The 113655-nt window shown below is 71.7% G+C and carries 105 protein-coding genes, 6 tRNA genes, 2 pseudogenes and 1 riboswitch (1 of these 114 only partly in view); of the genes and pseudogenes, 33 read left to right on the top strand and 80 right to left on the bottom strand.

Annotation, left to right across the window (positions count from 1 at the left end):
- Nucleotides 1-157 precede the first annotated feature (157 nt).
- The 4 genes and pseudogenes from ACXR8F_RS15760 to ACXR8F_RS15775 all read right to left on the bottom strand — a co-directional run bounded on the left by ACXR8F_RS15760 (nucleotide 158) and on the right by ACXR8F_RS15775 (nucleotide 4656).
- Nucleotides 158-1354, bottom strand: coding sequence for a WXG100 family type VII secretion target (locus ACXR8F_RS15760; protein ID WP_458801868.1), 1197 nt, complete (start codon nucleotides 1352-1354; stop codon nucleotides 158-160).
- Nucleotides 1355-1384: 30 nt separating this feature from the next.
- Nucleotides 1385-2763: pseudogene (locus ACXR8F_RS15765) on the bottom strand (APC family permease).
- A gap of 85 nt (nucleotides 2764-2848) precedes the next feature.
- Entirely contained in the window at nucleotides 2849-3478 is a 630-nt protein-coding gene (locus ACXR8F_RS15770; protein ID WP_458801870.1) for a CE1759 family FMN reductase, read from the bottom strand.
- Complete coding sequence (locus ACXR8F_RS15775) at nucleotides 3475-4656, bottom strand: LLM class flavin-dependent oxidoreductase (RefSeq protein WP_458801872.1); 1182 nt, start codon at nucleotides 4654-4656, stop codon at nucleotides 3475-3477. Before ACXR8F_RS15775 ends, ACXR8F_RS15770 begins: the two co-directional genes overlap by 4 nt.
- A gap of 240 nt (nucleotides 4657-4896) precedes the next feature.
- Here ACXR8F_RS15775 and ACXR8F_RS15780 point away from each other — a divergent pair.
- A pseudogene (locus ACXR8F_RS15780) lies at nucleotides 4897-5561 on the top strand (VanW family protein).
- Nucleotides 5558-6322, top strand: coding sequence for a TrmH family RNA methyltransferase (locus ACXR8F_RS15785; RefSeq protein ID WP_458801874.1), 765 nt, complete (start codon nucleotides 5558-5560; stop codon nucleotides 6320-6322). Before ACXR8F_RS15780 ends, ACXR8F_RS15785 begins: the two are co-directional and overlap by 4 nt.
- An 8-nt stretch (nucleotides 6323-6330) precedes the next feature.
- On the opposite strand, the gene ACXR8F_RS15790 is transcribed toward ACXR8F_RS15785, so the two are convergent.
- Both ACXR8F_RS15790 and ACXR8F_RS15795 read right to left on the bottom strand, forming a co-directional pair.
- Nucleotides 6331-6870: a DUF1697 domain-containing protein gene (locus ACXR8F_RS15790; protein WP_458801876.1), complete on the bottom strand. Its 540-nt coding sequence runs from the start codon at nucleotides 6868-6870 to the stop codon at nucleotides 6331-6333.
- A 35-nt stretch (nucleotides 6871-6905) separates the two neighbouring features.
- On the bottom strand, nucleotides 6906-7787 hold the full coding sequence (locus tag ACXR8F_RS15795) for a PhzF family phenazine biosynthesis protein (RefSeq protein ID WP_458801877.1): 882 nt from the start codon (nucleotides 7785-7787) through the stop codon (nucleotides 6906-6908).
- Between the two features lie 65 nt (nucleotides 7788-7852).
- Here ACXR8F_RS15795 and ACXR8F_RS15800 point away from each other — a divergent pair, with 65 nt between their 5' ends.
- Together ACXR8F_RS15800 and ACXR8F_RS15805 are read left to right on the top strand one after the other, a co-directional pair.
- Nucleotides 7853-8479, top strand: a complete 627-nt coding sequence (locus ACXR8F_RS15800; protein WP_458802056.1) for a histidine phosphatase family protein — start codon at nucleotides 7853-7855, stop codon at nucleotides 8477-8479.
- A gap of 116 nt (nucleotides 8480-8595) precedes the next feature.
- Complete coding sequence (locus ACXR8F_RS15805; protein ID WP_458801879.1) at nucleotides 8596-10020, top strand: exonuclease/endonuclease/phosphatase family protein; 1425 nt, start codon at nucleotides 8596-8598, stop codon at nucleotides 10018-10020.
- Between the two features lie 102 nt (nucleotides 10021-10122).
- Here the strand turns inward: ACXR8F_RS15805 and ACXR8F_RS15810 are convergent, their stop codons facing one another.
- The 11 genes from ACXR8F_RS15810 to ACXR8F_RS15860 form a co-directional block, all read right to left on the bottom strand.
- A complete protein-coding gene (locus ACXR8F_RS15810) occupies nucleotides 10123-11610 on the bottom strand; it encodes a glutamate--cysteine ligase family protein (protein WP_045188002.1) in 1488 nt (495 codons plus the stop codon).
- 53 nt (nucleotides 11611-11663) lie between these two features.
- On the bottom strand, nucleotides 11664-14591 hold the full coding sequence (gene gcvP / locus ACXR8F_RS15815; RefSeq protein ID WP_458801881.1) for an aminomethyl-transferring glycine dehydrogenase: 2928 nt from the start codon (nucleotides 14589-14591) through the stop codon (nucleotides 11664-11666).
- Nucleotides 14592-14669: 78 nt separating this feature from the next.
- Nucleotides 14670-14768, bottom strand: a riboswitch (glycine riboswitch).
- Between the two features lie 133 nt (nucleotides 14769-14901).
- Nucleotides 14902-15483, bottom strand: a complete 582-nt coding sequence (locus ACXR8F_RS15820) for a MerR family transcriptional regulator (RefSeq protein WP_045188000.1) — start codon at nucleotides 15481-15483, stop codon at nucleotides 14902-14904.
- Between the two features lie 225 nt (nucleotides 15484-15708).
- Nucleotides 15709-16236 (bottom strand): bifunctional nuclease family protein, encoded by a 528-nt coding sequence (locus ACXR8F_RS15825; RefSeq protein WP_045187997.1) that lies wholly within the window; start codon nucleotides 16234-16236, stop codon nucleotides 15709-15711.
- Nucleotides 16237-16276: 40 nt separating this feature from the next.
- Nucleotides 16277-17026, bottom strand: a complete 750-nt coding sequence (ftsR, locus tag ACXR8F_RS15830; RefSeq protein WP_082080697.1) for a transcriptional regulator FtsR — start codon at nucleotides 17024-17026, stop codon at nucleotides 16277-16279.
- Nucleotides 17023-17487: an FHA domain-containing protein gene (locus ACXR8F_RS15835; protein ID WP_045187995.1), complete on the bottom strand. Its 465-nt coding sequence runs from the start codon at nucleotides 17485-17487 to the stop codon at nucleotides 17023-17025. The genes ftsR and ACXR8F_RS15835 overlap by 4 nt, the downstream gene beginning before the upstream one ends.
- 98 nt (nucleotides 17488-17585) lie before the next feature.
- Complete coding sequence (gcvH, locus tag ACXR8F_RS15840; protein ID WP_045187993.1) at nucleotides 17586-17975, bottom strand: glycine cleavage system protein GcvH; 390 nt, start codon at nucleotides 17973-17975, stop codon at nucleotides 17586-17588.
- 177 nt (nucleotides 17976-18152) lie between these two features.
- Complete coding sequence (locus ACXR8F_RS15845; RefSeq protein WP_082080696.1) at nucleotides 18153-19085, bottom strand: DUF881 domain-containing protein; 933 nt, start codon at nucleotides 19083-19085, stop codon at nucleotides 18153-18155.
- A gap of 3 nt (nucleotides 19086-19088) precedes the next feature.
- Nucleotides 19089-19421, bottom strand: a complete 333-nt coding sequence (locus ACXR8F_RS15850; protein ID WP_045187991.1) for a small basic family protein — start codon at nucleotides 19419-19421, stop codon at nucleotides 19089-19091.
- Nucleotides 19418-20395 (bottom strand): DUF881 domain-containing protein, encoded by a 978-nt coding sequence (locus ACXR8F_RS15855; protein WP_458801883.1) that lies wholly within the window; start codon nucleotides 20393-20395, stop codon nucleotides 19418-19420. The genes ACXR8F_RS15850 and ACXR8F_RS15855 overlap by 4 nt, the downstream gene beginning before the upstream one ends.
- Complete coding sequence (locus tag ACXR8F_RS15860; protein ID WP_458801884.1) at nucleotides 20392-20997, bottom strand: CDP-alcohol phosphatidyltransferase family protein; 606 nt, start codon at nucleotides 20995-20997, stop codon at nucleotides 20392-20394. The genes ACXR8F_RS15855 and ACXR8F_RS15860 overlap by 4 nt, the downstream gene beginning before the upstream one ends.
- Nucleotides 20998-21186: 189 nt before the next feature.
- Between ACXR8F_RS15860 and ACXR8F_RS15865 the strand changes: the two genes are divergently transcribed.
- On the top strand, nucleotides 21187-22632 hold the full coding sequence (locus ACXR8F_RS15865; protein WP_458801885.1) for a YibE/F family protein: 1446 nt from the start codon (nucleotides 21187-21189) through the stop codon (nucleotides 22630-22632).
- 19 nt (nucleotides 22633-22651) lie between these two features.
- Here the strand turns inward: ACXR8F_RS15865 and ACXR8F_RS15870 are convergent, their stop codons facing one another.
- The 3 genes from ACXR8F_RS15870 to ACXR8F_RS15880 all read right to left on the bottom strand — a co-directional run bounded on the left by ACXR8F_RS15870 (nucleotide 22652) and on the right by ACXR8F_RS15880 (nucleotide 25636).
- Nucleotides 22652-24385: an Ig-like domain-containing protein gene (locus ACXR8F_RS15870; RefSeq protein WP_458801886.1), complete on the bottom strand. Its 1734-nt coding sequence runs from the start codon at nucleotides 24383-24385 to the stop codon at nucleotides 22652-22654.
- 56 nt (nucleotides 24386-24441) lie between these two features.
- On the bottom strand, nucleotides 24442-25035 hold the full coding sequence (locus ACXR8F_RS15875) for a hypothetical protein (RefSeq protein ID WP_458801887.1): 594 nt from the start codon (nucleotides 25033-25035) through the stop codon (nucleotides 24442-24444).
- 97 nt (nucleotides 25036-25132) lie between these two features.
- Nucleotides 25133-25636 (bottom strand): hypothetical protein, encoded by a 504-nt coding sequence (locus tag ACXR8F_RS15880; protein ID WP_052677071.1) that lies wholly within the window; start codon nucleotides 25634-25636, stop codon nucleotides 25133-25135.
- Between the two features lie 354 nt (nucleotides 25637-25990).
- Between ACXR8F_RS15880 and ACXR8F_RS15885 the strand changes: the two genes are divergently transcribed.
- The 3 genes from ACXR8F_RS15885 (at nucleotide 25991) to ACXR8F_RS15895 (ending at nucleotide 29031) form a co-directional block, all read left to right on the top strand.
- On the top strand, nucleotides 25991-26914 hold the full coding sequence (locus ACXR8F_RS15885; protein ID WP_458801888.1) for a universal stress protein: 924 nt from the start codon (nucleotides 25991-25993) through the stop codon (nucleotides 26912-26914).
- Nucleotides 26911-27948, top strand: a complete 1038-nt coding sequence (locus ACXR8F_RS15890) for a zinc-dependent alcohol dehydrogenase family protein (protein ID WP_458801890.1) — start codon at nucleotides 26911-26913, stop codon at nucleotides 27946-27948. The genes ACXR8F_RS15885 and ACXR8F_RS15890 overlap by 4 nt, the downstream gene beginning before the upstream one ends.
- A gap of 144 nt (nucleotides 27949-28092) precedes the next feature.
- Nucleotides 28093-29031 (top strand): universal stress protein, encoded by a 939-nt coding sequence (locus ACXR8F_RS15895; RefSeq protein ID WP_458801892.1) that lies wholly within the window; start codon nucleotides 28093-28095, stop codon nucleotides 29029-29031.
- A gap of 75 nt (nucleotides 29032-29106) precedes the next feature.
- On the opposite strand, the gene ACXR8F_RS15900 is transcribed toward ACXR8F_RS15895, so the two are convergent.
- The 11 genes from ACXR8F_RS15900 to ald form a co-directional block, all read right to left on the bottom strand.
- A tRNA-Pro gene (locus ACXR8F_RS15900) sits at nucleotides 29107-29180 on the bottom strand.
- A gap of 92 nt (nucleotides 29181-29272) precedes the next feature.
- On the bottom strand, nucleotides 29273-30772 hold the full coding sequence (gene der, locus ACXR8F_RS15905; RefSeq protein WP_045187975.1) for a ribosome biogenesis GTPase Der: 1500 nt from the start codon (nucleotides 30770-30772) through the stop codon (nucleotides 29273-29275).
- A 12-nt stretch (nucleotides 30773-30784) separates the two neighbouring features.
- Complete coding sequence (locus tag ACXR8F_RS15910) at nucleotides 30785-31450, bottom strand: lysophospholipid acyltransferase family protein (RefSeq protein WP_458801895.1); 666 nt, start codon at nucleotides 31448-31450, stop codon at nucleotides 30785-30787.
- The gene (gene cmk / locus ACXR8F_RS15915) at nucleotides 31447-32154 is read right to left on the bottom strand and encodes a (d)CMP kinase (protein ID WP_045187972.1); all 708 of its coding nucleotides are present in this window, start codon (nucleotides 32152-32154) and stop codon (nucleotides 31447-31449) included. Before cmk ends, ACXR8F_RS15910 begins: the two co-directional genes overlap by 4 nt.
- Nucleotides 32155-32267: 113 nt before the next feature.
- Nucleotides 32268-33362 (bottom strand): prephenate dehydrogenase, encoded by a 1095-nt coding sequence (locus tag ACXR8F_RS15920; protein WP_458801897.1) that lies wholly within the window; start codon nucleotides 33360-33362, stop codon nucleotides 32268-32270.
- Nucleotides 33363-33408: 46 nt separating this feature from the next.
- The gene (locus tag ACXR8F_RS15925; RefSeq protein ID WP_458801899.1) at nucleotides 33409-34380 is read right to left on the bottom strand and encodes a pseudouridine synthase; all 972 of its coding nucleotides are present in this window, start codon (nucleotides 34378-34380) and stop codon (nucleotides 33409-33411) included.
- Nucleotides 34377-35033 carry an SMC-Scp complex subunit ScpB gene (gene scpB, locus ACXR8F_RS15930; protein ID WP_458801901.1) on the bottom strand — a complete coding sequence of 219 codons (657 nt, stop codon included), beginning with the start codon at nucleotides 35031-35033 and terminating at the stop codon, nucleotides 34377-34379. Before scpB ends, ACXR8F_RS15925 begins: the two co-directional genes overlap by 4 nt.
- The gene (locus ACXR8F_RS15935) at nucleotides 35026-35973 is read right to left on the bottom strand and encodes a segregation and condensation protein A (RefSeq protein ID WP_458802058.1); all 948 of its coding nucleotides are present in this window, start codon (nucleotides 35971-35973) and stop codon (nucleotides 35026-35028) included. Before ACXR8F_RS15935 ends, scpB begins: the two co-directional genes overlap by 8 nt.
- A gap of 176 nt (nucleotides 35974-36149) precedes the next feature.
- Nucleotides 36150-37091 (bottom strand): ParA family protein, encoded by a 942-nt coding sequence (locus ACXR8F_RS15940; protein WP_458802060.1) that lies wholly within the window; start codon nucleotides 37089-37091, stop codon nucleotides 36150-36152.
- A gap of 97 nt (nucleotides 37092-37188) precedes the next feature.
- On the bottom strand, nucleotides 37189-38172 hold the full coding sequence (xerD, locus tag ACXR8F_RS15945) for a site-specific tyrosine recombinase XerD (RefSeq protein WP_458802062.1): 984 nt from the start codon (nucleotides 38170-38172) through the stop codon (nucleotides 37189-37191).
- On the bottom strand, nucleotides 38169-39284 hold the full coding sequence (gene ald, locus ACXR8F_RS15950; protein ID WP_458801902.1) for an alanine dehydrogenase: 1116 nt from the start codon (nucleotides 39282-39284) through the stop codon (nucleotides 38169-38171). Before ald ends, xerD begins: the two co-directional genes overlap by 4 nt.
- Before the next feature lie 203 nt (nucleotides 39285-39487).
- On the opposite strand from ald, the gene ACXR8F_RS15955 reads away from it, so the two are divergent.
- Both ACXR8F_RS15955 and ACXR8F_RS15960 read left to right on the top strand, forming a co-directional pair.
- Nucleotides 39488-39889, top strand: coding sequence for a hypothetical protein (locus ACXR8F_RS15955; protein WP_458801903.1), 402 nt, complete (start codon nucleotides 39488-39490; stop codon nucleotides 39887-39889).
- Nucleotides 39886-40497 carry a hypothetical protein gene (locus ACXR8F_RS15960; protein ID WP_458801905.1) on the top strand — a complete coding sequence of 204 codons (612 nt, stop codon included), beginning with the start codon at nucleotides 39886-39888 and terminating at the stop codon, nucleotides 40495-40497. The genes ACXR8F_RS15955 and ACXR8F_RS15960 overlap by 4 nt, the downstream gene beginning before the upstream one ends.
- A 70-nt stretch (nucleotides 40498-40567) precedes the next feature.
- Here the strand turns inward: ACXR8F_RS15960 and hisS are convergent, their stop codons facing one another.
- The gene (gene hisS, locus ACXR8F_RS15965; protein ID WP_458801906.1) at nucleotides 40568-41938 is read right to left on the bottom strand and encodes a histidine--tRNA ligase; all 1371 of its coding nucleotides are present in this window, start codon (nucleotides 41936-41938) and stop codon (nucleotides 40568-40570) included.
- Nucleotides 41935-42636 (bottom strand): MBL fold metallo-hydrolase, encoded by a 702-nt coding sequence (locus tag ACXR8F_RS15970; protein WP_458801908.1) that lies wholly within the window; start codon nucleotides 42634-42636, stop codon nucleotides 41935-41937. Before ACXR8F_RS15970 ends, hisS begins: the two co-directional genes overlap by 4 nt.
- A 182-nt stretch (nucleotides 42637-42818) precedes the next feature.
- On the opposite strand from ACXR8F_RS15970, the gene ACXR8F_RS15975 reads away from it, so the two are divergent.
- Both ACXR8F_RS15975 and ACXR8F_RS15980 read left to right on the top strand, forming a co-directional pair.
- Complete coding sequence (locus tag ACXR8F_RS15975) at nucleotides 42819-43667, top strand: peptidylprolyl isomerase (protein ID WP_045187950.1); 849 nt, start codon at nucleotides 42819-42821, stop codon at nucleotides 43665-43667.
- Nucleotides 43664-45520, top strand: a complete 1857-nt coding sequence (locus tag ACXR8F_RS15980; RefSeq protein ID WP_458801910.1) for a DUF349 domain-containing protein — start codon at nucleotides 43664-43666, stop codon at nucleotides 45518-45520. The genes ACXR8F_RS15975 and ACXR8F_RS15980 overlap by 4 nt, the downstream gene beginning before the upstream one ends.
- 68 nt (nucleotides 45521-45588) lie before the next feature.
- Here ACXR8F_RS15980 and ACXR8F_RS15985 read toward each other — a convergent pair whose 3' ends face one another.
- From ACXR8F_RS15985 to pdxT, 10 genes are all read right to left on the bottom strand, one after another.
- Nucleotides 45589-47889, bottom strand: coding sequence for a RelA/SpoT family protein (locus tag ACXR8F_RS15985; protein ID WP_045187948.1), 2301 nt, complete (start codon nucleotides 47887-47889; stop codon nucleotides 45589-45591).
- Nucleotides 47890-47917: 28 nt separating this feature from the next.
- A complete protein-coding gene (locus ACXR8F_RS15990) occupies nucleotides 47918-48442 on the bottom strand; it encodes an adenine phosphoribosyltransferase (RefSeq protein ID WP_458801913.1) in 525 nt (174 codons plus the stop codon).
- Between the two features lie 67 nt (nucleotides 48443-48509).
- Nucleotides 48510-49670 (bottom strand): protein translocase subunit SecF, encoded by a 1161-nt coding sequence (gene secF, locus ACXR8F_RS15995; protein WP_045187944.1) that lies wholly within the window; start codon nucleotides 49668-49670, stop codon nucleotides 48510-48512.
- Nucleotides 49667-51580: a protein translocase subunit SecD gene (secD, locus tag ACXR8F_RS16000; protein ID WP_458801915.1), complete on the bottom strand. Its 1914-nt coding sequence runs from the start codon at nucleotides 51578-51580 to the stop codon at nucleotides 49667-49669. The genes secF and secD overlap by 4 nt, the downstream gene beginning before the upstream one ends.
- Before the next feature lie 7 nt (nucleotides 51581-51587).
- Complete coding sequence (gene yajC, locus ACXR8F_RS16005) at nucleotides 51588-51947, bottom strand: preprotein translocase subunit YajC (RefSeq protein WP_045187940.1); 360 nt, start codon at nucleotides 51945-51947, stop codon at nucleotides 51588-51590.
- Nucleotides 51948-52176: 229 nt separating this feature from the next.
- On the bottom strand, nucleotides 52177-53304 hold the full coding sequence (gene ruvB / locus ACXR8F_RS16010) for a Holliday junction branch migration DNA helicase RuvB (RefSeq protein ID WP_458801917.1): 1128 nt from the start codon (nucleotides 53302-53304) through the stop codon (nucleotides 52177-52179).
- Nucleotides 53301-53903, bottom strand: coding sequence for a Holliday junction branch migration protein RuvA (gene ruvA, locus ACXR8F_RS16015; RefSeq protein ID WP_458801919.1), 603 nt, complete (start codon nucleotides 53901-53903; stop codon nucleotides 53301-53303). The genes ruvB and ruvA overlap by 4 nt, the downstream gene beginning before the upstream one ends.
- On the bottom strand, nucleotides 53900-54565 hold the full coding sequence (gene ruvC / locus ACXR8F_RS16020; protein ID WP_045187933.1) for a crossover junction endodeoxyribonuclease RuvC: 666 nt from the start codon (nucleotides 54563-54565) through the stop codon (nucleotides 53900-53902). Before ruvC ends, ruvA begins: the two co-directional genes overlap by 4 nt.
- 141 nt (nucleotides 54566-54706) lie before the next feature.
- Nucleotides 54707-55465, bottom strand: coding sequence for a YebC/PmpR family DNA-binding transcriptional regulator (locus ACXR8F_RS16025; protein ID WP_045187931.1), 759 nt, complete (start codon nucleotides 55463-55465; stop codon nucleotides 54707-54709).
- Nucleotides 55462-56115 (bottom strand): pyridoxal 5'-phosphate synthase glutaminase subunit PdxT, encoded by a 654-nt coding sequence (gene pdxT / locus ACXR8F_RS16030; RefSeq protein WP_045188225.1) that lies wholly within the window; start codon nucleotides 56113-56115, stop codon nucleotides 55462-55464. Before pdxT ends, ACXR8F_RS16025 begins: the two co-directional genes overlap by 4 nt.
- A 238-nt stretch (nucleotides 56116-56353) precedes the next feature.
- Between pdxT and kynU the strand changes: the two genes are divergently transcribed.
- A complete protein-coding gene (gene kynU / locus ACXR8F_RS16035) occupies nucleotides 56354-57607 on the top strand; it encodes a kynureninase (protein WP_458801921.1) in 1254 nt (417 codons plus the stop codon).
- On the opposite strand, the gene ACXR8F_RS16040 is transcribed toward kynU, so the two are convergent.
- The 12 genes from ACXR8F_RS16040 to ACXR8F_RS16095 all read right to left on the bottom strand — a co-directional run bounded on the left by ACXR8F_RS16040 (nucleotide 57600) and on the right by ACXR8F_RS16095 (nucleotide 73418).
- Nucleotides 57600-58619, bottom strand: coding sequence for a DUF4037 domain-containing protein (locus ACXR8F_RS16040; RefSeq protein WP_045187926.1), 1020 nt, complete (start codon nucleotides 58617-58619; stop codon nucleotides 57600-57602). The genes kynU and ACXR8F_RS16040 overlap by 8 nt on opposite strands.
- Before the next feature lie 204 nt (nucleotides 58620-58823).
- A complete protein-coding gene (gene pdxS, locus ACXR8F_RS16045) occupies nucleotides 58824-59759 on the bottom strand; it encodes a pyridoxal 5'-phosphate synthase lyase subunit PdxS (RefSeq protein ID WP_045188224.1) in 936 nt (311 codons plus the stop codon).
- A 139-nt stretch (nucleotides 59760-59898) separates the two neighbouring features.
- Nucleotides 59899-60450: a LemA family protein gene (locus ACXR8F_RS16050; RefSeq protein WP_045187924.1), complete on the bottom strand. Its 552-nt coding sequence runs from the start codon at nucleotides 60448-60450 to the stop codon at nucleotides 59899-59901.
- Nucleotides 60447-61616, bottom strand: coding sequence for a glycosyltransferase family 4 protein (locus ACXR8F_RS16055; RefSeq protein ID WP_045187922.1), 1170 nt, complete (start codon nucleotides 61614-61616; stop codon nucleotides 60447-60449). The genes ACXR8F_RS16050 and ACXR8F_RS16055 overlap by 4 nt, the downstream gene beginning before the upstream one ends.
- Nucleotides 61613-62611, bottom strand: a complete 999-nt coding sequence (locus ACXR8F_RS16060) for a phosphatidylinositol mannoside acyltransferase (RefSeq protein ID WP_458801924.1) — start codon at nucleotides 62609-62611, stop codon at nucleotides 61613-61615. The genes ACXR8F_RS16055 and ACXR8F_RS16060 overlap by 4 nt, the downstream gene beginning before the upstream one ends.
- On the bottom strand, nucleotides 62608-63231 hold the full coding sequence (pgsA, locus tag ACXR8F_RS16065) for a phosphatidylinositol phosphate synthase (RefSeq protein ID WP_458801925.1): 624 nt from the start codon (nucleotides 63229-63231) through the stop codon (nucleotides 62608-62610). The genes ACXR8F_RS16060 and pgsA overlap by 4 nt, the downstream gene beginning before the upstream one ends.
- A gap of 26 nt (nucleotides 63232-63257) precedes the next feature.
- Entirely contained in the window at nucleotides 63258-63812 is a 555-nt protein-coding gene (locus tag ACXR8F_RS16070) for an HIT family protein (RefSeq protein WP_045187918.1), read from the bottom strand.
- Nucleotides 63813-64260: 448 nt separating this feature from the next.
- Nucleotides 64261-67542: a GH92 family glycosyl hydrolase gene (locus ACXR8F_RS16075; RefSeq protein WP_458801928.1), complete on the bottom strand. Its 3282-nt coding sequence runs from the start codon at nucleotides 67540-67542 to the stop codon at nucleotides 64261-64263.
- A gap of 197 nt (nucleotides 67543-67739) precedes the next feature.
- Nucleotides 67740-69737, bottom strand: coding sequence for a threonine--tRNA ligase (gene thrS / locus ACXR8F_RS16080; RefSeq protein WP_458801930.1), 1998 nt, complete (start codon nucleotides 69735-69737; stop codon nucleotides 67740-67742).
- Nucleotides 69738-69926: 189 nt separating this feature from the next.
- Nucleotides 69927-70784 carry a MaoC family dehydratase gene (locus ACXR8F_RS16085; protein WP_458801932.1) on the bottom strand — a complete coding sequence of 286 codons (858 nt, stop codon included), beginning with the start codon at nucleotides 70782-70784 and terminating at the stop codon, nucleotides 69927-69929.
- 7 nt (nucleotides 70785-70791) lie between these two features.
- A complete protein-coding gene (locus ACXR8F_RS16090; protein WP_458801934.1) occupies nucleotides 70792-72120 on the bottom strand; it encodes a 3-oxoacyl-ACP reductase in 1329 nt (442 codons plus the stop codon).
- Between the two features lie 2 nt (nucleotides 72121-72122).
- Complete coding sequence (locus ACXR8F_RS16095) at nucleotides 72123-73418, bottom strand: acetyl-CoA C-acetyltransferase (protein ID WP_458801936.1); 1296 nt, start codon at nucleotides 73416-73418, stop codon at nucleotides 72123-72125.
- 98 nt (nucleotides 73419-73516) lie between these two features.
- Here ACXR8F_RS16095 and ACXR8F_RS16100 point away from each other — a divergent pair, with 98 nt between their 5' ends.
- Together ACXR8F_RS16100 and ACXR8F_RS16105 are read left to right on the top strand one after the other, a co-directional pair.
- Nucleotides 73517-74206 (top strand): TetR/AcrR family transcriptional regulator, encoded by a 690-nt coding sequence (locus ACXR8F_RS16100; protein WP_458801938.1) that lies wholly within the window; start codon nucleotides 73517-73519, stop codon nucleotides 74204-74206.
- Between the two features lies 1 nt (nucleotide 74207).
- A complete protein-coding gene (locus ACXR8F_RS16105) occupies nucleotides 74208-76187 on the top strand; it encodes an acyl-CoA dehydrogenase family protein (protein WP_458801939.1) in 1980 nt (659 codons plus the stop codon).
- 20 nt (nucleotides 76188-76207) lie between these two features.
- On the opposite strand, the gene ACXR8F_RS16110 is transcribed toward ACXR8F_RS16105, so the two are convergent.
- From ACXR8F_RS16110 to ACXR8F_RS16155, 10 genes are all read right to left on the bottom strand, one after another.
- Nucleotides 76208-76729 (bottom strand): flavin reductase family protein, encoded by a 522-nt coding sequence (locus ACXR8F_RS16110; RefSeq protein WP_458801941.1) that lies wholly within the window; start codon nucleotides 76727-76729, stop codon nucleotides 76208-76210.
- A 31-nt stretch (nucleotides 76730-76760) separates the two neighbouring features.
- A complete protein-coding gene (locus ACXR8F_RS16115; protein WP_458801943.1) occupies nucleotides 76761-77111 on the bottom strand; it encodes a hypothetical protein in 351 nt (116 codons plus the stop codon).
- Between the two features lie 10 nt (nucleotides 77112-77121).
- A complete protein-coding gene (locus ACXR8F_RS16120; RefSeq protein ID WP_458801945.1) occupies nucleotides 77122-78099 on the bottom strand; it encodes an FUSC family protein in 978 nt (325 codons plus the stop codon).
- A gap of 58 nt (nucleotides 78100-78157) precedes the next feature.
- Nucleotides 78158-78231, bottom strand: a tRNA-Val gene (locus ACXR8F_RS16125).
- A gap of 121 nt (nucleotides 78232-78352) precedes the next feature.
- Nucleotides 78353-78835: a TIGR02611 family protein gene (locus ACXR8F_RS16130; RefSeq protein WP_458801947.1), complete on the bottom strand. Its 483-nt coding sequence runs from the start codon at nucleotides 78833-78835 to the stop codon at nucleotides 78353-78355.
- Nucleotides 78832-79677 carry an aminotransferase class IV gene (locus ACXR8F_RS16135; RefSeq protein ID WP_458801949.1) on the bottom strand — a complete coding sequence of 282 codons (846 nt, stop codon included), beginning with the start codon at nucleotides 79675-79677 and terminating at the stop codon, nucleotides 78832-78834. The genes ACXR8F_RS16130 and ACXR8F_RS16135 overlap by 4 nt, the downstream gene beginning before the upstream one ends.
- A gap of 55 nt (nucleotides 79678-79732) precedes the next feature.
- Nucleotides 79733-80770 carry an anthranilate synthase component I family protein gene (locus tag ACXR8F_RS16140; RefSeq protein WP_458801951.1) on the bottom strand — a complete coding sequence of 346 codons (1038 nt, stop codon included), beginning with the start codon at nucleotides 80768-80770 and terminating at the stop codon, nucleotides 79733-79735.
- A gap of 16 nt (nucleotides 80771-80786) precedes the next feature.
- On the bottom strand, nucleotides 80787-81269 hold the full coding sequence (locus tag ACXR8F_RS16145) for a glutathione peroxidase (protein WP_045187899.1): 483 nt from the start codon (nucleotides 81267-81269) through the stop codon (nucleotides 80787-80789).
- Nucleotides 81270-81380: 111 nt separating this feature from the next.
- Nucleotides 81381-82352, bottom strand: coding sequence for a non-homologous end-joining DNA ligase (ligD, locus tag ACXR8F_RS16150; RefSeq protein WP_458801953.1), 972 nt, complete (start codon nucleotides 82350-82352; stop codon nucleotides 81381-81383).
- A gap of 130 nt (nucleotides 82353-82482) precedes the next feature.
- Nucleotides 82483-82555, bottom strand: a tRNA-Gly gene (locus ACXR8F_RS16155).
- Nucleotides 82556-82731: 176 nt separating this feature from the next.
- On the opposite strand from ACXR8F_RS16155, the gene ACXR8F_RS16160 reads away from it, so the two are divergent.
- Nucleotides 82732-83022 carry a hypothetical protein gene (locus tag ACXR8F_RS16160; RefSeq protein ID WP_458801955.1) on the top strand — a complete coding sequence of 97 codons (291 nt, stop codon included), beginning with the start codon at nucleotides 82732-82734 and terminating at the stop codon, nucleotides 83020-83022.
- 31 nt (nucleotides 83023-83053) lie between these two features.
- Here the strand turns inward: ACXR8F_RS16160 and ACXR8F_RS16165 are convergent, their stop codons facing one another.
- The 5 genes from ACXR8F_RS16165 to ACXR8F_RS16185 form a co-directional block, all read right to left on the bottom strand.
- Nucleotides 83054-83380, bottom strand: a complete 327-nt coding sequence (locus ACXR8F_RS16165) for a putative quinol monooxygenase (RefSeq protein WP_458801956.1) — start codon at nucleotides 83378-83380, stop codon at nucleotides 83054-83056.
- Nucleotides 83381-83463: 83 nt separating this feature from the next.
- Nucleotides 83464-83967 (bottom strand): DUF1097 domain-containing protein, encoded by a 504-nt coding sequence (locus tag ACXR8F_RS16170; RefSeq protein WP_458801958.1) that lies wholly within the window; start codon nucleotides 83965-83967, stop codon nucleotides 83464-83466.
- Nucleotides 83968-83976: 9 nt separating this feature from the next.
- Nucleotides 83977-85011 carry an NAD(P)-dependent alcohol dehydrogenase gene (locus ACXR8F_RS16175; protein WP_458801960.1) on the bottom strand — a complete coding sequence of 345 codons (1035 nt, stop codon included), beginning with the start codon at nucleotides 85009-85011 and terminating at the stop codon, nucleotides 83977-83979.
- The gene (locus ACXR8F_RS16180; RefSeq protein WP_458801962.1) at nucleotides 85008-85829 is read right to left on the bottom strand and encodes an iron-sulfur cluster assembly protein; all 822 of its coding nucleotides are present in this window, start codon (nucleotides 85827-85829) and stop codon (nucleotides 85008-85010) included. The genes ACXR8F_RS16175 and ACXR8F_RS16180 overlap by 4 nt, the downstream gene beginning before the upstream one ends.
- 2 nt (nucleotides 85830-85831) lie before the next feature.
- Nucleotides 85832-86899 carry an amidohydrolase family protein gene (locus tag ACXR8F_RS16185; RefSeq protein WP_045187887.1) on the bottom strand — a complete coding sequence of 356 codons (1068 nt, stop codon included), beginning with the start codon at nucleotides 86897-86899 and terminating at the stop codon, nucleotides 85832-85834.
- Nucleotides 86900-87076: 177 nt separating this feature from the next.
- On the opposite strand from ACXR8F_RS16185, the gene ACXR8F_RS16190 reads away from it, so the two are divergent.
- Nucleotides 87077-88597, top strand: coding sequence for an AAA-type ATPase lid domain-containing protein (locus tag ACXR8F_RS16190; RefSeq protein ID WP_458801964.1), 1521 nt, complete (start codon nucleotides 87077-87079; stop codon nucleotides 88595-88597).
- A 35-nt stretch (nucleotides 88598-88632) separates the two neighbouring features.
- Nucleotides 88633-89100, top strand: a complete 468-nt coding sequence (locus tag ACXR8F_RS16195; RefSeq protein WP_458801966.1) for a GNAT family N-acetyltransferase — start codon at nucleotides 88633-88635, stop codon at nucleotides 89098-89100.
- A gap of 93 nt (nucleotides 89101-89193) precedes the next feature.
- Here the strand turns inward: ACXR8F_RS16195 and ACXR8F_RS16200 are convergent.
- The 4 genes from ACXR8F_RS16200 to ACXR8F_RS16215 form a co-directional block, all read right to left on the bottom strand.
- Nucleotides 89194-89268 (bottom strand) — tRNA-Val (locus tag ACXR8F_RS16200).
- A gap of 29 nt (nucleotides 89269-89297) precedes the next feature.
- Nucleotides 89298-89368 (bottom strand) — tRNA-Cys (locus tag ACXR8F_RS16205).
- Between the two features lie 28 nt (nucleotides 89369-89396).
- Nucleotides 89397-89469 (bottom strand) — tRNA-Gly (locus tag ACXR8F_RS16210).
- Between the two features lie 99 nt (nucleotides 89470-89568).
- A complete protein-coding gene (locus ACXR8F_RS16215; RefSeq protein WP_458801968.1) occupies nucleotides 89569-90615 on the bottom strand; it encodes a YihY/virulence factor BrkB family protein in 1047 nt (348 codons plus the stop codon).
- A 96-nt stretch (nucleotides 90616-90711) separates the two neighbouring features.
- On the opposite strand from ACXR8F_RS16215, the gene ACXR8F_RS16220 reads away from it, so the two are divergent.
- A complete protein-coding gene (locus ACXR8F_RS16220) occupies nucleotides 90712-92352 on the top strand; it encodes an acyl-CoA dehydrogenase family protein (RefSeq protein WP_458801970.1) in 1641 nt (546 codons plus the stop codon).
- Between the two features lie 55 nt (nucleotides 92353-92407).
- Here ACXR8F_RS16220 and ACXR8F_RS16225 read toward each other — a convergent pair whose 3' ends face one another.
- Complete coding sequence (locus ACXR8F_RS16225; protein ID WP_458801971.1) at nucleotides 92408-93349, bottom strand: polyphosphate kinase 2 family protein; 942 nt, start codon at nucleotides 93347-93349, stop codon at nucleotides 92408-92410.
- An 89-nt stretch (nucleotides 93350-93438) separates the two neighbouring features.
- Between ACXR8F_RS16225 and ACXR8F_RS16230 the strand changes: the two genes are divergently transcribed.
- Entirely contained in the window at nucleotides 93439-94182 is a 744-nt protein-coding gene (locus tag ACXR8F_RS16230; RefSeq protein WP_458801974.1) for a dihydrofolate reductase family protein, read from the top strand.
- A gap of 30 nt (nucleotides 94183-94212) precedes the next feature.
- Here the strand turns inward: ACXR8F_RS16230 and ACXR8F_RS16235 are convergent, their stop codons facing one another.
- Nucleotides 94213-95382 (bottom strand): alpha/beta hydrolase family protein, encoded by a 1170-nt coding sequence (locus ACXR8F_RS16235; RefSeq protein WP_458801977.1) that lies wholly within the window; start codon nucleotides 95380-95382, stop codon nucleotides 94213-94215.
- A 198-nt stretch (nucleotides 95383-95580) separates the two neighbouring features.
- On the opposite strand from ACXR8F_RS16235, the gene ACXR8F_RS16240 reads away from it, so the two are divergent.
- From ACXR8F_RS16240 to ACXR8F_RS16250, 3 genes are all read left to right on the top strand, one after another.
- Nucleotides 95581-96909, top strand: a complete 1329-nt coding sequence (locus tag ACXR8F_RS16240) for a vWA domain-containing protein (RefSeq protein ID WP_458801979.1) — start codon at nucleotides 95581-95583, stop codon at nucleotides 96907-96909.
- Between the two features lie 61 nt (nucleotides 96910-96970).
- Nucleotides 96971-97423 carry a peptide-methionine (R)-S-oxide reductase MsrB gene (gene msrB / locus ACXR8F_RS16245; protein ID WP_458801981.1) on the top strand — a complete coding sequence of 151 codons (453 nt, stop codon included), beginning with the start codon at nucleotides 96971-96973 and terminating at the stop codon, nucleotides 97421-97423.
- Between the two features lie 43 nt (nucleotides 97424-97466).
- On the top strand, nucleotides 97467-97853 hold the full coding sequence (locus ACXR8F_RS16250; RefSeq protein WP_458801982.1) for a DUF1707 domain-containing protein: 387 nt from the start codon (nucleotides 97467-97469) through the stop codon (nucleotides 97851-97853).
- Nucleotides 97854-97865: 12 nt separating this feature from the next.
- Here ACXR8F_RS16250 and hemQ read toward each other — a convergent pair whose 3' ends face one another.
- Both hemQ and hemG read right to left on the bottom strand, forming a co-directional pair.
- On the bottom strand, nucleotides 97866-98567 hold the full coding sequence (gene hemQ, locus ACXR8F_RS16255; protein ID WP_458801984.1) for a hydrogen peroxide-dependent heme synthase: 702 nt from the start codon (nucleotides 98565-98567) through the stop codon (nucleotides 97866-97868).
- A gap of 7 nt (nucleotides 98568-98574) precedes the next feature.
- Entirely contained in the window at nucleotides 98575-99981 is a 1407-nt protein-coding gene (gene hemG / locus ACXR8F_RS16260; protein WP_458801986.1) for a protoporphyrinogen oxidase, read from the bottom strand.
- 80 nt (nucleotides 99982-100061) lie between these two features.
- Here hemG and ACXR8F_RS16265 point away from each other — a divergent pair, with 80 nt between their 5' ends.
- Nucleotides 100062-100706, top strand: a complete 645-nt coding sequence (locus ACXR8F_RS16265) for a DedA family protein (protein ID WP_458801987.1) — start codon at nucleotides 100062-100064, stop codon at nucleotides 100704-100706.
- A gap of 173 nt (nucleotides 100707-100879) precedes the next feature.
- Nucleotides 100880-102046, top strand: a complete 1167-nt coding sequence (locus ACXR8F_RS16270) for a DUF4349 domain-containing protein (protein ID WP_458801989.1) — start codon at nucleotides 100880-100882, stop codon at nucleotides 102044-102046.
- A 30-nt stretch (nucleotides 102047-102076) separates the two neighbouring features.
- On the opposite strand, the gene murJ is transcribed toward ACXR8F_RS16270, so the two are convergent.
- Together murJ and hemE are read right to left on the bottom strand one after the other, a co-directional pair.
- A complete protein-coding gene (gene murJ / locus ACXR8F_RS16275; protein WP_458801990.1) occupies nucleotides 102077-103783 on the bottom strand; it encodes a murein biosynthesis integral membrane protein MurJ in 1707 nt (568 codons plus the stop codon).
- Nucleotides 103780-104832, bottom strand: a complete 1053-nt coding sequence (hemE, locus tag ACXR8F_RS16280; protein WP_045187861.1) for a uroporphyrinogen decarboxylase — start codon at nucleotides 104830-104832, stop codon at nucleotides 103780-103782. The genes murJ and hemE overlap by 4 nt, the downstream gene beginning before the upstream one ends.
- Nucleotides 104833-104927: 95 nt before the next feature.
- On the opposite strand from hemE, the gene ACXR8F_RS16285 reads away from it, so the two are divergent.
- The 8 genes from ACXR8F_RS16285 to ACXR8F_RS16320 all read left to right on the top strand — a co-directional run.
- Entirely contained in the window at nucleotides 104928-105512 is a 585-nt protein-coding gene (locus tag ACXR8F_RS16285; protein ID WP_045187859.1) for a DUF3000 domain-containing protein, read from the top strand.
- Entirely contained in the window at nucleotides 105509-106834 is a 1326-nt protein-coding gene (locus ACXR8F_RS16290) for an HRDC domain-containing protein (protein WP_458801993.1), read from the top strand. Before ACXR8F_RS16285 ends, ACXR8F_RS16290 begins: the two co-directional genes overlap by 4 nt.
- Nucleotides 106835-106984: 150 nt before the next feature.
- Complete coding sequence (locus ACXR8F_RS16295; protein WP_458801995.1) at nucleotides 106985-108226, top strand: thiolase family protein; 1242 nt, start codon at nucleotides 106985-106987, stop codon at nucleotides 108224-108226.
- Nucleotides 108223-110370, top strand: a complete 2148-nt coding sequence (locus ACXR8F_RS16300) for a 3-hydroxyacyl-CoA dehydrogenase NAD-binding domain-containing protein (RefSeq protein ID WP_458801997.1) — start codon at nucleotides 108223-108225, stop codon at nucleotides 110368-110370. The genes ACXR8F_RS16295 and ACXR8F_RS16300 overlap by 4 nt, the downstream gene beginning before the upstream one ends.
- A 129-nt stretch (nucleotides 110371-110499) precedes the next feature.
- A complete protein-coding gene (locus ACXR8F_RS16305) occupies nucleotides 110500-112029 on the top strand; it encodes a helix-turn-helix domain-containing protein (RefSeq protein ID WP_458801999.1) in 1530 nt (509 codons plus the stop codon).
- A 112-nt stretch (nucleotides 112030-112141) separates the two neighbouring features.
- Nucleotides 112142-112786: a TetR family transcriptional regulator gene (locus tag ACXR8F_RS16310; protein ID WP_458802001.1), complete on the top strand. Its 645-nt coding sequence runs from the start codon at nucleotides 112142-112144 to the stop codon at nucleotides 112784-112786.
- A gap of 25 nt (nucleotides 112787-112811) precedes the next feature.
- Nucleotides 112812-113135, top strand: coding sequence for a LysR family transcriptional regulator (locus ACXR8F_RS16315; protein ID WP_458802003.1), 324 nt, complete (start codon nucleotides 112812-112814; stop codon nucleotides 113133-113135).
- 259 nt (nucleotides 113136-113394) lie between these two features.
- Nucleotides 113395-113655: the 5' portion of an alpha/beta fold hydrolase gene (locus ACXR8F_RS16320; RefSeq protein ID WP_458802005.1), read on the top strand. 660 nt of this gene lie beyond the right edge of the window; 261 of the gene's 921 nt are visible here — the first part of the coding sequence; the start codon lies at nucleotides 113395-113397; its stop codon lies off the right edge, out of view.

The following is a 113655-nucleotide window of genomic DNA, read 5'->3' on the forward strand; positions in this document are numbered from 1 at the left end:
CGTCAACGTGGAGCCCGGCACCCACACGCCGCACGAATACTCGCCCAGAGCTGGACCAGGATCCTCTGGCGCTGCTGGCACGACCACGTGCCCTACGACCCCGACCTACACGGACGCTTGGCGGTCCTCCAACAACAGACCGCTTGACATAGGGCTCTCAGTGCTTGCCGAAGTACTCGCTGGCCTCCATGGCCTCGATGACCGACGGCGCCTGGTGCTGTCCGATCGCGTAGCCACCGAGGTCGATGGCGGTGTCGACCACGCCGGCGATGGGGCTGACCAGCGACCACGGTGACGGGTGGAGATCCGGCCCCTTCGCCGGGTCGAGGGCGATCTGCGTGCCGAGCGCGTTCGGCAGGATGCTGTCACCGAACGGCGCGTGGTCGACGAAGGACCCGAGCGGGTTCTGCAGCGTCGTCAGGATCTCGCCGCGCACGTGGTAGTTGCGCACCTGGCCAGGATCGAGGCCGGGGCTCTCGTGGCCGAGCGTGGCCGCCGCGAGCACCGTGTTGGGGTGCACGCCGGCCGCGTTGAAGGTCACTGCGGGCACGTCGGTCGCGACCGATGCCGTGCTGGCGAGGCCGCCACCCAGGGAGTGCCCGGTCAGCACCATGTTGTCGCTGCCGACCGCCCCGGCCAGGTGCTGCGCGAGGCCGATCGCCTGCAGGTGCTGGCTGCTCAGCGCGCCAACGCCCTGCTGGGCGTTCGCACCCCAGTCGCTGATGCTGCTCGGGTCGGTGCCGGCGAACGCGAGGACGTAGCGTCCCTCGTCGTCGCGATAGATGCTCGCCTGGAAGCCGCCCGGGCCGGTGAGCGCGTCGGGATCGATGCCGAGCGCCTCCAGGGCCGAGTCGTCGAGGGGCTGAAAGTGCTCACTGCCCTCGCCGTCGTAGACGCCCTGGGCCAGCTCGGCGAGCTCGAGGTCGAGGTCCTGTGGCGTCGTGCCGCGGACCTCGTCGGCCAGTGACTCCTCGGTGCTCGCTTCCACCCCGACGGAGGCTGAGCCACCGAGGCCAGGAAAGACACCGGGCAAGAGGCCGGGGAACGGGCTGAGCGGGCCTGCCGGCCCAGCGGGCCCGACGCCGTCGCCGCTCGCGGACCGCTGCGACCGGGCGTTGTCGGACAGCCGGCGCGACATCGACTCCAGCGTCGACCCGAACGCCGTGAGAGCGGACGCCGTGGTGCGCCAGCTCTCCTGGGCCGCCTGGGCGTCGTCGCCACCCCACGAGCGGCCGATCACGGCGAGCGCCCGCGTGCCGTTGGCACGGATGCCGTCGACCTCGCCGGCGCACGCAGTCAGCTCTCGAGCGGTGCGATCGAGGGCTTCGGGGTCAGCACCCTTGCGGTAGAGCACGTGGGCCTCCTGTCGACGGTGCGCCTCACGCTAGAAGGCCGCGGAGCCACCGTCCATGGGGAGCGCTCCCCGCGTGTCGCGTCCGCCGGCGCCGGGTCCGTCGGTGCCGGGTCCGCCGGTGCCGCCTCGTCGGTTCCGTGCGGGGGTGGCGACGAGGCGACCGACGAGACCCACGGCCAGGACGGCGACGCCTGCGACGAGCGAGCCGGACGGCACGGCGAAGGCGAGGGCCACGCAGCCGACGACACCGAGCGCTGCGAGGGCCCGAGGGTAGCGACGGTGGGCGCGGTCCTGTGTGAGGGCAGCAGCGTTCGCCACCGCGTAGTAGGTGAGCACGCCGAATGACGAGAAGCCGATGACGCCGCGCAGGTCGGTGACGACCACCAAGGCGCACACCACGACGGCGACGCTGACCTCGGCGACGTGCGGCACGGCATACCGCTCGTGCACGGCCGCGAGCCGGCGCGGCAGGTCCCCCTCCCGGGCCATGGCCAGGGTGGTGCGGCCGACACCCGCGACGAGGGCCAGGAGCGCGCCGAGCGTCGCTTCCGCGGCGGCGAACCCGACGACGACCGTGAGCCACGACGACCACGGGGTCGTGTCGGCCGCGGACCGCAGGGGTGCGGCGCTCGCCGCGAGCGCCGGGACGCCGAGCGAGCGGACCAGGACGAGCGCGGTGACGGCATACAGCGGCACGACGACCGCGAACGCGCCGAGCACGGCCCGCGGGATGGTGCGGGCCGGGTCGACGACCTCCTCGCCGAGGGTGGCGATGCGCGCGTAGCCCGCGAAGGCGAAGAAGAGGATGGCCGCGCCCTGGAGCACGCCGCCGACGCCGCCGACGCCGCCGACGGCGCCGCTCGGGGCGGCTGCGGAGCCCGTCCGGTCGGCACCGGGAGTGAGGGTGAGGGCGACGACCACGACGACGAGCGCGGCCAGGACGCCGGTGACGATCACCATGGTGAGCCGTGCCGTACGCGTGATGCCGCGGTAGTTCACCGCGGTGAGCGTGACCACGGCTGCGACACCGACGACACGCTCCCACCGGGCGGGGCGACGTAGGCCGCGAAGGCGAGCGCCATCGCGGCGCAGCTCGCCGTCTTGCCGATGACGAAGCCCCACCAGGCGACGAAGCCCCACCAGGGTCCGAGGCGTTCGCGGCCGTAGACGTACGTGCCACCGGAGCTCGGGTACTGCGCCGCGAGCTGGGCGGAGGACGTCGCGTTGCAGAAGGCGATGAGCGCGGCGACGGCGAGTGCGCCGAGCAGCCAGCCGCCGGCCGCGGCCGCTGCGGGCCCGAAGGCCGTGAAGAGACCGGCGCCCACCATGGAGCCGACGCCGATGACGACGGCGTGTCCGGTGGTGAGGCGCCGCGCGAGCGGCGGGGCGCTGCCGTGGGATCCGGTCATGGCCCCGAGTCTGCCGCGCGTCGCCCCGCAGGACCTGATCGGTCTTGCGGGGCGACGGCGACGAGGGTGGTCGGGACGACCGGGGTCAGGCGTTCAGGTCGCTCAGCAGGGACGCGAACGGCGTCACGTCCTCGAAGGGGTCGACCCGAGCCTCGCGGGGGCTTCCCACGACGAGCGCGGCGAACGAGCGGCCGGCGCGGTCGATGCGCTCCCCCAGACGGCCGGCGTCCACGCTCCCCCAGTCCTCGCTGGCGGCGAAGACCGCGACGGGGGCCACGAGGGCGCCGAGGTGCGCGAAGAGCGGCCGCAGCGCGTGGTCGATCGCCAGCGAGTGGCGGGCGGTGCCGCCCGTCGCGCCGAGCAGCACCGGGGTGTCGCGCAGGGCGTCCTTCGGTAGCACGTCGACGAGCATCTTGAAGAGGCCGCTGTAGGACGCGGCGTAGATCGGGGTCGCGACCACCAGGGCGTCGGCCTCGGCGATGGCGTCGAGCCGCACCTGCAGCTCGGGGGACGCGAAGCCCGTGAGCACGTTGTTCGTCACGTCGTGGGCGACGTCCCGCACGTCGACGACCTCGACGACGACCTCACCGACGTCGTGGCCGGCGAGGGCGCGCACGGTCGACTCCGTCAGGCGGTCGGCGAGCAGCCGCGTCGACGACGGCTCGGTCACGCCGGCGGTGATGACGGCGAGGTGGAAGGGGGTCTGCGTGGTCACGTGGTCACCTCCAGGGTGCTCGTGCTGACGGTCGTGCCTCTGGGGTCGGGCGACGCTCCGGTCACGTCGTCACCGCCGGCGTACACCGTGGTGTCGTGCGCCCCTCCCGCTGCCGCGACGCGGCTCGCGTGGGTTGGGGCGTCGGGCACGTGCGCGGGCTTGAGGGCGGCGAACTCCTTGCGGAGCACGGGGACGACCTCCTCGCCGAGGATGTCGAGCTGCTCGAGCACGGTCTTGAGCGGCAGGCCTGCGTGGTCGACGAGCCACAGCTGGCGCTGGTAGTCGCCGACGTAGTCGCGGAAGCCGAGGGTGCGCTCGATGACCTCCTGCGGGCTGCCGACGGTGAGCGGCGTCTGGCTCGTGAACTCCTCGAGGGAGGGGCCGTGGCCGTAGACCGGGGCGTTGTCGAAGTAGGGCCGGAACTCGCGCACGGCGTCCTGGCTGTTCTTCCGCATGAAGACCTGCCCGCCGAGGCCCACGATGGCCTGGTCGGCCTTCCCGTGGCCGTAGTGCTCGAAGCGGCGGCGGTAGAGCTGCACCATCTGCTTCGTGTGGCTGGCCGGCCAGAAGATGTGGTTGGAGAAGAAGCCGTCACCGTAGTACGCGGCCTGCTCGGCGATCTCGGGGCTGCGGATCGAGCCGTGCCACACGAACGGCGGCACCCCGTCGAGCGGGCGCGGCGTCGAGGTGAAGCCCTGCAGTGGCGTGCGGTACTTCCCCTGCCAGTCGACGACGTCCTCGCGCCACAGCCGGTGCAGCAGGGCGTAGTTCTCGACGGCGAGCGGGATGCCCTCGCGGATGTCCTTGCCGAACCACGGGTAGACCGGGCCGGTGTTCCCGCGGCCGAGCATGAGGTCCATGCGCCCGTCACTGAGGTGCTGGAGGTACGCGTAGTCCTGGGCGAGGCGCACGGGGTCGTTCGTCGTGATGAGGGTCGTCGAGGTCGACAGCACGAGGCGCTCGGTCTGCGCGGCGATGGCCGCGAGCAGGACGGGCGGGTTGGCCGGGGCGGCGAAGGGCGGGTTGTGGTGCTCACCCGTGGCGAAGACGTCGAGACCGACCTCCTCCGCCTTCTTCGCGATGGCGACCGTGGCCTTGATGCGCTCGTTCTCGGTCGGCGTGCGGCCCGTCGTCGGGTCGGTGGTGACGTCGCCGACGGTGAAGATGCCGAACTGCATGTGTCCCAACTCCTAAGTGATTGACGATTCAATCATACCGAACGCCGTGACCTCCTTGTCCATTCCCGACGGCCGGCTGGCGAAGGGGCAGGCGAGCGACGGGCAGGCAGGCCACATCTCGGCAACCCCGGCAACTTTCGCCCCCTGCCGAGCATCGTCACGGGTAGCCGGCTGCCACAGGGGCGCCGGGGCCTTTCGAACGAGAACCAGGACTGTCCCATGCAGCTGTCTGCCGACGAGATGCACCTGCAGCGGGGCAAGGTCGTCAACCTCCGCCTGGCATCGAAGCGCGTCGACGCCCTGGTCATCCGGCCCGGCGAGACCTTCTCGTTCAACAAGGTGGTCGGAAGCTGCACGCGCCGTCGCGGCTACGTCGAGGGCATGCGGCTGTCCAACGGGCAGGCCCGGGCCGGGTCGGCGGCGGCATCTGCCAGCTGGCCAACCTGCTGCACTGGATGTTCCTGCACAGCGAGCTCACCGTGCTCGAGCGGTCCGAGCACTCCTTCGACCCGTTCCCCGACAAGGCGCGCGTGCTGCCCTGGGGCGTGGGGTGCTCCATCGTCTACAACTACGTCGACCTCGTCGTGCGCAACGACACCACCTCGACGTTCCAGCTGCTCGTCGGCGTCGGCCGCCGTCACCTCCAGGGCGAGCTGCGCTCGGACGCCCCGGCCGCCCACTCGTACACGGTGGAGGCTCGCGACGAGCAGTTCATCCGCTCGGGCACCGACATCTTCCGCCGCAACGAGATCTGGCGCACGGTCATCGACAAGCGCACGGGCCGTACCGTCGGCAAGGAGCTGCTCAAGCGCAACTGCGCGCTCGTGCGCTACGAGCCCACCGGCCCCGTCATCGACCTACGCCTGGCCCCGCAGCGCACCCGGCATGACATCCTGACCGCGTGACCGACGAGATCTCCCCCAAGGACCGCTTCATCACGGTCTACGGCCGCAACCCGGTCCACGAGGTGCTCCTCGACGACGACCTCCACGTCGACAAGGTCGTCATCGCCGAAGGCGCGCGCGGGTCCGGCCTGCGTGAGATCCAGCAGGCCGCGCGGCGGCGCCGCGTCGACGTGCAGTACGCGAGCGCCGAGCGGGTCAAGAAGCTCGCCGGCAACGGGCGCCAGGACCAGGGCGTGTTCGCCGACGTCGTGGCGCCCCGCATGCGACCGCTCGAGGCGGCCCTCGCAGCCGACGGGGCGGCCGGGCTCCGGACCGTGCTGGTGCTCGACGGCGTCACGACCCCTGCGAACGTCGGCATGATCCTGCGCTCGGCCACGGCGGCCGGCGTGCACGGCGTCGTCGTGCCGCGCCGGGGCGTCGCCTCGATCGACCCGCTCGTCGTCAAGGCCTCGGCCGGGGTCGCCTTCCGGGCGCCGATCCTCAAGGCCTTCACCGCGGCAGAGGCCGTGGGGGCTCTCAAGGCTGTCGGCTTCCACGTGGTGGGCCTCGATGCCGGCGGCGACGACGACCTGTTCTCGGCCCACCTGCCCGAGCCGGTCGCCTTCGTCCTCGGCAGCGAGACGGCGGGGCTCTCCCCCGATGTCGCCGAGCTCGTCGACACGTGGATCTCCATCCCCATGGCGGCGGGGGTGGAGTCGCTCAACGTGTCGGCGGCCGCCGCCGTCGTCTGCTTCGAGCTCGTGCGCCGTTCCCGCCTCTGAGGCGGCGCTCAGCCGCCCCACTTGTCGGCGAGCGCGCGCACCACGGTGATGTTGCGGGCCGTGCCCACGGCCCCGGTCAGCTTCTCGATGCGGGCGTTCGTGAGCTTGGCACCCTGCACGCCGTCGGACAGGAACAGCACGATGTCGCTGCCGACCACCCGGGCGCCCTCGGTGGCGACGTCCCACTCGTGCAGCGCCTTGACCCCGTCGGCCGCCAGGTCACCGGTCATGAAGGTCACGTAGCGCTTCGCGTCGTCGGCGATCGGCGACTCCAGGGCCTCCGCCTCGTCGGCGAGCCTGCGCAGCTGGGCCGGGGTGCGGACGACCACCGGCACGTCGAAGCCGAACTCCGCGCTGATGGCGCGGCGGAGGTCCGCCTCCACCGTGGCAGCGCTGCGGGTCGCCGACCGCACCTTGAGGTTGCCGCTCTGGATGTGGGTCTCGACGTCCTCGTAGCCCTCGGCCTCGAGCAGCGCACGCAGGGCGGCCATCTTCACCTGACGCTTGCCCACGTTGACGGCACGGAGGAACCCGATGTAGGTCGGCACGCGCCGATCGTCGCACAGGAGGCCCGGCGACCGGCTCAGCTGCGCGACACGACGCCCGACCCGACGTCGGCGACCCGCCCCGCGACGCGGATCGTCGCATCGGTGTCGACCGTGAGCACGAGCCGAGACGGCCGGCCCGTCTGTGCGCCCTGCGACACGACGACCTCGAAGCCGGTGCGCTGCTGGCCCACGAACCAGCCGCCGAGGCTGCTACAGGCCGAGCCCGTCGCCGGGTCCTCCTCGAGGGCGGCTCCGGCAGCCGCGAACATCCGCGCTTCGATGGTGCCGGTCCCGGTCCAGCACCAGAGGTAGGCGTGCGGCGGACGCCCGGGCATGGCGAGGTGCTCGTGCATGAGGGCGGGACTCGGAGCGGCCGCCCGCAGCGCGGCGAGGTCGTCGACCTGCACGATGAGCGACTCCACGCCGCAGCTGACCCACTGCGTCGCCCCCTCGACGAGGGCGTCGACGGGCACGCCGAGCGCCGCCGCCACCTGCCCCGGAGTGGCCGTCACGTCGCGGTGCCGTGGCGGGTTGGCCCGCAGCTGCCACCCGTCTGCGGTGCGCCGCACCGGGATGTCGCCCGCCGGCATGGTGAGGACCACGTCGTCGACGGTCGCGCCGGACCGTGCGGTGGCGGTGTCGGCCACCACGTGTGCCGTGCCGAGCGTCGGGTGACCGGCGAAGGGCATCTCGTAGGTGGCGGTGAAGATGCGCACCGACGCGTGCGCGGGCCCCCCGGTGGGCGTCGCGGAGTCGTCGACGACGAAGGTCACCTCGCTGAGGTTGAACTGTCGGGCCCACGCCTGCATCTCGGCGTCGTCCACGCCCGAGGTCGCCTCGAAGACGCCGAGGGCGTTGCCCGAGAACGGGTTCCCGTCGATGCCGAACACGTTGACGATGCGAAAGGGCAGCTCCATGCCCGGGAGTCTCGCAGTCCCGTCGTCGGGGGACGGCATCGGGTCCAGGTGGTTTGATGACCGGTATGGCCTCCCCCGACGGCATCTACCCGGGCAACATCTACCTCTTCCGGCACGGCGAGACCGAGTGGTCGCTGAGCGGCCAGCACACCGGCACCACCGACCTGCCGCTGCTCCCCGAGGGCGAGGCCGCCGCGCGCGAGCTCGCCGACGTGCTGCGCAAGCACACCTTCGAGCGGGTGCTCGTCTCGCCGCTGCAGCGCGCCAAGCGCACGGCCGAGCTGGCCGGGCTCGGCGACTTCGAGGTCGAGCCGCTGCTGCGCGAGTGGGACTACGGCGCATACGAGGGAGTCACGACGAAGCAGATCAGCGCCGAGATCGGCCACCCGTGGGAGGTCTTCGTCGACGGGGTCGCGCCGGGCGAGACCCCGGGCGAGACCGTCGAGCAGGTGGCCGAGCGGGCGCAGCAGGTCATCGACAAGGTGTGGCCCGACCTCGAGCACGGCGACGTGGCGCTCTTCGGCCACGGGCACGCGCTGCGCGTGCTCACGGCCACCTACCTCGGTCTCGACCCGAGGTTCGGCCAGCACCTCGTCCTCGACGCAGGGTCGATGAGCGTGCTGACGCACCACAGGTCGACCCGCTGCATCGGGATGTTCAACCTCTCCCCCTGGCGCCTGCTCACCGACTGAACCGCTTGCGGTGGCGATGCGCCACGGTGGGGCGGTGACATAAATCGGTCAACCCCCACAAATCGCATCAGCACGGGCTATCGTTCCGAGCGTCCACTCGACCTCAGGAGTTGCCCGTGACCCGTGCGCCCGTTGCCGCTACGGCGGCGGTCCTGACCGTCGTGGCGTCCCTAGCCGCAGGGGTCGGCGCGGTGGCTACGGCGCCCGCAGCAGACGCCGGCGTCAGTACACCGGGGGCAATCTCCTCCGTCACGGCTCGTCCGGGGCCGGGCGCAGGCCAGGTGACATTCTCGTGGTCGGCGTCGGGCGCCAACACCACGAACTTTGTCGTCGAGACGGGCCTGACCACATTCAAGGTCGGCGATCCCGTGCTTCCCGACCACGGCCGCCACCCCACGTACTTCACCTTTCCGGCGAACCGGCGGTCATTCACGCTGAGTGCTTCGCAGGTTGCCGCTGCCGGCGCCTCAGCCGCGTCCGCAAACCACCTGTACTACCGCTTCAAAGCCGTGAACACGTCAGCTGCAGGCACCGCGGCGCGCAACTGGCCGTATCTGCAGAACGTGGCGGTCAAGCCGGCCGTCCCGTCATCGACCGGGACCTCGCTCCGAGTCGCCACGTTCAACGTACACACCGCCACAGCGAGCGCCGGCGTGCGCGCGTGGACGTTACGGGTACCTGACATCGCCCGCACCATCCTTTCGCGCAACCCCGGCGTGGTCACCGTCCAGGAGCTGGGCATCGGCCGGGCGGACGGGAGCAGTCAACCCGTCGCCGCAGACACCCTTACCCAGGTGCACAGCCTCGTCGACACCCTTGCGGCCCAAGGCGGCGGACGCTATCACCTCGCCCGCAGCACGCGTTTCTCGGCGCCCGGAACGGCCGAGGCGATCCAGGGCGCCCGCATCCTCTACGACAGCAGCCGCTACAGGCTCGCGAGCCCGTGCGCCGAGCGGAGCGACAGCAAGCCGCTGAGCAACTTCAGCTACTCGAGCGCGTGCACGATCTTGCTGCCATCGCTCAACACGGACAGCGCGTGGACAAAACGTCGGGCGACGTATGCCGTCTTGGCGGATCGCGCCACGGGGCGACAGTTCTACGTCGTGTCCGCGCATCTGGATCAACGACACAGCACCACCCTCACGACCGAGCGGACATACGAAAGGCTTCGCGCGACGCAGGTGAAGGCCGTTCTGGCAAGAGTCGACCTGCTGAATACCGCCCGTCTGCCGGTGGTCTTGGCGGGGGACCTCAACACCTACCAGAACAACCAGGGTGGCTATGACGCCCACGACGCTCTCGTGTCAGCGGGGTACTACGACTCGGCGTCCGCGGTCACGCAGATCAACCCCCGTTACACGACCATGAACCACTTTGCCTGCACACTCACCGTTCCCGGTAGCGGGTGGGGCAGCCGGCTTGACGTCGTGACAGTCAAGCCCGTTGTCGGCGCGTTGCGGTGGGAGAACGTCCTGTCGGCCAGTGATTGCTCCCGTCCGTCGGACCACAACATGGTGGTCGCCGACATCCGCCTGCCGTGACCGGGTGGTCGCGATCGGTCATCTCGAACGGCCAACCGGACGTGGTGCCATCGGGCCGCCAGACGGCATACGTGGGCGGCGCGTGGTGCACGGTCTCCCGCGTCAGTCGCGGGGCAGCTCCCACGTGTGCACGGGCTGGTTGGCGCTCATGCCCTCGATGTAGCGCCTGAGCATCTCGCGCAGCGCCTTGTCGCGGGTGAGGCCCTGCGCCTCGAGCCGGGCCACGCACTCGGTCTGCCACGAGGCGCCGTTGACCCCGAGGATGCAACGCTGCTCGATGACGGAGAGGAACCGGTCGCGCACCGCCGCGGACACGCCCCACCGCTCGAGGCCCTCGTGCGCCATCGGCAGCAGCCGGCGCAGCACGAGCTCGCTGGCCGGCACGTCGCCGAAGCCGGGCCAGTAGGTGCGGGCGTCGATGCCGAGCCGCGCGCCCTCCTCGAAGTTGGACTCGGCCGCTGAGAAGCTCATCCGGGTCCAGACCGGTCGGTCCTCCTCGGCGAGCACGCGCATCGTGCCGTAGTAGAAGGCCGCGTTGGCCAGGACGTCGACGATGCTCGGGCCGGCGGGGAGCACGCGGTTCTCGACCCTCAGGTGCGGTCGGCCACCGACGATGTCGTAGATCGGGCGGTTCCAGCGGTAGACGGTGCCGTTGTGGAGCCGGAGCTCCTTGAGCTCGGGCACCTCGCCACGCTCGAAGACCTCCTCGGGCTCCTCGTCGTAGAGCTCGGGCAGCAGCGCCGGGAAGTAGCGGACGTTCTCCTCGAAGAGGTCGAAGATCGAGGTGATCCAGCGCTCTCCGAACCACACCCGTGGGCGCACCCCCTGGTTCTTCAGCTCGACCGAGCGAGTGTCGGTCGCCTGCGTGAAGAGCGGGATGCGGGTCTCGGCCCAGAGCCGCTGGCCGAGGAAGAACGGAGAGTTGGCGCCGAGCGCGAGCTGAGGACCGGCGAGCACCTGCGCGGCGTTCCAGTGGTCGGCGAAGCGCTCGGGCTGCACCTGCAGGTGCAGCTGGATCGAGGTGCACGCCGACTCGGGCGCGAGGCTGTCGGAGTATCGGGCGATCCGCTCGCCCGTCGGCCCCTCGAGCTCGAGCCAGACGTCCTCGCCGCGGGCGTCGAGCACCGCGTTGTTGAGCGCGGCGTAGCGGATGTTCTCGCTGATCCAGTCGCCCTCGAAGTGCTCGGGCATGACGGTGGGCAGGATGCCGATCGCCACGATGCCGGTGTGCAGCTCGGCCGCCTTCTCGGACGCGCGGTTGAGCGACTCACGCAGCAGGCCCTCGAGCTCGATCGCCGAGTCGCCGGGCAGCGGCCTCGGGTGCACGTTGAGCTCGATGTTGTAGCGCGCCAGCTCGGTCTGGTAGTCCTCGTCGGCGATCTGCTCGAGCACCGACTTGTTGTCGAGCTTCGGACCGAGGTCCTCGTTGACGAGGTTGAGCTCGATCTCGAGGCCCGTCATGGGACGGTCGAACTCGAACTCGCTCTTGCCGAGCATCCGTTCGAACACGTCGAGGTCGCGGCGCACCTTCTCGCGGTACTGCTGCCGCTGCTCGCGTGTGTACCTGGCCTGTTCGACGTCGGCTCCCACGTGCCGAGACAACCACATCCGGTGTCCCGGCGCGAGGAAAGCGCCCGGCGAGTTCAGCCCTCGAACGCCTCCGGTGGCGGGCAGGAGCAGACGAGGTTGCGGTCGCCGTAGGCACCGTCGATGCGGCTGACCGGGGGCCAGTACTTGTCGGCGGCCTCGATGCCCACCGGGAAGGCGGCCTCGGTGCGCTCGTACGGGTGGTTCCACTCCCCCGCGATGTTGAGGGCGGTGTGCGGGGCGTGACGCAGCATGCTGTCCCCGACCGCGACCTCGCCCTCCCGGATCGCCTCGATCTCCTCGCGGATCGCGATCATGGCGTCGCAGAAGCGGTCGAGCTCGTAGAGGTTCTCGGACTCGGTGGGCTCGACCATGAGCGTGCCCGCGACGGGGAAGCTCATCGTCGGCGCGTGGAAGCCGTAGTCGATGAGTCGCTTGGCGATGTCGTCGACGGTCACGCCGGTCTCGGCCGTGATCTGCCGGACGTCGAGGATGCACTCGTGGGCGACCAGCCCGTCGTGGCCGGAGTAGAGCACCGGGTAGTGGTCGCGCAGGCGGGCCGCGACGTAGTTGGCACCGAGTACAGCCATCTGGGTGGCGTGGCGCAGGCCGTCGCCGCCCATGAGGCGCACGTACGCCCACGAGATCGGCAGGATGCTCGCCGAGCCGAAGGGGGCCGCGGAGACCGGGCCGACGCCGGACTCGGGGCCGGCCTCCGGCGCGAGCGGGTGGTTGGGCAGGTGCGGGGCGAGGTGGGCACGAACGGCGACCGGGCCCACACCGGGGCCACCGCCGCCGTGCGGGATGCAGAACGTCTTGTGCAGGTTGAGGTGGCTGACGTCGGCGCCGAACTTGCCCGGCTGGGCAAGACCGACGAGGGCGTTGAGGTTGGCGCCGTCGACGTAGACCTGGCCGCCGGCCTCGTGGACGAGCTCGCAGAGCTCGGTGATGGTGTCCTCGTAGACGCCGTGCGTCGACGGGTAGGTCACCATGATCGCGGCGAGGTCGTCGCGGTGCGCCTCGACCTTCGCGCGCAGGTCGTCCATGTCGACGGTGCCGCCGGGGGCCGTCTTGACGACGACGACCTTGAGCCCAGCCATGACGGCCGAGGCGGCGTTGGTGCCGTGCGCGCTCGCCGGGATGAGGCAGATGCGACGGTGCCCCTCGCCGTTCGCCTGGTGGTAGGCGTGGATCGCGAGGAGGCCGGCGAACTCGCCCTGCGAGCCGGCGTTCGGCTGCAGCGACACGGCGTCGTAGCCGGTGATCTCGCACAGCCACGCGGCGAGGTCGTCGATGAGGCCGCGGATGCCCTCGGTCTGGTCGGCCGGCGCGAACGGGTGGAGGTTCGCGAACTCGGGCCAGGTGACTGCCTCCATCTCGGTGGTGGCGTTGAGCTTCATCGTGCACGACCCCAGGGGGATCATGCCGCGGTCGAGGGCGAAGTCGCGGTCGGAGAGACGACGCAGGTAGCGCAGCATCGCCGTCTCGGAGTGGTGCGCGTGGAAGACGGGGTGGGTCAGGAAGTCCGACGTACGCGTGAGCGCCGCCGGCACGCCGTTGCCCTCGGGTGCGCCGAGCTCCGCCTTCGTCTCGTCGGACACGGTCACGCCCAGCACGTCGAGGATCGCGAACACCGTTGCCGGCGAGGAGGTCTCGTCGAGGCTCAGGGAGACCCGGTCGGCGTCGACCCGGCGCAGGTTCATCCCGCGGTCGGCGAACACGCCCGTCACCTCGTCGGCGCGGCCCGGCACGACGAGCGTGAGGGTGTCGAAGAAGGCGGCCGTCTCGACGTCGACCCCACCGGCGACGAGCGCCTCCCGCAGGCCGGCCGTGAGGCCCGTGACGCGGCGCGCGATCGTGGTGAGGCCCGTGGGACCGTGCCAGACGGCATACATGCTCGCCATCACGGCGAGGAGCACCTGGGCGGTGCAGATGTTGGAGGTCGCCTTCTCGCGGCGGATGTGCTGCTCGCGGGTCTGGAGCGCGAGGCGGTAGGCCTGGTGGCCCTCGGCGTCGACGGAGACGCCCACGAGCCGGCCCGGGATCTGGCGCTCGAGCCCGCGGTGCACGGCCATGTAGCCGGCGTGCGGGCCGCCGAAGCCCATCGGCACGCCGAAGCGCTGGGCGCTGCCGACGGCGATGTCGGCGCCCCACTCGCCCGGGGCGGCCGCGAGCGTGAGCGCCAGCAGGTCGGCGCACGCGGTGACCAGGCCCTTGGCCTCGTGGACGGCGGCGGTGAGGGGGGCCCAGTCGACGAGCTCGCCCGACGCGTCGGGGTACTGCACCATCGCGCCCACCACGTCCTTGCCTCCCGCGGCCGTCGCGAGCGACTTGGCGTCGGCGACGCCGCGCAGGTCGGTGACCACGACCGGCAGGCCGATGGCCCCCGCGCGCGTGCGCATGACGGCGATCGTCTGCGGGAACAGGCGCTCGTCGACGAGCACGACCGCGTCGGCAGCGGCCCGGCTCGCGCGACGCATCAGCGACATCGCCTCCGCGGCCGCGGTGCCCTCGTCTAGCAGGGAGGAGCCGGCGACGTCGAGGCCCGTGAGGTCGGTGACGACCGTCTGGAAGTTGAGCAGCGCCTCGAGGCGGCCCTGCGAGATCTCGGGCTGGTAGGGCGTGTAGGCGGTGTACCAGGCGGGGTTCTCGAGGACGTTGCGGCGCACGACCGGAGGCGTGACGGTGCCGTAGTAGCCGAGGCCGATCAGCGAGGTGAGCACGGTGTTGCGCGAGGCGAACCCGCGCAGCTCGTCGATGACGGCGCTCTCGCTGGGGGCGGCCTGCACGCGCAGCGGCGACTCCGAGCGGATCGCGCCCGGGATGGCGCGGTCGCACATCGCATCGAGGCTCGGCTGCCCGACCACCTCGAGCATGCGGCGCACGTCGTCACCGGCCGGGCCCACGTGGCGGCTGACGAAGTCGGCCATCGGCGTCGCGCTGGACGCTCCGGTGGTCACGGGGACGAGCTGGTCGATCGACATGCGGGGCTCCTGGCGGGATTCGAGCGGACGACACACGCTCCCCGTCTGTCGAGCACCGCGCGGTGCCTCCAGAGTTGCCTCGCCCGCATGGTCCTGGCGCCTGAGAGGTTCCGGGGATGTTGCCCCTTCGGCGCCTCGCAGGTGCTCGCACCCCGAGGACTCTCCCACGCAGGGTCGATCGGCACCGCCAAATCTACCAGCAGCCCGATGTGGTGGCGGCACGCCGACGGCCCGACCGGAACTGCCGGTCGGGCCGTCGAACGTGGTGGTCTGGCTGGGTGCGGCTGGGCCTTGGCGGCGGCCGCCGACCTCAGGCCATGCGGCGGGCCTGACGGCGCGCGGTGAGCTCGTCGTCGGGGTGCTCGGCCGGCAGGTCCTCGGCGCGCTCGCTGGGCAGCTGCGCGAGCTCGCCCTCGACCTCACGCCACACGCGACCCACGGCGATGCCGAAGACGCCCTGGCCGCCCTGGACGAGGTCGATGACCTCGTCGGCCGACGTGCACTCGTAGACCGAGGCGCCGTCGCTCATGAGCGTGATCTGGGCGAGGTCCTCGACCCCGCGCTCGCGCAGGTGGCCGATGGCGACACGGATCTGCTGGAGGGACACCCCGGTGTCGAGCAGGCGCTTGACGACCTTGAGCACGAGGATGTCGCGGAAGCCGTAGAGGCGCTGCGTGCCGGAGCCGGTGGCGCTGCGCACGGACGGCTCGACGAGGCCGGTGCGGGCCCAGTAGTCGAGCTGGCGGTAGGTGATGCCGGCCGCCTTGCACGCCGTCGGCCCCCGGTAGCCGGAGTCCTCGGCGAGCTCGGGCAGGTCGTCGGTGAACAGCAGGCCCTGCGACCCGACGGGCAGTGCCCGACCGGCGTCACGCGCGTCCTCGATGGCGGCCATGCCGTCCTCCTCCTGCTCAGGCTGCGGGCCGCGCGGTGCGTGCCCCCAGACGACATGCAGATAACTACAGTCACGTCGTTCTCCGACGGTAGGCCGAGCGTCCGTCCCGGTCAATCACCACGAGCGCTCGCGCGACGGCGTGTCGGACCATCGCGACAAACTCTCACCTTCGTGTTGAAGGTGAGAGTGGTCGGGTACGGCTCGTCCGCGTGCCTGGCCGATCGTTCAGTCGGGCCGGTCCGGCAGGTCGGGCGCGTCACCGGGGCGGTCGCCCGGCTGGTCGCCGGGCTCGCCCTCGAAGTCCTCCGCCGAGACGTGGTCGAGGAACTCCTTGAAGCGCTCCACCTCGTCGTCCTCCTCGGAGGAGACGACGATGGCCGCCTCGTCGAGGATCGAGGACTCGACGAGCACCTTGGAGCCGGTGCGCAGGGCGAGCGCGATGGCGTCGCTCGCTCGGGAGCTGATCTCGGACTTGCCGTCGATGATGAGCGCAGCGTGGAACACGGAGTCCTTGAGGGCCACGATGCGCACCTCGGTGAGCTCGTGGCCCAGCACGGCGAGCAGGTCGCGCATCAGGTCGTGCGTCAGCGGCCGCGGGGGCACCACTCCCTGCTGGGCATACGTGATGGCCGCGGCCTCGGCGGCACCGATCCAGATCGGCAGGTAGCGGCCGCCGTCCCTCTCGCGCAGCAGGACGATCGGCTGGTTCGTGGGCATCTCGACTCGGACGCCCAGGACATCGACCTCTCTCACTCCTCCACCGTACCCCGCGCTCGGAGGAGTCGGGACGGGCTCAGTGCGGGAGGCCTGCCCGGACCAGCGCGACGTGGAGCGCGATGCAGGCAGAGGCGATCTCGGCCGCGCGCTCCTCTGCGGGTCCGCTCCCCCGGCGTGTCGCCAGGACCTGCTGCACGAGCCCGATCTCGCGGTCGGCGGCCGTGCGGAACGGCCTGAGGTGTCGCGCCTCGAGACCGTGCGAGGCCAGCGCCTGCGCCGCCGCGGCGACGGCCAGGGACTCGTGTCCGAACCGACCGTTGGCGTCGGGCTGCAGCAGCCCGTAGGTCTCGAGGGCGTGCATGGTCTCGCGGTCGATGCCGGTCGCCTCGCGCAGCTCCGGACCCGTCAGGGAGACGTCGCGGTGACCGACCAGCGCCTCGGGGCCGGGCACGTCGGGGTCGGGCGTCGGCGCCGGTGGGCGGGGGCGGCCGTCGTGGTCGTCGCCCGGGTCGGACAGCCCGCGGTCGAGGGCGTCGAGGGCCTCACGGATGACCTTGAGCGGCCAGTAGCGGTCGCGCTGGGCAGCCAGCACGTAGCGGAGCCGGCGCACGTCGTCGTCGGAGTACGTGCGGTAGCCGGAGGCCGTGCGATGCGGCAGCACGAGACCCTCGGCCTCGAGGAAGCGGATCTTGGACGCCGTGACGTCGGGAAAGTCCCCGGAGAGCGCGGCGAGGACCTTCCCGATCGTGAGCCGGCGCGGGACGGACGTGACCTCCTCGCCCTCGCCGGCCGTCACGGGAGGGCCCTCGGCCGTGCCTGCGGTCATGATGCAGAGTGCTGGGGCGCCCCGGACGAGTAGTAGACGAGACGGAACTTGCCGATCTGGACCTCGTCGCCCTGGTGCAGCGGCGCCTCGTCGATGCGCTCGCGGTTGACGTAGGTGCCGTTCAGGGAGCCGGAGTCGCGCACGGTGTAGCCGCCACCGCGGGCGACGAAGGTCGCGTGCTTGCGCGACACCGTGACGTCGTCGAGGAAGATGTCGGAGTCGGGGTGCCGGCCTGCGGCGACCTCCTGGTCGTCGAGCAGGAACCGGGCGCCGGTGTTGGGACCACGGAGCACGACGAGCAGAGCCGTGCCCGGGCGGAGGGCGTCGATCGTCGCGGAGTCCTCGGCGCTGAGCCCACGAGGGGATGCGGTCTCGGGGCTCTCCTGGGCTGGGACGCCTTGGAACCGCATGGTGCGGGGTTCGACGTTCATGTCGTCGGGGTCGGGCAGGTCGCTCGACATGCGGTCCTCCTCTGTGGTGCGGGCGGATCGGGTTCAGACCACTCTAGTTGACCCGGGCACGGCGAGAGCCTGCCCGGGTCGGTGGCCCGTGCGGTGGGTCAGGACAGGGACGCGGTGTAGGCCGAGGCATCCATCAGGGAGTCGACCGCGGACGCGTCGGCGAGACGCATCTCGAACATCCAGCCCTCGCCGTACGGGTCGGAGTTGATCAGCTCGGGCGAGGCGTCGAGGGCCTCGTTCGTGGCCGTGACCTCGCCCTCGAGCGGCGCGTAGACGTCGCTCACGGACTTGGTGGACTCGACCTCGCCGCAGGAGTCGCCGGGAGTGACGGTGTCGCCGACAGCCGGGAGGGAGACGTAGACGACGTCGCCGAGGGCGTCCTGGGCGAACGAGGTGATGCCGATGCGGACCACACCGTCGTCGCCGACGCGGACCCACTCGTGGTCGCTGGTGTAGCGCAGGTCGGAGGGGTAGTCCAGGTCGGTCATGTCGCTCCTTGTCGATGGGCGGCCCGAAGGGGCCGGGTGGCTGCGGTGGCTTCGCGGCGCCGGTGCCGACGTGGATGCGCCGGCACCTGAGAGGATGCCATGCCCGTGGCGCGCGCGCAGGAGGTGCGGTCAGCGAGTCGCGGTGATCTCGCCGCGACGGCCGTCACGCCGGGGGGGTCACTCGACCGGTTTGGCGTGGGTCATCTCGGTGGGCCGGTGCAGGGAGGTGATCTCCACGAGGCTCGACTCGGTGATGGTGGCGTTGGCGCCCTTCTGGCGCACCGTCTCGACGATGCCACCCGGGATGGTCATGGCCGACGAGAGCGTCTTCGAGTCGCCGATGACCTTGACCACGAGCGGGCGGCTCACCTGCGTGCCGTCGACGACGAGCTCGCCGTTGCGGTCGCCGATGAACGTCGACGCGACGACGCGGACCCCACCGACGTCGATCGACTCCGCGCCGGCGTCGCGCAGCTCCTGTATGAGGTCGAGCACGATCGGGCCGTTGACCTGCCGGTCCGGGTCGGTGAGGCGCAGCGTGATGCCCGGGCCCTTGGTCGCGATGGTGCCGGCGAGGATGCCGAGCGTGTCGACGCGCTTCTGGGCCTGCTCGAGCGCCTCACCGGCGGTGCCGGTGCCGCTCTTGAGGCGGTCTCGGGTGGCCTCGAGCTCGCGGACCTGCTGGTCGAGGCGGGACGAACGGGCGGAGACGTCGTCGAGCACGCGGATGAGGTCGGACTGGCTCAGCTCGTCCAGCCCGCGCTGGTTGGTCAGCTGCACCTGGGCGGCGATGCCCGCACCGAGCAGCACGGCGAGCAGCGCCGCCAGCAGGTTGGCGCGCGTGGCGCGGGGCCGGCTCATCTTGAACAGGCGCCCCCAGGCGTCCCGGCCCTCGACGGGCGGCCGCGCGGTCACGAGCTCACGGGCTTCGGGCGAGGTGAAGTCAGGGTCGGCGCCGTCGTCGACGGCCGTGCCGAAGACGGGTCGCGGCGGCGTCGCCTCGGGCAGGTCGTCCTCGAGCGCGGAGGCTCGTTCCGTCGTCTCGGCAGGCACCTCGACCGATCCGGTCCCAGCGGGGCCGGTGTCCTTCTCCTCCTCGCGGTCGGCCATCGGTCAGGCCCTAAAGAGGTGACGACGGATCGAGGCCACGTTGGAGAAGATGCGCACGCCGAGGACGACGACCACGCCGGTGGACAGCTGGGAGCCGACGCCGAGCTGGTCGCCGAGGAAGACGATGAAGGCGGCGACGACGACGTTCGAGAGGAACGACACGACGAACACCTTGTCGTTGAAGATCCCGTCGAGGATCGCCCGGATCGCACCGAAGACGGCGTCGAGGGCCGCGATCACGGCGATCGGCAGGTACGGCTGCAGCCACACGGGCACCGACGGATCGAGGAAGAGCCCCACCGCGAGTCCGGCCAGGAGGCCGAGAACTGGGATCACGAGGGACGCTCCTGACTGGTCGGTGGTGCGGTGCTGCCGGTGTTGCTCGAGCCCGGGCTGCGCGTGGGGGTGCTCGTGCCCTGCTGGACCCCCGGCACGCTGGGCGCGGACGAGCCTACGGGTGGCCCGATGGGTTCCGCGACCTCGAGGCGTGCCGCCGAGTCGCCGGGGACGGTCAGGTTGTCGCTGCCCGCAAGGATCGAGCGGATCTTGAACTCGTCGGTCAGCTGGGACAGGTAGACACCGGCGAAGGACGGCTCGAAGAGCTGTTGCATGGCCTGGGCGTCGCCGAGCGCCGTGATGACGTACGGGCGGGCCAGCGGACGGAAGTCGACGATGATCGCCTGCCCGGCGAAGCGGATCGCCGCGGTGGAGCTGAGCCGGTGGCCGTTGATCGAGATCGCCTCGGCGCCGGCGCCCCACAGGCCGTTGACGACGATCTGGAGGTCGGCCGAGGTGACGCGCCCTTCCTCGAAGCCGCCGCTCGGCCGGTTGCCGGCGTCGGCGTCGGCGACGGTGGACGCGGCGTCGTCGAGGGTGAGTGTGAGTCCAGGGCCCTTGAGGGGCACCGCGGCTGCCTGCACCTCGAGACTCTTGATGGTGTTCGTCAGGTCGCCGCCGCCCGACTGCTGGAGCGCGAGCGCCTCGTAGTCGCGGACCTGCTTGCCCAGGGCGGCGACCTTCGCCTCCTGCTGCACCCCGCGCTCCTGCAGCGCCTCGATGCGCGTGACGAGCTCGCTCTTGACCGCGGCTGCAGCCGTCGGCTTGGGCCGCAGCGACTGCGCGGCCACCGCGAAGAGGAAGCCGGTGAGGATCGCGAGGACGACGACCAGCACGGTGCGCGTCGAGGTCGCCCGCGGAAGCCCGGCGGCGACCCTGCGGTCGGCCGCCTCCTGGTACCCCGCGTCGAGGGGCCGCTCCATCATCGTCGTGAGCAGCGTCATCGACGCGTCCGGTCGGCGCGCGGACGTCACGGCGTGACCACCCTCGAGCCCTGCGACAGGACGATCCGGGCGTGGACGGCATACAGCACCGCGGCCAGCCAGTAGAGCACGACGCCCCACCAGGCGAAGCCCCAGCCGACGGGGCGCGCGATGTCGCCGACCCAGTCGTCACGGTGGGCGAGCAGGAGCAGGGGGAAGGCATACAGCAGGTTGAAGGTCGCTGCCTTGCCGACGAAGTGGACCGGCAGGCCCACCTGCCCACGGGACTTGAGGTAGAGGAGCATCAGCGCCATCACCGCCTCGCGGGCAAGGAGCACCACGACGAGCCAGACGGGGATGATCTCGCGCCAGGCCAGTCCCAGCAGCGTGGTGAGGATGTAGAGCCGGTCGGCGATCGGGTCGAGGAACTGCCCGAGCCGGCTCTCCATGTTGAACTGGCGTGCGATCTTGCCGTCGAGGTAGTCGGTGACGCCGGAGAAGAGCAGGAGCAGCAGGGCGAGGCCGTCGTGCTCCGAGAGGATGGCCCAGAGGAAGACGGGCACCCCGAGCAGGCGGAGCACGGACAGCACGTTCGGGATGGTCAGCAGGCGCTCCGACACGACATGCCGCTCCCCCGCGTTCTCGACCTCCACGGCGGCAAGCCTAACCGTCGGTCGGGGTGCCCGCCGAGCGCGGTCGGCATCGATCCGGACACGGCCTCGGCGCACGTATGCCGGTAGGCCGCGGCCGCGTCAGGGCGTCTCTGGCACACTCGCGGCATGGCGGGCGGACATTCCCACACGCACAGTCATGGCGGACCGGGCACCCACGGGTCCGTCGCCGTGAGCGTCCTGGCACGCGTCGGGATGACGGTGCTGCTGGTGGCCGCGGCCGCCGCCACCGTCTTCGGGCTGGTGCGCCACTGGCCGGACGACGCGCGCACGCCGAACCAGGTCGCGAGCACCGAGTACGCGGCGCCGGGGGTCACCTTCCCGGTCGCGGAGGTGCTCAAGGTGCTGCCGGTCTGCGAGGGGGCGGACTCGACCACCGGCGCCAAGCCCGCGCCGGGCCAGGGTGGCGACGTGGTGTCGTCCGACGCGACCTGCGGGGCCATGACGGTGCAGCTCGAGCAGCCGACGTCGACCTCGGGCGACGTGCGGCCGACGGTGTCGGTGTCGGTGCCACCTGCGGTGTCGACGTCGGGCCTGCAGCAGGGTGACACGGTCCAGCTGTTGCGCATCCCGGCCCAGAACGGCCAGCCCGAGGCGTACTCCTTCCTGCAGGTCCAGCGCGGTGCGCCCCTGTCGCTCATGCTGGCCCTCTTCCTCGTGGTCGTGGCGGTCGTGGCCCGGTGGCGTGGGGTGCTGGCGCTCGTCGGGCTCGGCGTCGGCGGCCTCGTCGTCGTGAAGTTCATGCTGCCGGCGCTGGTCGCCGGTCAGTCGGGGCTGCTCGTGGCCCTCATCGGGTCCTCGGCGATCATGTTCGTCGTCCTCTACCTCGCCCACGGGCTGTCGATCCGCACGAGCACGGCTCTGGCCGGCACGCTCTTCGGCGTCGCCATCACGGCCGGGCTGGGCCTGCTCGCCGTCGACCTCGCGAGGCTCAGCGGGGTCGCCGACGACGAGGGGGCGCTGCTGGCCGGGTTTGTCACCTCGATGAAGCCCCAGGAGCTGCTCACCTGCGCGATCATCGTCGCCGGTCTGGGGGTGCTCAACGACGTGACGATCACCCAGTCGTCGGCCGTCTGGGAGCTGCGAGCGGCAGCCCCGTCGCTGGGCCGTCGGGAGCTCTTCCGCTCGGGCATGCGCATCGGTCGGGACCACATCGCCTCGACGATCTACACCATCGTCTTCGCGTATGCCGGCGCCGCCCTTCCGGTGCTGCTGCTGCTCTTCCTCTACGAGCGTCCGGTGCTCGACCTGCTCCAGACGGAGTCGATGTCGGAGGAGATCGTGCGCACGCTGGCGAGCGCGATCGGGCTCGTCCTCGCGGTGCCGGTGACGACGGCGATCGCCGCGCTGACGGTCGGTGCAGCCAAGGAGCCGGCGTCTGCCGGGGATGAAGAGACGCCCCTCCTCGGGGAGCGCGACGCGATCGGGGCGGATGGCCGGCACCTCGGCGACGAGCACGAGGCCGAACACGCGCGCGGACCTGCGCGCGAGCCTGCGCTCGACCACGGCCCGACGGCAGACGACCTCGTGCGGGCGGCGAGCGGGCCGCCTCCCCCGGCCACCCGGGCCGAGGCACGCGCCAGGATGTCTGCGGCCAGGGGCGACCGCCCGAGGTGACGACGTGCCGGGCGTCCGGTCAGCCGCTGAGGCTCTTGGACGATGGGGCGCTGGCGACGCCGTTGCGGGTGCTGCGCACCCAGAGCGTCTGCGTGCCGTTCTTGATCGTGGTGAAGGTGAAGGGTGACGTGCAGGATGTCCAGGAGCCGGCACCGGCGGGGCTGCCGCCGGTGGTGACCTGGCACTCGTAGACGAGTCCGACGACGGCCGTCCACGTCGCGACGGCCTGGGTGCCGTTGACCGTGATGGTGAGGTTGGCGGGAGGGGTCGGCGTCACGAGCACGTCGAACGACTGCAGCTTCTGGGCCGCGGGAGAGTAGGCGGCGTTGCCCCCCTGGTCGGCGGTGATGGTGCACGTGCCTCCGCCGACGAAGGTGACGGTGGCGGCGTCGACCGTGCAGATCGTCGGCGTCGTCGTCGCGAAGCCCACGGCGAGCCCGGACGTGGCCGTCGCGGTGACCGTGTACGCGGCGCCTCCCACCGCGGCGTTCGTCGGAGCGGTGGAGGTGATCGTGACCGTCTGCGCGGTCCTGGCGACGGTGAACGTCTGCGACCTCTGTGCCGCCGCGGCGTAGGCCGCGTTCCCGGGCTGGTCGGCCAGCACGGTGCAGCTGCCGCTGCCGACGAAGGTGACGGTCGAGCCGGAGACCGTACAGACGGCCGCCGTGCCGGAGGAGAACGCGACTGCGAGGCCGGACGAGGCGGTCGCGGTGATCGTGTAGGTGCCGCCGCCCGAGGCGTTGGTGGGGGCCGCCGAGGTGATGGTGATCGTCTGCGCCGCCTGGGCCACTGTGAAGGACTGGGACGCCTGCGCGGCCGGGGCGTAGGCCGCGTTACCGGCCTGGTCGGCGAGCACCGTGCAGGCGCCGCCGGCGACGAAGCTCACCGTCGAGCCGGTGACCGTGCAGACGGACGGCGTGCCGGAGGAGAAGGAGACGGACAGTCCGGATGACGCGACGGCCGAGACCGCATACGTGCCGCCCCCCACCCTCGCGCTGGTCGGCGCCGTCGAGGTGAACGTGATCGTCTGCGTCTGCTGGTCGACGACCTGGTTGAGCGCGGAGGAGGTGGAGGCCGCGAAGGGCGCCGAGCCGGCATACGCGGCGGTGAGCGAGCGGCTGCCGCTCGAGCTGAACGTCGTGACGCACGTGGCGACACCTGCGCTGAGCGTCTGGGTCCCCCCGGAGCAGGTGATCGGCGTGCCGCCGCTGCGGAAGACGACCGTGCCCGTCGGGGTGTCGGAGCCTGCGGTGACGGTCGCGGTCAGCGTGAGGGGCTGCCCGACCAGGCCGGGGTTGCGCGACGAGGTGAGCGTCGTCGTCGTGGCGATGGTGCGCAGGACGGTCACGGGGATGCTGTCGGCGCTGGTGGCCGACCATCCCGACCGCACGGCGACCACCGTGTACCGGTAGGTGCCGTCCGGGACCGACCCGTCGACGCAGGGCGACGTCGTGACGAGCGACGACACCGACGTGCCGCAGGCCGCCGACGCCGAGCCCGTCGCGGTATCGGTGCGCACGAGTCGGTAGCCGGTGGGTGCCACGCCCGTGCTGGGCGGGAGCCAGGCCACGGTGACGTCCGACCCACCGTTGGCCACCGAGGCGGTGACCCCGGTCGGCGCCGAGAAGGTGCTCGTCGTCGCCGCACCCGAGCCGGAAGCGTTGGCGGTGGCCACCTGGGTCCAGAAGGCCTGCGCCGGCAGCGCCACGGTCATCAGGACCGCGAACAGCGCGCCGACGTGGAGGGCGCGCACGCCGCGGCGCGTGGCAGCGCGGCGTGCGCGCGTGTGCGGGCGGGCCGTCCCGGGCATCAGCCGGTCGCCCTTCCGGACCAGACGAGCGTGAAGGACTTGCCCTTGCAGGCGTCCTGGTTGACGGTGGGCAGGTCGCGCAGGCGGATGCGCGGATCGGTGCCGCCCTGCTGGACGAGGGTGACGCTGCGTCCCGCGGGGACCGTGATCCGGCCGCTCGCGCCGAGGCTCCCCTGCCTGATCTCGAGGTTGGTCGACGTGCGGCAGCCGGGCGGGAAGCTGTCCGAGCTGACCGACAGCTCGAGCGACGTGACCCGGATCGCCACCGAGTTGGGGTTGTGCACCGTTGCGGCGACCGGACGCCACAGCCCGGGGGCCAGACCGGTCACGCCCCCGGTCACGGTGAAGGGGAGGCTGTCACCGGCGCTCGCGACCCCGAGGCCGAACCCGGCTCCGACGGCGCCGGCGGCGGCGCCCTCCCCCGCGGGCGGCCCGCCGTGCGTCTGCGCAGCGCCGGACGAGCCGGTGCTCGAGTCCCTCGCGGCCGAGGTGCCCGCGCCCACGCCCGGCATGCCGTGCACGGCGAGGAGGATCGCGGCGAAGAGCGCGAGCAGCAGCAGTGCTGCCGGCTTGGCCTTGGTCCTCGTCCTCATCAGATTCCTCGTCGGTCGTGGTGCTCGTGGGCTTCAGGGTCCCTGCTGCGGGAGGGGTGGCCACCCGGCCTGAACCGGGGGCCACCGCTTCCGCGCGTCAGCTGGCGATGTAGTGGACGGTGACCTTGGCGCCCTGGCAGGCGTTCTGGCTCGTCGCCTTGTTGTTGAACTGGATGGAGTAGGTGAGCGTCTTGGTGGCGCCCGGCGCGAGGTCCGTCGGTGCGATCGTGAGCGCCGCCGCAGAGGCCGAGCTCGTGGGGGCGACGGCGCCGTTGAGCCTGTAGTCGCTCCCGTCGCAGCCAACCTTGTCGGTCTCGACCCAGGCGCTGACTCCGGTCACCTTGTAGTTCTCCGTGCCGGTGTTCTCGACCGTCGCGGTCACGGTCTGCGCCGAGTCGCCGGGGTACATGGCGTCGGGCACGTCGCCCGTCACCGTGAAGATGCTGCCGGCGCCGGTGCGGGTCGCGGCCTCACCGGTGCCGCCACCGGTGGAGGTCCAGTAGGCGTAGGCCCCACCGGCGGTCGCGAGGCCGAGGACTCCCGCCGTGACGATGGCAGCGGCCTTCTTCTTCGAGCTCTTCTTCTGCTTCTGCGTGCCCATGGGGATCCATGACCTTTCTTTACCGTTTCTTGGTGATTTGCTGGTCTGGACTTTGACATCACGAATCGCCGCGCAACGCCCAACTCGGGCAAAGTTGCGCGTTCCTTGCGGATCTCTTGTCGCAGGTCCGGGGTTCTTGCAGCGGTGGCCGGGTCTCGTTGCACCACAGTCGAATTCCCGCCTCCGACCTGGTGTGCGGCGCAACCCGGTCAAGGCCCGATCAGTGCGCCAGCACCTGTGCCCGCGAGGCCAGGGGTGCCTCGGCCGGGCCTCCCCGTGTGCCCACGCCGAGCGTGCTCTTCCACCACAATCGGCATAGGCGCAACGAAGCGCACCGACCACCCGGGAGATGCCATGACCCTGACGAGCGGAGCCACCACGCGCCCGGCGACCGACGTGGTGGTCGGCTGCGACGGGAGCGTGGGTTCTGACGGCGCGTTGGACTGGGCGGCCCAGGAGGCCCGCGCGCGCGGAGCAGGTCTGAGGATCGTCACCGCGACGTTGGCAGCCGAGCTGCCGTTCGTTGCGGCAGGGGAGGCGACCTCGGGCGCCACACGCAGGGAGCGCTCGCACGCGGCGGGGCACGTCGTGGCGCAGGCGCGACGGCGCGCGGAGGCGGTGCTCGACCCGGCGCGCATCGAGACCACGACGATCTGGGGTCACCCGGCCGGCGTGCTGGTGGACGTCTCGCGAGAGGCCGGACTCGTCGTCGTCGGTCACCCCGAGCGGGGCAGGGCGCGCGAGTACCTCACGGGCTCGGTCGCCTTCGCCGTGGCGGCCCACGCGACGTGCGACGTCGCCGTGGTCCCTCGCGGTGAGCTCGTCCTACCCGGGCCTCGGGTGCCCGTCATCGTCGGGGTGGACGGGAGCGCTCACGGCGACCGTGCCGCCCACGCGGCGGCTTCCGTGGCCGAGCGTTCCGGGGCGCCGCTGGTGCTGGTTCGCGCGTGGCAGCTGCCGAGCCTCACCGGTGCGTGGCGTTCCGAGGCCGAGGCGCCGGCGCGACCCGATGAACGCGAGATCTGCGAGGACAGCGCCCACAGGTCGACCGAGCACAGCGCCGCGGCGGTCCGACGGGCCTTCCCGGACGTGGGCGTCACCGTCAGGCTGGTCGAGAAGCACCCCGTCCTGGCCCTGCTGGACGCTGCCGAGGGTGCGGGTCTGGTCGTGGTGGGCTCGCGAGGGCTGGGCGGTTTCGCCCGGCTGCTGCTCGGTTCGGTCAGTCGGGCGGTCATCCATCACGCGCAGACCCCCGTCCTCGTCGTGCGCTCGCTGTGAGCCCCGAGGAGCTGCCCTCCCGGATGCGGGCGTGGGAGGTCACCGGCGGTCCGGATCGGCTCCGTCAGGTCGAGCGTGCGGTGCCCGTGCCGGGTGCCGGCGAGGTGCTCGTGCAGGTCGAGGTGTGCGGGGTCTGCCGCACCGACCTGCACGTCGCTGACGGCGACCTTCCCGTGCACCGGGACTCGGTGGTCCCCGGCCACGAGGTCGTCGGTCTCGTGGCCGGGGTCGGTCCCCGCACGAGCCGCTTCGCCGTGGGTGACCGCGTCGGTGTGGCCTGGCTTCGGGGCACGTGCGGCGAGTGTCGCTGGTGCCGGTCGGGGCGGGAGAACCTCTGCCCGTCGGCGCGCTTCACCGGTTGGGACCACGACGGCGGCTACGCCGAGTACACGACGGTCCCGGCGGCATACGCGTACGCCCTGCCCTCGGCGCTGCCGAGCCGGCAGGCGGCACCACTGCTCTGCGCCGGCATCATCGGCTACCGCTCGCTGCGGCGCACCCAGCTCCCGCCGGGTGGCCGGCTGGGGCTCTACGGGTTCGGCGCCAGCGCCCACGTCACGGCGCAGATCGCGATCGCGCAGGGTGCCGAGGTCCACGTGCTGACCAGGGGTGAGGAGTCGAGGCAGCTGGCCCTGACGCTGGGCGCGGCGTCCGCCGGGGGCCCGCACGACCGGCCGCCCGTCCCCCTCGACGCGGCGATCGTCTTCGCTCCTGCCGGGGAGCTCGTCCCGCTCGCCCTGACGGCCCTCGACCGGGGTGGGAGTGTCGTGCTCGCCGGCATCCACCTGACCGAGATCCCGTCCCTCGACTACGCCACCCACCTCTTCCTCGAGAAGCGCCTCACGTCGGTGACCGCCAACACGAGGGCCGACGGGGAGGAGCTGCTGCGGCTCGCTGCGTCGCTGTCGGTTCGAGCCCACGTCACGACCTACGGCTTCGAGGAGGCAGACCGGGCGATGGACGACCTGGCCCACGGACGCTTCGCCGGCGTCGCCGTCCTCGACATCGCCGGGGCGTCGGCCGACGCACACTGACCCCGCCCCGGCGCACTGACGGGCACGCGTACGACATCGGGACCTTCGACCCGTGCACTCCCCCGCCCCCGCGGCGCACAGTCGAAGGAGCGCGGCACGACAGCGAGCTGCGGCGTGCCGGAGCCACGAGCGGAGGAGGCAGCCATGACGTCCTCGACAGCGAGCCCCTGGGCCCAGCAGATCGTCGTGGGCTACGACGGGTCGACGAACGCCGTCGCAGCGCTGGAATGGGCAGCACGAGAGGCCGCGAGCCGAGGGGTGGGCCTGAGGGTCGTCATGGCCCTCCCCCGCGCCTTCGAGGGAATGGCCGCACCGATCGGCTCCATCTCGTCCGTGCTCCCCACCCCGGCGCACCACACCGTCGAGACCGTCGGGGAGGATGCGCGACGCCTCGCGGCGAAGTACCTGGCCGAGGACAAGGTGCGGCTCACCGAGGAGGTCGGCAGTCCCGCCGCTGCGCTGATCCGCGCCTCCGAACGAGCCGAGATGCTCGTCGTGGGCAACCGGGGGCACGGGGCGTTCGGGTCGATGGTCCTCGGCTCGGTCTCGTCCGCTGTGGCAGGTCACGCGGCGTGCCCGGTCACGGTGGTGCGCGGCGCCGTCGACGACCCCGACCACCGCCGTCCCGTGACGGTGGGCGTGGACTACGTCGAGCCCTCTGCGTCGGCGGTTCGGGTCGCGGCGGAGCTGGTCTCGCGGTGGGGTGTCCCCCTGCGGATCGTCTCGGCCTGGGCTTCCCTCGACCAGGGGGCGGCCGTGCTGCCCCACCTGCGCCCGGACACCGTGGCCGAGCTCGCCCGGAGCCGCTTCGACATGGCGCGGGTCGCCGCGGAGCAGGCGGCCGAGGTCGCTCGCTCGCTGGCGCCTGGCCTCGAGGTCGATGTCATCACGCCGGAGGCGCCGGCCGCAGTGGTGCTCGAGGACGACTCGCGCCGTTCCGGCCTCGTCGTGCTGGGCACCCGCCGGCTGGGTCCGCTGATGCGGCTCGTGCTCGGCTCCGTGAGCCACGCGGTGCTCGGCCATGCCTCGTGCCCCGTCACCATCGTCCCGGGTCCGCCGGAGGAGCCTGCCTCCCACCACTGAGCCGGCGGGCGGAGGAGACGGCGAGAGGGCCCGGCCGGACGACTCTCGTCGTCTCGGCCGGGCCCTCTCGTTCGGTCGGGCTGACAGGATTTGAACCTGCGACCCCTTGACCCCCAGTCAAGTGCGCTACCAAGCTGCGCCACAGCCCGTTGCCCCGTGGGGCGAACGAGACGAAACCTTAGCGCACCGTGTGCCGCCCGTCCCAATCGGCCCATCCGGGGCCGGCCGCCGCCGGCTCGGGTCAGCGCCGGCGCTTCTCGCGGACGCGGACCGAGACCTCGATGGGCGTGCCCTCGAAGCCGAACTGCTCGCGCAGCCGGCGCTCGATGAAGCGGCGGTAGCCGGCCTCGATGAAGCCCGACGCGAAGACGACGAACCGCGGAGGGCGCGTCGAGGCCTGCGTGGCGAAAAGGATGCGCGGCTGCTTGCCACCCCGGATCGGGTGCGGGTGCGCGGCGACGATCTCACCGAGGAAGGCGTTCAGCCGCGCCGTCGGGATTCGGGTGTCCCACGAGTCGAGGGCCGTCTCGATGGCGGGGACGAGGCGGTCCATGTGGCGACCGGTGCGTGCCGACACGTTGACGCGCGGGGCCCACGGCACCTGCACGAGCTCCTTCTCGATCTCGCGCTCGAGGTAGTAGCGACGCTCCTCGTCGAGGGTGTCCCACTTGTTGTAGGCGATGACGAGGGCCCGCCCGGCGTCGATGACCTGCTGCACGACGCGGATGTCCTGCTCGGCGATGGGCTGCTCGGCGTCGATGAGCACGACAGCCACCTCTGCCTTCTCCAGGGCCGTCTGGGTGCGCAGCGAGGCGTAGAAGTCGGCGCCGCGCGACTGGTGCACTCGGCGCCGGATGCCTGCGGTGTCGACGAACCGCCACGTCTTGCCGCCCAGCTCGATCATCTCGTCGACCGGGTCGCGCGTGGTGCCGGCGACGTTGTCGACGACGACGCGCTCGGTCCCGGCGAGGCGGTTGAGCAGGCTCGACTTGCCGACGTTCGGTCGGCCGATGAGGGCCACGCGGCGGGGGCCGCCCTGGGCGTACGCGCCGTGCGCGGACACGTCGGGCAGCACCTCGAGCACGGCGTCGAGGGCGTCACCGCTGCCGCGGCCGTGCGCGGCCGACACCGGCCACGGCTGCCCGAGCCCGAGGCTCCACAGCATGGCCGCGTCGGCCTCGCCCCGCTCGTCGTCGACCTTGTTGGCGACGAGGACGACCGGCTTGCCGGAGCGACGCAGCAGCTTCACGACGGCCTCGTCGTCGTCGGTGGCGCCGACGGTCGAGTCGACGACGAACATCACGACGTCGGCGAGGTCGATGGCGATCTCGGCCTGCTCGGCGACGCGGAGGTGGATGCCCGTGGCGTCGGCCTCCCAGCCGCCGGTGTCGACGATGGTGAAGCGGCGTCCGCCCCACTCGGCCTCGTACGAGACGCGGTCGCGCGTGACGCCGGGAACGTCCTCGACGACGGCCTCGCGGCGGCGCAGGATGCGGTTGACCAGGCTCGACTTGCCGACGTTGGGCCGGCCGACGACCGCGACGACCGGCAGCGGACCCCGCTCGGCGGCGTCAGCGGCATACGGCCCCTCGGCGTCGAGCAGGGCCTGGTCCTCGGGGCTCAGCTCGAAGTCGTCGAGCCCCGCACGGAGCGCACGCTCCACGGAGGCGTCGTCGACGGCGGGGTCGGCGGTCGAGATCGGAGCGCCCTCGTCGCTGGGGCGGGCGGTCTCGTCAGTCACGGTGTCCTCGAATCAGTGAACGTCTGTTGACGGACCATTCTCCACCCGCGAGCGGCGTACGTGTGACGCGAGGCCGTCGCGCAGCTGTTCGCTGGCCAGACGAAGGCGGTGACGACCCGGTGCTCCGGCGTCCACCGCGAGCCGGAAGGGCTCGCCGAAGTCGACCACCAGACGCGACCGGAGGGAGGGCCAGTCGTCCTTGCCGGCACCCGGCACGCGCGTGCCCATGACCGCCACGGGCACGATCTGCGCGTCAGTTCGCAGCGCGATCCACGCGGCGCCGGAGTTGATCTGCTCGACCTCCCCGGAGCCGCGGCTGCCCTCGGGGAAGATGCCCACCGTTCCACCGTGCTCGAGCACGGCCGTGGCGGCGGCCAGGGCCGCACGGTCGCCGACGCTGCGGTCGATCGGGATCTGCCCGACGTTGCGGATCGTCCAGCCGAAGAACCCCGAGAAGGCCTCCTGCTTGACGAGGAAGCTGACGGGTCGGGGGGCGAGCCCGAAGACGAGCGGACCGTCGAGGAACGCGGCGTGGTTGGCGACGAGGATGACGGGCCCGCGAAGCGGCACCCTTTCCGCGTGCAGCGCGGCGCCGCGGTAGAGGGTGCTGAAGATGAGCTTGCCGATCGGACGGCCGATCCGGGCCCGGTTGGGGTGGGGAGCGACCGGCTGGTTCACGCGCGAGCCGCCTCGACCACCTGGAGCACCGCCTCGACCGAGCCCTCGAAGTCGAGGTCGGACGTGTCGATCGTCGTCACGCCGTCGGCCGCGACGGTGAACTCCGACACCGCCGAGTCGGCCCTGTCGCGGTCGACGATCTGCGACCGGGTGGCCTCCACCGAGTCGGCGTCGGCGGCCCCGTGCAGCTCCTTCGAGCGTCGCGCGAGCCGTGCCTCCTCCGAGGCCGTGAGCAGGATGCGCACCGGGGCGTCGGGTGCGACCACCGTCGTGATGTCACGGCCCTCCGCGACGACGCCGCCGTTGGCCCGGCCGGCGTCGGAGATGAGGCGTCGCTGGAGCAGCCGGAGGATCTCGCGCACCGGGATCACCGTGGCCACGGCCGAGACGTTCGTGGAGATGCGGGTCTCGCGGATCTCGGCCGAGACGTCGGTGCCGTCGACCTCGACGGCGGGGTGGTCGGGATCGGTGCCGATCGAGAGCGGGAACCGCTCTGCGGCAGCCGTGACGGCCTCGGCGTCCGTCAGGTCCACGCCCTCGTGCAGGCACCACCAGGTGAGTGCGCGGTACATCGCGCCCGTGTCGAGGAAGCCGTAGCCGAGGGAACGCGCGACCTGCTTGCTGACGCTGGACTTGCCCGATCCCGAAGGGCCGTCGACGGCGATGACGAAACCGGACAGGTGCTCCTCGGGGCTCTCAGGCATGCGCCCGAGGATAGTGCCTCGCAGGATGCCACCCGACCGTCGCCCAGCCGTCGCCGCCCCTCCTCCAGCGATCCCCCAGTCGTCAGGTGGGGGTCTGCGCACCCCGGGGCGGCTCAGTCGTGGAGTCGCCAACCGAGACGCGTCAGCTCGGCCCGGAGCGGCTCGACCGAGGCCGGCACGACCGAGATCTCGGCGACGCCCACGGCCTGGCCGAGGCCGTGCTCGAGGTGCAGGTCCTCGAGGTTGATGCCGGCGTTGCCCATGTCGCCGAACAGGCGGCCGAGCGAGCCCGGCTCGTCGGGGACGATGACCGACACGACCTCGTACGCCGCGGGCGCCGAGCCGTGCTTGCCGGGGATGCGCGCGTGGCCGAGGTTGCCGGCCTCGAGCACCCGGCTGAGGGTGCCGAGCGAGCCCTCTCCGCCAGAGTCGACGAGGGCGTCCAGGGCGGCCACGACGTCGTCGACCTGGTCGCGCACCTGGCGCAGCACGTCGCGCACGGCGGGCGCGTTGCCGGCCAGGATCTGGGTCCACAGGCGTGGGTCGCTCGCGGCGATGCGGGTCACGTCGCGCAGCCCCTGACCTGCCAGCCCGACCGCCGACTCGGGAAGCTCTCTCAGGCAGGCCGCCACGATGCTCGCGGCGAGCTGTGGCACGTGCGACACGGCCGCCACGGCTTCGTCGTGCTCGTGGGCCGGCATGACGCGGACGGCGCTGCCGACGGCGGTCGCGATCTCGCGCACCTTCTTGACGGCCGCGTCGGTGGACCCCTCGTGGGGCACGACCACCCAGGCGCGGCCGTCGAAGAGGTCGCCACGGGCGGCGGCGGTGCCGGACCGCTCGCGGCCGGCCATCGGGTGCGACCCCACGTAGCGGCTCGAGTCGGCACCCGAGTCGAGGACCTCGACCAGGACGGCCTCCTTGACGGAGGCGACGTCGGTGACGACGGCGTCGGGCCACCGGTCGAGCGCTGCGATGACCGCACCGGCCGTCACGTCGGGTGGCGCAGCCACGACCACGACGTCGGGGGCGTCCGCGGGGTCGTCGGTGAGGTCGTCGGCGAGCTGACCGGCCTCCAGGTCGCGCGCCAGGCGAGCCGCCGTCGGCGAAGGGTCCTCGATCGAGACACGAAACCCGTTGCTGGACAGGCAGATTCCGAGGCTGGCGCCGATCAGGCCAACCCCGACGATGCGGACGTGCGTGGTCACCCCGTCAGCGTAGCGACGCCGTCAGGGTGCGGTCGGCACGTCCGTGTCACAGACCCGCGGCCTTGTAGAGCGCGCCGATCTCCGCCTTGTTGAGCCGGCGCGTGCGACCCGACTTGAGGTCGGCGAGGCGGATCGGGCCGACCTCGGTGCGCACGAGCTCGAGCACCGGGTGACCGACCGCCTCGAGCATGCGTCGCACGACGTGCTTGCGTCCCTCGTGCAGCACGACCTCGACCATCGCCTTGCCGGGCTGGTGGTCGACGATGCGGAACGAGTCGACGGCGACGGGACCGTCCTCCAGCTCCACACCCTCGCGCAGCCGCTTGCCCACGTCGCGCTGCACCGGGCCACGGATCGTCGCGATGTACGTCTTGAGCACGCCGTATGCCGGGTGCTGCAGCCGGTGCGCGAGGTCGCCGTCGTTCGTGAGCAGCAGCAGCCCCTCGGTGTCGGCGTCGAGGCGCCCGACGTGGAAGAGTCGCTCCTCGCGGTTGCCGACGTAGTCGGCGAGCGAGATGCGACCGAGCTCGTCGTTCATCGTCGTGACGACGCCCTTGGGCTTGTTGAAGGCGAGGTAGACGCGGTCCTCGTCGAGGTTGACCCGGACGCCGTCGACGTGCACGACCTGGGTGCGCGGGTTGATGCGCACCCCGAGCTCGGTGACGACCTGCCCGTCGACCTCGACGCGGCCCTGCTCGATGAGGTTCTCGCAGACGCGGCGCGAACCGACTCCCCCGGCCGCCATGAGCTTCTGCAGGCGCACGCCCTCGGGGTCGTGAACGTCGATCTCGGGGGCCGACCGGCGCTCGGGCAGCTTGGTGGGCTGGCTCGCCTTGGTCGAGCCCGCGAAGCGGGGACCCGCTGAGCCGCCCTTGCCGCCCTTGCTGGGTTTGCCGGGCTTGCTGGGCTTGCCACCGCGGGTGGCGCCGCCTCGGGCCGCTCCCGGGCGACCCTTGGCGCCACCGGCGGCCGAGCCCTTCTTGCGGGGCTGGCGGGGTGACCTGGAGTACTCGCTCATGCGTGTCCTTCCTCGATGAGCTCGTCGATGACGTCGGCGTCCGGCAGGTACGGCGCGAGGGCCGGGAGGTCGTCGATCGACGACAGCCCCATCCGCTGCAGGAAGTAGGGCGTGGTGCGGTAGAGGACGGCGCCGCTCTCGCCGGCGTCCTCCACCTCCTCGATCAGGCCTCGCGACGTCAGGGTGCGCACGACGCCGTCGACGTTGACGCCGCGGACCGCACTGACCCGGGCCCGCGAGACGGGCTGCCGGTAGGCGATCACGGCCAGCGTCTCGAGCGAGGCCTGGGTGAGCTTGGCCTGCTGGCCGTCCAGCACGAACTTCTCGACGACGGGCGCGAAGTCGGAGCGGCTGTAGACGCGCCACCCACCCGCGACGCTGCGCAGGGTGAAACCGCGCTGCGCAGCGGCGTACGCCTCCTCGAGCGCCACGAGGTGCCCGCGGACGTCCTCGACGGGCAGCTCGAGCGCCGACGCGAGCGCGACCTCGGTCACCGGCTCGTCGACGACCATGAGCACCGCCTCGAGCGCCGACCGGGCACCGCCCGGGAAGTCGTTGATGTCGAAGGCGATCTGCTCGTCGGCACCCTCGCGCTCGTCGAGCACCTCGGGCTCGGCGGTCGCGTCGGGCCCCTGCGCCGACTGCTCACTCATCGTCTGTTCCTCCTCCGGGGGCGGCGACTGCGCCCGCGTCCTGCTCTGCATCGGTTCGCGTCTCGTCCTCATCGTCCGCCTCGGCGGGCTCGCCGTCGATCTGCTCCTCGATCTGCCCGTCGATCTGCTCGTCGAACTCGTCGTCGATGGCCACGTCGCCGACGTCGGCACCGGTCCAGCGGATGTCGAGCTCACCGAGCGCCTCGGCCTGCTCGAAGGCGATCGCCGCCTCCTTGAAGAGCTCGAGCAGGGCGAGGAAGCGGGCCACGATGACGAGCGTGCTGTCGGCGTCGGCGACCAGGCTCCGGAACGAGACCTGGCCGCGGTTGCGCACCCGCTCGACGATGATGGCCGCCTGCTCGCGCACGCTGACCTGCGGCGCGTGCAGGTGGTCGAGGCCCACCGTGGGCGCGATCTTGGGCGTCATGGCCCGAGCGGCGATGCGCGCGAACTGCTCGGGCGTGACCGCGATGACGAGCTCGGGCAGCAGGCTCGAGAACTCGTCATCGAGCCCGGCCTGGCGCGGGGTGATGCGGCCGGCGGTCGCCATCCGGTCACGGAAGGTGTTCGCGATCTCCTTGTAGGCGCGGTACTGCAGGAGGCGTGCGAAGAGCAGGTCGCGGGCCTCGATGAGTGCGAGGTCCTCGTCGTCCTGCGGACCCGACTGCGGCAGCAGGCGCGACGCCTTGAGGTCGAGGAGGGTCGCGGCGATGAGGAGGAACTCCGAGGCCTGCCCGAGGTCCCAGTCGGCGTCGGCCGCTTGCGCGGCCTTGATGTGCGCGACGAACTCGTCGGTGACCTGGGCGAGCGCGACCTCGGTGATGTCGAGCTTGTGCTTGCTGATCAGGCCGAGCAGCAGGTCGAACGGGCCCGAGAAGACGTCCAGGTGGACCTCGAAGGGGGTGACGGTGCGGCGGGTGATGACGCCACCCGGCACCATCTCGCCGTTCGACTCGCCGCTGGAGTCGCTGCCGGGCAGGGCGACGTGCTGGGTGACGTGCTCGGCGACGTGCTCGGTCACCGGTCCGCCGACCGGCCCGGGCGCGGGCATGCCTGCGCCGGGGTCGACCGCGTCGCGGTCGACGGTGTCCTGCCCGACCATCAGTTCACTGCGGATCAGGCCGCCCCACCGCGTGCGATGAGCTCGCGGGCGAGCTGGCGGTAGGCGTTGGCACCGGAGTGCTCGGACGAGTAGGACGTGATCGGCTCGGCGGCGAGCGTGGCGTCGGGGAACTTCACGGTGCGGCTGATGACGGTGTGGAAGACCTGGTCGCCGAAGTGGTCGACGACCGAACGCACGACCTCACGGCTGTGCAGCGTGCGGCTGTCGTACATCGTCGCGAGGATGCCGTCGACGTGCAGGCGCGGGTTGAGCCGGTCGGTGATCTTGTCGATGGTGTCGATGAGCAGGGCGACTCCGCGCATCGCGAAGAACTCGCACTCCAGCGGGATGACCACGCCGTGCGCCGCCGTGAGGGCATTGACCGTGAGCAGGCCGAGCGAGGGCTGGCAGTCGATGAGGATGACGTCGTACTCGTCGACGACGGGCCGCAGCACGCGGGCCAGGATCTGCTCACGAGCGACCTCGCCGACGAGCTGCACCTCTGCAGCCGACAGGTCGATGTTGGCCGGCACGAGGTCGAGGTTGGGCGTGCGCGTCTGCTGGATGACGTCGTGGATCTCGTGGCCGCGCTCGACGAGGAGGTTGTAGATCGTCGTGTCGAGCTCCTGGGCGTTGACGCCGAGGCCGACGGACAGCGCCCCCTGGGGGTCGAAGTCGATGACGAGGACCTTGCGGCCGAGCTCGGCCAGCGCTGCGCCCAGGTTGATCGTCGTCGTGGTCTTGCCGACGCCGCCCTTCTGGTTGCACATGGCGATGATGCGCGCCGGCCCGTGGCTGGACAGCGTCACGGGGTCGGGGAAGTCGGGCAGCGGGCGACCGGTCGGGCCCATCGCGCCGGAGCCGGCCGACTCGGTGCCGGGGAGCTGGGCGACGGGGACGGAGCTGAGGGTGGGGTGGCGAGGCGGGTCGAGGTCTGCTGACGGCACGGACTGCATGCTCTGGTGTGACTCCTCGTTCACCGGGTGTTCCACTCCGCTCGGCGTTGCCCCTGGGATGCTGCGGTCAGCCTCTCGCTGATCACGTGTGACCCTATCAGCGGGCACGGGGGTGGGCGCCCGCATACACCTCGCGGAGCCGGTGCACGGAGACCATCGTGTAGATCTGCGTCGTCGTGACCGAGGCGTGCCCGAGGAGCTCCTGCACGACGCGTACGTCGGCGCCGCCGTCGAGCAGGTGGGTGGCGAAGGAGTGTCGCAGCGTGTGCGGCGAGACGTGCTCGAGCCCGGCGCGGGACGCCGCGCGCTGGATGATCGCCCACGCCGACTGTCGCGAGAGCCGGGCGCCGCGCTGGTTGAGGAAGAGGGCCGGACCCCCTTTTCCGTGCGTGGCGAGGGCCGGTCGGCCCCTCACGAGGTATGCCGTCACGGCCTCGAGTGCGTACCTGCCGACCGGCACGACGCGCTCCTTGCCGCCCTTCCCGTGCAGCCGCACGGAGCCGACTCCCCGACCCGAGGGCGAGTCCGGCGACGCGTCGGAGGGGCCGGCGGTCTCGAGGTCGTCGACGTCGAGGCCGACCGCCTCGCTGATGCGTGCGCCCACGCCGTAGAGCACCTCGAGCAGTGCACGGTCGCGCAACGACTCGGGCGTGTCGCCGACCGATGCGGCCGCGAGGAGCCGCTCGACGGCCTCGACGGGGATGGCCTTCGGCAGCCGCGCCGGGGGCTTGGGCGGGGCGACGTTGGCGGCCGGGTCGGAGGCCACCTCGCCCTCGAGGGCGAGGAAACGGTGGAAGCCGCGCACGGCGACGAGGCTCCGGGCGGCCGACGACGCGGCCAGGCCGCGCTCGCGCAGCGAGGCGAGGAAGTCGGTCACATCGGCCTCGCTGATCCGGCCGGCGTCGTCGATGCCCCTCGCGGCCAGGAAGGTGCTGTAGCCCCGCAGGTCCCGGGCGTAGGACTTCAGCGTGTTGTCCGACGCTCCCTTCTCGACCCGGACGTGGTCGAGCCACCCGCGGACGTCGCGCTCGAGGCGCGAGAGCCGTGCCGCGGGTGGCTCGGTGACGACCTGCTCCGTCAGGACAGGGCCTCGTCGAGGCTGACCGACTGCATGCCGTGCGCCTCCGCGACACCGGCGTAGGTCACGTGGCCGTCGTGGGTGTTGAGGCCGAGGCCGAGCGCGTGGTCGGCGCGCAGCGCGTCGCGCCACCCCTGGTTGGCCAGCTTCACGGCATACGGCAGCGTGGAGTTCGTCAGGGCGTAGGTCGACGTGTTCGGCACCGCGCCCGGCATGTTGGCGACGCAGTAGAAGACCGAGTTGTGGACCGTGTAGGTCGGGTCGGCGTGCGTCGTCGCGTGGCTGTCCTCGAAGCAGCCGCCCTGGTCGATGGCGATGTCGACGAGCACCGAGCCGGGCTTCATCTGCGACACGAGCTCGTTCGAGACCAGCTTGGGCGCCGCGGCACCCGGGATGAGCACCGCGCCGATGACCATGTCGGCCTGCAGCACCTGCTCCTGGACCGTCAGCTTCGACGAGGCGAGCCCGTGGACCTGGTTGTCGTAGCGCCAGAACGACATGCGCAGCTTGTCGAGGTCGGTGTCGAGCAGGGTGACGTCGGCGCCCATGCCGAGCGCGATGTTGGCGGCGTTCTGCCCCGACACGCCGGCGCCGAGGATGACGACCTTCGCGTTCGCCACGCCGCCGACACCACCCAGGAGCACGCCGCGGCCGCCCTGCGCGCGCATGAGCGCGTGCGCGCCGACCTGCGGCGCGAGGCAGCCGGCGACCTCGGACATCGGGTAGAGCAGCGGCAGGGCGCCGGAGGGCAGCTGCACGGTCTCGTACGCGATGCCGGTGACCTTGCGCTTGACGAGCTCCTCGGTGAGCGGCTTGTCGGCCGCGAGGTGCAGGTAGGTGAAGAGGGTCATGCCCTCACGCATCCGGTGGTACTCCTCGGCCACGGGCTCCTTGACCTTGAGCACCAGCTCGGCCTCGCCCCACACGTCGTCGGCGGAGCCGATGATGCGAGCGCCCGCGGCCACGTAGTCGTCGTCGCTGATCTGCGACCCGACACCCGCGTCCTTCTCGACGAACACCTCGTGCCCGTGGTCGGTGAGCTCGTGCACGCCGGACGGGGTGATGGCCACGCGGTACTCGTGGTTCTTGACCTCGCGGGGGATGCCGACCTTCATGCTGCTGCACTTCCTTCCGGACTGTCGCCGCCCGGCGCCGTTGCCGTGGCGGACGAGGGCCCCTCCCGGGGGCCGCGAGCCAACTGTATCCACGGCTGTCACGACCCGGTCACGTCCACGCGCAACACCCACGAGGCCGTCCGTCGCCCTGCCAGAGTGGGGCCACCCGACCCGCCGCGGTCGCCGAGCAGGGAGGAGCCGGTGTGAGCATCCCGCCACCCGAGGAGCGGTACACGTGGCCGACGACGCCCGCCGGCACCCGGCGGCGCCGGCACGAGGTCCCGCTGCGGCCCACGGCGCCGGGTCTGCCCTCGGCCACGGTCACCTCCTCTTCCACGACGGGGCCGACACGGCGACAGGGGGTCGTCGCGGGAACGGTCTTCGCCGTGGTGGCGGTGTGGGGCACCGTCTTCCGGGGCGTCGAGCTGCCGGGGGGTCTCGCCCTGCTCGCCGTGGGCTTCGTCGCGGCCGCGGCAGCCACGTCGTCCGTGCGCCTGCGCCCGTTCGCACAGGGCTTCCTGCTGGCCTGTCTCGTCGCCGGCCCCGTGGCCGTCGTGCTCCTCATGGTGCTGCTCATCGCGATCTTCGCCAACATGGGCCCGTGAGGTTCTACGCGCACAGTCCCGCCCGCCGCACCCGGCAGATCGTCGCCGACGTGCTCATGCTGCTGTGGATCGGCGTGTGGGTCTACGCCGGCCGGCAGGTGCACGACACCGTGCAGGCCCTGCGAGCACCCGCAGACTCGATCACGTCGGCGGGCAGGTCGGTCAACGGAGCCCTGACCGGGGCCGGTGACCAGGCCGGACAGATCCCGCTCGTCGGCGACCAGCTGCGCACCTGGCTGACCCAGGCCGCGGGTTCGGGCACGACGCTGGAGCAGGCCGGGACCTCGATGGCCGACACCGTCGAGACCCTGGCGCTCGGTCTGGGACTCGCGACCGCCCTCGTCCCGATCCTGGCCGTCCTCTGCGTGTGGCTCTGGGCGCGAGTCCGCTTCGTGCGCAACGCCACCCGCTCCCAGCGCTTCATCGACGCGGGTGAGGACCTCGACCTGTTCGCGTTGCGGGCCATGGCGACCCAGCCGATGCGCACGCTCGCGAAGGTCTCCGACGACCCAGCAGGCGCGTGGCGGCGCCAGGACCGGGACGTGATCCGCCGCCTGGCCCTCCTCGAGCTCCGGGACCAGGGGCTTCGTCCTCCCCCGGGCCACTGAACCCTCACGTCGAGTGCCCACGTTCCCGCGCCGGGAAGTGGGCACTCGACGTGAGGGATGAGTCGAGTGCTCAGCTCCTGACGTCAGGGCGCGGGACGTCCGCGCGCGTGACGGCCGGCGCGAGGTCCTCCGCCGGGGGCGCCCACGTGCCGGCGGCAGCCGGCACCTGCTCACCGCTGCGGATGTCCTTGACCTCGTCGCCCGACTCGCCGGCCCCGGGGAACCAGACGTACGGGATCCCGCGGCGCTCGGCGTACCGGATCTGCTTGCCGAACTTGGCCGCCGACGGAGCCACCTCGCAGGCGATCCCCCTGCGGCGCAACGTGGTTGCGATGGCAACGGCGTCATCGCGGGACTCGTCGTCGTTGAGGGCGACGAGCACCGCGGCGGGCGTGGAGCGCGAGGCGGTGACGAGCCCGCGGCCGATGAGCAGGCCGAGGATGCGGGTGACGCCGATCGAGATGCCGACGCCGGGGTAGGTGGTGCGCCCGTCGCTCGCCAGCGCGTCGTAGCGCCCGCCGGAGCAGAAGGAGCCCCACGACTCGTGCCCGACGAACTGCGTCTCGTACACCGTGCCGGTGTAGTAGTCGAGGCCGCGGGCGATGCGCAGGTCGGCGACGAGCTTGCCGGGGGCGTGGGCCAGCCCGGTCCGGATGACGTTGGCGAGCGACTCGAGACCCTCCTCGAGCAGCGGGTGCTCGACACCCAGGGCCCGCACCTGCTCGACGAAGCCGAGGTCGGTCGACCGGATCTCGGCCAGCGCCAGGCACTGGTCGGCCTGCTGATCGGTGGCTCCGGCCTCGAGGAGCATCGCCTTGACCTTCTCGGGCCCGACCTTGTCGAGCTTGTCGACGATGCGCAGCGTCCCGATGACGTCGGTGATGCCGATGCCCTGGTAGAAGCCGTTCGGGATCTTGCGGTCGTTGACCTGGATGACGAACTCGCCGACCGGGAACTTGCTGAACACGTCCGCGATGACGAGGGGCATCTCCGCCTCGAAGTGCGACGACAGGTTGCCGACGTCGACGACGTCGATGTCGGCCTGGGTGAACTCGCGGTATCGACCCTCCTGGGGGCGCTCGCCGCGCCACGCCTTCTGGATCTGGTAGCGCCGGAACGGGAAGGAGAGCTTGCCGGCGTTCTCCAGCACGTAGCGCGCGAACGGCACCGTCATGTCGAAGTGGAGGCCCCAGCGCGCGTCGTCGTCGTCACCCGCGAGGCGCGACACGGCGTAGATCTCCTTGTCGGCGTCGCCGCCCTTGCCGAGGAGCCGGTCGACGGGCTCGATCGAGCGGGTCTCGACCGAGGAGAAGCCGTGCAGCTCGAACGTCTCGCGGATGACGTCGAGGAAGCGCTGCTCGACGATGCGCTCGGACGGGAGGTACTCAGGGAAGCCACTGATCGGCAGGACCTTGGTGGCCTTCGGCTGGGAGGTGCTCACGCGGACAAGTCTTTCAGGTAGGGGTTGGTGGCGCGCTCGTGGGCCATGGTCGTGGCCTGGTAGTGGCCGGGTAGCACGAGCGTCGTGTCGGGCAGGGGCAGCACCTTCTCGCGCAGGCTGCGCTGCATGGCGGCCGCGTCGCCGCCCGGGAGGTCGGTGCGACCGATGGAGCCGGCGAAGAGCACGTCACCGGTCACCATGGTGCGGTCGACGTCGACCTGGTCGCGGATCCCGTCGGGCACGCGGTCGAGGCCGAACATCACGGAGCCCTCGGTGTGCCCGGGCGCGTGGTGCACGTCGACGTCCATGCCCGCCAAGGTGAGCCGGGTGCCGTCGACGATCTCGACGACGTTCGTCGGCTCGGTCCACGTCGCTGCGGTGCCGAACTGCTGCTCCAGCATCGCGACGAGCCCCGGGTTGCTCCGGGCCAGCAGGTCGTGCAGCCGGTAGCGGTCGTCGGGATGGATGTACGCGGCGGTGTCGGCACCGCAGACGGGCGTCACCGAGTAGACGTGGTCGACGTGCCCGTGCGTGAGCAGCACGGCGGCGGGCCGCAGTCGGTGCTCCGCCAGCACCTCGCGCAGCGTCTCCTCCACCCCGACGCCGGGGTCGACGATGAGGCACTCCTCCCCTGCCGCCGGCGCGAGCACGTAGCAGTTGGTGTCGAACGCCTGGGCGGGGAACGCGATCGTCAGCACCCACGGAGCCTAGCGACGGGTGCCTGCGTATGCCGTCTCGCCGGCCTCCGGACGTAAATCCGCCCGTCTGAGGGGAGTTGTCACGGACTCGTGACCCGTCCCGCTGCGTACGCACAGCAGTCGTTCCATAAAATGACCGAACGCCCGGGGACAACCCATGTGGCCCGTACGAGGAGAGGTCAGTGACCAAAGAGCAGGAACGCGCACGTGCGCGCCGCCGCCACGAAGAGCAGCAGAAGACAGCCAAGCCGCCGGTGAGCGACTCGACGCGCGACAAGCAGGTCTTCGGCGTGATCCTCGCGGTCATCCTCGTCATCGCAGCCGTCATCGTCGTGCCCAGGCTCGTCGGGAGCTCCGACACGCCGGCCGCCGCCCAGGCGACGCCGTCGGGCACGACGACGCCGGGATCGACCGCGACGTCGTCGAGCGGGCTTCTCGAGGGCCAGAAGCTGGCCGCCGGCTGCACGGCTCCCCCGGCCGCCCAGACCGACCCGAAGCAGCAGACCGCGGTGCCGTCCAAGGCCACCGCCGCCGGCAAGACCTTCGTGGCCACGGTCAAGACGACGTGCGGCACCATCACCATGGAGCTCGACGGCACGAAGGCCCCGCAGACGGTGGCCTCGTTCCTCAACCTCGCCAAGACCGGCTACTGGGCGCCGAGCCCGTGCCACCGCCTCACGACCGAGGGGATCTACGTGCTGCAGTGCGGCGACCCCACCGGCAGCGGCGAGGGCGGCCCCGGCTACAAGTTCGGCATCGAGAACGCGCCGGCCGACGGCAAGTACCCGCGCGGTGTGCTGGCCATGGCCCGCACCCAGGACCCGAACTCCAACGGCGGCCAGTTCTTCATCACCTACAAGGAAACCCAGTTGCCCACCGAGGGTGGCGGCTACACGATCTTCGGAAAGGTGACCAAGGGCCTCGACATCGTCGACAAGATTGCGGCGGGCGGCCTGGTCACCGCAGGCCAGCCGACGCCAGTGAACCCGATCAGCATCCTCAGCGTCAGCGTGACGGAGAAGAAGGCATGACCGACATGAACCAGCCCGAGACCGACAAGACCACCGGCACGCAGGTCCCGGCAGCGCCTTCCGACCCTGCCGACGCACCTGCCGGCGATGCCGCTGCCGCGGACACGGCGGACGCCGTCTCGTCCGTCGAGTCGACGGAGTCCGGTGACGCGGTCGAGACCCCCGGGTCCGACGAGTCCGCACCCGCCGCGGTCGAGGTCGAGCCCGAGGTCGAGCCCGAGGTCAGCGAGCCGGCCGCCGCAGAGGCTGCCGCCGCAGAGATCGACAGCGAGACCTCCGATGCTCCGGCCGTTGTCGAGCCCGAGGCCGCTGTGGTGGCCGTGACCGAGCCCGAGTCCCAGGAGCCCGCTCCCGTGGCGGAGCCCGAGGCCGCTGCGCCTGCCACCACCGAGCCGGTGGCGCAGGAGCCCGCAGGCGAGGAGGCCACGGTTCCCGCAGCCGAGCAGACTCCCGAGCCCGCCACACCCGCAACGCCCGCCGTGCCCACGCCTGGCTCGGTGCCCAAGCCCTCGGCGATCCCGACGCCGGCAGCCCTGGCGAAAGCCGTCCCGCACCCCGCCGTCACCACCGTCGCTCCCCCTGCCATCACGACCGATCACTCGGCCTCCGCGGCCTTCGGTCGGGTCGACGAGAACGGCACGGTGTTCGTGCGCACCAAGGACGGTGAGCAGGAGGTCGGTTCCTACCCTGGCGCCAGTGACGCCGAGGCGCTCACCTACTTCGCCCGCAAGTACGACGAGCTGTTCGCGTCGGCTGTGCTGCTGGAGCAGCGCCTGTCGCAGCCGGAGGTCCCTTCGAAAGACGTCGCCGAGGGACTGAAGACCCTTGCGGCACAGGTGAAGGACGCCACCGTCGTCGGAGACCTCGACGCCCTCGCGACCAAGCTCGACGAGATCCAGTCGGGCCTGGCAGCCAAGCGCAACGTCGAGCAGCAGCACCGCGCCGAGGCGCGCGCCGCCGCCACGGCGGAGCGCGAGAAGATCGTCGCCGAGGCCGAGTCCATCGCGTCCCAGCCCGAGAGCCGAATCCAGTGGAAGAGCAGCGGCGCCCGCATGCGCGAGCTGCTCGACGAGTGGAAGGCGCACCAGCGCGCGGCCACGCGCCTCGACCGCGAGACCGAGTCGGCCATGTGGCAGCGCTTCAGCGCGGCGCGCAACGGCTTCGACAAGGCGCGCCGCAGCCACTTCGCCGGCCTCGACGCCGCGCACGCCGACGCCAAGTCGGCCAAGGAGCGGCTGGTCGGCGAGGCGGAGAAGCTCGCGACGAGCACCGACTGGGCCGCCACGGCAGGGGCGTTCAAGCGCCTCATGGACGAGTGGCGCCGGGCGGGCCGGGCGAGCCGCTCCGACGACGACAAGCTGTGGGCGCGTTTCAAGGCAGCGCAGGACGCCTTCTTCGCGGCCAAGGACGAGGTCGTCGCCGCCGAGGAGGAGCAGTTCCGCGGCAACCTCGTGGCCAAGGAGGCCCTGCTCGTCGAGGCCGAGGCGATCCTCCCGGTCACCGACCTCGAGAAGGCCAAGGCGCAGCTGCGGGTCATCCAGGACAAGTGGGACGCGGCAGGCAAGGTCCCCCGGGCCGACATGGAGCGGGTCGAGAAGGCCATGCGCCGCGTCGAGCAGACCGTGCGCGAGGCCGAGGACCGCAAGTGGAAGTCGAGCAACCCCGAGGTCGCTGCACGCGCCAAGGCGATGGTCGACCAGCTCGAGCGCGCGGTTGCCGACCTCGAGGAGGACCTCGCCAAGGCCGAGGCCTCGGGCAACGCGAGCAAGGTGCGCAAGGCGCGCGAGGCCCTCGAGGCGCGACAGGTGTGGCTCGACCAGGCCCGCGCCGGAGTGGCCGAGTTCGGCGGCTGACCCACGACAGCACAGTGCCCACTCGACGCATCACCCGGTCGAGTGGGCACCGTGCTGTGACCGTGAGGTCAGGAACGCATCACGGCGTCGGTGGACTTGCTGCCGTTGACGCGGTAGACGTCGAAGACGCCGTCGATGCGTCGCACCGCCTTGATGACGTGGTCGAGGTGGGCCGGGTCGCCCATCTCGAAGGTGAAGCGCGAGATCGCCACCCGGTCGCGTGACGTCTGCACCGACGCCGACAGGATGTTGACGTGCTGGTCGGACAGCACCCGCGTGACGTCGCTGAGCAGCCGGTTGCGGTCCAGCGCCTCGACCTGCAGCTGCACGAGGAAGACGCTGGCCGAGCTCGGCGCCCACTCGACGTCGATGAGGCGCTCGGGGTTGGCCGTGAGCTGGTCGGCGTTGGTGCAGTCGACCCGGTGCACCGACACGCCGTTGCCACGGGTGACGAACCCGATGATCGGGTCGCCCGGCACCGGGGTGCAGCACTTCGCGAGCTTGACCCAGACGTCGGCGGTGCCGACGACCACGACGCCGGGGTCGCCGGCTCGGCGCCGGCTCGCCGCGCGCGTCGGGACCGTGGCCTCGGCGAGGTCCTCGGTGGCGCCGTCGACGCCGCCCATGGAGGCCACGACCTTGCCGACGACGTGCTGGGCGGAGACGTGTCCCTCGCCGACGGCGGCATACAGGGCCTCGATGTCCTGGTAGCGCAGGTCGGTCGCGACGGCCGTCATCGACTCGTGACTCATGAGGCGTTGGAGCGGGAGGTTCTGCTTGCGCAGCGCCTTCGCGATGGAGTCCTTGCCGGCCTCGATGGCCTCCTCGCGGCGCTCCTTGCTGAACCACTGCTTGATCTTGTTGCGGGCCCGCGGGCTCTTGACGAACTGCAGCCAGTCGCGCGACGGTCCGGCACCGTCGGCCTTGCTCGTCAGCACCTCGACGACGTCGCCGTTCTCGAGGGTCGACTCCAGCGGGACGAGACGACCGTTGACGCGCGCACCAATGCAGTGGTGGCCGACCTCGGTGTGGACGGCGTACGCGAAGTCGACGGGCGTGCCGCCCATCGGCAGCGCGACGACCGAGCCCTTCGGCGTGAACACGTAGACCTCGCTGCTGCCCATCTCGAAGCGCAGCGAGTCGAGGAACTCGCCGGGGTCCTCGGTCTCGCGCTGCCAGTCGAGCAGCTGGCGCAGCCAGGCCATGTCGTTCTGCGGGGTGATCTCGCCGGGACGGGCGGGACCGCCACCGCTCGCCTGGTCCTTGTACTTCCAGTGGGCGGCCACGCCGTACTCGGCGCGGCGGTGCATCGTGTGCGTGCGGATCTGGATCTCGACCGGCTTGCCCTGCGGCCCGATGACCGTCGTGTGCAGCGACTGGTACATGTTGAACTTCGGCATCGCGATGTAGTCCTTGAACCGCCCGGGGACCGGGTTCCACCGCGAGTGAAGGGCGCCCAGCGCCGCGTAGCAGTCGCGCACAGTGTCGACGAGCACTCGCACGGCGACGAGGTCGTAGATCTCCTCGAAGTCACGTCCGCGCACGATCATCTTCTGGTACACGCTGTAGTAGTGCTTCGGCCTGCCCGTGACGACCGCCTTGATCTTCGCGGCCGTGAGGTCCTCGGTGACCTGGCTGCGCACCCCCGCGAGGTACTCCTCGCGGGCCGGGGCGCGCTCGGCCACCAGACGCACGATCTCGTCGTAGACCTTCGGGTAGAGCGTCGCGAACGAGAGGTCCTCGAGCTCCCACTTGATGGTGTTCATGCCCAGGCGGTGCGCGAGCGGCGCGTAGATCTCGAGCGTCTCGTTGGCCTTGCGCTTGGCCGACTCGGGGCTGACGTAGCGCCACGTGCGGGCGTTGTGCAGCCGGTCGGCGAGCTTGATGACGAGCACCCGGATGTCGCGCGCCATCGCGATGACCATCTTGCGCACCGTCTCGGCCTGGGCGGCCTCGCCGTACGTGACCTTGTCGAGCTTCGTGACGCCGTCGACGAGCATCGCGATCTCGTCGCCGAAGTCACGGCGCAGCTCGTCGAGGCCGTATGCCGTGTCCTCGACGGTGTCGTGCAGCAGCGCCGCCGCGAGGGTGGGCGGCGTCATGCCGAGCTCGGCGAGGATCGTCGTCACGGCCAGCGGATGCGTGATGTACGCGTCGCCGCTCTTGCGCATCTGGCCGTCGTGCGCGTGCTCGGCGACGGCATACGCCCGCTCGATGACCGAGAGGTCGGCCTTGGGGTGGTTCTGGCGGACCGCCGTCATGAGCGGCTCGAGGACGGGGTTGCCGGCGGGTCGGGTCGCCCCGAACCGCGCGAAGCGGGCGCGCACCCGCGACGGGGTGGACAGCTCGCTGCGGACGTCCTCGCTCATGAAGAGAGTCTAGGCGGTCTGCCCGAGGTCACACCGTGAGGATGGCGTTGACCGGCCGGTCCGCGAGCCGGTCCCGCCCGTCGAGGAAGCCGAGCTCGATGACGAACTCGAGCGCGCTCACCTCGGCGCCGCCGCGCTCGATGAGCTCGCAGGCTGCCGCCGCCGTGCCTCCGGTCGCGAGCACGTCGTCGATGAGCAGCACGCGGGCCCCCGGGGCGAAGGCGTCGGCCTGCACCTCGACCTCGGCCGTGCCGTACTCGAGCGAGTACGCGGAGGCGATGGTGTCGCCGGGGAGCTTGCCGGCCTTGCGGATCGGCACGAACCCGACACCCAGGGCGAGGGCCACCGGCGCCCCGAAGATGAAGCCGCGGGCCTCGATGCCCGCGACGACGTCGACCTGACCGGCGTAGCGCCGAGCGACGTCCTCGACGAGCGACCTGAAGGCCGCGCCGTCGGACAGGAGGGGGGCGATGTCCTTGAAGACGACGCCGGGCTTCGGGAAGTCGGGCACGTCACGGACCCGTGCGGCCACGAGGTCACTGGTCTGGCTCACGCCGTCTCCTGCTGGGGTGTCGGGAGCTGAGGTGCGTACGGGTGGCCCGCGGGGCGGGCCACCCGTGTCAGCGGCGGGACTTGGGGGCGCGCTTGGGCTGGTTGCGCGGGCCCGCGGCCTGGGCGTACTTGTGCACGGGCCGTGGAGCGCCCTCGGGCAGACCGGTCGGCGCCGCAGCCCCGGTGGAGTCGGAGCCGACGGAGACGGGCTCGCCCGTGGCGTCCGCGACGTCGACCGCGTCGACAGCCTCGGTCCTGGAGCCGTGCCGGGCGGCGTACTTGTCGAGCTGGCGGATGGCCGGCTCGTTGCGTCGCAGGTCGACGAGCAGCGGCGTGGCGATGAAGATCGAGGAGTAGGCCCCGACGCCGATACCGATGAAGAGCGCGAGCGAGAGGTCGAGCAGCGTGCCGGGCCCGAGGAGCGTGAAGCCGACGACGAGGACCGCGGCGATCGGCAGCAGCGCGACGACCGTCGTGTTGATCGAACGGACCAGCGTCTGGTTGACGGCGAGGTTGGCGGCCGCCGAGTAGGTCATCCGCTTGGTGCGGAACGCCTCGGCGGTGTTCTCGCGCACCTTGTCGAAGACGACGACGGTGTCGTAGAGCGAGTAGCCGAGGATCGTCAGGAAGCCGATCATCGACGACGGCGTGATCTCGAACCCGAACAGGGCGTAGATGCCCACCGTGATGACGAGGTCGTGCAGCAGCGCCACCAGACCTGCGACGGCCATCTTCCACGTGCGGAAGTAGAGCGCCATGACGATGGTCACGAGGATGAGGAAGACGATGAGGCCTTGGATCGCCTGTTGGCTCACCGACTGCCCCCAGCTGGGCCCGATGAGCGAGGCACTCACCGAGCTCGTGGGCACCCCGAACTCCTTGGCCAGCGCGGCCGACGCCTCGTCGGTGCGCTCGGAGGCGGCCTCGGACTGGACGCGGACCGTGTTCTGGCCGATGACCGTCGAGACGACGTTGCCCTGGATGCCGGCGTTGCCGATCGCGTCCTGGGCCTTCTGCTCGTAGTCCTGGCTGTTCGTCACGCCCTGCACGCGGAACTCGGAGCCACCGCTGAACTCGATGCCGAAGTTGAGGTGCTTGACGAAGATGCCGACGAGGGCGAGGGCGATGAGCACGGCCGAGACCGCGTACCAGGTCTTCTGGCGCTTGATGAACTCGATCGAGCGCTTGCCGGTGTAGAGGTCGTTGCCGACCTGAGCGAAGTTGATCATGCCTGGGCCTTCCCCTCGGCGACGCGGGCCGAGCCCACGGTGGCGGGCGGGCGCTGGGCGCCGGCCGACCCGAACTGACCGCGGCCGCGGTAACGGAGAGTCTCCTTGGCGCCGAGGCGCTGCGGGTCGAGACCCGACCACTTGTGGCCCCCGCCGAAGAACTTCGTGCGGGCGAGCAGCTGCACCGTCGGGTGGGTGAAGAGCATGACGACCGCGAGGTCGATGAGCGTCGTCAGGCCGAGGGTGAAGGCGAAGCCGCGCACGTTGCTCGAGGCGAGGAAGTAGAGCACGCCGGCCGCGATGAAGTTCACGGCGTCGGCCGCGATGATCGTGCGCCGGGCGCGCTTCCAGCCGGTCTCGACGGCGGCGACGAGCGGGCGCCCGTCGCGCACCTCGTCGCGGATGCGCTCGAAGTAGACGATGAAGCTGTCGGCCGTGACGCCGATCGCGACGATGAGGCCGGTGACGCCGGCCATCGTCAGGCGGAATCCGTGCGTCGTGCCCAGCACCGTGACCGCGAGGTAGGTGATGATCGACGCCACGGCGAGCGAGGCGACGGTGACGAACCCGAGGGCGCGGTACTGGAACAGCGAGTAGACGACGACGAGCAGCAAGCCCACGAAACCGGCGAGAAGACCGATGCGCAGCTGCTCCTCACCGAGCTGGGGGGTGATGTTGTCCTGCGTCTGCAGCGCGAACGAGATGGGCAGGGCGCCGAACTTGAGCTGCTCGGCGAGCTGCTTGGCCGAGTCGATGGTGAACGAGCCGGTGATCGAGGCACGACCGTCGGAGATGACGGCGCGGGCCTGCGGCGCGGTGATGACGCTCTTGTCGAGCACGACGGCGAACTGGTCGAGCGGCGGCTCGGACTGCAGGCCGTAGAGACGCTTCGTCACGGCGGCGAACTTGGCCTTGCCGCTGTCCTTGAACGACAGGGCGACCTCGACGATGGAGGTGGGCTGGCCGTTCGGGCCGGGCTGGTAGCCGCTGCTCGCGTCGGCGATCTCGCTGCCGTTGATCTCGCTCGGGCCGAGGACGTACTTCGTGGTGCGGTCGTCGCCGCAGGTCGCGATCGGCTGGTCGGGGTCGTCGACGATCTTGTCGACGGCGCCCGGCGTGGAGCAGTTGAGCGCCGAGTACTGCTTGGCGACCTTGGTGGCGGCCTCGTCGGCCTTCGCCTGGGCCCAGCCGATGCCGGTGAGGCCCTTGACGGCCTGTGCCTTCACAGCGGCCTCGGTCTGCGCCTGCGTGGGCGCGGCCGGGGCCGTCGTCGCGGCAGGCGCCGGCGTGGTGGGCTTCGCGGTGGCCGTGCCAGTGGCCGTGCCGGTGGGGGTGGCCGGCGTCGTGGCGGCACGCAGTGCGTCGGGCACGACGCCGTTCTGGGCGGTCGCGGATGTCGACGGGGTCGCGGTGCCGGTGGCCGACGGCTTGCCCGACGCCGGCGTGGTGGCCGTGCCGGAGGGCGTCGGCGTGCCGGTTGCGCCGCCACCCGGGTTGACCTGGGTGGCGTTGGTGTCGAGGGCCTGGACGTACACAGCGCGGAACCGCAGCTGCGACGGCTTGCGGATGGCGTCGAGCTGCTCGGGCGACGGGGAGCCCGGGATCGAGACGACGATGTTCTGGCCGCCCTGGGTGGCGATCTCGGCCTCGGACACGCCGTTGGCGTCGATGCGCTGGCGGATGATGTCGACGGCGCGGTTGACCTGGCCCTCGTTGATCTTCTCCGTGCCGACGAGGACGGGCTGGAGCACGAGCTCCGTGCCGCCCTCGAGGTCGAGACCCAGACGCGGGGTCGTCGAGCCGCCACCCCAGACGGTGAGGCCGCCGACGAGGCCGCCGAGGCCGAGGATGACGACGATCAGCGCCAGGAGGCTGCGTCTCGCCGACTTCTTGGTGGAGCTGCGTGCCACGAAAGCCTCACTGACCGTTCTGCTGCGGACCCGGAGCGTCGTCCGGCACCGAGTCGTTGCCGTGCGTGGTCGGGTTGTCGGCCGTGGTCGGCGCTGCCGAGACCCCATCGGCTTGCTTCATCGCGACGGCGCGGCGGTCGAACCGGACCGTGGTGCCCTCGGCGATCTCGAGCCACGCGGTGGTGTCGTCGAGGTGCTTGATCGTGCCGTAGACACCCGAGGAGGTGACGACGTGGTCGCCGACGTTGAGCGACGAGCTGAACTCGCGCATCTGCTTCATCCGCTTGTTCTGGGTAAAGAACAGCCAGCCCAGCAGCAGCAGGGGCAGCGCGAAAATCAGCAACGAGAAGGCCCCGTTGTTGTTCATGTCAGCTCAGTCCTTCGTGTCTTCGTCGGTGGTGGCGCACAGTTCGACCCTTCGGTTCGGGTCGGGTCTCGCGTCAACGACCGGGAGCACCGGATGGTGCCGCGGCAGCGGCGATGGTGCCCGCAGGAGTCTACGTGCGCCGGTGCAGTTTGTCAGACCGACTCAGGGCCTCGCGACGCAAGCCTGTGTCACGTTTTGGTCGCGCTCGGCACGCGGCGAGCGCGACCCGTCACGAGTCGAAGCGGCCCCCGCCGGACTCCTCGATGGGGAGGGTCGCAGACCACAGCGACTGCGCGTCGACCGGAGGCTTGAGGCCGAGGTGCTCCCAGGCGAGCGTCGAGGCAGCGCGGCCGCGGGGCGTACGCACCATGAAGCCCTCGCGCACGAGGTAGGGCTCAGCGACCGTCTCCACGGTGTCGGGCTCCTCCCCCACGGCCACCGCGAGCGTGGACAGACCGACCGGGCCGCCGTTGAACCGCCGGCAGAGCGCCTCGAGCACCGCCCGGTCGAGGCGGTCGAGCCCGCGCTCGTCGACGTCGAAGAGCGCGAGGGCCTGGCGGGCGGCGGAGTGGGTGACCCGACCGTCGCCGTGCACCTGCGCCCAGTCACGCACGCGCCGCAGGAGGCGGTTGGCGATACGCGGGGTGCCGCGCGAGCGAAGCGAGATCTCGCGGATGCCGTCGTCGTCGGCGTCGAGACCGAGCAGGCGGGCCGAGCGGTGCAGGATCGTGACGAGGTCGGCGGCCGTGTAGTAGTCGAGGTGGCCGGTGAAGCCGAACCGGTCGCGCAGCGGCGCCGGCAGCAGACCCGCTCGGGTCGTGGCGCCCACGACGGTGAACGGCGGCAGCTCGAGCGGAATGGCCGTGGCGCCCGGCCCCTTGCCGATGATGACGTCGACGCGGAAGTCCTCCATCGCGAGGTAGAGCATCTCCTCGGCGGAGCGTGACATGCGGTGGATCTCGTCGAGGAAGAGCACCTCGCCCTCGGCGAGCGACGACAGCACCGATGCGAGGTCGCCGGCATGCTGGATCGCCGGACCCGACGTGATGCGGATCGGCTGCTCGAGCTCGCTCGCCACGATCATGGCGAGTGTCGTCTTGCCGAGGCCGGGCGGTCCGGAGAGGAGGACGTGGTCGGGAGGGGTGCCGCGGCGGCGGGCCGCCTTGAGGACCAGGCCGAGCTGCTCGCGCACGCGCGGCTGCCCGGGGAAGTCGTCGAGCCGCTTGGGCCGCAGCGCCGCCTCGACCTGGCGCTCGTCGGTGTCGCTGCCGGCGTCGACGATGCGCGCGGTCGCGTCGTAGCCGTCGTGCCACACGTCGGAGGCCTCGTCGTAACCCACCGAGCGGTCGACACTCATCGGCCGAGCTCCTGCAGGGCGGCCCGCAGCAGCGCGGAGACACCCGCACCGTCGGCAGCCAGGGGCGCCACCTTGTCGAGCGCGTCATCGGCCTGGCGGGCGGTCCAGCCGAGCCCGACGAGGGCCTCGCCCACCTGCTCGCGCCATGCCTCGCCGGTGTCGAGATGGACGGGCTCGGCGGACCCACCGGTGCCCGGCAGGGCACCGAGCTTGTCCTTGAGCTCGAGCACCATGCGCTCGGCGCCCTTCTTGCCGATGCCGGGCACCTTGGTCAGCGCCACGAGGTCACCCGTGCCGAGGGCGACGCGCACCGCGTCGGGCGTGTGCACGGCGAGGACCGCCAACGCCAGCCGCGGGCCGACGCCCGAGACGGTCTGCACCGTCTCGAAGACGTGCTTCTCGTCGTCGGTGGCGAAGCCGTAGAGCGTCAGCGAGTCCTCGCGCACGACGAGGCTGGTGGCCAGCTCGGTGGGCTGCCCGAGCCGCACCGACGTGGCTGTGGCGGGCGTCGTGTGCACGAGCATGCCGACGCCGCCGACGCCGACCACGACGGAGTCGAGGCCGACCTTGAGGACGGTGCCGGAGAGGGAGGCGATCATCGGGGCTGGGCTCCAGGGATGTTTCGGGTCGGCCGCGCGACGCGGGCGGACCGGGTGGGCTGGCTGGCGAGAGACCGGAGACGCCGCTCGGCCGGTGCCGCGGACGCCGGGACACGACGCGGTATGCCGCTCCCCCGGGTGCCGATGCGCGCGGCCTGCTCGAGTGCGGCCTCCTCGAGGCGGTTCTGGGTGCCTCCGCGCCAGACGTGGCAGATCGCGAGCGCCAGGGCGTCGGCCGCGTCGGCGGGTTTCGGCGGCGTGGCGAGGCCGAGCAGCCGTGTCACCATCGTGGTGACCTGGGCCTTGTCGGCACGGCCGCTGCCACTCACTGCGGCCTTGACCTCGGTGGGCGTGTGGAGCGTGACCGGCAGGCCGCGCCGCTCGGCGAGCATCATGACGATGCCCGTCACCTGGGCGGTGCCCATGACCGTCGAGACGTTGGTGTCGGCGAAGACCCGCTCGATGGCCACCGCCTCGGGCCGGTGTCGCTCGAACCACAGCCGCATCTCGTCCTCGACGGCGACGAGGCGCCTCGGGGTGGGGTCGGCCGACGGCGTGCGGATGACGCCGACCTCGACGAGCGCGAGGCGCCGGCCCGGCACCCCGTCGACGACGCCCACGCCACAGCGGGTGAGGCCTGGGTCGACCGCGAGGACGCGCACGGCATACCTCCTGGGTCAGTGGACGGGCGACAGGGATCCGAACAGGTGTTCGGGACAACGCTAACCGCCCTCCCCCGAAAGGACGGGAGGCACGCCGGTCACCGGCGTGCCTCCGCACCTGGGTCGATTGTCGAGCCCGGCTCATTCCTCTTCGTCGAGCTGGGCCAGCACGTCGTCGGGGATGTCGCCGTTGGCGAAGACGTTCTGCACGTCGTCGCTGTCCTCGAGCGCCTCGATGACGCGGATCATCTTCTTCGCGCCGTCGAGGTCGAGCGGCACCTGCAGGTTGGGCACGAACGACGCCTCGGCCGACTCGTAGTCGATGCCGGCGTCCTGGATCGCCTTGCGCACCGCGACGAAGTCGGTGGCCTCGGAGATGATCTCCCAGGTGTCGCCGTTGTCGTTGACCTCCTCGGCGCCGGCCTCGAGCACGACCTCGAGGATGTCGTCCTCGGAGCCGGCCTCCTTGAGCACCGTCACGACGCCCTTGCGGTTGAAGACGTAGGACACCGAGCCCGGGTCGGCCAGCTGGCCGCCGTTGCGGGTCAGCGCGGTGCGCACCTCTGCAGCGGCCCGGTTGCGGTTGTCGGTGAGGCACTCGATGAGCACCGCGACGCCGTTGGGCGCGTAGCCCTCGTACATGATCGTCTGCCAGTCGGCCGCGCCCGCCTCAGCACCCGACGCGCGCTTGACGGCACGGTCGATGTTGTCGTTGGGCACCGACGTCTTCTTCGCCTTCTGGATGGCGTCGTAGAGCGTGGGGTTGCCGGCGGGGTCAGCGCCGCCCTGACGGGCCGCGACCTCGATGTTCTTGATGAGCTTGGCGAAGAGCTTGCCGCGCTTGGCGTCCTTGGCAGCCTTCTGGTGCTTCGTGGTGGCCCATTTGGAGTGGCCGCTCATGCAGTGTCCTCGCGTTCCGGTGACTGGCTGGCACCGGACTGCTGGAGTCGGTGCGCTCTGACGATCGAGACGAACTCGGCGTGGATCCGGCGGTCGCCACCCACCTCGGGGTGGAACGACGTGGCCATCAGGTTGCCCTGCCGGACCGCGACGATCCTACCGGCGGCAGCGCCCTCGCTCACGCGGGCGAGCACCTGCACGTCGGGTCCGGCCTCCTCGACCCACGGGGCGCGGATGAAGACGGCGTGCACGGTGCCCTCGTTCGAGTCGTCGGTCCACGCGTACTCGAGGTCCTGCTCGAACGAGTCCACCTGGCGTCCGAAGGCGTTGCGGCGCACCGTGACGTCGAGGCCGCCCAGGGTCTGCTGGTCGGGCCGGGCGTCGACGATGCGGTCGGCGAGCATGATCATGCCGGCGCACGAACCGTAGGCGGGCATGCCCTCGGCGATGCGCCGCAGCAACGGTTCGCGCAGCTCGAAGGCGCGCACGAGCTTGTCCATCACGGTCGACTCCCCGCCGGGGATGACGAGCCCGTCGACCTGCTCGACCTCGGACGGTCGGCGCACGGTCACGGCCTCCGCGCCCAGTGCGGTGAGGGCGGCCAGGTGCTCGCGCACGTCGCCCTGCACGGCGAGGACGCCGATGCGCACCGGCTCGGCCGGCGCGGGGGCGGCGGCGACGGTCTCGTGCGTCTCGCCGGTCTCGCCCGTCGTGGTGGTCGTGGTGGTCGGGGTGCTCACGGCACCAAGCGTAGGGCGGGCCGTAGAGCCGCCCGGCGCCGGCCCGGCGCCGCCACCGCACGACGGCGGGCGACGAACCGTCTGGGATGCGAGACGGCTGTGCCGTCCTCCCTGACATCGCGACGACGCCACCGGCTACGTTGCGGCCATGACGACCGTGCACACCCACGACGCCCTGATCGCCCGCGCCGAGCAGGCCGACGCCGAGTCGCCGCTGCGTGGGACGCGTGACCTCTTCGACCTGCCCGACGGCGTCATCTACCTCGACGGCAACTCCCTGGGCGCCCTCCCCCGCGCTGTGCCGGCCGTCGTCGACGACGTCATGCACCGGCAGTGGGGCGAGCGGCTCATCCGGTCGTGGAACGAGTCCGACTGGTGGGGTGCGCAGACGCGCGTCGGCGACGCGGTGGGCCGGCTCGTCGGTGCGGCGCCGGGCCAGGTCGTCGTCACGGACTCGACGTCGGTCAACCTCTTCAAGGCGGTCGTCGGCGCCGCGCGGCTGCGCCCCGGCCGACGTGTGGTGCTCACCGACCCCGACTCCTTTCCCACCGACCTCTACATCACCGAGTCGGCCGCCGCCCTTGCGGGCCTCGAGGTGCGTCGTGTGAACCCGCGCGACGCCGTGGCGGCCATCGCAGAGGTCGGTGACGCGCTGGCGCTCGCGTCGTACTCGAGCGTCGACTACCGCACCGGCGAGCTGTGGGACCTGCGCGCCGTCACCGAGGCGGCCCACGCCGTCGGGGCACTGGCGTGCTGGGACCTCTGCCACTCCGCCGGGGTGCTCGACGTCGACCTGGACGCCGGCGGTGCGGACCTCGCCGTCGGCTGCGGCTACAAGTACCTCAACGGCGGCCCGGGTGCGCCGGCGTTCATCTACGTCGCGCGGCGCCACCAGGACGCCTTCGAGCAGCCGCTCACCGGCTGGAACGGGCACGCGCGCCCCTTCGACATGGCACCCGACTACGCGCCGGCCCCGGGCATCACCCGCGCCCGAGTCGGCACGCCGCCCCTGCTGTCGGTGCTCGCCCTCGAGGCCGCGCTGACGGCGTACGACGGCCTCTCGCCCGCCGACGTGCGCGCCGCATCGCTCGCCGTGACCGGCACCTTCATCGACGCGCTCGACGGGCTGGGAGTCGACCTGCCACTGGCCACCCCGCGCGACCCGGCCCGGCGCGGCTCACAGGTCTCGCTGCGCCACCCCCAGGCGTTCGCCGTGGTGCAGGCGCTCATCGCCAGGGGCGTCATCGGCGACTTCCGCGAGCCCGACATCATCCGGCTCGGCTTCGCGCCGCTCTACGTGACCCACGCCGACGCCGTCCGCGCCGCCGTGCACGTGAAGGAGGTGCTGGAGGGCCGCGAGTACGAGCGTCCCGAGTTCGCCGAGCGCGGCGCCGTCACCTGAGCGGTCGTCGGCGAGCCGCGTGCACGAGCACGTCGACGTTGTCGCTCCACTGCTCCACGGAGCCGACGCCGCGAGGCAGTGCCCGCACGACCGGGTCGGTGATGCTCGCCTCGAGCAGGTCCACGACGGCGGCGCGCACTCCGCGGTACGGCCTGCCCCAGAAAGGCTCGACCGGGTCGTCGACGGACGGCAGCCCGACCCCGCCCTGCACCCTGGCCAGCAGACGGAGCGCGTCGACGAGCCCTGACTCGCGCTCGCGCCAGCCGCCGGAGGACAGAGCCGCCTGCAGTGACGCGGCCGCCGTCCCCGCAACCGGCAGCTGGGCGAAGCTCGTGCCGAGCCACTTGGCGTAGGGCGGCCACCGACGCTCCAGCAGGTGCCCGAGGTGCATGGCGACCCCCGCGAGCCGTGCGGCCACGACCCGCGAGCCGAGGTCGTCTCCCCGCTCCCCCGTGCGCCCGACGAAGGGCAGCTCCTGGGCGAGCCGGGCCCAGCCCGTCGCGACCACGTGGCGCCACACGTCGTCGGGATACCAGGCGAGCCGTCGACGTATGCCGTCCAGCTCGCCCACGTCGTCGGCGAAGACCTCGCCGCCGGTGACCTCGAGGACGGCCTGGCCCGTGAGCGACAGCCAGTCGCTCACGTCGAGGTCGCGGGTGGGGTCGACGCCGAGGCGCGAGACCGCGAGGTCACGGGCGGTCTGCACCTGGACCCGGTGCCGCACGACCGGGTCCCACGTCGTCGCGAAGCGCACCGGGTGCCCCGCGAAGGTGGCGGGAAGGACCTCGGCCAGGTGGGCGTCGATCTCGGCGACGGACCCTGCTGGGACCAGCAGGTTGAGGCGAAGCCCCCAGTCGTGGTCGCGCGACATCGCGTCGTCCAGTCCGAGGACGTCGGAGCCACTCCCGAGGCGTGCTGAAGCGCACGGCAGACCGGGCCACCGACCGCGGACGAGCGGCTCCACGACCTGCTCGAAGTACGTGCGCGACAGCTCGGTACCGGTGAGGTCCACGGTGTCGATCCTGTCAGCCACTCTCCCGCAACACACCCGGAAGCGGTCAGATCGGGCCGGTTGCAGCACGGACCGGTTGCCCGTTGCCGGGTGTGTTGCGGAGGGACCCGGGGGTGTCAGACCGGGGTCCAGGACGACGTGTGCCGCCGCGCCCGGTGGGGCACGGCGGCATACGTCAGCGGTGGGCGCGGGAAGGGCGCCGGGTCACCAGCCCCGCTCGGAGAGGCGGTGCGGCTGGGCGATCTCGTCGACGTTGATGCCGACCATCGCCTCACCGAGACCGCGGGAGACCTTGGCGATGACGTCGGGGTCGTCGTGGAAGGTCGTCGCCTTGACGATGGCCTCGGCGCGCTGGGCCGGGTTGCCCGACTTGAAGATGCCGGAGCCGACGAAGACGCCCTCGGCGCCGAGCTGCATCATCATCGCGGCGTCGGCCGGAGTGGCGATGCCGCCCGCGGTGAAGAGCACGACAGGCAGCTTGCCGGCCTCGGCGACCTCCTTGACGAGCTCGTAGGGGGCCTGGAGCTCCTTGGCCGCGACGTAGAGCTCGTCCTCGGGCAGGTTCTGCAGGCGGCGGATCTCCTGGCGGATCTGGCGCATGTGCGTCGTGGCGTTGGAGACGTCACCGGTGCCGGCCTCACCCTTGGAGCGGATCATCGCCGCGCCCTCGGTGATGCGGCGCAGGGCCTCACCGAGGTTCGTCGCGCCACAGACGAAGGGCACGGTGAACTGCCACTTGTCGATGTGGTTCGCGTAGTCGGCCGGGGTGAGCACCTCGGACTCGTCGATGTAGTCGACGCCGAGGCTCTGGAGGACCTGCGCCTCGACGAAGTGGCCGATGCGGGCCTTGGCCATGACGGGGATCGAGACGGCCTCGATGATGCCGTCGATCATGTCGGGGTCGCTCATGCGCGACACGCCGCCCTGAGCGCGGATGTCGGCGGGGACGCGCTCGAGGGCCATGACGGCGACGGCGCCGGCGTCCTCGGCGATCTTCGCCTGCTCGGGCGTGACGACGTCCATGATGACGCCGCCCTTGAGCATCTCGGCCATGCCGCGCTTGACGCGCGTCGTGCCCTTCGAGCTCGTGGACTGCTGGTCAGCCGCGGGCGTGCTGCCCGTGGTCGGGGTGGTGCTCACGATGTCCTGCTTTCCCGTGATCTTGGGCTGGGGATGCACACAGGGTAGGCCCACGCGGGCACGCCCGACGACACGGTCCACCCGCGGCTGCGCCACGGCCGTCGGCACTGTGACGCAGGTCGCTCCGTCGCCGACGGGGTCAGGCGACGGCGAGGTGCTCCGGGGCCTCGTCGTTGAACTCGACGGTGTGCGGCAGGGGCGTGTAGCCGGCCAGGTGGAACGCCCGGATCGTCCACTTGCGCCGGACCCGGCGCACGTCGGTGACGGCGTCGTTGTGGAAGCGGCGCGCGAGCTGCACGCGGGTGCAGGCCGAGCTGAGCCGGGCCAGCACGTCGGTGCCGAGGGCGGTCGACCTCAGGTCGGCGACGGCCTCGGGCGTCAGGGCGAGGTCGAGCGCCTCGGTGAGGTCGTTCTCGGCGAGCTCGCGGGCGTTCCCGTGCTCGGCCGGTGCCTCGAGCGAGCCGGCCGCGGCGTTGGCGAGGATGAGGGACGTGGCACCGTCGAGCAGGCCGCTGTTCGCGAGCTCGACCGCGGCCTCGGCCCGGCGCACGAGCCGTGCGTCGAGGGCCGCGAGGGTGCCGCTCAGGCGCACGTGCAGCCGGTCGAGCCGCGCCGCCGTGTACGTCAGGTACCACGCGATGACGACGAGGACGAAGAGGACCGCGAAGACCCACGAGAGGACCTCGCTCACCGGGCACCCCCGCGCAGGAAGCGGTTCCAGCGACCCTGCGGATGGGTGGCCGCCGCGCGCCCCTCGATGACGGTCTCGTAGACGGCGAGGATCTTGTCGGCCACGACCGACCAGTCGAAGATGCGGGCGCGTTGCTGGCCGGCCTCGGCCAGGGTCGCGCGCCGCTCTGGGCTGCGCAGCAGGTCGACGAGCGTGCGGGCCAGGTCGTCCGGCTGCTCGTTGGCGAACATCGCACCCGCGGTGCCGCCGTCGAGCACCCTGGAGAAGGCCGCTAGGTCGCTCGCCAGCACGCACGCCCCTGCGCTCATGGCCTCGATGAGGATGATCCCGAAGCTCTCTCCTCCAGTGTTCGGCGCGACGTAGACGTCGACGGACGCGAGCAGCGAGGCCTTGTCGTCGTCGGAGACCGCGCCGAGGAAGTCGCACGCGGCGACGACATCGGGCGGCCAGCCCTCGGTGACCTCCTCGGGGTCGCCGGGACCGGCGACGAGCACCCGCAGTCCGGGGACGGCTCGGAGCACCTCGGGCAACGCGGCCGCGAGCACCGGCAGACCCTTGCGCGGCTCCCCCATCCGGCCGAGGAAGGCGATGGTCGGCGCCGCCGGGGTGCCGATCCACTCCGAGCGCCGCGGCGCGGAGGCGAACCGGTCGACGTAGACCCCGTTGGGGATGACGACGGCGTCGCCGCCCACGTGCGTCGTCACGGTGCGGCGCGCGTCCTCGCTGACGGCGATGCGTCCCGCGATCTTCTCCAGGCTCGGCCTGATGATCGGGTAGGCCGTCTGCATCGTCCGCGACCGCAGCATCGAGGTGTGGAAGGTCGCGACGATCGGGCCGTCGGCGGCCATCAGGGCCAGCACGCTGACGCTGGGCGTCACGGGCTCGTGCAGGTGGAGCACGTCGAACTCGCCCTGGTCGATCCAGCGCCCGACCTTCGAGGCCGTGACGGGCCCGAAGTTGAGGCGGGCGACCGAGCCGTTGTAGCGCACCGCCGTGGCCCGGCCGGCGGACGTGACGTAGTCGGGCAGCTCGGTTTCGCTGTCGGCCGGGGCGAGCACGGAGACCTCGTGGCCCTGGCCGATGAGGTGCTCGGCGAGGTCGCGCACGTGGAACTGCACCCCGCCCGGCACATCGAACGAGTACGGGCAGACGATGCCGATCCTCATGGCGTGGCCTTCGTGGGCTCGGCCGGCTGGGAGGCGTTCACGGGGTCCTCGGCGGCTGCACGGCTGTCGAGGTCGTCGACGAAGACCCGCTGCAGCATGTGCCAGCTCGACGTGTGCTCGCGGATCGTCACGGCGAGGTGGTCGGCGCACTGCTGGATGAGGTCGGCCGCCCGGGCCGCCGTCGGCCCCTCGACCCGTGGCACGAGGCGGTCGCTGAACTCGATGACGGTGCGGTGGCCGCCGAGGCCCTCGCCGCGGGGGGCCGGCTCGTACCAGATGCGGGCGGCGTAGAGCGGGGCGCCGGTCATGAGCGAGAGCACCGCCGGCCCCTTGGCCATGCGGGCCCGGTGGCCGAGCAGGTCGACCTCGACGCCGCCGTTGGTGAGGTCGCGGTCGGAGGCGAGGGCGATGAGGCGGCCGCCGCCGCGTGCGGCCGTGAGCAGCCCCTGGAAGGGGTCGTCGCCGCCGGTGAGCGGGATGATGTCCATGTCGATCGACCGCCGGAAGGCGACGAACTCCTGGTAGACCTCCTCGGGCTTGAGCCGCTCGGCGACGGTGGTCACCGGCATGAGGTTGCCCGCCGACCAGGCTGCCGCGAGGTCGAAGTTGCCGAGGTGACCGACGAACACGACGGCGGCCTCGCCGCGCGCGGAGAGCTCGGCGACCTCCTCGGAGCGCCGGACGACGACGGCGCGGTCGATCTGCTCGCGCCTCAGCGACGGCAGGCGGAAGGCCTCGCAGTAGTAGCGCATGTAGGAGCGCATCCCGGCAGCCACGAGCTGGTCGAGCGCACGCTCCCCCAGCTCGGGGCGGACGCGGCGGTAGTTCGAGCGCAGCCGCTCGATCCCCTTGCCACCCCGTCGGACGGCGAGGTCGGCCACGCGGTCGAAGAGGGCGTATGCCGCCCACTCGGGGAGGGCGCGTACGGCCGACCAGCCGAGTTTGAAGCCGAGGACGCTGACCGTGTCGGTGGCCCGGCGCACGACGGAGGTCACGTGCTGACCTCGCCCGAGGCGAGGGCCTGACGGCGCACGGTGATCATGCGCTGGAGCACCGTGACGAAGCTGGCGACGGCGAGGAGGCCGAGGACGACACCGAGCAGCAGCGTCGAGTTCAGCACGTCGGCGAAGAACGCCGCGACGAGGACGGCCACGAGCCGGTCGGCGCGCTCGGCGATGCCCACGTCGGCCGTGTAGCCGAGTCCCTCGGCACGCGCCTTCGCGTAGGACACGACGCTGCCGAGGATGAGGCACGCGAGCGCGAGCCCGGCCATCCAGAAGTTGTCCCCGGGGCCGGCGTAGTAGAGCACGAGGCCGCCGAAGATCGCGCTGTCGCCGATGCGGTCCAGCGTCGAGTCGAGGTAGGCGCCCCACTTGCTGGACCGCCCGGACTCGCGCGCCATGATGCCGTCGACGTTGTCGGAGAAGACGAACGCCGTGATGACGAGCACGCCGATCCAGATGTCGCCGCGCGGGAAGTAGGCGAGCGCTCCCACGCAGACTCCGACCGTTCCGACGATCGTGACGACGTCGGGGCTGATGCCGAGGCGGAGGAACAGGTGGGCGATCGGTGCGAGGATCCGGGTCATCGACGCGCGCAGGAGTCTGTTGAGCATGGTGGTGACAGCGTAACGACCGGGGCTCAGCCGGCGGGCCACGCGGCGACGAGGCGAGACCGGGTGTCCTCGAGCAGAACGGGCAGGGCCTTGGTCTGCCCCACGATCGGCAGGAAGTTCGAGTCGCCGCTCCAGCGGGGCACGACGTGCTGGTGCAGGTGCGCCGCGACCCCGGCGCCGGCGACGGCGCCCTGGTTCATGCCGAGGTTGAAGCCGTGCGGCTCGGAGGCGCCCTGGAGCGCGCGGATGGCCCGCTTCGTCAGGGCGGTGAACTCCGTCGTCTCCTCGTCGGTCAGGTCCACGTAGAGCGACACGTGGCGGTACGGGCAGACGAGCACGTGCCCGGGGTTGTACGGGAAGAGGTTCATCACGACGTAGCAGTGCTCGCCGCGGTGGACGATCAGCCCCTCCGCGTCTGGCTTCTGCGGCGCGGAGCAGAAGGGGCAGCCGTGGCCGGCCGCCTCGGTCGGCTTGTCGCCGAGGATGTAGGCCATCCGGTGCGGCGTCCAGAGGCGCTGGAAGCCGTCCTCGACGTGGGCGAAGTCCTCGGCCGCCTCGGGCGCGCTCCCCTGCTCCGTCATGGTCCTCGATCCTAGGGCGGTGGCGTCCGGGAACGTGAGCGGCCCCGCGGTCTCACACACCGCAGGGCCGACACCCATTGAACCGCGTCAGGGGCTCCAGCCGAAAATCGACACGCGTCGGGACGCAGATCAGCCCCGCGGGTGTGAGATCCGCGGGGCCGAGTGCCGTGGGCGCGCCGGATCGCTGCCGGTGGCGCCGTGAGAGAGGTGAAGGCCCGGGAAGTATGAGTTCCCGGGCCTTCGATTCTGTCTCACCGAAGTGAGTCAGAAACCTTTCCGCCGAAGCGGATTGGTAACTCCTTTCTAGACCACGATCCCGCTGCTGACAAGGGTTTCCGGAAGATTTCTCGGGCTTGCCCCGGGTGCACGCGTGTACCCGGCGTCCGGCGTGCCCACGCCGGACGACTTCTGGCCCTGGTGAGGGTCCGGCTCACGCTCGCCGTGCCGGTCAGCCGAGCGTGACGGCGTACACCTCGAAGCGGTCGTCGCCGGGCAGCGTGATCGACTGGAGCTGCCTACCCGGGTCCGCGACCACGGTCGTGCCGAACAGCTGCACCGGAGGGCCGTCCACCCCGGAACCACCCTTGATGCGGTGGTCCATGGCGATCGCGACCCGGTTGCCGTTGTGGCCGCTGCCGGCCGCCCAGTCGGTGAGCGAGATCGGCACGGACTGCACGCTGCCGTCGGTGTAGGTCAGGCGCAGAGCCGTCGACACGTCGCCGTTGTGCGTCGAGCCGATGACGTGCACCGCGCTCCGGCCCGCGGCGGGCACGAGGATGGTCTGCCCTCGGCCCTCGACGAAGTTCGACGTCGTCCCGGACGTCACCGGTGCGGCATACGTCACGCCGTTCCAGTCCCACGTCGTGCCGGCCGGCAGCAGCGCGGCGTCGTAGCTCCACCCGCTGCCGTCGAAGTTGCCCTCGCTCGGCGAGGCCACCGTGGCTGTTCCGTCATGGTTGCGCGCCGGCGCCAGGTCCACGGCGCAGCCAGGGGCTCCCGCGACGCAGTCGAGCGCTTCCTGCAGCTGCACGGTGACGACCTTCGTCACCGGGTCGACCCCCGGCGCCGAGGCCGTCACGCGGACCTCGTGCGAGCCGACACCGAGGCCCGCGGGCAGCTTCAGCGTGGCGGGCACCGAGCTGCTCGCCGGCACGCCGTCGCTGTGCAGGACGACCGCCCCGTCACCGCTCGAACCCACGGCGGCCGACCAGCCCTGCGGCGCTGCAACGTCCACCTGGACCGGCAGGCTCTTGGGCGCCTGCCCCACGAGGTCGACAGAGAGGCGGGCCTCACGGGCTCCGGTCGGCACGACGACCGGGTTGGGGCGCGCCGTCATCGACAGCGACAGCCGCGGGTCACGGCTCGCCTGCACCGCCGAGGGCGGCACGTCCGCGGGGGTCGTGCCCCAGCGGCTGGGCGTCGTGCCCACGGTGTGGGCGAGCGTGCCGCCCCGACGGAGCGCGTCCCAGCCGACCCAGCTCTTCGTGCTCTTCGCGCCGTTGACCGTCAGGGTCTGGACGTAGCGCCGGTCGTCCGAGACGCCGGGGGCCGTGATCGTGAGCGACCCGCCCTGGCCGGTGCGCACCGAGGCAGGCGTGGCCACGTCGATGTCCACCCGCTCGAACTGCGGCGAGCTGACGACGAAGTAGTTCGCCCCGCTCATCGTCGGGTAGAGGCCCCACGAGGAGAAGACGTACCAGGCGCTCATCGTGCCGAGGTCGTCGTTGCCGGTCATGCCGTCGGCGCCGTCGGTGAAGAGCGTGAACGCGGCGCGGGCCACGGTCGCGATCTTCGCCGGCTGCTGCACCCACGCGTACGTGTAGGGCGCGAGCAGGTCGGGCTCGTTGTTCGGGTTGTACGTCGGCTTGCTGTAGTAGGCGTAGGTCGCCTCGATCCAGTCCGTACGGGCGGTGCCCGCCGGGTCGGCGAGCAGCTCGTCGTAGGCGAAGAAGTCGTCAAGGCGCTTCTCGGTCGTGGCGCGACCGCCCATCAGCTCGACGAGACCGGCCGGGTCCTGCGGGGCGAGCCACTGGTACTGGTACGAGCCGCCCTCGTGGAAGGCGTGCGAGGCCTCGACCGGGTCGTACGGGTCGAGCCACGTGCCGTCGGCCAGCCGCGGGCGGAAGGTCTGCGTGCCGGCGTCCCAGAGGTTGCGGTACCAGCCGCTGCGCTCGGTCAGCATCGACGCGTCGGCCGGGTGCCCGAGCGCCTTGGCCATGATGGCCAGTGAGGCATCGGCGGCGGCGTACTCCATGGTGGCGGAGGCCGGGTGGGCGCAGTCGTTGTCGCCGCCGTGCGACACGCAGTCGGTGCCGACCTTCAGCCCGAAGGGGATGTAGCCGAGCTTCTCGTACCAGTGCTGGCCGGAGCGACCGTTGTACTGGCTGTCGGCTGGCGGCCGCTCGGTCGCGTTCTGCTTGAGCAGCGCGTACGCCTCGTCCTCGTGCCCGGCGAGGAAGCCCTTGCTCCAGCCCTCGACGAGGAACGGCGTCACCGGGTCGCCAGTCATGATGTTGCTCTCGCTGTTGACCAGGGCCCAGCGGGGCAGCCAGCCGCCCTCACGGCCGATGGCGAGCACCGACAGGTACGAGTCACGGGCGACGTCGGGGGCCAGCACCTCGAGCAGCTGGTTCTGGGGCCGGTAGGTGTCCCACAGCGAGAAGTTCTGCCGGGGCGTGTAGCCGTCGGCCACGTGGGTCCTGCCGTCCCAGCCGTGGTACTTCCCGTCGACGTCCGACGCGAGGTTGGGGTGCATGAGCGAGTGGTAGAGCGCCGTGTAGTAGGCGGTCCGGCGCTCGTCGGATCCGCCGGTGATGCGGGCGTGCCCGAGCTGCTCCTCCCACCGCTGGGTGAGGGCGGCACGCGTCGCGTCGAAGTCGAAGCCGGTGCCGGTCTCCTTCGCGAGGTTGGCCCGGGCGCCGTCGGCCCCGGTGTAGCTCAGGCCGACCTTCATCGTCACGGAGGTCGTGCCGGTCGGGAAGGTGACGGCGGCCCCGTTTCCGCCGTTCGTCGTGGAGGCGTCACGGGCGCCGGCGGTGAGCGTCGAGCCGCTCCACGTGCCGAACGACGCGAACGGCTTGTCGAACTCGACGCGGAACCAGACCGTGTGCTCGTCCTTGCCGGCGCAGAAGTTGCCGTCGTGGATGCGTCCCTCGACGACGCGGTCGCCGACGACGTGCACCTCGGAGTCGAAGACCCGCATGTTGGCCTTGCCGGTGTTGAGCAGCACGTTGGCTGCCTTGTCGGCCGGGAAGGTGAACCGCTGCCAGCCGGTGCGGTCGGTGGCGGTCAGCTCGGCCTCCACCCCGTAGGTCGGCAGGCCCACGCGGTAGTAGCCGGGGCTCGCCTCCTCGTCGGAGTGCGAGTAGCTCGACGCATAGCGCGCCGCGTCGACCGTGGTGACGGCGCCGCTCGTCGGCATGATCGGCAGCTCGCCGACCACCGGGCAGCCGACACCCGACAGGTGCGTCTGGCTGAAGCCGTAGATCGACGTCTGCGAGTAGTCGTAGCCGCCCTCTCCCCCGGTGTCCGGGCTGACCTGGACCATCCCGAAGGGCGCGCTGGCGCCGGGGAACGTGTTCCCGTTGTCCTGCGTGCCGACGAACGGGTTGACGGACTCGACGAGGGGCTCGGCCGCCGCGGCCGTCGGGGGTGCGCCCGACGGCAGCACGGGCCCGAGGGCGGTGGCGGCGAGGACGACGGTGCCGAGCGATCTGAGCACGATGCGCATGGGGGCGTTCCTTCACGGGACGGACGACGGTGTCCTGCCCGAGACTCGTGACGTCCGGGTCGTCCGGCAACCCGACATCGTTGTCCTGTCCGATGGACGCGTGACATCGGACAAGAACGACGTATGCCGCCGGGCGGAGGTCACGTCGGAGCGGACCCTGCCCGACGGCAATACGTCGTCGGTCGTGCTGGTGGGGCTCAGACCTGTGCGCGGCTCTCGATCGCGGCGAGCACCTCGGCGATGGCGTCGTCGACCGGCACGCCGTTCTTCTGCGACCCGTCGCGATAGCGGAACGAGACGGCGCCGGCCGCGCGGTCCTCCTCGCCGGCGATCAGCGTGAAGGGCACCTTCGACTTGCTGGCGTTGCGGATCTTCTTCGGGAAACGGTCGTCGCTGGCGTCGAGCTCAACGCGAACTCCCTTGCGGCGCATGCGGTTCAGCACCTCGCCGAGGTAGTCGGCATAGTCCTCGGCGACCGGCACGCCGAGCACCTGGACGGGCGAGAGCCACACCGGGAACGCGCCCGCGTAGTGCTCGACGAGCACGCCGAGGAAGCGCTCGATCGAGCCGAACTTCGCAGAGTGGATCATGACCGGCTGCTGGCGCGACCCGTCGGCGGCCTGGAACTCGAGGCCGAAGCGCTCGGGCTGGTTGAAGTCGTACTGGATGGTCGACATCTGCCAGGTGCGCCCGATGGCGTCGCGGGCCTGGACGGAGATCTTCGGGCCGTAGAAGGCGGCGCCACCCGGGTCGGGCACGAGCTGCAGACCCGAGGCGACGGCGACGTCCTCGAGCACCTTCGTCGCGACGGCCCACTGCTCGTCGGAGCCGATGAACTTGTCCTTCTTGTCGCCGTCCTCGTCTCGCGTCGACAGCTCGAGGTAGAAGTCGTCGAGGCCGAAGTCGCGCAGCAGGCTCAGCACGAAGTCGAGCAGGTGCTGGATCTCGGCGGGCGCCTGCTCGGGCGTGACGTAGCTGTGCGAGTCGTCCTGCGTCATGCCGCGCACGCGCGTCAGCCCGTGCACGACGCCGGACTTCTCGTAGCGGTAGACGGATCCGAACTCGAAGAACCGCAGCGGCAGCTCGCGGTAGGAGCGACCGCGGGAGGCGAAGATGAGGTTGTGCATCGGGCAGTTCATCGCCTTGAGCTGGTACTTCGCGCCCTCGAGCTCCATCGGCGGGAACATCGTGTCGGCGTAGTACGGCAGGTGGCCGCTCGTGTGGAAGAGGCCGTCCTTGGTGATGTGGGGCGTGCCGACGTAGTCGAAGCCCTCCTCGATGTGTCGGCGGCGGACGTAGTCCTCCATCTCGCGCTTGATGACGCCGCCCTTGGGGTGGAAGACCGGCAGGCCGGAACCGAGCTCGTCGGGGAAGCTGAAGAGGTCGAGCTCGGCACCGAGCTTGCGGTGGTCGCGGCGCTCGGCCTCGGCGAGACGGTCGAGGTAGGCCTTGAGGTCGTCCTTGGTCGGCCACGCAGTGCCGTAGACGCGCTGCAGCTGCGGGTTCTTCTCCGAGCCGCGCCAGTAGGCGGCGGCCGACCGCATCAGCTTGAAGGCGTTGCCGATGAGCTTGGTGTTCGGGATGTGCGGGCCGCGGCAGAGGTCGCCCCAGGCGCGCGTGCCGTCGCGGCGGATGTTGTCGTAGATCGTCAGCTCGCCGGCCCCGACCTCGACGCCGGCGCCCTCGGCCGCCTCGTCGGCGTTGCCGCCCTTGAGCCCGACGAGCTCGCACTTGTAGGGCTCGTGGGCGAGCTCCTCGAGGGCCTCGGCGTCGGTGACGACCCGGCGCTCGAAGGTCTGGCCCTCGTTGACGATCTTCTGCATGGCCTTCTCGAGGGCCTTGAGGTCGTCCGGGTGGAACGGGGTCTCGACGTCGAAGTCGTAGTAGAAGCCGTCGCGGATGGGCGGCCCGATGCCGAGCTTGGCGTCGGAGTGGAGTTGCTGGACCGCCTGCGCGAGCACGTGGGCCGTCGAGTGGCGCAGCACCGCGAGACCGTCCTCGGAGGTGACCGTCACGGGCTCGACGACGTCGCCGTCGGAGACGACGTGGAAGAGGTCGCGCAGCTCGCCGTTGACGCGGGCGACGACCACCTCACGGCCGCCGGCCCCGGCCTCCTCCAGCAGCGCGCCGGCCGTCGTCTGCTCCGTGACCGTTCGCTCGCTCCCGGCGACGGTGACGGTGATCTGTGCAGACACGGTGGGTGCTCCTTCGTGAGTGATCCGACCGCGAGCCGGTCGGATCATGGCGTATGCCGTCGGGTGCGGCAGGTGCCCAGCGTATCGAGCGCTCCGGCCGGCCCGCGACGCACCGGACGCCGGGCCTCCCCGAGAGCGAAGCAGGGCGCGCACCTGTCGGCCGGGGAGGCCGACAGGTGCGCGGCGAGGTCACCAGGTGTTCTCGACGACGGCGTGCTCGACCTGGCCCTTGGCGTTCTCGAGGACCGACAGCGTGCGACGCGTCTCGAAGGCCGTGCGCAGCCGCACCGTCGAGGGGAGCCGCACCGGCTTGCGGAACCACACCCGGCTGGAGAGCCCGCCCTCGGGCAGCCGCGGGCCGAGCGATGCGAGCGTCCTGGCGTACGAGTACATCCCGTGCGCGATGGCGGTGGGGAACCCCAGCGGACGGGCCGTCAGGGCGTGCACGTGGATCGGGTTCCAGTCACCCGAGACCCCGGCGTACTCGCGGCCGGTCCCCTCCCCCAGCCGCCACAGCGGCCCGGCGGTGACCGACTCGAGCGCCTCCTGCGACGGGGGCTCCGACGCCGTCGCGTCCGGGTGCTCCTGCCCCCGGGAGAGGTAGGTGCTCACGCCGCGCCAGACCAGCTCGCCACGGACCTCGACCTCGGAGACGAGGTCGACCTGCCGGCCACGGCGGTGCGGCCGCAGCGCCTCGGCCCGGACTGCCACGTCGAGCACCTCGTCGGGGGTGACCGGACGCACCACCTCGATCCGGTTCTCGACGTGCACGGCGCCCATGAGCGGCAGCGGGAAGCGGTCGTCGCTCATCACGCTCATCTGCAGCGGGAACGTCAGCAGGTGCGCGTAGGTGACCGGCAGCGTGCCGTCGACCGGGAAGCGGCAGACGTGCGAGTAGGCGACGAGGTCGTCCAGGTCGACCCGCACGCCGGCCCGTGACACGCGGACGTCGGGCAGGGTGTCGCCGGAACGGCCTCGGCGCAACGCGGCCGTGGCATAGATGCGGCGCAGGTCCGGGGGCCCCTCGAGGGTGATCTCCTTGGTCATCGTCGCCTCAGGCCCCCAGCAGGCTCTGGCCGCACACGCGCACGACCTGCCCGGTGGCCGCCGCGGCACCCGGCTGCGCGAACCACGCGATGGTCTCGGCGACGTCCTTGGGGTGGCCGCCCTGCTGGAGCGAGTTCATGCGACGCCCGATCTCTCTGGTGGCGAAGGGGATCCGGGCCGTCATCTCCGTCTCGATGAAGCCCGGGGCGACGGCGTTGACGGTGATGCCGCGGTCGGCCACCTGGCGCGAGAGCGCGGAGACGAGGCCGATGACACCTGCCTTGCTCGCGCCGTAGTTGGTCTGGCCGCGGTTGCCGGCGATCCCTGCGATCGAGGCGACGCACACGATGCGTCCGCCCGCGGCAAGTCCTCCCTCGCCGAGGATGGCCTCGTTCATCCGGAGGACCGACCGCAGGTTGACGTCGATGACGCTGCGCCAGCGGTCCTCGTCCATGTTGACGAAGAGCTTGTCGCGGGTGATGCCGGCGTTGTGGACCACGATGTCGAGACCGCCGTGCCGGCTGGTCGCGTGCTCGACGATGCGCGACCCGGCGTCGTCGGACGTGACGTCGAGCTGCAGGGCCGTGCCCTTGACCTCGTTGGCCACCGCGGCGAGTGCGTCGCCGGCTGCGGGGATGTCGACCGCCACGACCGTCGCGCCGTCGCGCGCCATGACCCGGGCTATCTCGGCCCCGATGCCGCGGGCGGCCCCGGTGACGACGGCCACCTTGCCTGCGAGCGGTCGCAACGCGTCGGTGTCACCGCTCGTGGTCTCGTCGACGCGCACGACCTGGCCGTCGACGTACGCCGACCGGCCGCTGAGGAAGAACTCGACCGCAGAGCGCACTCCGTCGTGCGCCTCGCCCTGTGCCAGAACGAGGTTGGCGGTCGCCCCGGCGCGCAGCTCCTTGCCGATGGAGCGCACGACACCCTCGAGGGCGCGCTGGGTCGCGACCTCGGCCACCTCGCTCAGCGTGTCGGGGTCGGTGCCGATGACGACGACGCGGCCGTTGCGCTTGAGGGCCTTCACGGCCGGGGCGCCGAGCAGGCGCAGCGCGTCGAGGTCCGACGGGTCGGTGGCGGCGCTGAGGTCGAGCACGACGGCGCCGACCTTGGGGGCGGCGTCGGCTGCGTCACCGGCGGCCGTGACCGTGGGGACGCCGACCGTGCCGAGCCACGACGTGATGGCCTCGGCGAAGCGGCCCCCGCCGGCGACGAGGACCGGTCCCTCGCAGAGGGGCATGCCGGGCTCGTAGCGGCGCAGGCGCGTCGGCTGGGGCACGCCGACCTTCTGCGCGACGGGCGAGCGGACGATGGTGGTGAAGAGGTCGGTCATGCTCAGGCCTCCAGGATCGCGACGACGCCCTGGCCGCCGGCGGCGCAGATGGAGATCAGGCCCCGTCCGCCGCCGGCTTCCTTGAGCTGCTTGGCGAGGGAGGCGATGATGCGACCGCCGGTCGCTGCGAACGGGTGTCCCGCCGCCAGCGACGAGCCGTTGACGTTGAGCTTGCTGCGGTCGATGGACCCGAGCGGCGCGTCGAGGCCGAGTCGGCCCTTGCAGAAGTCCGGGTCCTCCCACGCCTTGAGGGTGCTGAGGACGGTGGCCGCGAAGGCTTCGTGGATCTCGTAGTAGTCGAAGTCCTGCAGGGAGAGGCCGTTTCGCGCAAGGAGGCGCGGCACGGCATACGCGGGTGCCATCAGCAGGCCCTCGTCGCCGTGGACGTAGTCGACGGCGGCGGTCTCGGCGTCGACGAACCACGCCAGGGGCGTCAGCCGGTGCTCCTCGGCCCACTCCTCGCTCGCGAGCAGCACCGCCGAGGCGCCGTCGGTGAGCGGGGTGGAGTTGCCGGCTGTCATCGTCGCGCCGTCGCCCTTACCGAAGACCGGCTTGAGCTTGGCGAGCTTCTCGACGGAGGAGTCGGGGCGCAGGTTGTTGTCGCGAGCGACCCCGAGGTACGGCGTGACGAGGTCGTCCTGGAAGCCGCGCTCGTACGCCGCGGCCAGCTTCTGGTGGCTGGCGGCGGCGAGCTCGTCCTGGGCCTCACGCGTGATGCCCCACTGTGCCGCCGTCAGGGCCATGTGCTCACCCATGGAGAGGCCGGTGCGGGGCTCGACGTTCTCGGGGATCGCGGGCACGAGGTGGCTGGGGCGCAGGCCGGCCAGCGCCTTGGCGCGGTCGGCGGCGGACCGGGCCCGGTTCGCGGCGAGGAGGGTCTGTCGCAGGCCCTCGTTGACGGCGATGGGTGCGTCGCTGGCGCTGTCGACGCCGCCGGCGATGCCCGCGTCGATCTGCCCGAGCGCGATCTTGTTGGCGACGAGGATCGCCGCCTCGAGGCCCGTGCCGCACGCCTGCTGGATGTCGTAGGCGGGGGTGGTCGGGTCGAGGCGGGTGCCGAGCACCGTCTCACGGGTCAGGTTGAAGTCGCGGCTGTGCTTGAGCACCGCGCCGGCGACGACCTCACCGAGTCGCTCGCCGGCGAGGCCGTAGCGGGCGACGAGGCCGTCGATGCTGGCGGTGAGCATGTCCTGGTTGGACGCCTTCGCGTACGTGCCGTGGGCACGCGCGAACGGGATGCGGTTGCCTCCGAGGACCGCGACGCGACGGGGCGCGCGCGGACTGGTCTTGGACGCCATGGATCTGTACCTGCTCTCGGTGTGGTGGCTGTCGATCAGGACCAAGATAACCGAAACTCGCAGTAGTCGATACAGGCAGTACCTGTTACTTTCGTGAGATGGACGACGATGTGGACCCCACCGCCTCGACCACCCGGACGGCACCGCGCGACGGCCGCGACGCGCGCTGGGAACGGCACCGCGAGGAGCGGCGTGCTGGCTTGGTCGATGCGACGATCCGTGCCATCCGCAAGCACGGCGCGGGCGTGGGCATGGACGACATCGCCGCCGAGGCCGGCACCTCCAAGACCGTCATCTACCGGCACTTCGACGACAAGGCCGGGCTCTACCGCGCTGTGGCCCACCGCATCGACGGCCGCGTCGTCGGCAACGTCGGTGCGGCCATGGGTCTCTCGAGCACCTCGCACGGCGACACGCGCGAGCTCGTCGCGTCGACGGTCGACGCCTACCTCGCACTCGTCGAGTCGGACACCGAGGTCTACCGCTTCGTCGTCAACCGCCCGCTCGTCGACCTGCCTCTCGCGGACGACCCCGTCGGCGGCACCGTCGACCAGGTCACCGACCAGCTGACGGGCCTGCTGCTCGCCTCGCTGAGCGCGACCGCCACCGACCACTCCCGGGCCCGCACCTGGGCCATCGCCCTCGTCGGGTCGGTGCGTGCCGTCGCCGACGACTGGCTCGCCACCCCCGAGTCCGAGCGCGCCCCTCGCCAAATGGTCGTCGAGGCCCTCACAGAGCTCGCCTGGCACGGACTCGAGCCCGCTCTCACCCGCACGGAAGGCCGATGAGATGTCCACTGCTGCAGAGATTCCCACCCCGAGCACCCAGGGCGCGCCGAGCAACCCGACCGCCCCGGTGACCCGCTCCCCCGAGCTCGTGACCCGGCTGCGCGCGCACCTCGACGGGCCGTTCGGAGACGTCCGGGACCACTGCCGGGCGCTCGACCCCGTCACCTTCGGCCCCCCGCCCACACCGTTGTCCACCGACGAGCACCGAGCGCGGGTCACGTCGCAGCTGGCCGCCCTCGCCGAGCAGCCGTATGCCGCGGACGGCTTCCCCGAGCGCCAGGGCGGCACCGCGCGCTACGCCCAGGCCGTCGCCGCGTTCGAGATGCTCGGCCACACCGACCTCTCGCTCTTCGTCAAGGCGGGCGTGCAGTGGGGGCTCTTCGGCGGTGCGGTCTCGCTGCTCGGCACGAGCCGACACGACCACCTGGTGCCGCTCATCACCTCGGGTGAGCTGCAGGGCTGCTTCGCGATGACCGAGACCGGCCACGGCAGCGACGTGCAGAGCCTGCTCACCACCGCCACGTTCGACCCGGCGACCGACGAGATCGTCGTCCACTCCCCCACGCCCGACGCACGCAAGGACTACATCGGCAACGCCGCCCGCGACGGCCGGGTCGCGGCTGTCTTCGCCCAGCTCGTCGTCGGCGACGAGTCGCACGGCGTGCACTGCGTGCTGGTGCCGATCCGCGGGGCCGACGGCACTGCGGCGGCCGGGGTCACCATCGAGGACTGCGGCGCCAAGCTGGGGCTGGGCGGCGTCGACAACGGTCGCCTCTCCTTCGACCACGTGCGGGTGCCGCGCACCAACCTCCTCGGCCGCTACGGCGACATCGACGACGACGGGACGTACTCGAGCCCCATCGACAACCCCGGCCGGCGCTTCTTCACGATGCTCGGCACGCTCGTGCGCGGGCGCATCTCCGTCGCGGGCGGCGCCGGGGCGGCCGCGCGCTCGGCCCTCGCGGTCACCACGCGATATGCCACCGGGCGACGCCAGTTCGCCGCGCCCGGCACCGACGTGGAGACGACCGTCCTCGACTACCGCACCTACCAGCGGCGGCTGCTCCCGAGGATCGCGACGGCATACGCCCTGCAGGTGGCCCAGCACGAGCTCGTCACGGCCATGGACGACGTGCTCTCGGGACGCGCGACCGCCGAGGAGGACCAGCGGCGGCTCGAGACCCGCGCCGCCGGCATCAAGGTGCTGACGACGCGCCACGCCACCGACACGATCCAGGAGTGCCGCGAGCTCTGCGGCGGCGCCGGCTACCTCTGGGCCAACCGCCTCGCGGCGCTCAAGGCCGACACCGACATCTTCACGACGTTCGAGGGCGACAACACGGTGCTGCTGCAGCTCGTGGCCAAGTCGCTGCTCGGCGAGTACCAGGCGACGTTCGGCGACCTCGACACCCTGGGCATCGTGCGGTTCGGGGCCCGGCTCGTCGGCGGCACCGTCATCGAGCGGTCGTCGGCGCGCGGCATCGTGCAGCGGCTGGTCGACGCCGCGCCGGGTCGGGAGGAGGACGTCACCTTCGGCATCCGAGGCACGCAGCTGCGCCTGCTGCGCGAGCGCGAGGAACACCTGCTCGAGGGCCTCGCGCGCCGGCTCCGCCGTGCCACGGCACCCGGCGCCGACGCGTTCGCGGTCTTCAACGCCACCCAGGACCACCTCGTCGAGGCCGCGACGGCGCACGTCGAGCGGCTGGTCGCCGAGTCCTTCGCCGCCTCGGTCGAGGAGTGCGCCGACGTGGAGGCGAAGGCGGTGCTCGCCCGCGTCTGCGACCTGCACCTGCTGTCGACGATCGAGCGGCACAAGGCGTGGTACCTCGAGCACGACCGGCTCAGCCCGGCCCGCACCAAGGCGCTGACGGCTCTCGTCAACGAGATCTGCGCCGAGCTGCGGCCGCTCGCGACCGACCTGGCCGACGCGTTCGGTGTCCCGGAGGGCCTGCTCACGACGGAGATGTCGGGCACGGCCTGATCCTGCGCGAGGTCGCGCGCTCAGGCGTGCGGGCGCTGGTAGCGGCCCCGGCGGTGCACGAGCGGGCCGTCCTCGGGCCCGACCTCGACGTGCTCGACCACCGTCTCGATGAGCACCGACCAGCCGACGTCGTGACGGGTCGCAGCGTCGAGGCGCACTCCCGCCCAGGTCGCAGCGGAGGCGGGCCGGGGCCCCCACTCGGTCTGCTCCCACGTGCCGAGCCGGAACGGGCCGCCCGGAGCGGGCATGACCCCTGCGAAGGCGTCCGCGAGCCGCTGGTCACGGACCTCCAGCAACGTCACGACGGCTGTGCCGGTCTCGTCGAGCCGCTCGAGCAGGTCGGAGTCCGGGTGCAGCAGGCCGACGACGCGACCGGGGTCGCCGGTCGCGACGAGGTAGGACGAGACCGTGAGGCCCGCGCGCTCGACGCCGGAGCCGGCCGTCCAGAGCGACACCGTGCCCCCGATGCGCCCGCGCAGCCGTCGGACGGGGTCACGGTCCTCGTCGGGGGTGTCGAACGGATGCTCGGTGTGGATCGTCACCCGATGCCCTTGCCGCGCCCGCAGGCCCTCTTCACTCGGACTCGGCCACCATCAGGGCGTCGTCGACCGACACCGCGCCGGGCGTGACCACCTCGGCGTAGACGCCCGCGCACTGCGACGGCGCCTGCGTGACCTTGAGAGTGCAGTCGCCGAGGCGGATGACGTGCCCCACGAGCCTGTCGAGCACCGCGGACTCCATGTCCAGGACGATGTTTGCCTTCGGGTGGGTCTCGACGTAGTCGTCGGCCGTCACGAGGTGCACGGCATGCTTCTTGCTGCGGTTGCCCTCCGGGCCGGTGGGCGTCACCTCGACGGAGTCGAGCTCCTGTCCCGGCGAGTCGGAGTCGGGGTAGATGAAGAGGCTGGAGACCGTCGCGACCATGGACGACACGCTAGTGCGTCGAGGGCGCGTGGCCGGGAGCCACGGCGTCGTCGAGCCCGCGCATGAGCCACGCAGCCAGGAGGGCCAGGCCGACCGAGACGCCGGTGAGGAGCACCCGCTCGGCCGCGACCCGCGCCGGGTCGACGAGCGCGGGCGACGAGGCGAGCAGCACGATGACCGGTGTGCCGAACCAGGACTGCCGGCCGGCGTCCCCCGCGAGCGCCCAGCCGAACATGAGGACCGCACAGGCCACGAGGGCCACGATCGTCGCCGGACGTGGCAGCGCGAAGGCGACGACCGCTGACACGACGAGGCCGACGAGCGTCCCGACGAAGACGGCCGGTGCGGTGCGACGGGCCTCCACAGGCCGCGGGCGCATGGCGGCGGCGAGCACCACCACGGCCCAGTACGCGTGGGGAAGACCCTCGAGGCCGGCGACGAGCAGCACGGCCGAGGCGATCACGGCGAAGGTCACGGCGTGCAGCACCGCGAGCCTCCACGGCACAGGCACCGACCGGCGCGGCAGGCGCAGGGCCCACACCACGGCATGCGCGAGGCCGTTGCCGACCACGACGAGGAGCCCGACGAGCACCGGGTGCTCACCCGGGAGCACCGAGCCGAGCACCGAGGCAGAGACCGCGGGGGCCATGCCGAGCCCCGCGGAGGACGCGGTGAACGGCGCCTGCGCCAGCGCGGTCGCGAACACGACGGCGGCGAGGCCCCAGGGACGCCCTGCCGCGACGCCCAGACCGGCGGCCGAGGCCGCGAGCGCCGTCTCCCCGAGCCGCACGCGCAGCGGCAGCTCGGCCGCTGCGGCCGGCAGGCCCGTGACGAGGCCCATGCCGAGGGACAGCGCCGCGCCGACGCCGATGAGCCACGCGGTGAGTCCTGTGGCGACGGCGAGCACGGCGACGACGACGCAGGCGAGCAGCAGCACGGTGCTCGGCGGAACAGCGGTCCGGGCGAGGCGGCGCAGGGCCTGCGTCATGCCGCTCACGCTAGTGCCCGCTGGGCGGAGCAGGCGCGAGGTGCCGGTGAAGATGCGGTGGACGTGAAGGGACTCGAACCCCTGACCTCTCGCGTGTGAAGCGAGCGCTCTAACCAGCTGAGCTACACGTCCGGGCACCCCTGTGCCGAGAGGCTGTCGGGGTGACGGAGGGAAACAATAGCCGGTACCGGGCCGGTGGTGGAAATCGCCCCTGCCGCGGCCGTGTCGGCGCCCGCAGGACAGCCGAGTCGCGTCAGTCGATCCCGGGCACCCGGACCAGCAGGTCCTCGGCCCACTGGGGCACGAACTGCGGAACGCCCGCCCAGGCCAGGTAGGTCCAGACGACCCCCCAGACGATGAGCAGGGTGCCGAGCGCGACGAGGCCCCGCACCCAGATCGACTGGGCCATGATCCAGTCGTTCCAGCGGCTCACGTGGTGCTTGCCGAAGTCGAGCCAGCGCTGGGCGAACTCGAACTCGCTCGCGAGGATGAGCAGCCCGAAGAAGACGACCAGCCAGCCGGGGCCGGGCGCGGGAACCATGATGAGCCCGGCGATCGTGACGACGGCGCCGACGACCCCGACGGCGGTGCGCCAGGCGAGGTGGGTGACCCGGTTGCGGCGCAGGCGGGCGCGCCAGGCCCAGCGGTCCTCTTCCGCGTCGAGCGTGCGGTTCGGGTCGGAGTAGTCGACGTCGTCGGCGGCCCCGGCCCGCGCGGGCTCTTCGGGGGCTGTCACGGGTCGGCGTCCCGCTCGGCGTTGCTGCGGAAGACTCGCAGCAGCTCGCGTGTCACCGGGTTGCTCTCGGGGAGCACCCGGTCGTCGACGGCGTGGATGGGCAGGACGTCCTTCGTGGAGCTCGTGATGAACACCTCGTCGGCCGTCTGCAGCACGTCGAGCGGCAGCGCCTCCTCACGGACGTCGATGCCGGCGGCGCGGCCCCACTCGATGGTGAGCTCGCGGGTGATGCCGGCGAGCAGGCCCGACCCGACGGGCGGCGTGAGCACGACGCCGTCCACGACGACGAAGACGTTGCTGCCCGTGCACTCGCACAGCTCTCCCCGGGTGTTGGCGAAGACGGCCTCGATCGCGCCCACCTGCTTGGCGCGCGCGAGCGCGACGACGTTCTCGGCGTACGAGGTCGTCTTGAGCCCGGCCACCGCGGAGCGCTCGTTCCGGGTCCACGGCACGACCGTCAGCGTGCCGCTCTCGGGCGGGAGCGGCTGGGTGGCCGCCAGCACGATGTAGGTCAGGGACGCGTCGTCGCGGTCGGAGCCGAGGGGCCCGATGCCTCCGGTGACGCTGTAGCGCAGGCGGCCGAAGGGGATCGCCGGCCCGTCGAGCACCGCGGCCACACCCTTGTCGACGACGCCGAGATCGAGCGGCGGCAGGCCGAGCCCGGCCGCGGAGCGCTCGAGCCGTCGGTGGTGCCGCGAGAGGGCGAACGGCCGTCCGTCGACGATCTTGGCGGTCTCGAAGACGCCGTCGCCCACGGTCACGGCGTGGTCGAGGGCGGACACGGACGGTCCGGTGGGGTCGACGAGGTCGCCGTCGACCCAGACGCGCATGGTCGTGCTCATGGTCCCTTCCCTGTGGCTCTTACCGTGGCTCGTGCCGTGGCTCGCGAGAGCGTCCTCATGGTGTCACAGTGCCGGCCGCCAGCCCGATGAGGCGGGCCGCCTTGAGCTCGGTCTCGGCCCACTCCCCCTCGGGGTCGGAGTGCCACGTGATGCCGGCCCCGGTGCCGAACCGCAGCCACCGGAGTCCGGCCGCGTCGTGCTCGGCCCAGAAGGTGCGGATGCCGACGGCCAGGTCGGCCTCACGCGCATCGGCGTCGACCCAGCCGATGGCCCCGCAGTACGGCCCGCGCGGCTGCGTCTCGAGGTCGTGGATCGCGGTGAGGGCACTCGACTTGGGGGCGCCCGAGACCGAACCGGGTGGGTAGGTGGCAGCGAAGACGTCGCCCCACCCCACGCCGTCGGCCAACCGCCCGCTCACGGTGGAGACGAGGTGGACGAGGCCGGGGTGCTGCTCGATCGCGCACAGCTCGTCGACCGACACGGTCCCCGGTTCGCAGACGCCCGAGAGGTCGTTGCGCATGAGGTCGACGATCATGACGTTCTCGGCGTGGTCCTTGGGCAGCATCTGCTCCGCGGTCGGTGCCGTGCCCTTGATCGGGCGCGTCACCACGGTGACGCCCCGGCGTGCCAGGAAGAGCTCCGGGGAGGCGCTGACCACGTCGAGGCCGGCTTCCTCACACCTGATGCGCGCGGCGTGCGGCGCTGGATTGCCTTGTCGGAGAAGGGCGTCGAGCCCGTCGAGGTCTGCATCGGCCGCCAGCTCGTGGCTGACCACCCGGCACACGTTGACCTGGTAGACGGTGCCGGCGGCGATGCGCTCGCGCACCTCGCGCACCGCGCTCACGTAGGCCGCGCGGTCGAGGGACGAGCACCAGTGACGGTCGAGCGGCCGCCAGTCCGCCGGGCTGACGGCTGCCGGACCGGTTGGTGTGGCGCGGTTGACGTCGCCGAAGCGGACCGCGGTGACGTCGCCCTCGAAGGTCGCCACGACGGCCCAGAACCCCTCGCGCGAGATGGCGTCGAGGGCCGCCGCACCGCGGCGGACGTCGACGACCTCTCGGGCGACCCGGTCGGCGAAGCGGGCGTGGTCCACCCGCAGATCGTAGGCCCTAGCCGGCGAGGGCCTTCTCGATGTCGGCGGCGATGGCGGAGGGCTCGGTGGTCGGCGCGTAGCGCTCGATGACGGCGCCGTCGCGGCCGACGAGGAACTTGGTGAAGTTCCACTTGATCTTGCTGCCGAGCAGGCCGCCCTGCTCGGACTTCAGCCACGTGAACAGGGGGTGCTCGTCGTCCCCGTTGACGTCGACCTTGGAGAACATCGGGAACGTGACGCCGTAGTTCTTCTGGCAGAAGGCGCCGATCTCGTCGTCGCTGCCCGGGTCCTGGTTGCCGAACTGGTTGCACGGGAAGCCGAGCACCGTCAGTCCCTGCTCGCGGTAGGTCTGGTACAGCTCCTCGAGCCCGGCGAACTGCGGCGTGAAGCCGCAGGCGCTGGCGGTGTTGACGACGAGGACGACGTTGCCGGCGTACTCGTCGAGCGACACCTCCGAACCGTCGATGGCGGTGGCCTTGAAGTCGTGCAGGACGGTCACGTCGTCTCCTCGGGGTGGTCACGCGTGCGGTTACGCGTCGGTAGCATTCTCGCCCCGGACGAGGCTGCGCCGCCAATCGGCGTCGAGGGTTGTCCCTCGGCAGACGTCGGCTCAGGAGGCCTCGTCGGGCTCGGGCGGCAGGTCCTTGCCCTCATGCTCGTCGCGGTCGGCCCACTCGAGCAGCGCCCGGAAGTCGAAGCCGGCGTCGTCGATGCCGGCGTGCAGGTCGCCGACCCGCGCGAACCGCTCGGGCATGGTGGCGATGGTGAAGTCCTGCGGCTCAGCGTCGGCCACCTCGTCCCACGTGAGCGGCGCCGAGACGGTGCCGCGCGGGTTGCCGCGCACGCTGTAGGCGGCGGCGATGGTGTGGTCTCGCGCGTTCTGGTTGTAGTCGACGAAGAGGTCCTGGGGCGACCGGTCGCGTCGCCACCACGTCGTGGTCACGTCGTCGGGCAGCCGACGTTCGACCTCGCGCGCGAAGGCGAGGGCGCCACGGCGGACGTCCTTGAAACCCCACTCGGGAGCGATCCGCACGTAGACGTGCAGGCCGGAGCCGCCGGAGGTCTTCGGCCAGCCGACGGCGCCGAGCTCGTCGAGGATCTCGTGGGTCGTGGCTGCGGCCCGCCGCACCGTGTCGAAGGTGCACTCGGGCATGGGGTCGAGGTCGATGCGCCACTCGTCGGGCTTCTCGGTGTCGGCGCGCCGGCTGTTCCAGGGGTGGAACTCGACGGTCGACATCTGGACGGCCCAGATGACGTCGGCGAGGCGGGTCACGCAGAGCTCGTCGGCGTGCAGCCCGTAGCGCGGGAAGTGCAGCCGCACCGTCTCGACCCACGGCGGCGCTCCGGGCGGGAGCCGCTTCTGGTGCACCTTCGGCCCGTCGACCCCCTTGGGGAAGCGGTGCAGCATGCAGGGCCGCTCGCGGAGCGCGTTGACGATGCCGGGACCGACGGACTGGTAGTACCGCACGAGGTCGAGCTTGGTCTCGCCCCGCTCGGAGAAGTAGACGCGGTCGGGGCTGGAGAGCCGCACCGTGTGGTCGCCCACCTCGATCTCCATCGCCGGGCTCTTGCTCGCCGCCATGCCGACAGCCTACGTATGCCGCACGGTGGCGACGCGTTCCGACGCGGGTGTCGGGCGCCGGGCCGGACGGCATACGCCCTCGAACGCGCGGAAGGGCCCGCCGACGTGAGTCGACGGGCCCTTCCAGCGGAGCGGACGACCGGGCTCGAACCGGCGACCTCAACCTTGGCAAGGTTGCGCTCTACCAACTGAGCTACGTCCGCTTGCCGGCCCTCGGGAGCCGAAGCCCCGTGGGTGCGAGGTAGACCATAGCGGACGGTTGGCCCCGGCGCGAAACCCGCTCTCCGAGTGGCCGTTCGGGCCCCTCGTGCACGTGCTTCGACGGGCACTGCGAGAGGGCCGCTGTCCACCGACCGGCGCGACGGGGGAGGATGTGCGCATGGCCAAGCCCGGTGCCGACCTACGGTTCCTCCGACGCAAGGGGCACGACCTCACCGTGCGCGACGCGGAGGGCGACAAGCACCGGGCCACGCTCGAGAAGCTGGCGAAGTCCGACGACGGGACGCAGGAGGACGGCGCCTTCTCCTTCGGCTACTGCAAGAGCTGCGACTGGACCGGGCCCGCCCGCCGAGCCCGGGAGAAGGCGCGCAAGGACGCGGTGGCCCACCAGACCGAGTGCGACGGCAAGGGCAAGATCCGGATCGGCGTCCGCGACCCCGGCCGGGAGTAGTCCCGACCGGGGCCTCGGATGCACGCGTCCCCTACTTCTCGACGGCCATCTCCCCCAGGTCCGACCACTCTGTGCCCTCGATCGTCGTGTTGACGATCTTCGGGGTGGCGGCGAGGTAGCCCGGCAGCGTCGACGTCGCCTCCTTGAAGTGGTCGCTCTGCACGTGTGCCCCGCCGGCCGCGTCGTCGCGGAACGCCTCGACCAGGACGTACTCGGTCGGGTCTTCGAGGCTGCGCGACCAGTCGAACCAGAGGCACCCCTCCTCGGCGCGCGTGGCCTCGGTGAAGGCCCGGGAGATCTCGGGCCAGTCGTCGGCGTGCTCGGGCTTCACGGGGAACTTGGCGGTGATGAAGATCAAGGCGTTCTCCTGTCGGTGAGTGCTGTCGATGCAGTGCTGTCGATGCAGCTGTCGGTGCCGTGCGGTCGGTGCCGTGCGGTCGGTCAGGCCGCGGCCGGCGTGACCGGGTCCGCCGGCTCGGCGGAGCCCGCCACCGGCCGGCCGTCGACGGCCTTCTGGATGCGCTCCCCCAGGATGCCGGAGGCCCACCCGAGGCAGGCTCCCACGACGAGGGCCAGGACGGTGGGCCAGAACGCGAAGGACGTGCCGAAGAAGACGGCTGTGCCGGCGAAGGCGCCGGGGATGAACGACAGCCACGAGACCGCCGCCTGGACGCAGAGCACGAATGCGAGCACCGTCACGATGATCGCGAGCGCGCCACCGAACGTCAGGCGGGCGGCCGCGAGGCTGGCGAGCCAGCCCCAGACGACGCCGCTCAGGTTGGCGGCCAGACCGTTGCGGAAGCCGGAGAAGCCGCCGCCGGCCGCGAAGTAGCAGGCCCACGCGATGAACGCGACCCAGGTGACGAGGCCGAGCTGCACGCTCACCTGGGTCCAGATGCCGGCGAGGACGCCGACCGATGCACCGACTCCGAGATAGCTCTTCATGGTCGCTCCTCAGGGGACGAGGATGGCCCGGCCGCGGACGTTGCCCGCGTCGAGGTCGTCGATGGCGGACTGGAAGTCGTCGAGCGCGTACGTCTGCGTGTGCAGGGTGACGGCGCCGCGTGCGGCGAGGGCCATGAGGTCCTGGAGGTCGTTGTAGGAGCCGACGAGGTTGCCGATGACGTTCTTCTCGGTGGAGACGAGGTCGATCGTGGGCACGTCGACGTTCTCGCCGTAGCCGACGACGTGGTAGTCGCCCGCCCGACGCGTCATGGCGAGCCCCTCTGCGGTGGAGCCGTTCTCGCCGACGAAGTCGACGACGACCTCGGCGCCGTGACCGCCGGTCACGTCGAGCACCTGGTCGACCTGCGTGCCGTCGGCCACGATCGCGTGGTCGGCCCCGATCGAGAGGGCCAGCTTCACGGCGTCGGCGTTGCGGTCGACCACGAGGATCTCGGCCGGCGTCAGCGCCCGGAGCACCTGGATCCCGATGTGGCCCAGTCCCCCTGCCCCGATGACGACGACCCGGTCGCGGGGGCTCAGCCTGCGTGCCGCCTTTGCCGCGGCGTGGTAGGCGGTGAGGCCGGCGTCGGCGAGCGCCGCGACGTCCTTCGGCTCGAGGGAGTCGTCGATGCGCACGACGCTGCGGGCCGACGTGCGGAGGTACTCGGCGTACCCGCCGTTCGTGTCGATGCCCGGGAACTGGTTGCTCTCGCAGTGGACGTCGTCACCCGACCGGCAGGCGCGGCAGAGCCCGCACGTGACGAGCGGGTGGACGATGACCTTGTCACCCTCCGTGACGTTCGTGACGGCCGAGCCGACGGCGTGTACCCAGCCGGCGTTCTCGTGGCCGATCGTGTAGGGCAGCACGACCTGCGACTTCTCGGCCCACTGGCCCTCGAGGATGTGGAGGTCGGTGCGGCACACGCCGGCCCCGCCGATCTTGACGACGACGTCGAACGGGCCGGTCGGCTCGGGCACCGGCACCTCCGTCATGCGCAGGTTCTCGTGGTAGCCGACGACCTGGACGGCTCGCATGGTGGTCATGACAGGTGCTCCTTCAGCTGGGAGAGCGGGATGAATGTCGTGGGGCTCGGTGGTCTGTGGAGCGCGTCCGCGGGCTCGGCGCCCTCCGGACGGTCGGTCTGGTCCTGCTCGGACCCGGGGTAGCGCGTGCGCAGCAGCCCGCGGCAGAAGTGCGCGTTGCCGTCGATCGAGACCCGCGTCGAGCGGGCCCGCCGCAGCGCGAGCGGGACGTCGGCGGCGGCATACGTCGTGCCGTCGTGGCTGACGAGGACGGGTGCCGTCGGGACGTCGGGTAGGCCCAGCGCCGCGCGGCGGCGTCGGAGGGCGGCGGTGCGCTCGTCGTCGGGCAGGTCGCCGAGGGTGACCTCGCCCAGCGCCTCGACCTCCCGGTCGGGGTCGGCCCGGAGCAGGGCGGTCAGGCAGCGCTCCATCGCCGCCGTGTGCGCCTTGCGCCGGAACGTCTCGCGCAGCTCGTCGAGGTCCTGCTCCGCCTCGTGGCGGAAGGTCCCCCTGTAGCCGGCGTCGGCCGCGAGCCCTGCGTTGATGAGGTCGCTGTCGTGGTGGTCGTCGAGCTCGACCACCACGTGCCGCGACCAGGGCAGCGCGGTGAGCGCGTCCTTGGCGTCCGACGCCATGAGGTAGGCGAAGTTCGGCGAGCAGAACGACGTGGGGAGCCTCAGGTGCACCGTCACCGAGTCGCCGGCGACGTCGAGCGAGCGCACGAACCCGAGGTCGGTGATCGGCTCGTCGAGCTCGGGGTCGAACACCCCCGAGAGGGCCTCGTACGCCGCCGCGTGCGTCCCTGCGCCGCGCGCGGTCTCGGGCAGGGCGAGCGCCATCGTCACACCCCGGCCAACGTGCTGGTGTCGGCGGCGCGCTCCGCCGTGTCGTCGGCTCCGCGCGGGCCGGTGGCCGGCTCGTCGGCATCGGGCAGCCGCAGCTCGGCTGGCACGTCGATGTCGTACATCTTCGCCGCGTTGAGGCCGAGGATCTTCTTCTTCTGGGCCGTCGTGATCGGGGCGTACTCCGTCAGGTCCTCGGGGATCTGGAAGTCGACGAACCGCTCGATCAGCCACTTCGGCGTCCACAGCGCGTAGTCGCTCGAGAACTGGATACGGTCCTCGCCGACCCAGTAGAGGAGCTCGCCGATGATCTGCGCGAAGTACCGCGGCCGCGTGTGGATGAACGGCATCGCGACGGCGAGGCCGGCGTGGACGTTCGGCTCCTGGGTGGCGATCCAGCAGAAGTCCTCGAGCCTTGGCAGACCGCAGTGCTCGACGACGAAGTTGAGGTCGGTGAAGTCGGTGGCCACGTGGTCGACGTCCGCGACGTCGAACGCGTCGCGGTCGAGCGGCCGGATCGTCGGGCCCTTGTGGATGTGGATGTTGGTGATGCCGAGCTCGCGGCAGGCCTCGAAGTAGCGGTAGGCCCACGGGTCGTCGAGACGCCAGCCGCGTGACTCCCCGTGCCACTCGGCCGTGTAGAGCTTGACGCCCCTGAGACCGAACCGCTCGGCGTCGGCGCGCAGCTGGTCGAGCCCGGCCTCGCCGTTGCGCGGGTCGAAGTTGTGGTTGTAGGTGAGCTTGTCGGGATGCGCCTGTGCCAGGGCCGAGGCCTCCTCGGTCTGCCCGAACCCGTTCTTGTAGAACTCCCCCAGGAACGCCGGCTGGAAGACGGCGTGGTCGACGTAGCCGTCCTCGAAGAGGTCCTTCATGAGGCGCCGGCCGCCCTGGTAGAGGTAGTCCTCGTAGCTCCAGACGGTCCCCTCCGGGCTGAGGTTGCGGTGGTAGTCGTAGAAGCAGTCGATGAACTGCTTGCCGTGGATGTTGCGCTGGTTCTCGGGCCGGGCGTCCCACAACGCGACGTGCGCGTCGACGATGAAGTAGCTCTCGCCGTCCTTGCTGTACATCTGGTCTCCTCCGGGTGCGATCGTCGTTGATCGCCTTCGACGATAGGAACGGTCGCGCGCCACGGCACCGGGGTCGGTGTCTCAATTTGAGACGCCGACCGACGAACGCGGAGGAGCGCGCGAGGTACCTTCGGAGTGGCTTCGAGAAGGCCGCCGTGAGGCGGCGAGGAGGCGGCGATGGTGCCGACGCACGACGGGGCCCTGCCGGAGCGGTGGGGGCTGCAGGGATCGCTGGACGCGGGTCCCGTGTCCAGCCGCGTCATCGCGTCCTGGCAGCGCAGCGAGGACTACGGCGTGCCGCTGGAGTCGGTCGAGCCGTTCTTCGCGGGCACGAGGCGAGACGACTCGCTCTTCTCCCAGTGCGGCAACGAGGTGCTGACCGGCCTGCACGAGACCCTCTCCAACGAGCCGATCAGCCTCATGCTCACCGACGCCGACGGCCTCGTGCTCAACCGGTTGAGCGGTGACACCTCGCTGCTGCGGGCCCTCGACGCCGTCCACCTCGCACCGGGTTTCGCCTTCTCGGAGCGCGAGGCGGGCACCAACGGCCTCGGCATGGCGCTGGCCGACCGCACACCCTCGCTCGTCCGGGCGGACGAGCACTACTCGCTGAGCCTGTGCACCTACACGTGCGCGGCCGCGCCCGTTCTCGACCCTGTGACGGGGCGCCTCGAGGGCAGCGTCAACCTCACCACGTGGTCGCGGTCGCGGGGTGACCTGCTGCTCGCGCTGGCACAGTCCGCCGCGGGCAACACGGCCTCGCTCATGCTGGCCCGGTCCCGCGGGCAGAGCCCACGGCCGGCCCCGAAGGGGCAGGTGTTCCGCGTCGAGACCGCTCGTCTCGAGCCGGGCGCGGGGACCCTGCGCGGGCTGTCGGCGACGTGGCGTGGTGCCGTCGACCGGGCCGCCGACGCCATCACCCGCGGGCGCGTGGTGGCCGCCGTGGGCGAGACCGGGGCAGGCCGCGCGACGCTCCTCGCCCAGGCGCTGCGCCAGGCCCACCCCCGCGACCGCATCCTCAGCGTCAGCTCCCCCGACCCCGAGGACGTCGAGGCCTGGCTGGCCTCCTGGGCGCCCGAGATCAGCAAGCCGTGGACCTCGGTGGTCGTGCGCAACGTCGACGTGCTGCCTGCCGGGGCAGCGGCCTCGCTCGTGCGCGTGATGGGGACCCGGCACCCGGTGCCGGTGCCCGGGACGACGCCTGGGGCGCACGGCGGAGCCGGCGGGCGGTCGTGGTGCCTGACCGCCGAGTCCTTCGCCGACGTCCCCGCCGGCCTCGCACCGCAGGTCGACACGGTGGTCGAGGTGCCCCCGCTGCGCGAGCGCACCGAGGACGTCATGCCGCTGGCGCGACACGTCGCCGAACGCACGCGCGGACGCCCGATCGACTTCACGGCGGCGGCCGAGCGCGCGCTGACGAGCTGCGGCTGGCCGGGCAACGTCGACCAGCTCGTGCGGGCCGTCAGGCAGGCTGCGGGCCGTGGCGACGTCGTCGACCTCGCCCAGCTGCCGTCGGAGGTGTTGAGCGGCTCGCGCCGGCGCCTGACGCGGATCGAAGCGTTCGAGCGCGACGAGATCGTGCGGTGCCTCACCCGCCCGGGCACGACGATGAAGGTCGCGGCCGCCGAGCTCGGCATGAGCCGGGCGACCCTCTACCGCAAGCTCGCCCAGTACGACCTGCACGCGCTGAAAGAGTGACGACCCGAACCACCTGGTCTTGCTAGGTTCGGGGCGTGGACATCACGAGGATCGGGCCCGACGACTGGCAGACGTTCCGGGAGGTGCGGCTCGCGTCGTTGGCGGGGTCGCCGGGGGCCTTCGGCTCGCGTCACGCCGACTGGGTCGAGGCCCCCGAGCCGCAGTGGCGGTCGCGCCTGACCACCGTGCCGCTGACTCTCCTGGCACAGGACGGCACGAACGTCGTCGGCGTCGTCAGCGGCCAGCGCGTCGGCGAGCACGAGGTCGAGCTGATCTCGATGTGGGTGGCACCCGCGGTCCGCGGCGCAGGGGTCGCACGCGCCCTCATCGACGCCGTGATCGAGTGGGCCGACGGCCAGGACCGGTCGACGTTCCTCATGGTCCGCAGCGACAACGCGAGGGCACGCACCGCGTACGAGCGGGCGGGCTTCGTCGACCTGGGGGTGCCACCGGACTGGCCGTCCGACGAACCCGCGGAGAACCGGATGGAGCTGCGCCGCTGAGCACGTCACCGGCTGCGCGAACAGGCAACTGGACGGCCGCGCAACGAAACAGCCCCTGACCGGCGTCTCCGCTGGTCAGGGGCTGTTCTGTGCTGGTGGGCGATACTGGGTTTGAACCAGTGACCTCTTCCGTGTCAAGGAAGCGCGCTACCGCTGCGCCAATCGCCCGTGGGTCCTGCTGTGGTGGTGCTGTACCGAGGTGGAGACGGGATTTGAACCCGTGTACGCGGCTTTGCAGGCCGCTGCCTCGCCTCTCGGCCACTCCACCGTGGAAGGCAAGTGGATCTTTGCCTCCGAGCGGACGACCGGGCTCGAACCGGCGACCTCAACCTTGGCAAGGTTGCGCTCTACCAACTGAGCTACGTCCGCGGAACACCAGCGGTGTAACTTCTCCGCTCGGTGCGAGGTAGACATTAGCCCATCGGTCCGGGCGACACAAAACCGGCCGTCGGACCACCGATCCGGGGGTCACCGGCCGACCTCGCGCTCGTGCTCAGCCGGTGCCGCGACCCCCTCGTCGAGCTCGCGCTCGACGGCCTGCTGCAGCTCGGACGGTCGGCCGTGCGTGTACTGGCGGTCCTCCGCTCGTCGTCGGGCGATCCAGTCCACGACCGACGTCGGCTCGTGCTCGCCGAGCTCGACCGGCCACAGGGTGCGCGAGGCGGAGTTGAGCCCCGCCCCGATGAGGATGGCGATGGCGAGGAAGTAGAGCCAGATGAGCAGCACGATCGGCGCCGTCAGAGGACCGTAGATCGTCGTGCCGCCGAGGGAGGCCTCGAGCGAGACGCGGACGAGGTAGGAGGCACCGAGCCAGATGGCGAGGGCCAGCAGAGCGCCGGGGACGTCGCGGAGCCACGGCGCCCGGCGCGGCGTGGCCACGTGGTAGAGCGTCGTCAGCGCGACGATGCTTAGCACCAGGACGGTCGGCCAGTAGAGGTAGCGCAGGAAGGCGAGCGAGTCGGGCAGCCAGTCGGACACGAGGACCGGACCGAGGAGCACGAGCGGCAGCAGGACGATTCCGGCGACCGTGCTCACCGTGTAGATGCCGAGGCTGAGGGCGCGCAGGCGGATGATCCCGCGAATGTCCTTCTGGCCGTACATGATCGACACGGTGTCGATGAAGACGTTGAGGGCGCGCGAGCCCGACCACAGCGACAGCAGGAAGCCGAGGGACACGATCTCGGGCCGTCCGCGACCCAGCACGTCCTCCACCGTGGGCACGAGCAGCTGGCTGACGCTGTCCTCGGTGAGGAAGCGTTCGGCGTACTCCCGGATCGTCGCCACGACCCGGGCGACGTTCTCAGGACCGATCCAGGCACTGACGTAGCCGAGTCCGCCGAAGAGCCCCAGCACGAGCGGCGGAAGCGAGAGCAGCATGAAGAACGCCGCCTCGGCGGCGAGTCCGGTGACCCGGTAGTCGAGGCAGACGTCGACGGTCCGCAGCGTCAGCCGGGCCGCGCCGAGCCCGCCCGGCACCCGACGCAGCACCGCGCGTACGCGCTTCTTGACCGTCATCGCCACGAATCTATCCGTGCGGGTGGGTCGTCGACGTGACCCGTGCGACACGCGTCCCACCGGCGCCCGCCCGGGCGGGCGGCCTAACCTCGGCTGGTGAGCACACACGAGGTGACCAACCAGGCCCCGGAGTACGTCGGCGGCGACTTCCTCGCCGACGACGTCGCACTGGCAGAGGCCGTCGCCCGGTGGGCGGGCCAGTCCGCGATGCAGGAGCTCGCTGCCCTCGGGCGCCTGGCCGGCTCGGCGCAGGCACAGGAGCACGGCCGGCTCGCCGACGCCCACCGTCCGGTGCTGCGCACCCACGACGCCAGGGGCAACCGGGTCGACGAGGTGGAGTTCCACCCCTCGTGGCACTGGCTCATGACCCAGGCCGTGGGGGCCGGCCTGACGGCCGAGGCCTGGCTGTCACCGAGCGGTTCGGGTGCCCACGTGCGCCGAGCCGCCGGCTTCGTCCTGTGGTCGCGTGTCGAGGCCGGGCACGGTTGCCCCGTCTCGATGACGTATGCCGCCGGGTCGGCCCTCCGGCACGACCCCACCCTCGGGGGGCGCTGGCTGCCCGCCCTCGCGAGCCGCTCCTACGACTTCGGCATCCGGCCCGTCACGACCAAGTCCGGCGCCGTCGCCGGGATGGGCATGACCGAGAAGCAGGGCGGGTCGGACGTCCGGGCCAACACGACCCGGGCCGTCGCGTCGCCCGGCGGACCGCTGCCGGGTGAGACCTACCGCCTCACCGGGCACAAGTGGTTCTGCTCGGCCCCCATGAGCGACGCGTTCCTCGTGCTCGCGCAGGCGCCGGGCGGCCTGACCTGCTTCGTCCTGCCGCGCGCCCTCGACGACGGCTCGCGCAACGTCTTCGCGCTCCAGCGCCTCAAGGACAAGCTCGGCAACCACTCGAACGCCTCGAGCGAGGTCGAGCTCGACGGCACGTGGGGCAGCCGGCTCGGTGACGAGGGGCGCGGCGTGCGCACCATCATCGACATGGTCGGCGCGACCCGACTGGACTGCGTGCTGGGGTCGACGGCCACGATGCGCGACGCGGTGTCACGCGCGCTGCACCACGCCCGGCACCGCAGGGCCTTCGGTGCCCTGCTCGTCGACCAGCCGCTCATGCGCAACGTCCTCGCCGACCTCGCCCTCGAGGCCGAGGCCGCCACCGTGCTCGGCCTCCGCCTCGCCCGTGCGGTGGACGACGGCGAGAGCGAGCTGGCCCGCATCGGGGTCGCTCTGGGCAAGTTCTGGGTGTGCAAGCGCACCTCCTCGGTCGTCGCCGAGGCGCTCGAGTGCCTCGGCGGCAACGGCTACGTCGAGGAGAACGGGCTGGCGCGCCTCTACCGCGAGGCCCCGCTCAACTCGATCTGGGAGGGGTCCGGCAACGTCAACGCGCTGGACGTCATGCGCGCGGTCGGTCGTGAGCCGGCGAGCCTCGAGGCCCTGACCAAGGAGCTCCACGAGGTGCGGGGACGCAGCGCGGAGCTCGACGCGTACGTGGACTCCGCTCTCGCACAGGCTCGCTCGCTCGACCCGCTGTCCGCCGGGGCGGCCTTCGGTGCCCGCTCGGTGGTCGAGCGCCTCGCCCTCGCGCTGCAGGCGAGCCTGCTGGTGCGGCACTCCCCCGGCGCCGTCGCCGACGCCTTCGTGGCCAGCCGGATCGCCGGCCGCCGCGGCCACACCTTCGGCTCTCTCGACGTCGACCTCGCGGGAGCCACCGACGCCGTGCTGGACCGCGCCGGCTGAGCCGTCACCCACAGCTGGAACGGGCCGGACGGCATACGCCCCGGGACCACGTCCGTCAGCTGACGGCCAGGCGCTTCTTCTCGGCCTCGACGTCGAAGTCGGGCGGGGGCCACTCGAGGTTCATGCCGCGCAGGGCCTCGAGCAGGAGCTGCTGGACCGCCAGGCGGGCGTACCACTTGCGGTCGGCCGGCACGACGTGCCACGGCGCCCCCACCGTCGACGTCTTGTCGAGGACCGCCTGGTACGCCTCCATGTACGCGTCCCAGTGCCCCCGCTCGTCCACGTCACCCGGGTTGTACTTGTAGTACTTGTCCCGGCGGTCGAGACGCTCCATGAGGCGGTCCCTCTGCTCGTCCGTGGAGATGTGCATCATCACCTTGATGACCGTCGTTCCCGCGGCGATCACCTTGCGCTCGAAGGCGTTGATCTGGGCGTAACGCTTCGACCACACGGACTCGGGCACCAGCTCGTGCACCCGCACGACGAGGACGTCCTCGTAGTGCGACCGGTCGAACACGCCGAGCTGGCCGGGCTCGGGCAGCGCCTTCTCGATGCGCCAAAGGAAGTCGTGAGCGAGCTCCTCCTTCGTCGGAGCCTTGAAGCCGGTCGCCTTGACGCCCTGCGGGTTCACCGAGATGACGTGGCGCATGATGCCGCCCTTGCCCGACGTGTCCATCCCCTGAACGACGAGCAGCACGGACCGCCTGCCACCCTCGATGGAGTCGGCGAAGAGCCGTTCGAGCAGGTCGGACAGCTCCGTCTCGCACGCCTTGAGCGCCGCCTTGCCGTCCACCTTGTCGCCCGTGAAGCCGGGCGTGCCCGAGGTGTCGACGTCGGCGAGCACGAAGCCCTTGCCGACGCGGAGCGAGTTGACGACGTCCTTGATCTCCTGGACGGCCTCCTCCTCGTGGGCGGCGACCACGGCATCCTCGACAGCCTTCTCCTCGATCTCCGCCGCTGCCTTCTGGCTCTTCTTGCCCTTCTTGCCCTTGCCCATGCGGTCATCCTGCCCGAAAGGGCCGTGGTGCGACGGGATGCGCAGGCCCTGATCGGCAAGTGCCCCCGGCCGTCGCCGATACTGACGGGATGCGTCTGCTCGTCCCCGGCCGTTCCGGCCTGCCCGCCCTGGCCGACCTCGACGACGCGGCACTCTTCCGCGCCTACGCCTGCGCCGAGGAGCGCTGGGTGCGCTCCAACATGGTGACGTCGCTCGACGGCGGTGCGACCGGCCCCGACGGGAGGTCGGGATCGATCAACAACGATGCCGACCGCGTCGTCTTCGAGGTGCTGCGGGCGCTGAGCCACGTCGTCGTCGTGGGAGCGGGCACCGTCCGCGCAGAGGGCTACCCGCCGCTGTCGGTCGACGACTCCCTCGTGGCGCTGCGTCGTGCCGCGGGGCTGCCCGACGTCCTGCCCCTCGTCGCCGTCAGCAACCGGGGCACCGTCCCGCCGACGCTGAGCGGGTGCCGGGACGGACGGGCGCTGCTGGCGACCACCGCCTCGGCCCCGGGGCTCGAACCGGCCCGGGACGACCTCGGCGCCGCCAACGTCCTCGTCTGCGGCGACGACGAGGTGGACCTGCGCGTGCTCCTCGACGCCCTCCATGCGCGCGGGCTCGACCACGTGCTGACGGAGGGCGGCCCGGGCCTGCTGGGCTCGTTCCTCGCGGCGGGCGCGATCGACGAGCTGTGCTACACCGTGGTCCCGCGCGTCGTCGGCGCCGGCGCGCCCCGAACGGTGGGAGCCGACGGCACGCCGGCCGACCTCGACCTCGAGCTCCTCGTCGAGCAGGACGGCACGCTCATGGGGCGCTGGTTCGTGCGGCGCTGAGCACGCGCGCCGACTCGCGCGGAGGCACCGCTAGCCGGACGTCACGAACTCGCGCAGCACGCGCTCCCAGCGCTCGGGGTCGTAGTTCCACTCGCGGCAGTGGCGCGCGACGTCCCAGCGCTCGAAACGCACGAGGTCGGGGCGTCGCCCGGCGAGAGCCACCGCCGGTCCGATCGGCACGAAGTCGTCGCCGTCCGAGGCGATGACGAGCATCGGGTGGCGCAGCTCGTCCGCCCGGGCCACCCAGTCGGTGCGGGCCACGTCGATGGGCTCGCGAACGCCCACGAGGCGTCGGCTGCGGCGCGACCCGAGCAGACCGGACGCCATCCGCACGAGGGGGGCGGGCACGCGGCGCAACCTGCCGTGGTGACGCAGCACCACGCCCCAGTCGATGACGGCGGAGTCGAGCACGACACCCACCACGTACTCGGACAACGGTGAGTGGTCGAGCGTCTGCAGCACGATGGCTCCGCCCATCGACCACCCGAGCAGGAGGATGCGGCGCGCCCCGTGCGACACGGCATACCCCATCGCCGCCTCGACGTCGCGCCACTCGGACAGCCCGAGGTTGTATCGCCCGTCCGGACCCAGCGGGGCGTCACGGTCGTTGCGGTAGGCGGCGACGAGGCTGGTCCACCCGGCCTCGCGCAGCACCGGGACGGCGCGGAGCGTCTCCTCCTTGCGGGCGCCTCGCCCGTGGACCAGGACCGCCCAGTCCGAGCTGCTGCCGGGATTCGCGGGTCGCACGACCCACCCGGGCAGCGCGCCGACGTCGGAGACGATGCTCACGTCCTCGTCGGGCAGTCCGAGGCTCACCGAGGGCCGGTCCCAGAAGTAGTACTGGTTCCACCGGGCCGGTCCGACGGAGAGGGCGCCGCGGTCGACGGAGAGCAGGCGACGCGTGACCGACGTCGCGTCGCTCTCGAGGATGTCGCCCACGCGGGCGTGTCCCGCTCCCCCGTCCAGCCACACGCCGTAACGGCCCGGCACCACCGGGTCGGGCGCGGCGGCGAACGTCACGGACTCGTCGTCGTGGCGCAGGATCGCGACGTCGTCGGGCTGCAGCTCGTCGGGCGTGATCACCTTGCGCGCGAAGTACGCGGCCGCGGCGACGGAGCCGCCGGCGGCACCGAGCAGCGAGCCCGTGCCCGCAGCGGCAGCGACGAGCATTGGTCGCGAGACGAGCCTGCGCACCTGCACGCGCACATCGTCGCAAACGGGCCGCCGGACCCGTCGCCGACGTGCCGCGCCGGGCGATTGTTCGCATTTGTCGGTATCAGGCGACTCGTCCGCGCCACCTACCTCTCGAGCGTCCCGGGGGGAGCAGCCGGGCACTCGGTGCGGGGGGAACACCGCGCACCACTTGCCGCAGTGTGTTTCGTCACGGAAGGAACATCCATGTTCACAGCCATTCGCCGCAGCGTCCTGACGCTCGCGGCCGCCGGAGCGCTCGTCGCGACGCCGGCCCTCGCGATGGGCGCCGGTGTCAGCCCGGCCAGCTACGACGCCTCGGTCGACCCGGGCGACACCGTGCACGTCACGAAGACCGTCACCACGCCCGAGATCCCGCCGAAGCCCGACATCGTCCTCGTCGTCGACGAGACCGGCAGCATGGGCCCCGCCATCGCGAACGTGAAGGCCGAGATGGGCTCGATCGTCTCCAGCGTGCAGACGGCGCAGCCGCAGGCACAGTTCGCGGTCGCGTCCTACAAGGACGTCTCGGACGGCACCGGCCTCTTCGAGGTCGAGTCGGGCCTGACCCCGAGCCAGGCGACGGCGCAGGCCGCCATCGACAGCCTCGTCGCCTCGGGAGGCGGCGACACGCCGGAGGGCCAGCTCAACGCGCTGTGGCAGGTGGGCTCGGGCGGCAACGCCATCGCCTTCCGTCCCGGTTCGTCACGCATCGTCGTGTGGTTCGGCGACGCGAGCGGACACGACCCGAGCGCAGGACACAGCGAGGCCGACGCCACCGCGTCGCTCGTCGGCGTGGGCGCCCAGGTCATCGCGATCAACGTCGCCTCGGGCGGTGGGGACGGCCTCAACGCCACCGGCCAGGCCCAGCGGATCGCCACGGCCACCTCGGGCTCGTTCTTCCCGAGCGTCACGCCCGGCAACGTGGCGAGCACGATCCTCGCCGGCCTGGGCAACCTGCCCGCCGAGGTCACCGCAGACGTCAGCTGCGACGCCGGGCTCTCGATCGCCCTCTCCCCCAGCCTTCCTCGCACGGTCACCAGCGGCGGCGACGTCGTCCTCGACGAGGCCGTCACCGTCGCCGCCGACGCGCCCCAGGGCTCGACGCTCGGGTGCACGACGACCTTCAGGATCAACGGCGCAGACGCCGGCCCCGAGTTCGTGCAGACGGTGAGTATCAAGGTCAACGACGTCACCCCGCCCACCGTCTCGTGCGGCCCCGGCGTCAACCCCGACGGCCACACGCCCGGCGGCTGGCGCAACGCCGGCTTCTTCGAGATGGTCGCCGCGGACAACCTGCCCGGCGTCACCGTCGCCATCACCGACAACACCACCGGCACCACGTTCCAGCCCTACGCCGCCGGCACCTACCTGAAGCTGACCCAGGCGCCGGGGACGACGGCATCGAGCGTCACCCCGTTCGCCGGCGCCGTCGACTGGCACTTCACCTTCAAGGGTGACGCCACGCTCACCGCCACCGACGCGGCCGGCAACACGGCCACCGCCACCTGCGCAGTCCCACCGAAGCAGAAGTAGCCGACCCGACCGCGCCACGTCACCCGGGCACAAACCCGGGTGACGTGGCGTTGGTCTGGACATGAGCGACGAGAGCACCCACAGCACGACCACGCCGTACGCCGTCCAGCGCACCGAGGACGAGTGGCGCGCCGCCCTGACCCCGGCCGAGTACCAGGTGCTGCGGCAGGCCGGCACCGAGCCTGCGTTCCGCGGCGAGTACACCGACTCCAAGACCAAGGGCGTCTACTCCTGCCGCGCCTGCGGCGCCGAGCTGTTCCGCAGCGACACGAAGTTCGAGTCGCACTGCGGCTGGCCGTCCTTCTACTCCCCGCTCGCCGGTGACTCCGTCGAGTACATCGAGGACCGCAGCTTCGGCATGAAGCGCGTCGAGGTGCGCTGCGCCACGTGCGGGTCGCACCTCGGGCACGTGTTCGAGGGCGAGGGCTACGACACCCCCACCGACCAGCGCTACTGCATCAACTCGATCTCCCTGCGGCTGCAGCCCGACGAGGACGGCGCCGCGCCGTCCTGACCGGCTGCTGCGCGGCCAGGGCCCGCTCGCCTAGATTCGTCCCATGGTCGACGACGGCGACATCCGCATCGGCACGGCCGAGCGTGAGGAGGCCCTGGCCGCCCTGGCGGAGCACCACGCGGCCGGGCGCCTCGACGCGAACGAGTACGAGGACCGTCGCGGCCGCGCGAACGACGCCGTCGTGCGTCGTGAGCTCACGGCGCTCTTCGTCGACCTGCCCGAACCCCGGCCGAAGCTGCGTCCCGCCCGCAGCAGTGCCGTCGCCCACACCGCGACCCCGGGCCGGACGTCGGCGCAGGGCAAGCTGGCGCGCACGCTCGTCAGTCTGTCGCCGTTCATCGCGATCGCCGCGTTCTTCCTGACGAAGTCGTGGCTCGCGTTCCTGCTCATCCCCGTCATCGCCATCCTTGCCAGGGCGCTCGACGACTGAGCGGGGCCGCGGTCAGCGCAGGTTCGCGACCAGATCGGCCGCGCTCACCTTCGGGCCGGTGAAGAAGGGGATCTCCTCGCGCACGTGGCGACGGGCGCGCGACGCGCGCAGCTCTCGCATGAGGTCGACGATGCGGTGCAGCTCGTCGGCCTCGAAGGCGAGCAGCCACTCGTAGTCGCCGAGCGCGAAGGAGGCGATCGTGTTGGCCCGCACGTCGGGGAAGTCGCGCGCCATCTGGCCGTGCTCGCGCAGCAGGTCGCGTCGCTCGTCGTCCTCGAGCAGGTACCACTCGTAGGAGCGCACGAACGGGTAGACGCAGACGTACTTGCGGGCGACCTCGTCGGCCATGAAGGCCGGGATGTGGCTCTTGTTGAACTCGGCCGGCCGGTGCAGCGCGGCGTTGCTCCAGACCGGCTCCAGGTGCTGGCCGAGCTCGGTGCGCAGCAGCCGGTGGTAGGCCGACTGCAGCTGCTCGATCGTCTCGGCGTGCCACCAGACCATGAAGTCGGCATCGCCACGCAGGCCCGCGACGTCGTAGATGCCGCGGACGACGACGCCCTCGCCGTCGATCTCGGCGAGGAAGGCCTCGAGCTCGCCCAGCAGCTTCTCGCGGTCGTCGCCGAGCGGCGTCACCGTGCTGAAGACCGACCACATGCAGTAGCGGATCGTGTCGTTGATCTCTCGCATCCGGGCCGGGGTCATGCGCTCGCTCATGACCCCATCATCCCAAGACCGTCCGGGCACTGCCCACGCGGGTCAGGACGGCGCGGGCCGCGGCCCTCCCGGACGCGATGCACGCGGGGATGCCGACGCCGTCGTAGGCCGCCCCGCACAGCGCGAGCCCCGGCGGCAGGTCACGCGTGGGCGCCAGCCGCGCACGGTGCCCGACGGCATACTGCGGCAGGCCGCCACCCCAGCGCTGGACGTGGGCGGCGGCAGGCCCGGGAAGCCCCTCGCCCAGGACGGTGCGCAGGTCGGCGAGCGCCACCTCGACGAGCTCGGCGTCGCTGCGCTGCAGCGACGCCTCCTCGCGGTGCCGACCGACCGACGCGCGCAGGTAGGTGCGGTCAGGGTGGGCCTGCGCCAGCCACGGCCACTTGAGCGAGCTGAAGGTCGACGCCTTGATGGTCAGCGGCTCGGTCGGGGGCACGAGGAAGCCGCTGCCGTCCAGCTCGGGCGGGACGGGGCCCTCCAGCGCGAAGGTGATGATGGCCATCGAGGCGTACTCGACGGTGGCGAGCGCCTCGGCGGCCGACGGCGCCACGTGGCGCAGCAGGCGTGACGCCGGCGCAGCGGGTGCGGCCAGCACCACGTCGTCGAAGCGCTCGCGCCGGACATCGGTCGTGGGGCCGGTGGAGACGAGCCAGCCGGTGCCGTCCGCCTCGAGCTCACGGACCAGGGCGCCGGTGCGGACGTCGGCCCCCGCCTCGGCCAGCCTGGCGCCGAGCAGCTCCGGCAACGTGCCCAGACCCCCGACGAGCGACGCGAAGACCGGCAGCGCCGCCATCGGCCCGTTCGCCGCCGCGGTCACGGCATCCCGCGCGACATCGGTCAACGACCTGCCCTCGCGGGCAGCTGCTGCGAGCGCAGGCACCGCCTGCTCGACGGAGATCTCGCGGGCGTGACCGGCATAGACGCCGGCGAGCAGGGGCTCCACGAGGCGGTCGGTCACCGCTGCCCCCAGCCGGGCGTCGACGAGGTCCCCGACAGAGAGGTCCCCCTCACGCGGACCTTCGACGACCTCGTCGACGAGGCGCTGCACCTCGTCGTCGTCGAGGAGACCGCGCACCGACTCGGGGTCCGAGGGGACACCCATGACGGTGCCCTTGGGCATCGACCAGCGGGTCCCACGCGAGACGATCGATGCGCCGACTGCCGCCGGGTGCGTGGTGAGGTCGGCGACACCGAGCTCCTCGAAGAGGGTCAGCGCCTCCGGTCGTCGGGCCAGCACCGACTCGGCGCCCACGTCGATGCGGGCACCCCCGACGTCCGCGAGGCGCAGCTTGCCACCGACCCGGTCGCTCCCCTCGAGAAGCGTGACCTGCACGTCGGCCCCGGGGCGCGTGAGCTCCCACGCGGCGGCCAGTCCGCTGATGCCCCCACCGATGACCGCGACCGTCCTTGCCATGGGGTCACTCTCCCACCCGCGAGCACGGCTTCGACGGTCGGGTGCGTGGGCTGCGGGGCACGACAGGGCATGGTGAGGGCATGATCCACACCGCCCTGCTCGCAGCCCCACCCGCCGCGGACCTGTCCGGGCTGGTCGGCGTCGCCTACCGCGTCATCCAGGCGCTGGGCGAGTGGGGGGTGGCCGCCCTCACCTTCGTCGAGACGGTGCTGCCACCGATCCCGAGCGAGGTGGTGCTGCCCATGGCGGGCTTCATCTCGCGCCAGGGGCAGCTCGGTCTCGCCCTGCTGCTCGTGACGAGCACGCTCGGTTCCTACCTGGGTGCCCTCGCCCTCTACCTGCTCGCCGCGCGACTCGGCCAGGAACGCGCCATCGACGTCATGGCCAGGCTGCCCCTCGTCGACCGGCGCGACTTCGAGCGCGCGACCACGTGGTTCGAGCAGCACGGTCGCCGGTCGATCTTCTTCGGCAGGCTCGTGCCCGGGGTGCGGAGCCTGGTGTCGCTGCCGGCGGGCGCGGTTCACATGCCGCTGGCCCGGTTCAGCGTCTTCACCGTCGCCGGCAGCGCCATCTGGAACGGGCTGCTCATCGGGCTCGGCTGGGTGCTCGGATCGCGCTACGAGCTCGTCGACCGCTACTCCTCGGTGCTCGACTGGGTCGTCGGGCTCGTGGTCGCCGGTCTGGTCGTCTGGCTGGTGGTGCGACGCGTGCGCCGAGCCCGCTGACCCGAGCCCGCTGACCCGAGCCCGCTGACCCGAGCCCGCTGACGGGCCCCGCGCCGACCGGACGTCGCAACGTTCTGGCGCGTGCGCGTGTCTCTGGACACAAGGAGGTCGCCACGGCACCCGTGCCCGCCAGCGGGCGACGCACGGGCGGCGACCCGTCGAAAGGGCTCGCCATGACCGCCACCTCACACCTCCCCCGGCTCTCGTCCGTGCCTCCGGCACGCCGGCGCACGCTCGCGGTCATCGCCGTGACGGTCGTGGTCCTCGCGCTGGCGTTCGCGCTGGGGTCGCGGGCGCTCCAACGGTCGGGGTCCACGGCGGGGCCTGCGGCCGGCTTCGGGTCCACCACCGGTTCGAGCAGCGTGGCCGGCACTGCAGAGTCCTCTCGCGACAGTGCCGCGGTCGGGCTGGGGGCGCCGTCCGTCAGCCCACCGTCGCAACCCGGTACGGCGAAGGCGCCCGCTGACGCCGCCGGAGCCGGGAGCCTCGCCGGGGTGGTGACGGCCAAGATCGCCCGCACCGCCTGGCTCGGCATCAAGGTGACCGACCTGACGGGCTCCGCGGCCCGTGCCCGAGTCATCGCCACCGGCGCGGGTGGGCAGGTCACCTCCGAGAACGTCGTCACGAGCATCGACCCGACGGGGGGCCGGCGCTCGGCCGAGCAGCGCACCGGGTCCGGCGCCTCGGTGCCGGACGTCGGCGTGGACGAGGCCCGGATGGTGCTCAACGTGCCGGCGAAGGCGCTGGACCAGGTGCTCACCGACCTGTCGAAGATCGGGTCGGTGAGCTACCGCTCGTCGCAGTCCGAGGACGTCACCGACACCTACGTCGACACGAAGGCCCGCATCGAGCCGATGCGTGACGGCATCGAACGCGTAAGGGCCCTGCTGGCCAAGACGACCGACCTGCAGCAGGTCATCACGCTCGAGAGCGAGCTGACCCGACGCCAGGCTGACCTCGACTCGCTGACCCAGCGTCTGGCCCAGCTCGACCAGATGACGACGACGAGCGACGTGACACTGACCCTGTGGACCGACGCCACGACGCCGGCTGCCGGCTCGGACGAGGGGATCACCGGCGGCCTGCGCACCGCCTGGGACAGCCTGCTGGGGTCGGTGACCGTGATCCTGACGGGACTCGCGGCGCTGCTGCCGTGGCTCGTCGTCCTCGTCCCGGTCACGCTGCTGGTCCTGCGCTACCGGCGTCGTCACGCCGTGGTCGCCCCGGCGGTTCCCGTGGCGCCGGCAGCGACGGCAGCGACGGCAGCGACGGGGACGAAGGACCCCGAGCCGGAGCCGGTGGGCGCGCCGGCGAAGGTCGGCACCGACCCTGTCGAGTGACGCCGCTGGACGAGGGTGGGGCGGCTCGGTCTAGCGCCCGAGCCGCCCACGCACCATGTCGGCCGCCTGACGGATCTCCTTGACCCGCATGGCGTGCGCGAGGCCCAGGTAGATCACGAGGAACACCAGGCCCACGAGACCGATCTCCAGCGAGCTGGCGAACATGCGCTTCGCGGTCGACGACGAGGAGTCGACGACGCTGCTCGTGATCGGCTCGAGCACCTGGGTGGCGCCCCACGCCACGACCCCCGCCACGGCCGCCGCGATGCCGACCCTCGAGGCGGTGACCACGGCGCTCATGAGGCCCAGCGAACCGGTGCGTCGGCGCAGGAGGTAGAGACCGACGCCCGAGCTGACGACGTTGCCGACGGTCTGCCCCATCGCCATGACCCCGATGGCCCACACCGGGTTGATGAACAGGGTGATGACGCCCGCGATGGCACTGATGCCGGTCAGCAGCACCTGCATGACCACGGTCGGCTTGCCGTCCTCCAGAGCGAAGAACATGCGGTAGCAGAGCAGGTCGAGCCCGAAGGGGATGAGCCCGAGGATCATGATGACGAGCACGCTGGCCGACACGTCGACCGAACGAGGGTCGTTGACCGCCACCCCTGGGTTGAGCAGGGCCACGATCGGGTTGGCCAGCACGATGACCGCGACCATGACCGGCACGTTGGCGACGAGTGGCACCGTCAGGCCGGTGCGGAAGTAGCGACGCAGGCCCGCCCGGTCGCCGGCCGCGGCGGCCGCCGAGAACCGCGGGAAGAGCGACGTGATGACCGACACCGTGATGAAGGCGTGCGGGAGCATGAACAGCGTGAAGGCGATGCTGTAGGCCATCGGCCCGCGGGCGGCGCCGGCCAGCCCCAGCTCCTTGGCATGGGCCGTGGCGTTGTTGAGCACGCCCTGGCTGATGAAGAAGCCGACCTGCGAGACGGCGAGACCGCCGAAAGCCCAGAGTGCCAGGCGGCTCACGCCGCCGAGACCCACGCCCCGCAGCCCCCAGCGGGGCCGGTAGCGAAAGCCCGTGCGGCGCAGCGCCGGCACGAGGGAGAGTGCCTGGACGACGACCGACAACGTCGCCGAGCCGGCGAACAGCCAGATCATCGGGCCGGTCCATTCCGCCGGGTCACGCGGACCGGGGCGGCCCGGACCCGCCGGGCGGTGCTGCGGGAAGACGACGATGAACAGCAGGAGCCCGGCGACCGCGACGACGTTGGCGATGAAGGGCGCCCAGGCGAAGGCCCCGAACCGACCTCGCGCGTTGAGGATCTGGCCGAGCAGGGCGAACAGGCCGTAGAAGAAGATCTGCGGCAGGCAGATGAGCGAGAACGCGAGCGCCAGCTGCTTGAAGTCGGGTGAGCTGTTGCGGGCGAGGAGCCACACGAACGCGCCGGCCCCGGCCGTCACGAGGACGGTGATGAGGGCCATCCCCGCCAGCGCCACGGTGATGACGCGGTCGGTGAACTCCTGGCCGCCGTCCTCGAGCTTCATCGCCCGCGCCAGCGACGGGATGAGCACCGCGTTGAGGATGCCGCCGGCCGCGAGCACGTAGAGGACGTTGGGCAGCGTGTTCGCCAGCGAGAAGGCGTCACCCGCCAGCTGCGCCCCGATGATCGCGGTGATGAGCGCGTTGCGCACGACCCCGAGGATGCGGGACGCCACCGACCCGCCGAGCATCGTGAGGCTCGAGCGGGCGACCGAGGGTGCCGCGGACACGGTGGGGGCTGCCGTCATGGGCGGCTCGAGCACTCGTGCACGAGCGCGGTGACCCGGGTGAGCACGTCGGGGTCGACCTCGGGCAGCACCCCGTGACCGAGGTTGAAGATGTGGCCGGGCGCGCGGCGACCCTCCTCGACGATCTCGCGGACGCGACGCTCGAGAGCGTCCCACGGCGCGAAGAGCAGGGCGGGGTCGAGGTTGCCCTGGACGGCATACGTCGGCCCGAGGCGCTCGATGGCGTCGGTGAGCGACACGCGGTAGTCGACGCCGACGACGTCGGCGCCGGCCTCGCCCATGAGGGTGAGCAGCTCCCCGGTGCCGACACCGAAGTGGATGCGCGGCACGTCGAGGTCGGCGACGGCGCCCAGCGCCACGGTGGAGTGCGGCAGCGCCCTGGCCTGGTAGTCGGCGCGGGACAGGGCCCCGGCCCAGGAGTCGAAGAGCTGGACGGCGCTCGCCCCTGCCTCGGCCTGCACGCGCAGGAACTCGCCCGAGATCTGGGCGAGGCGCCCGCACAGGGCGTCCCACAGCTCGGGGTCGCCGTGCATGAGGGCCTTCGTCTTCTCGTGGTTCTTCGAGGGGCCGCCCTCGACGAGGTAGGACGCGAGGGTGAACGGTGCCCCGGCGAAGCCGATGAGCGGTGTCTCGCCGAGCTCGGCGACGAGCAGCCGCACGGCCTCGGTGATGAAGGGGACGTGGTCGGGCGTGAGCGGCACGAGCTGGTCGAGGTCGGCGCGCGAGCGGATCGGGCGGGCCACGACCGGGCCCACGCCGGGCACGATGTCGAGGTCGACCCCGATCGCCTTGAGCGGCACGACGATGTCGCTGAAGAAGATCGCCGCGTCGACGCCGTGGCGACGCACCGGCTGGAGCGTGATCTCGGTGACGAGCTCGGGGCGCATGCACGACTCGAGCATCGGGATGCCCTTGCGGACGGCGCGGTACTCGGGCAGCGAACGGCCGGCCTGCCGCATGAACCACACGGGCGTCCGCGTGACCGACTCACGGCGGGCGGCCCGCACGAGGTCGCTCTGGCGGGTGGCTGTCGGGGCAGAGGTCGGCACCGGACAATCCTGCCACGCCGCGGCTGGGCGTCCGCGCCACGCGCGCTCGGCGCGCCCTGAGGACAGATCGCCCGACTCCGGCATACCCTCGTCTGGTGCACACGAGAACGTTGCCGGGCAGTCACGGCGCGGTCTTCGCGAGGACGCTCAGCGCCCTGCGAGACGTCCGGCTGCGCTCGGAGGTGCGACTCACCGAGGTGCCGGCCCCGACCCGCATCGCGCCGTACGCCGCCGCGCTGACCGCCGACGTCATCGACGTGGCCGACCCCGAGGCCGACCTCGCGACCGGTCGCTTCGTGCTGCTCCACGACCCGGCCGCCCCCGACACGTGGGACGGCCAGTGGCGCGTCGTCACCTTCGCCCGCGCCGAGCTCGAGGCCGAGCTCGCCGGCGACCCCATGCTCGGCGCCGTCGGGTGGTCGTGGCTCACCGACTCGCTCGCCGAGCGGGGCCTCACGTGGACCGCCGAGGCCGGCACGGTGACCCGGGTCGTCAGCGAGAGCTTCGCCGGCCTGGCCGACCGCGAGGCGAGCGTCGAGATGGAGATCCGCGCCTCGTGGACGCCGGTCGCCGGCGACGTCGTCGACCACCTGCGGGCCTGGGCCGACATGCTCTGCACCATCGCCGGCATCCCGCCCCTGCCTGACGGCGTCGTCCCCCTCCCGGGGCAGCGCCGGTGACGGCTGAGCCGAACGCGCCAACCGCCGACCTCGAGGCCGATCTCGACGCCGACACGGGGCCCGACACCGCGGCCAGCACTTCGGTCGACAGCCCGGTCGACACCCGCTCCGATCTCGTCCCGTTGACCCACCCGCGGGACGGCGTGCCCGACGTCGTCGTCGAGGAGCGCGACCTGATGAAGGCGGCCGAGGCCGTCGCCCGCGGCACCGGCCCCGTCGGCATCGACGCCGAGCGCGCCTCGGGCTACCGGTACGGCCAGAAGGCCTACCTGGTCCAGATCCGGCGCGAGGGATCCGGCACCTGGCTCATCGACCCCATCGCATGCCCCGACCTCTCGCCCGTCGGCGAGGCCATCGGCGACGCGGAGTGGATCCTCCACGCCGCCACCCAGGACCTGCCGTGCCTGGCCGAGGTGGGGCTGCGCCCGAAGGCCCTCTTCGACACCGAGCTCGGCGGCCGGCTCGCCGGCCTTCCCCGGGTGGGCCTCGGCGCCATGGTCGAGCACTACCTCGGCCTCCAGCTCGCCAAGGAGCACTCGGCCGTCGACTGGTCGGCCCGTCCCCTGCCCGAGCCCTGGCTGCGGTATGCCGCTCTCGACGTCGAGGTGCTCGTCGACCTCCGTGACGCGGTGGCCGCCGAGCTCGCCGCCCAGGGCAAGGCCGCGTGGGCCGCCGAGGAGTTCGAGCACCTGCTCGACTTCACCGGCCCCGAGCCCCGGGTCGACCCGTGGCGCCGCACGTCCGGCATGCACAAGGTGCGCGGCCGGCGCGGGCTCGCCATCGTGCGCGAGCTGTGGCTCTGGCGTGACGCGCTGGCCCAGCAGCGCGACACGTCCCCCGGCCGGGTGCTCCCCGACGCCGCCATCAGCGAGATCGCGCTGGCCAACCAGCGCGCGACGAAGCCGCCACGCACCGTGGGCTCCGCCGAGCCCCGCCTGGCGCGGTCGGTGCGCCGCCACCAGGAGGCGATCATCGAGGTCGTCGCCCGGGCCCTGGCGCTACCCGAGGACGCGCTGCCGGTCGTCTCGCTGCCCCCCACCGGTCCCCCGCCGCCGAAGGCCTGGGCCGACCGCGACCCTGTTGCCGCCGGACGGCTGGCCCGGGCGCGCGAGCTGCTGGGCGCCGTGTCGCAGGAGCTGTCGGTGCCGGTCGAGAACCTGCTGACCCCGGACCTGCTGCGTCGCTTCCTGTGGGAGGGCCCGGCCGCTCCCACGACCGCCGAGGTCGCGGAGGCGCTCTCCGCGCTCGGCGCTCGCCGGTGGCAGACGACGATCACCGCGCCGCTCATCTCGCTGGCCTGCAGCGAGAACCCGCCCACCTGAGGCAGGCCGCACCAACCCCCGTCCGAGGGTGGGGGCGGTCGTGAGGATGGTCACCCGAGTACCCGTTGGCCCGGAAGTTACCCGGAAGTAGTATCGGGGCGTCGCGCTTCCGAGCGCCCTCCCACCGACCCTCGATCCCCTGGAGGCACCGTGCCCCGCGCACTCAATGAGGTCGTCTTCGTCGACGGCGTCCGCACGCCGTTCGGCAAGGCGGGTGACAAGGGCATGTACGCCCAGACCCGCGCCGACGACCTCGTCGTCCGGTGCATCCGCGAGCTGCTGCACCGCAACCCGAACCTGCCCAAGGACAAGGTCGAGGAGGTCGCCATCGCCGCGACCACCCAGATCGGTGACCAGGGCCTCACGCTGGGGCGCACCGCGGCGCTGCTCTCGGGCCTGCCGAACACGACCCCCGGCTACTCGGTCGACCGCATGTGCGCCGGCGCCATGACCGCCGTCACCAACACCGCGAGCTCCATCGCGTTCGGCGCCTACGACATCGCGATCGCCGGCGGCGTCGAGCACATGGGGCGCCACCCCATGGGCGAGGGCGTCGACCCCAACCCGCGCATCGTCGCTGAGAAGATCGTCGACCCCGACGCGCTCGTCATGGGCAAGACCGCCGAGAACCTCCACGACCGCTTCCCGCAGCTGACGAAGCAGCGCTCCGACGCCTTCGCCGTCGGCAGCCAGGACAAGCTCGCCAAGGCGTACGCCGACGGCAAGATCCAGCGCGACCTCGTCACTGTCGCGACCCGGCACGCCGAGCAGGGCTGGGGCATCGCCACGGCCGACGAGCCGCCGCGCCCGGGCACCACGGTCGACGACCTGGGCCAGCTCAAGACACCCTTCCGCGCCCACGGCAACGTCACCGCCGGCAACGCCGCCGGGCTCAACGACGGCGCCACCGCCTGCCTGCTCGCCTCCGAGCAGGCGGCCACCGACCTCGGGCTGCCGGTGCGGATGCGTCTCGTCTCCTACTCCTTCGTCGGGGTCGAGCCCGAGGTCATGGGCGTCGGACCGGTCCCCGCCACCGAGAAGGCCCTGGCCAAGGCCGGGCTGACGATCGAGGACATCGGCCTCTTCGAGCTGAACGAGGCGTTCGCGGTGCAGGTGCTCGCCTTCCTCGACCACTTCGGCATCGCCGACGACGACCCCCGCGTCAACGAGTACGGCGGCGCCATCGCCACCGGCCACCCGCTCGCGAGCTCGGGCGTGCGCCTCATGACCCAGCTCGCGCGTCAGTTCGAGGAGCACCCCGAGGTGCGCTACGGCCTCACCGCGATGTGCATCGGCATCGGCATGGGCGGCGCCGTGATCTGGGAGAACCCGCACCACGCCGACTACTCCCCTACCGCCACCGCCGGCACGACCGAGGAGATCGCCCAGTGAGCGCCCCCACCACCGAGAAGCAGAGCACCGAGAAGCCCACCGTCGCAGCCGACTTCGCGTCGGAGGTCGTCACGCGCACGCCCGTGCGTGACGTGCCGCTGCCCGGCGGCGCCGGCACCCTGGCGCTCATCACCCTCGACAACGGCTTCGACCACACCAAGCCGAACACCTTCGGCCCCCAGTCGATCGCCGGCCTCACCGAGACGGTCGGCCGCCTGCGCGAGCGCGCCGAGCGCGGCGAGATCGCCGCCATCGCGGTCACCGGCAAGCCGTTCATCTTCGCGGTGGGTGCCGACCTGACGGGCGTGCCGTTCATCCAGTCGCGTGAGCAGGCGCTCGAGATCGCCCGGGCCGGCCACACGGCATACGCGGCCTTCGCTGACCTGCCGGTGCCGACGTTCGCCTTCGTCAACGGTGCCGCCATGGGTGGCGGCGTCGAGCTCGCGCTCTCGGCCACCTACCGGACGATGAGCGCCGGCGTGCCCGCGGTCGCGCTGCCCGAGGTGTTCCTCGGGCTGGTGCCCGGGTGGGGCGGCTGCTGGCTGCTGCCCAACCTCGTCGGCATCGAGAAGGCACTCACGGTCGTCATCGACAACCCGCTGAGCCAGAACCGGATGCTCAAGGGCGTCGACGCGTACAGGCTCGGGATGGCCGACGCGCTCTTCGAGCCCGCCGACTTCCTCGAGAAGTCGGTCGCCTGGGCCGCCCGCGTGCTCACGGGCGAGGTCACCGTCGAGCGACCCGAGGTGGACCGCGACGAGACGGCGTGGGCGGCCGCGATCGCCAAGGCCAAGGGCCTCGCCGACGTCAAGACCGGCCGCCAGGCCAGGAGCCCGTACGCCGCCCTCGACCTGCTCGCCGCCGCCCGCACCGCGACTCGCGACGAGGGCTTCGCCGCCGAGGACGACGTGCTTGCCGACCTGCTCATGAGCGACGAGCTGCGCGCGGGTCTCTACGCCTTCGACCTCGTCCAGAAGCGCGCGAAGCGCCCCGCCGGGGCTCCCGACAAGAGCCTCGCCCGACCGGTGACGAAGGTCGGGATCGTCGGCGCCGGCCTCATGGCCAGCCAGCTCGCGCTGCTGTTCATCCAGCGCCTGCAGGTGCCGGTCGTGCTCACCGACATCGACGACGAGCGCGTCGCCAAGGGGGTCGGCTACGTCCACGCCGAGCTCGACAAGCTCGCCGGCAAGGGCCGGCTGAACCCCGACAGGCTGAACCGCTACAAGGCCCTCGTCACCGGGTCGACGAGCAAGGACGGCTTCTCCGACGCCGACTTCGTCATCGAGGCCGTCTTCGAGGAGATGTCGGTGAAGCAGCAGGTCTTCGCCGAGGTCGAGGCCGTCGTCTCGCCCGAGTGCGTGCTCGCGACGAACACCTCGAGCCTGTCGATCGCCGAGATGGCGTCGAAGCTCGAGCACCCCGAGCGCGTCGTCGGCTTCCACTTCTTCAACCCGGTCGCCGTCATGCCGCTGCTCGAGGTCATCCCGGGCGAGCGCACCGACGACGCGACGCTCGCGACGGCCTTCGCCGTGGGCAAGGCGCTGAAGAAGACGTGCATCCGTGCCGCGGACCGGCCGTCGTTCATCGTCAACCGCCTGCTCGGCCGCTTCATGGGCGAGGCCGCGAAGATCCTCGACGAGGGCACCCCGATCGAGGTCGTCGACCGCGCGTTCGCCGGGCTCGCGCCGATGCCACCCTTCGTGCTCATCGGCCTCGTGGGTCCGGCGATCGCGCTGCACAACGGCGAGACCCTCGTGCGGGCGTTCCCCGACCGCTTCTACACCTCTCCGACGCTCCAGCGCATCGTCGCGGCGGGCAAGCGCGGCTTCTACGACCTCAGCTCGGGCCGGCCGCTGCTCGACCCCGAGGTCGCCGAGCTCATCGAGAAGCCGGCCGAGCCGGTCGTGCTCGACCTGGCCCAGGTGCGCCAGCGCGTCCTCACGGTGCTCGCCGACGAGGCACGCCGGATGCTTGACGAGGGCGTCGCCCAGGCGCCGATGGACATCGACCTCGCGATGATCACCGGTGCGGGCTTCCAGTTCTGGAACGGCGGCATCACACCGCTGCTCGACCGCACCGGCGTCGCCGAGGCGGTCACCGGGTCGCGCTTCCTTCCCGCCGGCGTGGCCGACGTCAGGGCCTGACCACCGCTGCCCCACGGCATACGGACGAAGCGCCACGAACCGGACGATCCGGTTCGTGGCGCTCGGCGGTTCCGGCGCGTCCCGCGCGGCGGATTTGCCCTATCTCATATATGAGTTAGCCTCGTCGTCGTGCCCAAGACCTACCTCACTCGTATCGGAACCCTCATCCGCGACGCCCGTCGCCACAAGGGGATGACCCAGTCGGAACTCGCGGAGCTGCTCGGCACCTCCCAGAGCGCCGTCACACGCATCGAGCAGGGCAAGCAGAACCTCAGCCTCGACATGCTCGCCAAGATCGGCGACGCCCTCGACTCCGAGTTCGTCTCGGTCGGCCACTCCGGCCCCCAGCACCTGCGCATCGTCGGAGGCCAGAAGCTCACCGGCTCCATCGACGTCAAGACGAGCAAGAACGCTGCAGTGGCCCTGCTCTGCGCGTCGCTGCTCAACCGCGGCCGCACCACGCTGCGCAACCTGGCCCGCATCGAGGAGGTCAACCGCATCCTCGAGGTGCTCGCCTCGATCGGTGTGCGCACGCGCTGGCTGCCCGACAGCAGCGACCTCGAGATCATCCCTCCGGCCGAGCTCAACCTCGACGACATCGACGTCGCCGCCGCCCGCCGCACGCGCACCGTCATCATGTTCCTCGGCCCGCTCCTGCACGAGCTCGAGTCCTTCCAGCTGCCGTATGCCGGCGGCTGCGACCTCGGCACCCGCACCGTCGAGCCGCACCTGAGCGCGCTCCGGTCGTTCGGTCTCGAGGTCACCGCGACCCACGGCTTCTACGAGGCGCGCTCCGACCGGTCGGTCAACCCCGACCGCGCCATCGTGCTCACCGAGCGCGGCGACACGGTCACCGAGAACGTGCTCATGGCGGCAGCCCGCCACGCCGGCACGACCGTCATCCGCAACGCGAGCCCCAACTACATGGTCCAGGACCTCTGCTTCTTCCTGGAGAAGCTCGGGGTGCGCATCGAGGGCATCGGCACCACCACCCTGACGGTGACCGGGCTCGCCGAGATCGACGTCGACGTCGAGTACGCCCCTAGCGAGGACCCCATCGAGGCCATGAGCCTCATCGCGGCCGCCGTCGTCACCGACTCGTCGATCACGATCCGCCGCGTGCCGATCGAGTTCATCGAGATCGAGCTCGCGACCCTCGACGGCATGGGGATGAAGTACAACCTCACGGGTGAGTACACGTCGGCGAACGGCAAGACCCGCCTCGTGGACCTGACGACGATCCCCGGCCCGCTCAAGGCGCCGACCGACAAGATCCACCCGATGCCCTTCCCGGGGCTCAACATCGACAACCTGCCGTTCTTCGCGCTCATCGGCGCCGTCGCCGAGGGCAGCACGATGATCCACGACTGGGTCTACGAGAACCGCGCCATCTACCTCACCGAGCTGACGAAGGTCGGCGCGCGCGTCCAGCTGCTCGACCCGCACCGGGTCATCGTCGAGGGACCCACCCGTTGGCGCGCCGCAGAGGTCATGTGCCCGCCCGCGCTGCGCCCCGGCGTCGTCGTGCTGCTCGCCATGCTCGCGGCGCCCGGCACGTCGGTGCTGCGCAACGTCTACGTGATCAACCGCGGCTACGAGGACCTCGCCGAGCGGCTCAACGCGCTCGGCGCCACCATCGAGGTCTTCCGCGACATCTGAGATTCTCCGTGCGGGTCAGAACGGAAACCGTTCTGACCTGCACGGACGCTGTTCGGCTGAGACGCGAGACTGGTCATGCGAATCCTGAAACGTTGTGGCGTACCGTCGAAGCGTGCAATCTCGTCAGTGCCGCGGCTTCGAATGCGCTGATCCAGGGGGGACGAAGCCGAAGTACCTGTTGGAGAGGTCGCGGCGGCGCGATCAGTCCCGGCAGCGGGTGGAAGCCGTCGCGCTCAACCTGTTCACCCAGCGTGGCTTCTCCGAGGTCACGGTGGAGGAGGTGTGCGCTGAGGCGGGGATCGCGACGGCGACCTTCTACCGCTATTTCGGTTCGAAGGAGGACGTCTTCTTCGGCTACGAGTCGATGTTCCTCGACGAGGTCTCGCGCTGTGTGGAGCGCCTGGACATCTCAACGTCCCCGGCACAGCAGCTCTTGCGGTTCGTCGAGGATTTCGCCGCATTCCTCGAAACCCAGCGCGAATCCCTCGCTCAGCGAGACGGCATGGTCCGCAGCGTGCCGGCGCTCTGGGCGCGCACCATGGCGAATCAGCGCCATTGGGAGCTCACTCTCGCGACGTCGCTCGCAGCTCGACGCGGGCACGACGAACCCGATGAGGACGACGAGCTCGACGCATCCCTGTGCCTGGTGGTCCTGCGCGGCGCGTTGCGAGCCTGGCGGACGAATCCCTCCGAGCCGCTGGCGCACGCAGCAGCCGAAGTCGCAGTCCGACTGCGACACCGCATCCGCGAAGGTTAGACAGGGTCATGGCAGCCCGAACCTGGTGAGAGGTACTCTCACCACCGAGGTGATGCTCATGGAGTCACGAGAGCTGCGCTACTTCGTCACCGTGGCGGAAGAGGGAAACTTCACGCGCGCGGCGGCGCGGCTCTTCATGACGCAGCCGGCTCTGAGCCGCGCCATCAGGCAGATCGAGCGGGACGTGGGCTCGGCGCTGTTCCTCAGATCCAACAAGGGGGCCACTCTCACGTTCGCCGGACAGGTGCTGCTGCGCGAGGGGCGCTCCGTTCTCGAGGGACTCGACCTCGCAGAGACGCTCGCGCGCGAGGCCGGCGACAAGGCGTGGGCTCCGCCCCAGCCAGCCTGAACGGGGCGGCTGGGACACCGCCTCGCGTGCAGGGCCTGTCGGGCTCCCGTCGTCTTCTGAGGACTCGGTCTCGTCTCGTCGACTGCTGAGTCGTCTGTGCCTCATCGCAGTCATTCGACCGATTCCGACAGGCCCGGCCCCGGCGCACGATCAACACGCGCAGTCGGCGCTGACGTCCTCATCTGGCTTGCAGCGCACCGGACGCCGAATGGTGGGCGCCGGGCCCGCGCACCAACGTCCCCTCGCGCAAAGGATCGCCATGACCAACATCCCCTCCCCTCCGCCCAGTGCGCCCACCCATAGGGCCATCGAGGCCTCGACGCAGAGCGCCGCCCCGAGTCGGCGGTCGCTGTTGCGAGCCACCGCTGCGGTCGGCACCGTCGCTGGGCTGAGCGTCGCCAGCAATGCCGGCAGCGCCCGCGGGGACGATCACGTCCCCGCGTCCGCACCGCACCATCGTCACGCCGCAGCGACCATCGTCACGGCCCACGGCGCGTTCGCGGAGTCGTCCAGCTGGGAC

This window comes from Terrabacter sp. AAH1 (genome assembly GCF_054456855.1).

Coding starts and splice junctions, on each gene's coding strand:
- ACXR8F_RS15845 (WP_082080696.1), bottom strand. CDS start 19,085: ATGGCCGACCGCGAGGAGGAGAAGGACACCGGCCCCGCTGGGACCGGA.
- hemG (WP_458801986.1), bottom strand. CDS start 99,981: ATGGCAAGGACGGTCGCGGTCATCGGTGGGGGCATCAGCGGACTGGCC.
- ACXR8F_RS16185 (WP_045187887.1), bottom strand. CDS start 86,899: ATGTACAGCAAGGACGGCGAGAGCTACTTCATCGTCGACGCGCACGTC.
- ACXR8F_RS15925 (WP_458801899.1), bottom strand. CDS start 34,380: ATGAGCGAGTACTCCAGGTCACCCCGCCAGCCCCGCAAGAAGGGCTCG.
- ACXR8F_RS15940 (WP_458802060.1), bottom strand. CDS start 37,091: ATGCAGTCCGTGCCGTCAGCAGACCTCGACCCGCCTCGCCACCCCACC.
- ACXR8F_RS16215 (WP_458801968.1), bottom strand. CDS start 90,615: ATGACGGTCAAGAAGCGCGTACGCGCGGTGCTGCGTCGGGTGCCGGGC.
- ACXR8F_RS15935 (WP_458802058.1), bottom strand. CDS start 35,973: ATGGTGCCGGGTGGCGTCATCACCCGCCGCACCGTCACCCCCTTCGAG.
- ACXR8F_RS15875 (WP_458801887.1), bottom strand. CDS start 25,035: ATGAGGACGAGGACCAAGGCCAAGCCGGCAGCACTGCTGCTGCTCGCG.
- kynU (WP_458801921.1), top strand. CDS start 56,354: ATGACGACCGTGCACACCCACGACGCCCTGATCGCCCGCGCCGAGCAG.
- ACXR8F_RS15985 (WP_045187948.1), bottom strand. CDS start 47,889: ATGAGCGAGGACGTCCGCAGCGAGCTGTCCACCCCGTCGCGGGTGCGC.
- ACXR8F_RS16115 (WP_458801943.1), bottom strand. CDS start 77,111: ATGGTCGCGACGGTCTCCAGCCTCTTCATCTACCCCGACTCCGACTCG.
- ACXR8F_RS16160 (WP_458801955.1), top strand. CDS start 82,732: ATGGCCAAGCCCGGTGCCGACCTACGGTTCCTCCGACGCAAGGGGCAC.
- ACXR8F_RS15820 (WP_045188000.1), bottom strand. CDS start 15,483: ATGGCCGCCATCGAGGACGCGCGTGACGCCGGTCGGGCACTGCCCGTC.
- ACXR8F_RS15880 (WP_052677071.1), bottom strand. CDS start 25,636: ATGGGCACGCAGAAGCAGAAGAAGAGCTCGAAGAAGAAGGCCGCTGCC.
- ligD (WP_458801953.1), bottom strand. CDS start 82,352: ATGGCGGCGAGCAAGAGCCCGGCGATGGAGATCGAGGTGGGCGACCAC.
- ACXR8F_RS16025 (WP_045187931.1), bottom strand. CDS start 55,465: ATGAGCGGCCACTCCAAATGGGCCACCACGAAGCACCAGAAGGCTGCC.
- ACXR8F_RS16135 (WP_458801949.1), bottom strand. CDS start 79,677: ATGAGCACGACCATGCGCGTCTGGGTCGACGGCGACCTCGTCGACCCC.
- ACXR8F_RS16085 (WP_458801932.1), bottom strand. CDS start 70,784: ATGACCAAGGAGATCACCCTCGAGGGGCCCCCGGACCTGCGCCGCATC.
- ACXR8F_RS15980 (WP_458801910.1), top strand. CDS start 43,664: ATGACCGACATGAACCAGCCCGAGACCGACAAGACCACCGGCACGCAG.
- ald (WP_458801902.1), bottom strand. CDS start 39,284: ATGAAGGTCGGCATCCCCCGCGAGGTCAAGAACCACGAGTACCGCGTG.
- ACXR8F_RS15885 (WP_458801888.1), top strand. CDS start 25,991: ATGACCCTGACGAGCGGAGCCACCACGCGCCCGGCGACCGACGTGGTG.
- gcvP (WP_458801881.1), bottom strand. CDS start 14,591: ATGTCGATCGACCAGCTCGTCCCCGTGACCACCGGAGCGTCCAGCGCG.
- ACXR8F_RS16055 (WP_045187922.1), bottom strand. CDS start 61,616: ATGAGGATCGGCATCGTCTGCCCGTACTCGTTCGATGTGCCGGGCGGG.
- ACXR8F_RS16180 (WP_458801962.1), bottom strand. CDS start 85,829: ATGGCGCTCGCCCTGCCCGAGACCGCGCGCGGCGCAGGGACGCACGCG.
- ACXR8F_RS16250 (WP_458801982.1), top strand. CDS start 97,467: ATGGTCGACGACGGCGACATCCGCATCGGCACGGCCGAGCGTGAGGAG.
- ACXR8F_RS16230 (WP_458801974.1), top strand. CDS start 93,439: ATGCGTCTGCTCGTCCCCGGCCGTTCCGGCCTGCCCGCCCTGGCCGAC.
- ACXR8F_RS16240 (WP_458801979.1), top strand. CDS start 95,581: ATGTTCACAGCCATTCGCCGCAGCGTCCTGACGCTCGCGGCCGCCGGA.
- murJ (WP_458801990.1), bottom strand. CDS start 103,783: ATGACGGCAGCCCCCACCGTGTCCGCGGCACCCTCGGTCGCCCGCTCG.
- scpB (WP_458801901.1), bottom strand. CDS start 35,033: ATGAGTGAGCAGTCGGCGCAGGGGCCCGACGCGACCGCCGAGCCCGAG.
- ACXR8F_RS15895 (WP_458801892.1), top strand. CDS start 28,093: ATGACGTCCTCGACAGCGAGCCCCTGGGCCCAGCAGATCGTCGTGGGC.
- ACXR8F_RS16270 (WP_458801989.1), top strand. CDS start 100,880: ATGACCGCCACCTCACACCTCCCCCGGCTCTCGTCCGTGCCTCCGGCA.
- ACXR8F_RS16095 (WP_458801936.1), bottom strand. CDS start 73,418: ATGGCGTCCAAGACCAGTCCGCGCGCGCCCCGTCGCGTCGCGGTCCTC.
- ACXR8F_RS16265 (WP_458801987.1), top strand. CDS start 100,062: ATGATCCACACCGCCCTGCTCGCAGCCCCACCCGCCGCGGACCTGTCC.
- secF (WP_045187944.1), bottom strand. CDS start 49,670: ATGATCAACTTCGCTCAGGTCGGCAACGACCTCTACACCGGCAAGCGC.
- hemQ (WP_458801984.1), bottom strand. CDS start 98,567: ATGAGCGAGCGCATGACCCCGGCCCGGATGCGAGAGATCAACGACACG.
- ACXR8F_RS16170 (WP_458801958.1), bottom strand. CDS start 83,967: ATGAAGAGCTATCTCGGAGTCGGTGCATCGGTCGGCGTCCTCGCCGGC.
- ACXR8F_RS15795 (WP_458801877.1), bottom strand. CDS start 7,787: ATGGAGCTGCCCTTTCGCATCGTCAACGTGTTCGGCATCGACGGGAAC.
- ACXR8F_RS16175 (WP_458801960.1), bottom strand. CDS start 85,011: ATGACCACCATGCGAGCCGTCCAGGTCGTCGGCTACCACGAGAACCTG.
- ruvB (WP_458801917.1), bottom strand. CDS start 53,304: ATGAGTGTCGACCGCTCGGTGGGTTACGACGAGGCCTCCGACGTGTGG.
- ACXR8F_RS16075 (WP_458801928.1), bottom strand. CDS start 67,542: ATGCGCATCGTGCTCAGATCGCTCGGCACCGTCGTCCTCGCCGCCACC.
- ACXR8F_RS16070 (WP_045187918.1), bottom strand. CDS start 63,812: ATGACGGAGCAGGGGAGCGCGCCCGAGGCGGCCGAGGACTTCGCCCAC.
- cmk (WP_045187972.1), bottom strand. CDS start 32,154: ATGCCTGAGAGCCCCGAGGAGCACCTGTCCGGTTTCGTCATCGCCGTC.
- ACXR8F_RS16120 (WP_458801945.1), bottom strand. CDS start 78,099: ATGACGCAGGCCCTGCGCCGCCTCGCCCGGACCGCTGTTCCGCCGAGC.
- ACXR8F_RS15835 (WP_045187995.1), bottom strand. CDS start 17,487: ATGTCGAGCGACCTGCCCGACCCCGACGACATGAACGTCGAACCCCGC.
- ftsR (WP_082080697.1), bottom strand. CDS start 17,026: ATGACCGCAGGCACGGCCGAGGGCCCTCCCGTGACGGCCGGCGAGGGC.
- ACXR8F_RS16225 (WP_458801971.1), bottom strand. CDS start 93,349: ATGGGCAAGGGCAAGAAGGGCAAGAAGAGCCAGAAGGCAGCGGCGGAG.
- ACXR8F_RS16100 (WP_458801938.1), top strand. CDS start 73,517: ATGGACGACGATGTGGACCCCACCGCCTCGACCACCCGGACGGCACCG.
- ACXR8F_RS16090 (WP_458801934.1), bottom strand. CDS start 72,120: ATGACCGACCTCTTCACCACCATCGTCCGCTCGCCCGTCGCGCAGAAG.
- ruvA (WP_458801919.1), bottom strand. CDS start 53,903: ATGATCGCCTCCCTCTCCGGCACCGTCCTCAAGGTCGGCCTCGACTCC.
- ACXR8F_RS15775 (WP_458801872.1), bottom strand. CDS start 4,656: ATGCAGTTCGGCATCTTCACCGTCGGCGACGTCACCACCGACCCGACG.
- yajC (WP_045187940.1), bottom strand. CDS start 51,947: ATGAACAACAACGGGGCCTTCTCGTTGCTGATTTTCGCGCTGCCCCTG.
- pgsA (WP_458801925.1), bottom strand. CDS start 63,231: ATGCTCAACAGACTCCTGCGCGCGTCGATGACCCGGATCCTCGCACCG.
- ACXR8F_RS16190 (WP_458801964.1), top strand. CDS start 87,077: ATGGTGCCGACGCACGACGGGGCCCTGCCGGAGCGGTGGGGGCTGCAG.
- gcvH (WP_045187993.1), bottom strand. CDS start 17,975: ATGACCGACCTGGACTACCCCTCCGACCTGCGCTACACCAGCGACCAC.
- ACXR8F_RS16105 (WP_458801939.1), top strand. CDS start 74,208: ATGTCCACTGCTGCAGAGATTCCCACCCCGAGCACCCAGGGCGCGCCG.
- ACXR8F_RS15800 (WP_458802056.1), top strand. CDS start 7,853: ATGGCCTCCCCCGACGGCATCTACCCGGGCAACATCTACCTCTTCCGG.
- msrB (WP_458801981.1), top strand. CDS start 96,971: ATGAGCGACGAGAGCACCCACAGCACGACCACGCCGTACGCCGTCCAG.